We start from the raw sequence: 115343 nt of genomic DNA, 5'->3' as shown, positions 1-115343 counted from the left end.
AATATAGGAACCCATGTGAGATTATTAGCAAAAAGTAGTACGCCTCATACCATAAATGGAATAAAAAGCAGATGGTATAAAGTAAAAATGGGACCACAAATTGGATGGATTTGGGGAGGAATGATCTCTCAAAAAACCATGATAAGTTCGACCAATCCTCAAGTTAAATTCGTTTTTGGCGAAGCAGGATATGACTTTAAAGGCAATCGACTATTTCAAGTAAGAGCGATAAAAAATGGCGCTCAGATTGATAAAATCGTTTTTCAGTCGAAAGATTTGAATGAAAAGAACATCTCATTAATGAGTGAGAAAGAGACTAATTCAAACGTAGATGTCATCGCTCTTGGTCATGTTGAAACAAACTCTTCTATGGAAACGAACACTTACATCATATTTAAGAGTAATAAATTCCAAAAAACAGACACCTTAGCAGAACTTGCAAATACAAAACCAATATATACTGGTCTGTCTTATGTTTCATGCGAAGGAGAATAAAATTAAAGCACTATTGTAGTTGATGTTTTGGGCGCTGCGTTTCTTTAAAGAGCGTAGCGCTTTTTTTAATCTGAAAAATGTATATACTTCAATACTCAAAACTGCGTTCAAAATTGTAAGTTGCACTTAGATAGTTATAGCATATTGAAACCTAATTTATCATATTACCTTTCTTTAATCTGTTTGTTGATTGTAGCCTCTATACAATCTCAGAATAAACAGCTTAGAGCTTATACCTTAGAAGACGGTTTACCACAATCTCAGGTTTATGCCATTACATTAGATGGCAAAGGCTATTTATGGGTTGGTACTCAAGGAGGTGGACTAGCGCGTTTTGATGGTAATAATTTTATGGTATTTAATACAAATAACGGCTTAGCATCTAATTATATTCAAACCATTAAAGCATCCGGAGATACGCTATACCTAGGAACCAAGAAAGGTCTATCTATTAAGGTTAAAGAGATCTTTCATAATATTGATTGTCCACAGGTAAACGACATACTTAAATTTGGTCAAACGGTTTACGTGCTTACTGATAACGGACTTTATAAACTGTTGAAGAATCGTTCCGTAGAGAAAATAGAATTGCACTCTAATATCAATAATAGTCCAATCAATGATTTGGTTTTTGATGGCAATTATTACTGGCTTGCAACGAGTAACGGACTCTGGAAATTGAGTGCGCTTCATTCAGAAGCCAAAACGATTGAGCAACTTGATTTTAATGAATATATCGGACTTGCACTTTTAGGCTCTAAACTTTTTGCAGCAACATTCAATACTGGCATACTGGTAATAGAAGACCAAAATTTTGAAGATGCCGATTTAATTCGGGAACCATTTCGAATAAATAGTATATCGATTCAAAACAGTAATCAACTCTGGGTTGCAACCGATAATAAAGGTGTAACTGTAATTGATACAGAAAACTATAATGAACTTTTTACAATTAAAGGCTCTAACGGACTTTCAACATCTCATGTAAGAGAAGTATTGTCAGATCAGAAAGGCAACATCTGGATTGGAACTTCTGGAGGTGGATTGTATAAATACTATCAAAATAACTTTAAGCATTATAGTACAGATACAGGTTTAAAAGGAAACCGAATTTATGCCGTTCATCATCAAGGAAACGAATTATGGATTTCAAACGCTGAAGCTGGTTTGATGCGCATTGATGATATGGGAATTCATAATGTAGACTTACCAGAGAACTTTTCTCAAGTTAAAATAAAAACGATTACTAGTGATAAAAACGGAAATATTTGGGCTGGATCAGACGGCAAAGGCATCCTGTTTAAGGGTAAAGTACAACTTGATTCCATGGTTTTAGATACCTTAAATAACAGGAAAACAAAATTTCCTGTTGAGCATGCTGTAACTAAAGTATTCAATTCAGAAACTAGTTTTCCTTTTGATTGGATTAGAAAAATTCATATCGAAAATGACACCCTTTGGGCTGCGACTTATTCCAGCGGAATTGTAAAATTTAGTTACAATCCAAAATTAGATAATTTGAACATTTACAAAACCTATTCAGGGTTTGAGGGTATAGAAGATTTATACATTAAAGATCTGGTAAAAGACAATTATAACCGACTTTGGTACGCAACTCAAAATGGACATATAGGCTATTTAAAAGATAATGAAATTACGCATTTAGGATTGGTTTTAGATCAAAATATAGCAATCAATTCAATAGTGGTTCAAAATGAAACTGTTTTTTTAGGAACTGCAGGCAATGGTGTTTGGTGGTCTGAAGACTCTAATTTTAGTGTGTTTAAAAAATTAAAAGGCGCTAAAACCTTATCTTCAGAAAATGTGTATCAACTTATTTTTGATAATCAAGGCTATCTTTGGACTGGTTCAGAACAAGGAGTAGATAAGATAGAGCTAAGTAAAGATCACGAAATTATTGATGTTTATTTCTTTGGGAAAAATGATGGATTTTTAGGAATTGAAACCTGTTTGAATGCAGTCGATAAAGATTCGAATGGTCATTTGTGGTTTGGAGCTATAAATGGTTTGACAGAATATCAGCCAGCAGATATCAATCTTAATTTGAAACAACCTGGCCTTTTTTTAGAAGATGTAAAAGTAGCTTACAAAAGCGTTGATACCATTAATTTATCCCTCTGGAGCAATTCAAATAAGGTGTTGAGGTTGAAACCAGACCAAAGACAAGTAAGTTTTTCGTATAAAAGTATTGATGTAGATCATCCAAACGGAATTGAGTATCGTTTTAAATTGAATGACAGCGATTGGAGTCCTTGGTCAACCCATAATACGCAGGATTTTTCTGAACTTAACTATGGTGCACATCAGTTTAACGTACAATCCAGAAATTACAGATGGCTGGAAAGCGATCCGGTACAATTTTTATTTCATATTGAAAGACCTCTTTATAAAAAAATATGGTTTCAATGGTTGCTCATAGCTGTTGCAATTGTAATACTTCTTGTTTTAATATTATATTATATAAAACGCTTGAAGTATAAAAATATAAAAGAACAAGAGCGGCTTCAGTTAGAAAACCATTTGTTAACCCTTGAACAGAAAGCGTTACGTTTGCAAATGAATCCTCATTTCATTTTCAATGTTCTCAACGGAATTAAGGCTATGGCACCAAATAAGCCTGATAAAATGAATGATACCGTAAATAGTTTTGCAATACTTTTAAGAGAGACCTTAGTAAACTCCAGAAAGGATAAAATTAGTCTGGACCAAGAAATTAAAACATTGAAACATTACATTGAGGTTGAACGTTTAATGGCTGAAGATCCTTTTGAGTATGATATAATTTTGAAAACAGATATGGACGTTGAAGAAATCCTCATTCCTCCAATGTTAATTCAGCCGTTCGTTGAAAACGCTATTAGGCATGGTATTATTAAAGGTTCTAGAAAAGGACAACTCAAAGTACAGTTTGAAACTCTAAAAGACACACTAAAAGTAACTATTTTAGATAATGGCATTGGAATTTATAATTCCCAACAACAAAAACCAAAAACCGATCATCAATCCATGGCACTTAAAGTAACCAGAGAACGACTAGAATCTATTTCAGGAAAAGAGGCTTTAAAAATAACAGAACTAAAACAAGACAACGGAATAGTTAAAGGTACAATGATAGAATTTAAACTTCCGTTGGAAACCGATTATTAAATATGTTAACAGCAATCATAGTAGAAGATTTAATGGATGCAATGCAGCTTTTAAGAAGTGATATCGAAAAGCATCATCCTGAGATTAAAATTACAGACACAGCCAAAAGTGTTGTTGAAGCCGCAAAAGTACTTCGTAACAAAGAACCAGATATTTTATTTTTAGACATTATGTTAGGTGATGGTACTGGGTTTGATATTCTGGAGATTTTTCCAGATTTAAAATCAAAAATTATTTTTGTAACAGCTAGTGATGAATTTGCTATAAAAGCCTTCAAGTTCGCAGCAATAGATTATGTTTTAAAGCCCTATGCACAAGAAGAATTATCAAAAGCTATAGAGAAAGCAAAACAGCAGATTCAGCCTAATAAAGAGCGGCTTGAGATTCTAAAACAAACTTTAAACTCACCCGATAAAAAGCCTGATAAAATTTCTTTGCACACTTTGGATAAGATTATTATTGTTAATCTCGACGATATTATTCGTTGTGAGTCAGACAGTAACAATACCATGTTTTTTCTCCAAGATGATAAGAAGATATTTGTCACTAAAACCTTAAAGTATTTTGCAGATCTCTTAAAACCTTATGGGTTTTTAAGGGTTCACCAAAGCCACTTAGTGAATCTACAATTTATTAGTGCCTTTATAAAGACTGATGGAGGTTATTTACTGCTCAAAAATGGAAATAATGTTCCGGTTTCGGTACGAAAAAAAGCGGAAGTTATTGATGTTTTAGATCAAATGCATAGATAAAATGCATATACTATTATAATAAAATTCGAATTTTTAAATTATATAAATAAAACCAAAGTGTAAACAATATCGTATATATAGCAAAAGTAAACGACATTATAACAAGGTGTTAAAACTAAAATAATGCTGAATTACTTTTAATTATGTCAAAAAAGCATATATTTGACATTAGTAAAATTTTAACGTTTTTAAGATAAAAGATTACATTTCATCGATAATTTTCGTCTTTTAATGCGTAGTTTTCATATTTTATTTTGTTGACACAGTTTTTTTTATACTTTTACCGCCTAATGAAAATACAAAACAGGAAATATCTAGCCTCAATCTTATTTGTATTAATAAGTTTTGTATGTAATGCGCAACCTGATGGTTCGCCTCCACCTCCTGTACCACCACCACCACCAGGTTTACCAATAGATGATTTTTTACCTATTTTATTAGTAATTGCCCTTATATATGGTGTGATTAAAAGGTTTAAATTCTCTAAACGCTAAGTAGCGATTTTATTCAAATCGTATAATTTTTTTATATATTTCCCAACCACATCAAATTCTAAGTTGACAACAGTTCCTTCGGTAAATGTATTAAAATTAGTATGTTCATACGTATAAGGAATTATAGCGACGCTAAAGGTATTTCTTTCAGAATTCACGACAGTTAAACTAACCCCATTCACAGTAATTGATCCTTTTTCAATGGTGATATTGTTCAGAGCACTATCGTATTCAAATGTAAATAACCAACTTCCATCAGATTCATTTACAGATTGGCAAATCGCAGTCTGATCAACATGGCCTTGCACAATGTGACCGTCAAGCCTGTCTCCAAGTTTCATAGCACGTTCAATATTGACCTGATTCCCAGTTTTTATACTACCAAGATTTGTCTTATCTAATGTTTCTTTTATTGCTGTAACTGTATATGTATCATCTTCAATATGAACTACAGTTAAACAAATACCATTGTGAGCCACACTTTGGTCAATTTTTAATTCCTTTGTGATTTTAGATTGAAAGGTCAGATGAAGGTTTTCTTGTTCTCTTTCTAATTTAATCACGGTGCCTAAATCTTCAATAATACCTGTAAACATAATGTCAATTAAATGGTTAAATTTGTAATCACAAAAATACGGACAAAAGATAGGATTTAATTAATACAGCTTATAATTTTTAGTAAATAAAGCGATTGAATTTGCTAACAAATAAGAGTCATGACATGAAGAAAGATAGTAAAATAAAATTAGGAATTTCAATTGGAGATCTTAATGGGATTGGTTCAGAAATTATTATAAAAACGTTTGAAGATGCTAGAATGCTGGAATTTTGTACACCAGTTATTTTTGCTTCAATAAAAACAATGTCTTTTTTCAAAAAGCATTTTAATAGCGCTATTAATTTCCACGGAATTAACCATACCGATCAAATCGTTGAAGGCAAGGTTAATGTACTCAACGTTTGGAAAGAAAATGTAACTATCAATTTTGGAGAAGAAAACACAGTCATTGGTGAGTATTCCGTTAAATCTTTAGAGAAAGCAACGGAAGCATTAAAAAACGAAGCCATAGATGTATTGGTAACTGCGCCAATTCATAAACATAATATACAATCTGAAAGTTTTAAGTTTCCAGGTCATACTAATTATTTAGCAGAAAAACTGGGAGGAAAAAGTCTCATGTTTATGGTGACTGAAAACCTGAAAGTAGGTTTGCTTACAGATCATGTTCCGGTTAAAGATGTTCCAGTACATATCACGTCCGAACTCATAAAAGAAAAAATAGATACGGTCTATAATTCATTGGTTAAAGACTTTAGAATCAGTAAACCTAAAATTGCAGTCCTCGGAATTAATCCGCATGCTGGAGATAATGGTGTGATTGGTAATGAAGATGAAAACATATTAAAGCCTACCTTAGAAAAAATAAGAGACAACAAAAAACTGGTGTATGGACCATATTCGGCTGATAGCTTTTTTGGTTCTGGTAATTATAAGAACTTTGACGCTGTAATTGCCGCCTACCACGATCAAGGCCTAATTCCTTTTAAAACTATAGCCTTTGGAAGCGGTGTTAATTACACGGCAGGCCTTAATAGGGTTAGAACATCTCCAGATCATGGGACTGCTTTTGAAATCGCTGGCAAAGGCGAAGCGGACAATAGTTCATTTAAAGAAGCGGTTTTTACTGCCATTCAAATTTTCAAGAATCGAAATGAATACGAAACCATCTCTAAAAATCCTTTAAAACCGAGACCTAAAAAGATATAAACAATTTTTGTTTATAAGGTGTTATAAGTTAATAAAAAATGTATATATTTGCAGGCTCAAAATGAATGCGATGATGAAGCCCTTAAAAGACTATACCATACCTTATGTTGGTCTCAAAATAGGAAAGCACCATTTTGATTATCAGATTGATAAAAAGTTCTTTGAACATTTTGAGTATGATGATTTTAATGATGTAGATGTAAAAACAGAGTTGGTTTTTGAAAAGAAAACAACGCTATTAGAATTACATTTTCAAGTTTCAGGTAGTGTAAATGTCAATTGCGACATCACAAATGAACCTTACAATCAGGACATAAACGGAACGTTTGACTTAGTTGTAAAGTTTGGAGATGAATACAATGACGATTTTGAAGACATTGTTATTCTACCTCATGGTGAGTACGAAATTAATGTGGCGCAATATATATATGAATTAATCATATTGTCGATGCCTGCAAAGCGAATACATCCTGGAGTTGAAGACGGAACGTTAGATTCAGACATACTTAAAAAATTAGAAGAGTTAAGCCCAAAAGGCTTAGAAGAGAAAGAAGAAACATCAGAGGGTATAGATCCTCGTTGGAATACATTAAAAAAACTATTAACGGATAAATAACATATAAAATGGCACATCCTAAAAGAAAAATATCTAGAACAAGAAGAGACAAAAGAAGAACACATTATAAAGCATCTGTTCCTACAATTGCTACTTGTCCTACAACAGGAGAAGCACACCTTTACCACAGAGCTCACTGGCATGAAGGTAAATTATATTACAGAGGTCAAGTGTTAATTGACAATTCAGAAAAAGAAGAAAATTTAGCATAAGTATTATGCATGCATATAATAAAACGCTCAGTAATGAGCGTTTTTTTTATGTTTAATTTCTATAAGTCTTAAAAACGACTTAATTTGCGTCATATTCGTTCAAAATTTAGTAAATTCATTAAAATTTTACCGTTTTTTGACGATTTTTGTCTTTTTAGGACTGTTTTTAATATCACAATATGAGTAAAATAACAGCTGCAATTACTGGTGTAGGAGCTTATTTACCTGAATATAGATTGACCAACCAAATTTTGGAAACTATGGTCGATACAAATGATGAATGGATTACCACCCGTACAGGAATTAAGGAACGCAGAATTTTAAAGGAAGAAGGGAAAGGCACATCTTTCCTTGCTATAAATGCCGCTAAAGACCTTATTAATAAAAAAGGAATTGACCCCAAAGATATAGAATTAGTCATTGTTGCAACCGCAACTCCAGATATGAAAGCTGCATCAACCGCAGCTTTTACAGCAACTAACATAGGTGCAACAAATGCGTTTTCATTCGATTTAGAAGCTGCTTGTTCGAGCTTTCTCTTCGGAATGTCTGTCGCTTCAAGTTATATTGAATCTGGTAAATATAAAAATGTATTGCTTATTGGAGCAGATAAAAATTCGTCATTTATAAACTATAAAGACAGAGCTACATGTATCATTTTTGGAGATGGTGCAGGAGCTGTTTTGTTTGAACCCAATCATGAAGGCTTAGGTTTACAAGACGAATTATTGAGAAGTAATGGTGAAGGGCGAGAATTTTTGCAAGCCACCTATGGTGGATCCTCATATCCAATTACTGCAGATACATTTAATGAAGGAAAACACTATGTGTTTCAAGAAGGAAAAACAGTATTTAAAAATGCCGTTTTTAATATGGCTGACGTCACAGAGCGTATTTTAGAACGAAATAATTTAACAAACGAAGATATTTCATGGTTAGCTGCTCACCAGGCTAACAAGCGTATTATAGAAGCAACTGCCAACAGAATAGCTTTAGATCCAGCTAAGGTCATGATGAACATACATAAGTATGGAAACACGACCTCAGCCACATTACCATTACTATTACACGATTACGAATCACAATTAAAAAAAGGTGATAAAATTATATTCGCAGCGTTTGGAGGCGGATTTACTTGGGGCTCCATTTATTTGAAATGGGCTTATAATTCCTAACGTTTAAACTAACTAATTAAAAGACTAAATAATTATGGATATTAAGGAAATTCAGAACTTAATCAAATTTGTAGCCAAGTCAGGTGCAAGTGAGGTTAAACTAGAAATGGATGATATTAAAATCACCATAAAAACTGGTGCTGATGACAAAGGGGAATCAACTACCTATGTTCAGCAAATTCCAATGAATCAGCCAGTAGCTCAAGCTATGCCAGCGACACCTGCAGCTCCAGCCGCTGAAGCAACACCTTCGGCTCCTGCTATAGCAGAAGATTCAAAATATATTACGATTAAATCACCAATAATCGGTACGTTCTACCGTAAGCCATCGCCAGATAAACCTATGTTTGTTGAGGTTGGATCTACTATTGGAGAAGGTGACGTACTTTGTGTTATTGAAGCCATGAAACTATTTAATGAAATAGAATCTGAAGTGTCTGGAAAAATAGTCAAGGTTTTAGTTGACGATTCATCTCCAGTAGAATTTGATCAACCACTATTCTTAGTTGATCCATCATAACAATTGAAAATTCCAATCTGCAAATCCCAAAACCAATTCTTGGAATTTGGTGCTTGGAAATTGAATTTTTAAAATACAAGTTATGTTCAAAAAAATATTAGTAGCCAACAGAGGTGAGATAGCATTACGTGTTATCAGGACCTGTAAAGAAATGGGCATTAAAACAGTTGCAGTTTATTCTACAGCTGATGCCGAAAGTTTACATGTGAAATTTGCAGACGAAGCCGTTTGTATCGGACCACCTTCAAGTAGTGAATCATATCTAAAAATACCAAATATCATCGCAGCTGCAGAAATTACAAATGCAGATGCCATTCATCCAGGTTACGGATTCCTATCAGAAAACGCTAAGTTTTCAAAAATCTGTGAAGAACACGATATCAAATTTATAGGCGCATCTCCAGAGATGATCGACAGAATGGGAGATAAGGCAAATGCTAAAGCCACAATGCTGGCAGCCGGAGTGCCTTGTGTTCCAGGTAGTGAAGGTATCATTGAAGATTTTGAAGAGTGTAAAAAATTGGCCAAAGAAACCGGTTATCCAGTCATGCTGAAAGCATCTGCTGGTGGTGGTGGAAAAGGTATGCGTGCCGTATGGAAACCAGAAGATTTACAAGCGGCTTGGGAGTCTGCTCGTACAGAATCTAAAGCGGCATTCGGTAACGACGATATGTACATGGAAAAACTCATCGAAGAACCACGTCATATTGAAATCCAGATCGTTGGAGATTCTACTGGAAGAGCTTGTCATCTGTCTGAACGTGACTGTTCAATACAACGCCGTCACCAAAAATTAACCGAAGAAGTGCCTTCACCTTTCATGACCACAGCCTTACGTAAAAAAATGGGTGATGCAGCCGTAAAAGCCGCAGAATACATTAAATATGAAGGTGCGGGAACGGTTGAATTTTTAGTAGATAAACACCGTAACTTCTACTTCATGGAAATGAATACGCGTATTCAGGTGGAGCACCCAATCACTGAGCAGGTCATTGATTTTGATTTAATACGTGAACAAATTTTAGTTGCTGCAGGTGTGCCAATTTCTGGTAAAAACTACACGCCTAACTTACATTCAATTGAGTGTCGTATCAATGCAGAAGATCCGTTTAACGACTTTAGACCTTCGCCAGGGCGCATCACAACATTACATGCTCCAGGTGGTCATGGTGTACGTTTAGACACGCATGTTTACGCTGGTTATGTGATTCCGCCAAACTACGATTCTATGATTGCAAAGCTGATTACCACTGCGCAAACACGTGAGGAGGCAATCAACAAAATGAAACGTGCTTTAGACGAATTCGTGATTGAAGGGATTAAAACAACCATTCCTTTTCACAGACAATTGATGGAACATCCAGATTATCTGGCTGGGAATTATACCACGAAGTTTATGGAAGATTTTAAAATCAAACCAGAAAACGAAGACTAATACATCAAACTCCGGAATTAACGTTTCGGAGTTTTTTTTAGTAAAACCTTCATTTTAAAAGTTGAGGAACAACACATTAAAAACAGAAGTTTGCACTAATCCCGAATACATTTCGGGATCTCATAAATCAAACACTCAACGAAGGTTAATGTTTTGGCTGTTACCCTTTTCCGTAAAAACTCCAAAGGGTCAGGCTATCCGCTAAATCTTTTTTATTGTCATATTAAGCGCAGTCGAATTATCTATAACAATAAAAAAGGATATCGCTTCTATCCTTAACAGAAGTTCTAACCGAAATGTAGTTTCAAATTTAGAGCTACGCAAACCAAAAATCACTATTTTTACTCAACAACTCAACAACTCAACAACTCAACAACTCAACAACTCAACAACTCAACAACTCAACAACATTGAACTTATCCTATTGGGAAATAAAATCATGGCTAACCAACGTCGATTATACTATCGTTGGTAGCGGCATTGTGGGTTTAAATTGTGCTTTACGATTAAAACAACGCTTTCCTAAAGCTAACATTTTAATTCTTGAAAAAGGAACCTTGCCTCAAGGTGCAAGTACAAAAAATGCAGGCTTTGCATGCTTTGGTAGTTTAAGTGAAATTATTGATGACCTTAAATCTCATTCCGAAGAAGAGGTCTTTCAATTGGTGCAAAAACGCGTCAATGGTTTACAGTTGTTACGTAACACTTTAGGAGATAGCAATATCAATTATCAGCAATTTGGAGGTTATGAACTGTTTTCAACATCTGATGATTTACTGGAAGAATGTAAAGCCCAAAACGATTATATAAATTCATTTTTAAAGCCCTTATTTCATCAGGACGTATTTCGTTTTAAATCTAACAGTTTTGGTTTTGAAAACTGCCAAGACACTTTAAGTGTGAACCAGTTTGAAGGTCAGATTGACACCGGAAGAATGATGATGTCTCTATTACAGTTGGTTTCAAATTCTGGAATTAAAATATTAAACAATATAACGGTAGAAGACGTTTCAGAAGATTCAACTTCAGTTAAAGTTAAAACCCATCAGTTTGAATTTGCAACCTCTAAATTATTAATCGCAACCAATGGCTTTGCTTCAGCATTAAACATTTCAGAAGTTAAACCAGCCAGAGCTCAAGTGTTAATCACAAAACCAATTAAAAATCTTCATATCAAAGGAACTTTTCATTTAGATCAAGGCTATTATTATTTCCGAAATATAGATGACAGAATTCTATTTGGTGGTGGACGAAATCTCGATTTTAAAGCTGAAGAAACAACCGAGTTAAGCCTTACTGAACGCATTCAAAATAAACTAGAAGCGCTCTTAAAAACGACCATTTTACCAAAGACACCTTTTGAAATTGATCATCGATGGAGCGGAATTATGGGCGTTGGTAAACAAAAAAAACCAATCGTTACCCAATTGAGTAATCATGTGTATTGTGGTGTGCGTCTAGGTGGCATGGGAATTGCTATTGGGAGTTTAGTTGGAAAAGAATTAGCAGATTTAGTATAAATGAAATTCATTAAACGTTTTTTAAAATTCATTTTCAAAACGCTGTTTTGGCTTATTGTGCTATCAGTAGTCGTCGTTTTTATTTTTAAATGGGTTCCCGTACCAATAACACCTTTGATGGTGATTCGTAATATTGAACAAACAGATGCCAATAAGAAAGGATGGAAACACGACTGGATTCCGATTGAAGAGATTTCTACGCACTTACAGCTGGCAGTCATTTGTAGTGAGGATCAAAACTTTTTAAAGCACCATGGTTTCGATATCAAAGCCATTGAAAAAGCGTATGAAAACAATAAAAAAGGCAAAAAATTAAAAGGTGCCAGTACCATTTCTCAACAAACAGCAAAAAACGTATTTCTTTGGCCAAAACGAAGTTGGTTAAGAAAAGGTCTGGAAACCTATTTCACGTTTTTAATAGAACTAATCTGGAGTAAGGAGCGCATCATGGAAGTCTATTTGAATAGTATAGAAATGGGACCAGGAATTTATGGTGCTGAAGCTGCATCGCACTATTGGTTTCATAAATCAGCGTCAAAATTAACAAAATATGAGGCTGCAGCAATTGCATCTGTCTTGCCTAGTCCATTACGATATAAAGCACATCCGGCAACATCATATATTGAAGGGAGAAAGACTTGGATTGTTAGACAAATGAATTATTTCGGACCATTAAACTATCCTAAGCGAGATGACAACAACCAATAATTTAAAAACAGAATTGTATCTAAAATGTCAGGCTTTTGTTGATGCTCGTTTAAAGGCCATTCAAAACACGATTGATGAAATCCAAATGTCATTAACCTCAGAAACCAAAAGTTCGGCAGGCGATAAACATGAAACTGGACGTGCCATGCTTCAGTTAGAACGCGAAAAAGCGGGTCAGCAACTGGCAGAAATTCAGAAATTAAATCAGTTACTCTCTAAAATTGATGTATCAAAAACTACTTCAAACATCGGACTCGGAAGTGTGGTATATACAACTCAGGCTAATTATTTTATAGCTATAAGCGCAGGAGAAATTAATTCATCAGACCAGTCGTTTTATGCGATTTCTGCAAATACGCCTATTGCCAAATTGCTTTTAGGGAAACAAGTAGGAGATCAAATAGAGTTTAGATCTAAATGTTTTGAAATTATTACCATTATCTAGATTTAATCTAAAAGGATTTCACGTTATCTTTAGTAAATGAAAAAGAAAACGACTTTACTCCTCATTGTGGGTCTTTTAATGGCTTTGCTTGCGTACTCTCAAAATGTTATTACTGACGCAGATATTACCTTTAAAATTAAAAATATCGGATTTAATGTTGATGGTAGGTTTTCAAAATCCTATATCGAAACAGATTTTTCAAGTGAAACTATTTCGCAATGGAAACTTAAAGGTCATGTTGAAGTTAGTACTATAAATACAGACCATAAAAAACGCGATGAGCATTTGCTAAAAGAAGATTTTTTTGATGCTGAAAACCACCCAATGCTATCGCTGCAAACGAAGACATTTAAAAAAATTGCAGATAATCTTTACTCAGTAGAAGTTGAGCTTACGATTAAAAACATTACCAGAACCTTGAAAATTCCAGTTAGAATTGTCAAGACTAAAGGGACAGAAGAATTTTATAGTTATTTTGAAATTAATAGAAAAGATTTTGATGTTGGTGGCAGCAGTTTAATACTATCTAATACTGTAAAAATTAGAGTGGAATATAATTTAAAAACCGTGTGAATTGAAGGAAGAACTTAAGTTTGACGTGCTCATAATTGGAGGAGGATTAGCAGGTCTATCCAGTGCCATTCATCTGTCAAAGTCAAACTTGAGCGTACTCGTGATTGAAAAAAATAGCTACCCAAAACATAAAGTTTGTGGTGAATACATCTCTAATGAAGTTTTACCATACCTCAAATTTCTTGATATTGATGTCTTTTCATTGGGAGCCAAAAAAATTGAAAGATTTCAATTATCAACAACCCAAAGCAAGCTGTTATATACAACATTACCTTTAGGTGGTTTCGGAATTAGCCGATTTTGTTTAGATCATGCATTAGCTAAGAAAGCACTCGAAGTCGGTTCAGAAATTCTTGAGGATTCAGTGGAAGACATTCAATTTTCAAATGATGAATTTTTAGTAGAAACTAAAAAATCGAACAAGTTCAAAGCTAAAATAGTGATTGGAGCCTATGGAAAGCGTTCTAACCTAGACATCAAACTCAATCGTCAGTTTATAAAGCGAAAATCGCCTTATCTAGCAGTAAAAATGCATGTAAAAGGAGATTTTGCAGATGATGTCGTAGCACTTCATAATTTTGAAGGTGGTTATTGTGGTGTGTCTAAAGTAGAAAATGACAACATTAATTTGTGTTATATCACCAATTTTAATGTGTTTAAAAAGTTTAAGGACATTCAAGACTTTCAGAAAAATGTGGTATATAAAAATAACTTTCTCAAAGACATTTTAAGTAACACAGTTCCGGTATTTGAAGAGCCATTAACGATAAGTCAAATTTCATTTGATGCAAAAAAACCAGTAGAAAACCACATCATCATGTGTGGTGATACAGCTGCTCTAATTCATCCACTTTGTGGTAACGGTATGAGTATGGCCATTTGTAGTGCTCAAATAGCATCAAGATTAATTATTAAATATTTTAATTCGGAAACTTCCGATAGAGAAGCCTTAGAAAAGCAGTATCTTAGAGAATGGAATTCTGCCTTTAAATCACGTTTAAAAACAGGGCATATTGTTGCAAATTTGTTTAATCAACCCAGATTATCAGAAGTGTTGATGCGAGGTTTAAAATGGTTTCCGTCGGTTTTACCATTCATCATAAGACGAACCCATGGTAAAGTAATGTCAATAGAATGAGTTGGTTGATTAGTACGACATATAGAAGTGAAGCAGAGGAAATTATGGACGATCTGGATTATAATGGTCCAATACTTCATGATGCGCTTGACAAGCTTGCAAAAATAAATCAGTGGTTAGGCGGAAATAAAGTCACGATTAACGGACTCAAAAAAACGCTTAAAAATCATCCCAAAAGTGAACCCTTAACCATCATCGATTTAGGCTGTGGAGGAGGAGATATATTAAGAGAAGTATCTCGTTTTGGGAAGAATAATGGATATCAATTTCATTTAGTTGGAATCGATGCCAATCAGCATACAATCGAATATGCTCAGAGTTTATCTGAGTCGTATGACAACATAAAATTTAAAGCCATTGATGTGTTTTCAGAGGAATTTAAGTCGTTACACTACGATTTAGTGTTATCTACCTTGTTCTTGCATCATTTTAAAAATGAAGCGTTGATATCGTTTTTAAAACTTGTATTAGAAAAGGCCAGATTGGGAATTGTAGTCAATGATTTACACAGACATAAAATCGCATACTATTTGTTTAAGTTGCTTTGTGTAACGATTACAAACAAAACAATTATTGAAGACGGATTAACATCAGTATTACGAGGATTTAAACGAGAAGAATTAGAGAATATTTCTCAACAATTAAACACAAATTATCAAATTCAATGGAAGTGGGCTTTTCGTTTTCAATGGATTTTGAAGCAGAAAAAAATATGAGTGTAAAAATCACATCAGTAGCTAAGCAGTTGCCTAAATATACTAGAGAAACCAAGGATATCATTCCCTATTTGAAAATATGGATGTCTGGTCAAGAAGAACGGTTTCAACGTAAAGTGATTAAGCTTTTTGAAAACGCAGGAGTCGATAAACGTTATTCGATTATGGATGCTGAAGAAGTTTTTAACAAGACCTCGTTTGAAGAAAAAAACGATATCTACGCTCGGGAAGTTGTGAAATTAGCTGAACAATCACTGGTTAAAGCTCTAGATAAAGCCAGCTTAAAACCAACTGATATTGATTATATTATTACTGTGAGTTGCACCGGAATTATGATTCCGTCAATGGATGCGTACTTGATTAACAATCTGAAGATGAAGCAGGATATTGTTCGTCTTCCTGTGACCGAAATGGGTTGTGCCGCTGGCGTTTCAGGGATTATCTATGCAAAGAATTTTTTAAAAGCAAATCCTAATAAACGTGCTGCAGTTATAGCAGTAGAATCACCAACGGCAACCTTTCAACTGGATGATTTTTCAATGGTCAATATTGTAAGTGCAGCGATTTTTGGAGATGGCGCAGCTAGCGTTATTTTATCATCTTATGAAAATGAAGAAGGTCCGAAAATACTTGATGAAGCCATGTATCATTTTTATGATGCTGAAACCATGATGGGATTTAAACTGGTAAATACAGGGTTGCAAATGATTCTGGACAAAGCTGTTCCTGAGACGATTTCAGAACACTTTCCAAAGATTGTTCATCCGTTTTTGGAACGAAATCATATCACCATTGAAGCAATAGATCATCTTATTTTTCATCCAGGCGGAAAGAAAATCGTGCAAACCGTTGAAGATTTATTCGGCTCTTTAGGAAAGAATATAGAGGATACAAAAGAGGTTCTAAAATTATATGGCAACATGAGTAGTGCAACAGTATTGTATGTTTTAGAACGCTTTATGGATAAACAACTTCCGAAAGGTGATAAAGGTCTAATGCTAAGTTTTGGACCAGGCTTTTCGGCACAACGCATATTATTAGAATGGTAATAAGTAACATTAACATGTCATGCAGAGCGCAGTCGAAGCATCTTCATTTAAATAGTAAAAATGAGAGAATTTCAAGATAAAAATTATTGGGCACTCATATTGGGTGGCTCAAGCGGATTGGGTTTAGCAACGGCAAAAAAACTTGCAAAACACGGCATGAATATCTGTATTATCCATAGAAATTCTAGATCTCAAGACGATGAGATAAATTCTGAATTTGATAAAATTAGAGCCGAAAACATACAATTCAAATCGTTTAATGTAGACGCCTTTAAATCTGAAAAGCGAGAACTCATTGTATCTGAATTGAAAACGTTGCTTGGTTCAAAAGGAAAAATGAGAACTTTAGTGCATAGTGTTGCAAAAGGCAATCTTAAACCTATGATTTCTGATGACTCACCAACTTTAAAAAATGATGATTTCAACTTAACCATCAACGCTATGGCTATTAGTTTGTATGATTGGACCCAAGCCATATTTGAAGCTCAGCTATTCGCGAAAGATGCAAGAATCATAAGTTTTACTAGTGAAGGGAACACAAAAGCTTGGAAGAATTATGCGGCTGTTTCTGCGGCTAAAGTAACCTTAGAAGCGATAACAAGAAATATAGCCTTGGAGTTTGCACCATTTGGAATTAGAGCCAATTGTATACAAGCAGGAGTAACAGATACAGCTTCTCTTCGCATGATTCCAGGAAGTGATCAAATAAAAGAACATAGCTTGAAACGGAACCCATTTAAAAAATTAACACAACCTGAAGATGTTGCAAATGCCGTTTATTTATTATCAAAAGACGAAGCCTCTTGGATTAATGGTTGCGTCATTCCTGTTGATGGAGGCGAACACATAAGTTAATATATGACATCAAACCAAATCATAGCATTATTACCGTATCAGGAGCCTTTTTTGTTTGTTGATGAGTTGACTGAAATATCTTCAGAACGTATAACAGGTAACTATACTTTTAAAAAAGACGCCTTTTTTTATGAAGGTCATTTTAAAAATCATCCAATGACACCAGGTGTTATTCTTACAGAATGTATGGCACAAATTGGTTTAGTTTGTTTGGGAATAATTATCATGAAAGATGAAATTTCTGAAAGTAGTCATCCACAGATTGCTTTAACATCTAGTCAGATAGATTTCTTTTTGCCAGTATTACCAAAAGAAAAGGTTACTGTGGTTTCAGAGAAAGAGGTGTTTCGTTTTAATAAGCTAAAATGTAAGGTTAAGATGTTTAATGAGAAGAATGAATTGGTATGTAGAGGACAAATTTCAGGAATGATCAAAGCATGAAAAACAGAGTAGTCATTACGGGATTAGGAGTTGTTGCACCAAACGGAGTTGGAATCGATGCGTTTTCAGAAGCTATAAAAAAAGGAGATTCAGGAATTACGTTTCATCAACAATTAGCAGATTTAAAATTTTCGTGTTGTATTGGTGGAATCCCAAAAATTTCAGAAGAACAAAAACTAAACTATTTAACACCTTTACAGCTTAGAGGTTTTAATAGCTCCGGAATTTTATATGGTTGTATGGCAGGAATTGACGCTTGGAAAGATGCAGGATTTACGGTTGACCCAAATAGCGAACTGGATTTTGACAGCGGAACAGTTTTTGGAAGTGGAACTTCTGGTGTTGAAAAATTTAGAGAAGCTATTTATAAATTGGATGAAGGTGACGTCAAACGCTTAGGAAGTACAGTTGTTGTGCAAACTATGGCCAGCGGAATAAGCGCATTTTTAGGTGGAATTCTAGGCTTAGGCAATCAAGTAACGACGAATTCTTCAGCCTGTACCACAGGAACTGAAGCTATTTTAATGGGTTACGAACGTATTAAAAGCGGTCAAGCCAAACGCATGCTGGTTGGTAGTTGTAGTGATGATGGTCCATATATTTGGGGAGGATTTGATGCTATGCGAGTGATGACGTATAAGCACAATAATTCACCAGAACAAGGCTCAAGACCTATGAGTGCAACAGCATCAGGATTTGTACCAGGTTCAGGATCAGGTGCTTTAGTATTAGAATCTTTAGAGAGTGCTCTAAACCGAAATGCGGCGATTTATGCCGAGGTTTTAGGAGGACATATTAATTCTGGAGGACAACGAGAAGGTGGAACAATGACAGCTCCAAATTCAGACGCTGTGCAACGTTGCATTATTCAAGCCGTTTCAAATTCTAATATTTCTACAAATGATATTGATGCAATTAATGGTCACTTAACTGCAACATCAAAAGACAGTCTTGAAATAGAAAACTGGACCAAAGCCTTAAACAGAAAAGGTGAAAATTTCCCATATATTAATTCCTTAAAATCGATGGTAGGACATTGTTTAGCAGCATCAGGAAGTATTGAAAGCGTAGCCACTGTGCTTCAATTGAAAGAACAATTTATATTTCCTAATATTAATTGTGAGGACTTACATGATGAAATTTCCGAAATGATTTCCGAAGAAAAAATTGTAAAAGAAGTATTACATACCGAATTGAATATTGCGGCAAAAGCAAGTTTTGGTTTTGGTGATGTTAATGCATGTGTTATCTTTAAAAGATATATTTAAGCTATGACCAAAGAGGAACTTATTGCCAAACTAAAAACTATTGTTCAACCTTATATTCAAGATGAACAAGCCTTTGAAAACTTATCTGAAGACACAGATTTTATAAACGACTTAAAGATTAATTCAGCTAATTTAGTAGATGTTATTCTAGATGTTGAGGATGAATTTGATATTAGAATTGAAAATGATGATATGGAAAAAATGACTTCTGTAAAAGCAGCTATGGATATTGTTAATGAGAAATTAGCTGAAAAATGATTGGGAACGACATTGTTGATTTACAACAAGCCGCAAAAGATTCTAATTGGAAACGATTTCGGTTTCTAGATAAAGTATTCACACAAAAAGAACAATGTATTATTCATTCTTCGGAAAATCAGAACCAAATGGTTTGGTTGCTTTGGACCATGAAAGAGGCTGCCTATAAAGCGCATATTAGAGAAACAAAACTCCCTTTTTTGAATCCGAAACGAATGCAATGCCAATTAGGTTTAAACAACGAAGGAGTTGTTTGTATTGATGAAAAAAGATATCATTCAAAATCCATAATTACCTCAAAATATATACACAGCATAGCAATGAAAACAGGTTTTAAATGTCCTGAAATTCATTTTTTTAAACTGCCTGAAACCGATCAAAGCCAAATGCTAAGGGGTAAAATCGTAAATCAGATCTCTCTGAACAAAGGAAAAGAACTAAGTGCGATTGAAATAAAGAAATCCGCAATTGGAGTTCCAAACGTATTTTATAATGGGCAACAAATCATGGAGGCATTATCGATTTCGCATCATGGTGAATTTGGTGCTTTTGCTATGTGTTAATTATTAAAAATACGGTGTGTCCCTCTGGAAGTATTTCAGAAGATTCAAAAAATACGAGGTCATCTTCACATTTTGATTCAATTAAGTAGTAGGTTCCTTTAAAATAGCTTTTAATGACCTTGACTTTCATATTGGATTTGTCAACGACTTTCAATTGATGTGCGTAGATAATGTTGTTATTAATAACATTGAACTCACCAAAAAACGAAGCAACTAGTGGCGATTTAGGATGCTTAAACAAATGCTCAGGAGTGTCGTATGCTTCAATTTCAGCATTGTTTAAAAGAATCATTCTGTCTGCAAACCCTAAAACATCAGTTTTATCATGAGTGGCAACAATACAAGTGATTTTATTATCTTTTAGATATTTAAAAACACGTCTTCTGAGCGATTGTTTTTTAAAATTATCAATATGGCTAAAGGGTTCATCCAAAAGTAATATTTCAGGTTCTTTTGCCAAGGCACGAGCAAGGGCTACACGTTGTTTTTGTCCACCACTAAGGGTTTTTACTTTGACGTGAGCTAACGCATTGAGTTCAACAACTTCTAGTAATTCAAATGTTCGTTTTTGTTTTTCCTCAGGAAAGAAGTTTGATAGGTATTTGCCTATATTTTCTTCAACACTTATGTAAGGCATTAAATCAAATTCCTGAGCTACATGTTTCATAAAGTCATAGCCAATTACAAGGTTGTATTTTGGACCTAAAATTTGTTGGTTTTTCCAATAAATCTCTCCTTCATTTAAGTCAAATTCACCATAAAGTAATTTTAGTAATGTTGTTTTCCCTGAGCCACTTTCGCCAATTATAGAAAGGTGTTCACCAGGATTTACTGAGAAGTTAATCTGGTCTAATATTTTTATTTTTTTATAACTAAAAGTGAGGTTTTTAACTTGAAGCATGGCACAAAAATACTACAAAACAGCCGCTACATTTAAAGTAGCGGCTTTTTTATGTTTTTAAATTTGAAAAGATCTATTGCTTAATAAATTTTTGGTTTTTTATGGTATTATCAGAGACAATACTAATAATATAGTTTCCAGCTGTCAATTGGGATACATCAATAGATTTAGCATTGTTAAGCGAATTTGCCATAACACGTCTTCCACTAATATCATAAATATTGTAGAATGCATTTTCTAAAGAGAGTCCAGTAGAAATATTTAGTACGTTTTTAGTTGGATTTGGTGATAAAATGAAATCAGATGCAAGCATCTCGTCATCAATTCCAAGTGCATCACATGAAGAATCGCCAGAGCCTTCAACAGCAGTAAATACTTGATTAATCCCAGGGTTTAAAAACACTTCACAAGGTGAATTTGGCCAATAGACGATCACATGATTAACTGCGGTATCAGTACCAATACCAAAATGCGTATTAAGCGTACTCATGTACTTAAAACCTTCTCCACTACGAACATCTCTAATTTGAACACCACTGTCTGTATAGATTTCTACACGAGCTCCAATACCATCAATATTACTTGCTGTACCTACGGTGTTTATTTTAATCCAATTATTGTTAGTTGTAAGATTCCAGTAAATATTACCATTTGAGAACGCATCAATAAAACCGTCATTATTCAAATCACCAAATGCTCCATTAGCATAACTGATTTGAGTGTCATCGGCATCTTCAAAAGTAAGATCGCCAACACCATACATAATCATACCATTGCACAAAATATCTAAATAACCATCGTTATCTATATCATAACTTACGTTTTCATGACCATTTGGAGCACCACTTACGCCAGCACCAGAAGTAACATCTGTAAAAGTACCATCGCCATTATTTCTCATAAGTTTATGTGCACCAGAACTTGCACCTACAAAAACATCCATATCTCCATCGTTATCATAATCGGCCCAAGAAGATGACCATGTTTGCATTGGATCAGCAAGACCTAAATCAAGAGCGTTTTCTGTAAAAGTACCATTGCCATTATTGGTTAACATTTGATTGGTTCGTCTAGCAGTTTCACCACCACATTTGGCAATAAACATGTCCATATCTCTATCATTATCATAGTCAATCCATATTGATCCGTAATTACCACCTGAAGAATAATCACCTAAGCCACCTTGGTAAAATGTAAGGTTGCCACTACCATCATTTATATAATATACGTTTGGAGCAACATCATGACAAACAAACGCATCTAAATGACCATCCTGATTAATATCAACGAAGTTTGAACGTTGTGAGAATACATATTCAGGACCTGAGATTTCTGTAAAACCAGTTCCAGTGCCATCACTTTTCATAAAAGTGACACCACTACCAGACCCATATAGTAGATCTGTAAAACCATCTTTGTTAAAATCTGCAGCTGCCATACTCCATCCTGGTAAAAAATCTGCGTTTGGTGTTGCGATATTGACTTCATTAAAACCACCTGTACTCAATTGATAATGTATGTTTACGTTACTAGAAGATACTGAAACAATATCATCCAAGTGGTCACCATCCATATCAACAACAGTTAAGTCATAACCTCCAATACCCATTGATTGAAGAGAGAAATTAACACGGGAAGGAATTAACGTTGTAAAATTAACAGGACCTATCCAATTACTATAATCTGTACCACCACAATAGCCTCTCACATAAACTTCATATGAAGTGTTTTCGGTCAATCCGTTTAAAACATGAGGATTATTTGTAGTAGTTGATATGCCAGAGCCAGAAGGGATTCCAGTTCCTGGACTCTGTAATGCGATTTCCCATGACGTTTCTATATCACCAGCATCCCAATAAATATATGCTCCATTTTCAGAAATAAAAGCAGCATATAGATCACTGATATTTGGACAAGCAGGAGGAGTTTCAGAACGTAATGTAGGGGAATTAAAACACACCCCCCAACCATAAGATCCATTATCGTCGTATAGAATTCTGTATTTAAAATTAGATAATTGAGAAGAAGTAAATGTTGCAATACTTAACGTTTCATTTACTGGTTCAGCAACGGCATTACAAAAATTTGATGTTGGTGCACCATTAGTTTGAGGTAATTCTGAACCGAAATTTTGCCAATTTCCAGCATCATTATCCCAATATTGAATTCTTAATTCTTCATTTTGAAAAATATTTAAGACATAAGAACTAATTACCGAAATCCATGTTTCTCCTGCCGCATGTGCTGCAGTTAAATCAATAAGGTTAGACTCTATAGCTATATTATTAATTGAATTTGGCCCGGCTTCATCTTCATCGTAAGAAAAACTTGATGAGCCATCAGTTGGATTATCAGTAAAGTAGAGAGGATTAGCATCATAAGACCCAGTAATTGTCCAATTGTCATTTGGCCAGTTAGCAGGCTGATTTAAGACCTGGGCAAATGAGCAATAAGTCATTACAAGAAATGCTATTAATGTAATTTTTTTCATAATTAATTAGATATTAAATAAATATTTTCTAAAAGTAATAAAAAAAAGCCACTACATTTGATGTAGTGGCTTTTTTATGTAAAATAGTTAAGAAAATTATTGCTTAATAAACTTTTGGTTTCTAATCGTGTTATTTGAAACAATACTAATAATGTAGTTTCCTGCCGTTAATTGAGATACGTCAATTGTTTTAGTGTTGTTTATTGAATTTGTCATCACACGTCTTCCACTGATATCGTAAATATTATAGATTGCATTTTCGAGTTGCAATTCAGTAGTGATATTTAATACATTTTTAGTTGGGTTTGGAGATAAAATGAAATCAGAAGTGATGGATTCATCATCAACCCCAAGTGTGTCACAAGAATCACCAGAGCCTTCAACAGCAGTGAACGCTTGATTAATTGCAGGGTTTAAAAACATTTCACAATCAGAATTTGGCCAATACACAATAATATGAGAGATATTTGTATCAGTTCCAATACCAAAATGTGTGTTTAATGAACTCATATATTCAAAACCTTCGCCACTTCTTACATCTCTAATTTGTACTCCGCTGTCTGTATAGATTTCAACACGCGCTCCGATACCATTGATATTACTAGTCGTACCAACAGTATTAATTTTAATCCAATTATTAGGTGTTGTAAGGTTCCAATATATCTCACCATTATAGTAAGCGTCTATGAATCCGTCGTTATTTAAATCACCTAAAGACCCATTTTTATAGTCAATTTGATTACTGTCGGCATCTTCGAAAGTAAGATCTCCTTTTCCATACATAATCATTCCATTACATAAAATATCTAAATAACCATCATTATCAATATCATAACTCACACTTTCGTGACCGTTAGGAGGACTACTTACACCTGCACCAGAAGTGACATCTGTAAACGAACCATCACCATTATTTCGCATAAGTTTATGTGAGCCAGAGCTTGCTCCTACAAAAACATCCATATCGCCATCGTTATCATAATCTCCCCAAGTAGAAGACCAAGTTTGCATAGGATCATTAAGACCTAAACTTGCCGCATTTTCGGTATATGTACCTGTATTACTATCGTATGTAAGCATTACGTTGGTTCTTCTTGCTACTTCACCACCACATTTGGCAATAAACATATCTAAATCTCGATCATTATCGTAGTCAATCCAAATAGAGCCATAATCACCACCAGAAGGGTAATCTCCTAAATTAAAAGGAGCACCAGGAGTGATACCTGACTGATAAAAAGTGAAATTACCAGATCCATCATTAATGTAGTAAACATTTGGTTCTACGTCATGACATACAAAAGCATCTAAGTGACCATCTTTGTTGATATCTGCGAAATTTGAGCGTTGTGAAAATACATAATCAGAGCCAGAAATTTCCGTAAAACCAGTCCCTGTATTGTTAGCTTTCATAAAAGTTACGCCATTTCCACTTCCGTATAATAGATCAGTATATCCATTTTTATCAAAATCTGCAGCTGCCATACTCCAACTAGGTAAATAATCTGCATTAGATGTAGTAATATTTACTTCATTGAAACCTCCAGAATTCAATTGGTAATGTATGTTAACATTATTAGTTGACACTGAGACAATATCATCAAGATAATCGCCATTCATATCTACAACGGTTAAATCGTAATTGCCAATATTCATTGTTTGGCGAGTAAAATTAACTCTTGCAGGAATTAAGGTTGTAAAGTTTACAGGTCCAACCCAATTACTAAAATCAGTTCCACCACAAAATCCTCTTACATAAATTTCATATGATGTATTTGCATTTAATCCACTCAAAACATGAGGATTGTTTGAGCTTGTCGATGTTCCAGACCCAGAAGGAATTCCAGATCCAGGAGTTTGAACCGCAATTTCCCAAGACGTTTCGACATCGCCAACTTCCCAGAAAACATTGGCGCCATCTAGAGTAACGTATGTCACTGATAAGTCTGTGATGTTTGGACAAGCAGGAGGAATTTCAGAGCTTAGTGTAGGTGAATTAAAACAAAATCCCCAACCATAAGATCCGTTATCATCATAAAAAATACGATACTTAAAATTAGCCAATTGCGACGGTGTAAACGAAGTAATATTTAATGTTTGAATTATTTGTTGAGGAGTACCAGTACAAAAATTTACATTAGGTGCATTGTTTGTTTGTGCTAATACAGGTCCAAAATCTTGCCAGTTTCCAGCATCATTATCCCAATACTGTATTCTCAATTCTTCATCTTGGTAAATGTTTAAAACGTAAGTGCTGGAAACTTTAATTAAAGTTTCTCCAGCTGAATGTGCTGCAGTTAAATTGATTGTATTAGATTCGGCAGCTACGTTGTTTACTGAAGCTGATCCAGCCTCATCATCATCGTACGAAAAATTGGAACTAACGGTAGGATTGTCAGTAAAAATGACCGGATTTGCATCGTAAGTACCAGTGATGGTCCAATTGGCATTTGGCCAGTTAGCAGATTCATTTAATACCTGAGCCATAGAGCTATAAGACATTACAAGAAGTGCTAATAATGTAATTTTTTTCATAATAATTTAAATGTTATAGGTAAAAAGTGTTTAAAAGTAATAAAAAAACCTTCAAATTATATTTGAAGGTTTTTTTATGCTTATTGCTTAATAAACTTTTGAGTTTTAACGTCCTCGCCAGAAATGATTCTAAGGATGTAATGACCTGTGCTTAATGCAGAAACATCTATTGATTGATTTTTCAATTTACTACTTACAATCTGTCTTCCATTTATATCAAAGATGGTGTAAATCGTATCTTTATGTAAAGGAGTAGCTGTAGATATATTCAAAATATCTTTAGTCGGATTAGGTGATAAACTTAAATCTAATCCTGTCGTTTCATCATTAATACCTAAAGTGTCACAAGACGCTCCAGCACCTTCAACAGCGGTGAATGCCTGATTAATAGGTGGGTTTATAAAGGTTTCACAATCTGAATTTGGCCAGTAAATTATTATATGAGATACACTTGTATCAGTACCAATACCAAAATGAACATTTAATGAATTCATATATCTAAAACCATCACCACTCTTTACATCTCTAATTTGGATACCGGAATCAGTATAAATTTCAACACGAGCACCAATTCCGTTGATATTACTTGTAGTTCCCACAGTATGGATTTTAATCCAATTGTTATTTGTTTCTTTATTATTGGTGTAAATACTGCTAGAATTGAAAGCATCAATATAACCATCATTGTTTATGTCACCATATGCTCCTGCTCCAGGAAAAACGCCAGTATGTACTGTGAAATTCATGCTTCCGTCACCAAATAAGATATTACCTCCTGAAACTAAATCAAGGTTACCGTCATTATCAAAATCAAAAGTTACAGTTTCTGTAGAGGTTAATGATAGTAAATCTACACCAGAACCGTTAGATATATCTGTAAATGTACCACCATCATTTCTCATAAGTTTGTGGCTACCAGAACTTGCACCTACAAAAACGTCCATATCGCCATCATTGTCGAAATCTCCCCATGCCGAAGACCATGTTTGCATTGGATCTGCTAAACCTATAGCTAAAGCATTCTCTGTATAGTTTCCAGTACCATCGTTGGTGTGCATTTGATTGACTCTTCTTGCAGTTTCACCTCCACATTTAGCGATGAATAAATCTAAATCTCTATCATTATCGTAATCAATCCAAATAGACCCATAATTACCACCAGAACTATAGTCTCCTAAACCACCTTGATTAAATGTAAGGTTTCCGCTTCCGTCATTTATATAATAAACATTAGGAGCAACATCATGGCAAACAAATGCATCTAAATGTCCATCTTGATTAATATCAACAAAATTAGATCGTTGAGAAAACACATCTTGTGGACCAGAAACTTCGGTAAAGCCATTTCCAGTACCATCACTTTTCATAAAAGTAACACCATTTCCAGCACCATAAAGTAAATCTGTGTAGCCATCTCTATTATAATCAGCAGCTGCTAAACTCCATGTTGGAAGATAATTAGCGTTTGAAGTTGTAATATCTTTTGTGGTAAATCCACCACCTGAATTTTGTTCTCTAATATTTACATTAGTAGCTGAAATTGAAACCAAATCATCTAAGAAGTCGCCGTTCATATCTACACAGGCAATTCTATAAGACCCTGAAGATCCTGATGCACTTGATGTAAATGTTACAGGTGTAGGTATAGGAGTATTATTCGTAGCCTCTAAACAAAAAGCTACATCTGAAAGACCAGTACCTTCAAAATCATAAATTTGAATAACAAGGTCATCACCAATATTCCATCCATCAATAGTTTCTGTTGCAAATGTATCGGTACATGCAATTTCTATAGTGCCTGTAGCGTCAAAAACAACGATACCTGGATTACCTGGGTTTTGAGAAGCGAAATTTAAACCTGTTGTTGTTGCCGTCCATGTAAAAAACTGATCTAAACCAGAAGCTCTACACGAGCCCTGTACGCCACTATCTGTTGTGCCATCAGTTGAAAAGGAAAGGTAAAAAGGAGAATTACAAGCACCATCAGCTGCAGGAGTAATTGGGATTGCACCTGAAAAGACATCGTTTACTGGCTGAGCAAAAGCTTGAAAACTAAATGCCATAAGCGCCATCGATATAAAAAGTAATTTTGTTTTCATAATTATTTATTTCTAATGTTAAGTTTATTATTCACATTCTCCATCTAAGGAGTTAATCCATTCTTCAATAAGTCTGACACCTTCAGCGTGTTGCAGTGTTCGTCCAAGAAGTGGCATTCTGTATTGTTCTTCCACAGAACTAATTCTGAAGTGTAAAACAGATTTATCAATTCGTCCGCTAGCAACAATATGAGTTAACGGAGATATTTGAGTATCTGGTGTTACACAAACACCTTTGTTGACATCATCGTCATTTTCATTAAAGGCTAATCGCATAGGACGATATTCGCAATAACTTTCTTCAGAATGACAATGTGCACAATTGATATCCAAATAAGATCTAACTCTAAGTTCTAGAGATAAAGAATCATTTTCCCAATCTACAGTTGAAACTATTGATGCAGGAATATTATTTTCTAAGTATCCAAATTCAATCCACTTACTTAATTGATTAAAAGCACCATCTGTGTAATTGTAATCTTTATTTAAGTTTTGAGGTTTAGGACCAATAGGTAATGGTGTTCCAAATTTATTATGACACGAGAAGCACTCATTTCTTGAAGGAATTCTGTAATTAACCGATTTTGCAGTTCCATCATCATCAATCCAATCAACATCGATAAAGCTTCCGTTATTTGTGAAAGTCGCTTCGGTTTGCTCGTCATTCCAGACGTATTTAGCAAAATCCCAGCCATCCTCAGTCATAAACATTAAGCGTGTTTCAATGATTTTAGTTGTGTTTTCTGGTTGAACGTTATCATAAAAAAAGTTTTTGATGAGCATGCCTCCAACCGGAAAATCTAAAGGCGTATGATCGCTGTCATAACTCGCAGTAGTTCCATCAGGCATCCAAACAAAACGTTTTTTATGCGCGTAGTCACTAAACAGAGGAGAATTTAAATCATAAGGTAAAACACTTGGTATAGGATCTAAATTTTTTAAGTCACCTTCGAAAAAATTATATTCAGAAAGTGTCTGATAGGGCATTTCATCAGGATTATATACAACTTGAGCTTCTGGAGTTACGGTAACACTCACATCTTCTGTTGAACAACTAACAGGCTGTAGGTTGTTGCATATGGTGTACGTAAAAATATCGGTTCCAATAAAATCAGCATTTGGTGTGTATAAGATAACATCATCTGATGGATTGCCTGGTGTGTCATTTAAATCTAGCACCTCAATACTTCCATTAGCAGAATTGCTCGTTACTAAGCTTCCGGCAGCTGGTACATTCATATCATTTGCAAGAACGTCTATTTGAACAGAATTATTCTGAATAACCTCTACAAAATCGGAAGAGGTTTCTATAACAACGGGAATGTAAGCGTCACTTTTGTCATCCTCAGCGCAGGATTGTATTGAGACCACCAACACAAATAAGAAGACCGTTTTAAAGTAATTTTTAAACATTTATAGTAAAATTTGGACAGTAAATATAATTACATAATAATTATTCAAACAATTAATTAGATGTAATACCCTTTTTATCAGACAACAAGAGCGTCTAATTACAGGGTTTACGGTAATTTACAAAAGAAATCTAAGAGCATAACTAAGAAATGACTTTCCTTTATATAACAACTTAAACCCTAAAAACCCTAAGACTCTAAAAAAGAACTTAACTAAATCAGATTATTTTTTAGTAAGTATTCAGCAATTTGAATGGTATTTGTGGCAGCTCCTTTACGTAGATTATCACTAACAATCCACATGTTTAGTGTGTTTGGTTGAGATCCATCTCTACGGATTCTTCCAACAAAAACATCATCTTTCCCATTGGCATAAATTGGCATTGGGTATGTATTTACATCAATATTATCTTGAACAACAACGCCTTCAGATTCATTGAGTATTTTTCTTACGTCTGAAATATCAAAGTCACTTTCAAATTCTACATTTACAGCTTCACTATGTCCACCAGCCGTTGGTATTCTTACAGCTGTAGCTGTAATAGCAATGGTGCGATCATCTAATATTTTTTGAGTTTCACGAACTAGCTTCATCTCCTCTTTGGTGTAGCCATTTTCTTCAAAGACATCGCAATGCGGAATAGCATTTTGATAAATAGGATAATGATAGGCCATTTCTCCTTTTATTCCTGCAACTTCATTTTCTAATTGTCTAACAGCTTTCACACCTGTTCCTGTGATAGATTGATAGGTGGAGACGACAATACGTTTGATTTTATATTTTTTATGAAGAGGTGCTAAAGCCACTACCATTTGTATGGTTGAACAGTTAGGATTGGCAATTATTTTATCGTTAGCGGTTAGTTTGTCAGCATTAATTTCAGGAACTACCAATTGTTTTGAATGGTCCATTCGCCATGCGGAAGAGTTATCAATTACGGTAATTCCTGCCTCAGCAAATTTTGGAGCCCATTTTAACGATGTGTCTCCTCCAGCTGAGAATAAGGCTATGTTTGGTTTCATCTTAATGGCATCTTGTAGACCAACAACTTTGTAATCCTTACTTTTATAAGAAATTAATTTACCAACAGATCGCTCTGATGCTACAGGTATTAATTCCGAAACGGGAAAACTACGTTCTTCAAGAACTTTAAGCATGACTTCGCCAACTAAACCAGTGGCTCCAACTACAGCTACTTTCATTTTAAATAAATTTGATAAACAAAAGTAGCGATTAATTCATTTTTCTATTTAAAAAAAGTCATAAAAAAACCACCTCTTTTTGGAGGTGGTTAAGATTAAAAAAATAGGTAATGTAGCGGTTAGCTATTTTATTTTTTCAGTAAATCTCTAATTTCTTGGAGTAAATCATTGTCAGATGGACCTGCAGGTGCCGCTGGTGCTGGAGGAGTTTTAGTTTTGTTATATGCTTTAACAATCATAAACAATACAAATCCAACAATAATCAAATTGATAATTGAATTCACCCATTTACCGTACATGACAGCATTTTCTGGTTTAGTGATTTCACCGTCAGCTCCAACAGTAGCAGGAGAAAGTACATACTTTAAATCGGCAAAATCAACGCCACCTGCAAAATTACCAACAATTGGCATCATAATGTCTGAAACAAAACCATTTACAACCATTCCTACAGCTCCTGCAAGAATAACAGCAACTGCTAAATCAATGACATTACCTGTCATTATAAAATTCTTAAATTCTTTAAACATAATTTTAATGTGTTATTAGTTAGTTAATACGTTAATATGACACTAATTTAGTTAAAAAGTCACAAATGATTGTTAGAATAATCAACTATGTTAAAAAGACACGCTTAACTCTCGTTGAAATAGCAGTTATAATCTCGTAAGAAATGGTTTGAGCAGTTTTAGAAAATTCGGATGCTGAATGAGGATGAGGACCAAAAATAATGATTTCATCACCTTCTTTACAATCCATATCTGAAACATCTACCATTATCATATCCATACACACATTACCAATAATATAAGCAGGTTTGCCATTAATCATGACATACCCCTTGCCATTACCATATTGTCTATTAATGCCATCAGCATGACCAATAGGAATTGTTGCTGATTTAACCATAGTTTGACTCTTAAAGGCTCTGTTGTAGCCAACAGTTTCTCCTTTTTTAATATGGTGAATTTGAGATATCACAGATTTTAATGTCGCAATAGGTTTGAAATGTTTGTTTTCTTCTTCAGAATTACCAAAGCCATATAAACCAATACCAGTTCTTACCATATCTAAATGAGCTTCAGGATAATTTAAAATTCCCGAGGTGTTGCAAATATGAAACATAGGTTGGTAGCCTATCTTTTCTGAAAAATTTTCTGCAATGGATTTAAATTTCTGAATTTGTTGGATTGTGAATTCCTTTTCAGATAAATCCTCACTTGCTGCCAAATGTGAAAATATAGACTTGGCCTTAACCGCCTTAGAAGATTTTAATGTCGAAATGATATGATCTACGTCATTATCAGAAAACCCCAAACGATTTAATCCTGTATTAAATTTAATGTGAATAGGATAATCGTTCTGCTGTTCTTCTGAAGCTACAGCAATAAATTCATGTAATACCTTTGAGCTGTAGAGGCTAGGTTCAAGGCACCTTTCAATAAGAGTTTTAAAATTTACAGCTTGAGGATGTAACACTAAAATAGGCTTAATAATTCCGGCATTCCTTAGGGCAACACCTTCAGAAACATAAGCTACAGCAAAGTAATCAACGTCTAAATTTTGAAGGTAATCAGCAATAATCTCTGCATGACTTCCGTAGGCAAACGCTTTTACGACAGCTAATATTTTAGTATCTTTTTGGAGTTTAGATTTAATATACTCGAAGTTGTGTTTGAGTGCATTTAAATCGATTTCAAGTACAGTTTCTTGCGCTTTAGGCATTAGAGTCATTTTTTTTAGTCGTCACCTCTTCTGCATCATTAACTTTCATATGTCGAACCTTGTCACGAAGCATTGCCTTGTAATATGCTGCTCGACTTAAAGGTTCGTATTCATCAACTTCACCAAGTAGGACAAGGCTATCACTTGAAGATTTACGATAACTGTATTGTGCTAAATTTCCCGTTCGTGTACAAATAGCATGAACTTTAGTCACATATTCTGCAGTTGCCATTAAATTAGGCATTGGTCCGAATGGGTTTCCTTTAAAATCCATATCAAGACCAGCAACTATGACACGAACGCCCTTATTAGCCAAATCATTACAGACACGAACAATTTCATCATCAAAGAACTGCGCTTCGTCAATACCAACTACATCACAACCATCAGCCAAAATAGGAATGTTAGCTGCCGCAGGAACTGGTGTAGAACGAATTTCATTAGAATCGTGAGACACAACCATCTCTTCATCATAGCGCACATCAATTGCAGGCTTGAAGATTTCAACCTTCTGCCTTGCAAACTTGGCACGTTTAAGTCTTCGAATCAGTTCTTCGGTTTTACCAGAAAACATTGATCCGCAAATAACTTCAATCCATCCAAATTGTTCTTTATGATTTACTGTATTTTCGAGAAACATTTTGTAATTTTAACACTAAACAAACCGTATAGCCGTTTTGAATAAAGGTGGCGTAAATTTATTAAAAATCGACCGCATAAATTCGTTTTAAATTTAAAAAGTTATGAAGAAGAAGTTAGAATCTGAATTAGTAAGCATTGCACACAGAATTTTAAAACTAAAAGGGAAGGAAGATGTTTTAAAAATGCATACCGAAGTTTCTGCTCTTTATGAAAAGTTGAGCGTACTTAAATTTGCTCATGAAAATTTTGATGGAGATCTACCAACCATAGGAAGCGACTCATCTTTCTTTGAAATGTTGGACACGGCATTTAATAACAAAGTAAGTGATAATATCGAAATTGAAGACAGAATTTATATCAATCTTGACGAGAAAGAAGACGATCATATTTATGAGCCAGTCATGGAAAAAATAAAAGATATGGTTGCTCAGATGCCACAAGAATCTCAGCGAGTAGATGAGATGTTTGAGACTTCGATTTCTAAAAAGGAAAATCCAGTAACTCATTTAGAAGATATCACGGCAGGATTTGAGCACATACCAGAATTTGAGCCTGTTACAGAAGCCAATGCCAAAAAATCTTTAAACGATAAACTAAAAAAAGGAGCTCTAAATATCGGACTCAATGATAAACTTGCCTTTATAAAACAATTGTTTGGAGGTAAAACAGAAGATTATGATCGAGTTATTTCTCAGTTAAATACCACTCAGTCTTTTGAGGATGCTAACCGATTTATTAACGATATCGTTAAACCAGATTATAACAACTGGTCTGGAAAAGAGGAGGTAGAACATCGTTTTATGGAAATTATTGAAAGCAAATTTTCATAACGCAGTTTAGTAGTTTAAGTACACCCAACCTAAAATAGGCTCTGTTGCTTCAGAAATTTCTAAGATGTAGAAATAAGTGCCTACAGGTAGTAAGCTTGAACTTTCTGGAAACCCTCTATTTGCTCTGCCATCCCAATTATTTTTATACGCTTTCATTTGAAAAATAAGTGTTCCGTAGCGATTATAAATTTTAATAGAATTTTCAGGATAAAGTTCTAAACAAGGAATTTCAAAAACATCATTCAAACCATCATTATTTGGTGAAATTCCCTGAGGAATATTTAAACAATTGTCTACGGAGGTTTCAGCTGAAGCATCATTATTAGTGTCATCTCTATCCACTTCATTTACCTGATGTAAAGAAGCTGTATTCAATAAGTTTTCCGGAGAAATTACACGAACAGTTATCGTCAGGCTTTCAGATTGATTTGGATTTAAGAAGCTTAAAGTCCATAGAGATGATGTGGTATCATAAGTGCCTTGAGTTGTAGTATGAGAAATGTACTGATACCCAATAGGCAAACTTTCATAAATTTCAATTTGTGTTGCTGTTGTTGTTCCAATATTAGAGGTAGTAATCGTAAAATCTATTTCATCATTTAAAAACACTGAGGTTTCAGATACAGTTTTTAGTACTTCAATATCTACATTAGAGGTGTCTTCAATAACAGTAAGTGTCGCTTCAGTTTGTGTAGTATCTATATTACTCTGGTTGCTAAAATTTAAGTCATCATTCAAGTATACTCCAATATTATCAGAAGTTACCTCAACCGAAAAGGTACAACTGCTTACACCTTGAGGAAACGTTAAGTCAGTGACACCAACGAAATCATCACCCGGATTTCCAATAAAATTAGCCGTACATCCATTAGCATCTACCCAAGTGGGAGTACTAACTAAATTGAGTTCTGGCGCTAAATTATCAGTAAAGCTAATCCCATTTTGAGTAGGATTTGTAGCCACATTATTAATGGTGAATGTTAATGTACTTACATCTCCAGCGATAATAATTTCAGGATTATAACTTTTGATTAAGGTTGGCGATACGACTTGAGCACTACTGATCGAAATATTAGTTTCAGGTGTTAATTCTTCATTATTAATTTCACTAGGAAATACGCTTGCAATATTATTAAAAACACCACCATAATTAGGTGCCAGAACTGGAATCACAACCCGTATAGTTGCGCCTGCTTCCAATAAGGGAATCGTTCCTGTGATGTTAGAACCACTAACATTAAAATTGGTAATACAACTAGCAGTACCATTTTGTATTTGACATGTTGGTGATCCAACAATTGTAAAAGCGGGATTTAAAGTGTTTGAAAACGCAGCATCAATAGCTGTTGAGCTGGTATTGCTATTCGTGACGTCAACAATCCAGTTAAATGTAGAATTTACAGGAACCGTTGATATTGATGGGAATGTTTGAATAATTAAATCTACACAAGGTGTGAAATACGTGGTTGCAGAAAAGCCATTATTTGTATTAACGCCATCAGGTGTTCCTCCATAAGCGAATACATTTACATTATTAATGACTGGAATGGGTTCATCACTACAATCTGGAAGCCAGGTATGAACGGTTCTGAAGGTCACTGAAGATCCAGCTGGCATAAACCAATTTTCATTTTGGGTGATTTCCCAAAAAACCGGATCAGTAGAGTTTTGATCTATTTCTACATCAATATTTTGAATTTCTATAGAACCACAAGAAGCACCTCCTGTTGACGAAATACATTCTACACTCCTTAAAATTCCTGTGGCACCAAAGCCAGAACTAGCATACAAATCAATTAAGGTCATAAACGTATCTTCATCACCAATGTTACTGGCTGTGATTTCATAAGTGACATTTCCCCATGGCATCGGATTTTGGTCTGAGCCACCTAGTGGTAATTGTGGATCAATCTGAGTTTTGGTGACAGTTAAATCTGAAAACGGACATTCTTCCGCAGGGAAAAGCACAACAAAATCATCATCAAAATTATTACTGTAATCAATATCAATGACATCTTGTGGAATGATATTGATAGCACTCCTAATTTGAGACGTATATAATGAAGGGTTAGAACTACATTGAGGTTCCTCATAATTTAAAACTGTTTCAACTGTAATTGTTGCTCCAGCAGGAATATCAAAATTGAACGTGTTCCATGATTCACCATTTAAATTAAACATCACATCATTACAATCTAATGTGCCAGTAGTTCCTGTACAGGTCACACTTATTAAATTCCATGTACCTGCAGCAGAAGTCAGGTTTTGAAGAAAGAAGCGAATAGGGACATCAAAAGAGCCTAAATTACTCACTACGGTTTCTAATATAACAAGGTCACTCCAGTCACTTATGCCTCCACTTGTGGGCTGAATCACTTCGGTTTCAATCGCTAAATCGGTCAACAGGCAGGCTTCAGGAGTTAATAAAAGTGTATTAACAGTATTGGATTCATTAGATGATACATTATCGTGACTTAGTACAATACCAACAATACTTTCAATATTAATAACATCTGGTGTTTCAGCACAAGGACCTTCAAGAAATTTGACTACAATTTCAAACGTAATCGTTCCATTTACTGGAAATACGATGCCATCATTAAATGAAAAAATCTCTACTCCAGCATCTACATTTTGAATGCCAGTTGAAAACGGAAGATCTTCTGGGCATTCAACTCCGTTTGTTGTTGCAATACATTCTAAAGATTGAATTTGAGCATCTGCCTCTCCGTTTACTATTGGATTACTACTCATATTAAACGCAAAAGCATCTATGGGAAATGCAATACTACTGTGATTTTGAATGGTAAATTGATACGTCACATTATCTCCCCAAGCACTTATTGGTGTGCCTTCATTTGGTGTTATCTGGTTGAGGACTACTGTGAAGTCAATGTCAAGGTCCGTGACATCTAATGAGATAATAGATTGGTTGTTCGAACTATCAATATCTGTTGTGTTTTCTGGTGGAAACACAGTAACATTAGTAGCAACTCCACCAACGAACGTTGGAGCAATGACTGTAACCTTTACTTCAATGCTGGAATTTGTAGGTAGCGATGTGATCGTTCCAGATAGGTTATTTGTTGTTGGGTCTAAAACGAAATCTGTTACAATTCCTGCACCTCCTGAAGCATTTTGATATGCAAATGAAACAACAGATATATTCGAATTAATCTCTTGAGTAAACGTAGCATTGTTTACTAAATTACCCGAATTGAGAATCTTGATAATGTATTGAAATTCTTGATAAATATGAACCTGAGACACATCTACATTACTACTGTTTTGAGCTTCAACCAATACTGCTAAATCTGTAGTTTGAGCTTCAGTTTGAATATAGGAAGCACATAAAAAAAGAATGATAAGACATTTTTTTAACATAAACGGGTTTACAACTAGATGTCAAATACTACTATTGGTTGCGTGAATATAGACTAAAGATTGTAAATTTGAAAACAATCAAAATGATAATGTCTAAACTCTATATTGTTCCGACTCCTATAGGAAATTTAAAAGATATGACTTTTAGAGCTGTTGAGGTTCTTAAAAACGTCGATTTAATTCTTGCTGAAGACACACGTACTTCAGGAAAACTTCTTAAGTATTTTGAAATTGGTACACACATGCAAAGTCATCACATGCATAATGAACACAAAATGGTTGAAGGGTTAATTCAGAAACTTAAAAGCGGATTGTCAATTGCACTCATTAGTGATGCTGGGACACCTGCTATTTCAGATCCTGGTTTTTTATTAACCAGAGCTTGCGTTGAAAATGATATTGAGGTTGAATGTTTGCCAGGAGCAACTGCTTTTGTACCAGCATTGGTGAATTCCGGATTGCCTAATGACAAGTTTGTGTTTGAAGGCTTTCTTCCAGTTAAGAAAGGACGTCAAACGCGATTACTGCTATTAGCTGAAGAACCTCGAACCATCATTTTTTATGAAAGTCCGCACAAGCTGTTAAAAACCTTAGCTAACTTTTGTGAATATTTTGGTGAAGACAGGCCAGTCTCTGTATCGCGAGAATTAACCAAACTCTATGAGGAAACCATAAGAGGCACAGCGAAAGAAGTCCTAGATTATTATACCAATAAACCTCCAAAAGGTGAAATTGTGATTGTGGTTGGTGGTAAAAAATAGTTATGCAACTGTCACACTGAGCGCAGTTGAAGTGTCTTAATTTACTAAAGTTAAATGGAAGCATTACTACACAACATACGACAATGTCAAATCTGCAAACAATATCTTCCTTTAGGTCCACGACCAGTGGCAACAGCACATCCAGAATCTAAAATTGTGATTATTGGTCAGGCGCCTGGAACCAAAGTCCATGCATCAGGAATTCCATGGGATGACGCTTCTGGAAAGCAATTGCGAAAATGGTTAAATGTATCTGAAGAGGAGTTTTATGACGAGACGAAGTTTGCGATTGTTCCCATGGGATTTTGTTATCCAGGAAAAGGAAAGAGTGGTGATTTGCCACCAAGACCAGAATGTGCACCACAATGGCATCAGCCTTTATTTAATGAAATGAATCATGTAGAATTGGTAATATTAATTGGGATGTATGCTCAAAAATATTATTTAAAAGAGAGAGCCAAACGAACATTAACCGAAACGGTTGCCAATTATAAAACCTATTTACCTGACCATTTCGTGTTACCACATCCTAGTCCGAGAAACCGTTTTTGGCTCACAAAGAATCCTTGGTTTGATAAGGAGGTTTTGCCTGAGTTGAAGAAAATGGTTCAAAATGTAATTTAAGTTTTGTATTAATGCTAGTCATTCAGAGCGTAGCGAAGCATCTATATTTTCATAATCAGCTATAGCTTTAAAATATATAAGCAATCTAATAAAGCGATCCATCATGTTTCCCAACTTCAAAACCATGTTTCCCAAGAAACTGATTACCGCTTTCAATGGCGCCTTCTTCCATAGTTGTTCCCATAGAATCATTCCAGCGATTGAGGTAACCAAATAATGAAATCACACCAAGCATTTCTACAATTTCACCTTCATCCCAATGCTCGTATAAACGTTTTTTAATGTCTGCATTCACCGCATTAGGAACTTGTGAAGCTGCTAAACTGAAATCTAGAGCTGCACGTTCGGCTTCAGAAAATGCCGAGTGTGTTCTATAGTCCCAGATATTATCCAGTTGTACTTGTTCTGCGCCATAACGTTCTGCAGCTCTAATAGCGTGTGCCTGACAATAACGACAACCAGTCGCATTACTACTTACCCAGGCAATCATTCGTTTTAAAGCTGAAGTCACACGACCTTCATTAGCCATTACCGCTTTGTTTAAGTTAATAAAGGCTTTACTAATAGCAGGACGTCTTTGCATGGTTAGTACAGAATTCGGACAAAAGCCAAGGGTTTCATTAAAGAATTCTGCGAGTTGTTTTGTTTCCGGATCGTGCTCTGCTGATAATGGTGTAACTAATGCCATATGGAATAGAAATTTGAGTTTTTTAGTAGTATTTTTGACTAAGATAATATATAATTACTTAAGCGACTTCTAACTTAATTTTTTAAAACTATGTCTCATAAAGTAGTCACACACTGGAAAGGAAATTTACAGTTTGATTCTGATAATCCAAGTGGAAAAACATTACTCATGGATACTTCACCTGAAAATGGTGGTTACAATTCCGGATTAGCTCCTAAAGCAATGATGTTATCGTCGTTGGCTGGTTGTTCAGGATTAGATGTGGTGTCTATTTTAAAGAAAATGAAAGTGTCCTTTTCAGATTTTAGAATTGATACCTATGGTGAGTTAACAGAGGAACATCCCAAATATTACCATACAGTTTCTGTTGAATACCATTTTTATGGTGACCAGTTAGATGAGGATAAGATTAAAAAAGCCGTAGATCTTTCTATTGAAAAATATTGTGGTGTGATGGAAATGTTTAGGAGATTTGCAGAAGTAAAAACATCTATTCATTATCATAATATTTAGCGAAAATTTTCTATATTAGTAAACTGTTGATAGCGTTGTTGTCAGTTTGATCGCAGTCGAAACCAATTATAGGTTCTCTACTACATTCTGAATAATAGTATAATTTCATTTTTACCAATTTATGCGTTGGACTCTAAAACCAAAACCAGATACAAAAACTGTTGAAGACTTACAAAAAGCGCTTCAGGTAGATCCTGCAGTTGCAACGCTGTTAATTCAACGTGGTATCGAAACGTATGAAGCTGCTAAAACATTTTTCAGACCGAGTTTAAATGATTTACATGATCCGTTTCTAATGAAAGATATGGATTTGGCTGTATCTCGAATAGAAAAAGCTTTAGCAAACCAAGAGAATATTTTAGTGTATGGTGATTATGATGTTGATGGAACCACTTCTGTAGCATTACTTTCATCCTATTTGAAAACTAAATCTGAACGTATCGCAACTTATATTCCAGATCGCTACGATGAAGGTTATGGCGTGTCTTTTAAAGGCATTGATTTTGCGCATGACAACGAGTTTACACTAATTATAGCTTTAGATTGTGGCGTAAAAGCTATTGACAAAGTTGCTTATGCTACTAAAAAAGGTATCGATTTTATCATCTGTGATCATCATCGACCAGGAACCGAATTACCAAAAGCCATAGCTGTTTTAGATCCGAAACGAGAGGATTGTGAGTATCCTTATAAAGAATTATGTGGTTGTGGCGTTGGATTTAAATTAATTCAGGCTTTGGCTTCAAAAGAAGGTCTCACGGCTGAAGATTTAGCAGATTATTTAGATTTAGTCGCGACTGCTATTGGAGCAGATATCGTTCCCATTACTGGAGAAAATCGAGCTTTAGCATATTTCGGATTGCAAGTCATCAATACTCATCCTAGACCTGGTATTAAAGCGCTTATTTCTGAAGTAAAAAAAGACGAACTGACTATTACAGATGTTGTGTTTATTGTGGCTCCTAGAATTAATGCTGCTGGTCGAATGAAACATGGTAATTACGCTGTAACTTTATTAACTGAAACCGACGAGTTTTTAGCGGAAGCTTACGCTAAAGAAATTAACATATTCAATCTTGACAGGCGAGAAGCTGATCAACGTATTACTGAAGAAGCTTTAGAGCAAATTCTGGAAAATAAAGAAGAAGATAGATTAACCTCTGTGGTATACCACGAATCCTGGCATAAAGGTGTTATTGGTATTGTAGCTTCACGATTGACTGAAACGTATTACAGACCCACATTGGTGTTTACTAAAAGTGGCGATAAGCTAGCAGCTTCAGCACGTTCGGTAAAAGGTTTTGATGTGTATAATGCTTTGGAAGCCTGTAGTGAACACATAGAGCAGTTTGGAGGCCATAAATATGCGGCTGGTTTAACGCTGAAAGAAGAAAATTACGAAGCTTTCAAACAGGCTTTTGAAGATGAGGTTTCTAAAACCATAGACCGAAGTTTACTCACGCCAGAAATTAAAATTGATGAACAAATTGAACTCAGCGATATTACACCTAAATTTTACCGAATCATTCGTCAGTTTGCACCTTTCGGACCAGGAAATATGACGCCAATTTTTATGACTGAAAATTTAAAGGATACAGGTTACGGAAAATGTGTTGGAGAGGATGATAAACACCTAAGATTAACGGTTCGTCAAGGGCAGCAACATATAGTTGGAATTGCTTTCAATTTAGGAGATAAACTAAGCTTAATTAAAGATAAAAAACCGTTTAAGGCTGTGTACTCCATAGATGAAAATCATTGGCAAGGCAATGTTAGTCTGCAATTAAAAATCAGAGATATTAAAGCTTAACTATGGCGAAACAAGATCCTTACGCAGCGTTGCGATACAGAGAATTCAATATGTTTATATTAGTTCGTTTCGCCTTAGTGTTTGCCTGGTCGATGCAATTTGTAATCATCGAATGGCAGGTATATGCACTTACAAAAGATCCCTTGTATATTGGTTTAATCGGACTTATGGAAATTATTCCAGCACTAGGTATGGCTTTGTTTGCAGGGCATATCGTCGACCAAAAAGAAAAGCGGAATCTCCTTGCAGTTTGTATTGCTCTATTTTCAATCATAAGCTTTGCACTGTTTTGGATTACATCACCTGAAGTTTCAGCAACCTGGTCTGTAAAACATATTTTATATGCTATTTATGCCTTGGTATTTTTTGGTGGACTATTACGCTCGTTTTTCGGACCTTCAATATTTTCATTAGTAGCACTCATTGTTCCGAAGAAAGTATATCCGAATGCAGCAACCTGGAATAGTTCTACATGGCAAATGGCTCGAGTATTAGGTGTTACTTTTGCTGGTTTTTCAATAGGATGGCTGGGCGAAAACGAACAAATGGGAGTACATTGGTCACTATGTATCGTTTTTGGCTTGGTGATGTTTTCATTACTCATGTTGTTTCAAGTGAAAAGAAAACCTATTTTAAATCCCAATATCGGCGAACCTGTTATGAAAAGTTTAAAGGAAGGTGTCAACTTTGTGTTTAAAACAAAGGCTATTTTAGGGGCTCTTACCTTAGATATGATTTCAGTTTTATTTGGAGGAGCAATTGCTTTAGCTGCTGTTTTTGCAACCGATATTTTGGATGCTGGTCCGGAAGGTTTCGGAATTTTAGTAGCAGCACCAAATGTTGGCTCATTTTTAACAATGTTAGTAACAGCCTATATTCCAATTGTGAAAAAAGCGGGGTTAAAGTTGTTGGTTGCTGTTTTTGGTTTTGGATTAAGTATTATTGCTTTCGGATTATCGACTGTCTTTTGGATGTCTGTAGTAGCTTTATTCTTAAGTGGAGTTTTCGATGGTGTTTCGATGGTTATTCGTCAAACAATATTACAACTTAAAACACCAGATCATATGCGAGGTCGCGTATCTTCGGTAAATTCGATGTTTGTTGGATCATCTAATGAGCTTGGTGCTTTTGAAAGTGGATTAACAGCTAAAATAATGGGAACAGCGACAGCAGTTGTTTTTGGAGGAACTATGACGCTGATTACAGTTGTAACTACAGCTTTTGTGTCACCATCTTTCCGAAGATTAGATTTAGCGAAGGACTTAGAAGAGCACGAAAAAGATTAGGGGTCCCTTTTAATCTAACTATTTTTCAGTTGTTTTCCTGATTTTATTTAGATTGACAGTTGTTTGTCCTTCAGAACGACATAAAGCATTTAATTGAAGGTCTTCAACTCAAAACTTTCGCCATCAAAAACACCATAGGTAAAATATTGAATCCAATCCCCAAGATTCACATACTTTGAATTGTTTTCTAAATCTACTGTCATAGGTAAGTGACGATGTCCATACACAAAAAAGTCGCGATGTGCTTCTTTTAATTTTGAACTACTATATTGAATGAGCCATTCTTTATCAGCGCCTAAATATGTGGCATCATGTTCGCCAGATATCAGCTTGTTTTTAACGGAAAGGTATTGTGCAACTCTCATTCCAATATCTGGATGCATCCATTTAAATAAGAATTTAAAAACAGGGTTAGTAAACACTTTTTTCATACGTTTATACCCTTTGTCGAAAGGCCCTAAACCATCTCCATGAGCAATGTAAAACGAGGTCTCGTTAAAGATAAATTCTTTTGGTTTATGGAATACAGGGATATTGAGTTCGGTTTCAAAATAGCCATTCATCCATAAGTCGTGGTTTCCAACAAAGAAATAAATTGGAATGCCTGAATCGCTAATTTCAGCAAGTTTTCCTAAAGTTCTAACAAAACCTTTTGGGACAACGGTACCGTATTCAAACCAGAAATCGAATAAATCACCTAATAAAAAAATGGCTGCAGCATCTTTTTTCACTTCGTCTAACCAGGCAACAAATTTCTTTTCACGAGGCAGAGAAGCCTCCATGGTTGGCGCTCCCAAATGATTGTCTGAAGCAAAATAGATGAATTTGCCTTGTGGAATTTTTATGTGCGTTGGTTTAGTCATTATCTGAAGCAAACCACTGAGCATAAGAGGTTGCTGTTTCTTGCAATTTTAAAGAGTGTAGCTGAATATTTTTGGGTAATCTTTTCTTTATTTTTTCAGCAAAATCAATGACCATCATCTCACTGGTAGGTTGATAATCTACAAGCAGCACATTGTGATCTCTTTCTTTTAATTCTTTTGCCAGTTCAACATGTGGTGTGTTTTTATTAAACACAGTTGCATGATCGAAGACGTCAACAATTTCCTCCTTTACTATTTTTTTAAGGTCACTAAAATCGATAACCATTCCGAATTTAACATTGGAAGTATCTGAAATAGGTGTGCCAATAACAGTTACGTCTAATCTGTAACTATGTCCGTGAACATTTTTACATTTTCCGTCATAACCGTACAAGGCATGACCTGTTTCAAAAGAGAACTGTTTTGTAATGCGAATGTTACTCATCTAAAGTTTATTTTCACTACAAAGATATTCATTTTGTAAAAGCAATCAGATTTTAGATTACATTTGCTGGCTTTTAACTAAAAAAGCGAATTTATAACAATGATAATCAAATGATTAAACTGTTGCCAAATGAGCTTTTTGAGAATATACCTTTCCTCGAAAACCCAGTTTATGAACAAATTATCAATGATATTAGTTTAAAAAACTATAGTATTATTGACGATTTTTTTCCTTCAGAAACCGTTTTTAAATTGCGACAATCCCTACTTGAGAAACATGAGGCAGACCGTTTTAAAAAAGCAGCTATCGGAAACCGACTTAATGAGACTATCATAAAGTCGATTAGAGGTGATCAAATTTTATGGATTGATGAAACACTTTCTAATGATGCAGAACTTCTCTTTTTTGATAGAATCAATGATTTGGTTACTTATCTCAATAAAACATGTTTTATGGGAATTTTACAGAAAGAGTTTCACTATGCATTATATCCCAAAGACACATTTTATAAGCGTCATATTGATACGTTTATAAATGACGACAGGCGAAAACTTTCAATCGTTTGTTATTTAAACGAAGAAGACTGGAAACCAGAAAATGGAGGTGAACTAGTGTTATATTTAAACGATAATGGTATAGAGACTGAAAACGTAATTTATCCGTTTCCGGGACGAATTGTAATTTTCGAAAGTCAAATCATCGAACACGAAGTAAAACCTGTAGAAACTGAACGTTTAAGTATTACAGGATGGTTAAAAACAAGGTAATTAGCGTCTTTTATTTCGATTGATGAAATAAACAACAACTAGTACAATTCCTAAAATAAGGAATAAACCACTTCCACTCATAAATGACATGATATCCATAGACTATTTTTTAGATTTATTTTTAAAATAGCGAAACACAAAGAACGCTAAAACTAAAATAATGATGTAAGGTAGATTCTGTCCAATGGCATAACCAACATTGTAACCAGACTCGTAAGGCTCAGAATTTTGAAACAGGGATATTAAACGCACATTCATACGGACTTAAATTATGGTTTAAAGTTACGTTTTTTGGGAAAGCGATAAAAATTGTTGCCTAAATTTTATAATTAGGGGAATTCCTCTGGCGATGATCCACAATGTTAAAGCAATAAATATAGCATAGAGTTTTAGGTCGAAACTGTCTAACCAAAACAGCACAGGAATAAACACCAGTCCTGTAGATAATAACAATAGATTTCTTAAAAATTTCATTTTACCCATACCTTTAAACATCCCATCAAAAATAAACGCCAAGGCACAAAGTGGTTGCATGGCTAAAACTATCCAAAATACCTTATAAAATTCATTTAGTACCAATTGATCTTGTGTAAAAACCGAACCGATAAAAGTATATGAGACTAAGCCTAATACTGCTAAAATAATTCCGACACCGATACCGCATTTAATTAGAAACTGACTTAACTCAACCAGTTTTTTATAATTTTTAGCACCTAAATATTTTCCAGAGAGAATGTTTCCAGCACTTGCATATCCATCAATAATAAATGCACCTAAAAACCAAAGATTAATGGCAATGGTATAAGCTGCAATATATTCCGTTCCGTAGGAGGTTGCAAAACGAGTCGCGAAATATAATGTAGCATTAAGCGCTAAGGTTCTCACAAATAAGTTAAGAATCATGAAAACAAAATTTTTGATTTCGGGATTAAATGGAAATGTTACTTTTAATGAAATGTCTGTCTTTTTCAACAAGAAGTAAGCTGAACATAATGCCATGGTAACTTGAGCAATCACACTTGCATAAGCTGCACCTTTAATATGCATAGGATTTACAATGCCTTCAATTCCATATACCAAAGCGAAATCTAAAATGATATTGACAATGGTTCCAATAATAGCTATAATCATTGGGTAATAGGTGTTTTGAAGCCCTCTAAACGTACCAAAAATAGCAATAGTAAAGAGAGTAAATGGAAATCCGAAAACACGAATATGGTAGTAGTCTACACTATATTCTAAAATAAGATTGGATGCATTATAGAGTTTAAAAATTTGAGATGCAAATGGCCAGGTGGTGACTATGATTAAGATACTAAGTGATGTGATTATAAAGATTGCCTGAGCTGGTAAGTTTTTTACTTTGTTCAATTTGTTGGCACCAAGATGCTGAGAAACGATAGATGATATTGCACTTCTCGTTTGCCCTAAAACCCAAATAAGCATCGAAATAAAAGTGCCAACAATGCCAACAGCAGCTAAAGATTCGGCAGCATTATAATCAACGTTACCTATAATGGCTGTGTCCGTTAACGACAGAATAGGTTCTGCAACTCCAGCAATTAAAGCAGGAATGGCGAGTTTATTGATGTTTTTTAATGTGATATCTGTTTTCAAAGGATCAATTCGTAACAATAAAATGGGTGTTCACTTTGCTTTGGAAAATAAATAGAATCCAGTTTTTTGTAGCCACGAAGTTCGTAAAACTTTTGGTTTCTAAGGTTCTGTGAAAAGGTGTCTAATCTTATAGACGCATAGTTATTTTCAATTGAAAATGTTTCAGCATAATCCATCAGCATCTGTGCATAACCTTTTCCTTGATGGTCTGGACGAATTGCTAATCGATGAATATAACTATTATTTTGATTTGGAGTTAGCCATGAAACAGGAAGGTATTCATCATCTATTAGGCTTGATATAACCATACAACCAATAATTATGCTTTCAACTTCTAAGACATAAAGTTCACCTCGTGTAACATCATTTTCAAAAGCAGTTCTATTTGGATAGTTCTCGTTCCATTGGTATATATGTTTGCCAACCATATCATCAGTGCAAGCTTCCGTAATTCCTACTATAGTATCAATATCTTTTAGAGTTGCTTTTCTAATCATTATTAATAGTTATCTTTGTCCAAAATTTATACAAAGTTACCCTTAAATATTTGATTATGAAGTCTATTTTAGTTCCTGTTGGTACATCAAAAAATGCCGTAAGTCATTTACAATACGCAGTTGATTTTGCTTATGCTTTTGGTGCAAAGTTATATGTAGTTCAAGTGTATAATGTTTACACTAAAGCTGGAACGATGATGAAAGTAGATGAAATGATAGAGCGTGAGAGCTTAGGATTTTTGAAGAATCATGTGAATCAAGTTAATCAAAGAAACGTCGAGATAGTTTTGAAAGTATTTAAAGGGAAGCTTGCTGATACTTTAGAATTGGCTTGTAAAACTTTAGATGTGGATTTAATCCTTTTAGAGCCAAGAACGAATTCTGTAAAAGATGAAGTGTATTTGGGCAAAACGTCAGGTAAGATTGTAAAACAAACCAATATTCCTGCTTTAATCGTGCCTGAAGGGTATACCTTTAAGCCAATTGTGAAGATTTTATTGGCCATGAAATCGGCGATAATCAAAAAGGAAGATGCTTTAACGCCTTTAATGGATATTAAAAATCAATTTAAGGCAGTCTTGAATTTACTTCTTGTAAAAACAACCTATCATACTGAAGGTGATTTGGATGTGAAGGAGAACTTGGCAAAACACATTACAAACACTACTATTGCTGAAAATGTAACGACCTATCAAGGTGTTTTAGAACATTATAAAGAAAACAATCCAGATTTATTGTGTGTCGTAAGACGTAAACGCGGATTCTTTATGAAGAAATGGGAAAACAATACTATTTTAAAAAAGGATTTTAGCAGTAAGTTACCTGTATTAGTTTTAAAAGGACTTAAGTAATTTGGGGATGTAGCTCAGTTGGCTAGAGTGCTTGACTGGCAGTCAAGAGGTCACGGGTTCGAATCCCGTCTTCTCCACATTTTTATTTGATAAATGCAATGCTTTTATGAACGACTAAATCTAATGATTTTGGTAATTTTACATTTTCCCAAGGATGAGAAGCTCCAAAAACATGATTAGAGTTGGTAATCTTATAAAGGTCACTCTTAGGATTCCATAAATGTAAGTTTTCAGCTTCAGAAAACTTTACAGCTTCGTCTTCTAGACTATGAATAATTAATTGTGGTATTCTAATGTTTTCAGTAGCTTTTTTAATATTCAATCGGTCTTTATTTGCTAAATAATCGTCATAAAACTGAAAGTAATGAGGCATATGTTGTTTTGTTCTCCCATTTAAAACATATTTCACGCCATGGTATTTCCATGCACTAATATCTTCATTTGATCCAAAACGAGAACCAAAATCGCTTATACTTGCCCATGTAATTAGTGAGGTAATTCGCTGATCTTCGGAAGCCTTTATGATTGAAATTCCTCCGCCTCGAGAGTGGCCAACAAGTGTGATGTTCTTGGTGTCAATAATGTTTTTGTACGGAAAGTTTTCAGACAAAATAAAATTTAGAATATCATCTAAATCATTAAGCTCTTTGGTATAATTGTTTTCGGCAAAAGCGTCTAGGTCAGGAAAATCTATCGGATTTTCGACTGTTCCACCATTATGTGAAAAATTAAATTTCACAAAAAACAGATCTTGTTCGCTAAACATTTCTGCAACTAAGTCCCAAGCTCCCCAATCCTTAAAACCTTTATAACCATGACAAAAAATAACAAGAGGCTTTTTTGTACTATCAGATTTAAAATAAGCATCCCAAACTATTGGTTTATTATCTATTCTTTGAAGGATTTGATGTTTTACAATCATGTTTACAGTTCTTTTTCAACAAAATTAATTGAAGGATTACAGATTTCTAATATGAGTTTTTTAAGTTCGAACTCATAAGCTAATAATGTGTCTTCAGTAATTAAGTTATCCTTAGTTCTGGTACCTTGAGACTCCTTTTTACCAAATTTTATAAACCCTGAATTTAGTTTTTTAAATGAAATGATGCCAGCTTCAACAGGTAATGTTATTTTGCCTTCTTGGTGCATCATATAGGCGTACATTAATATTTGAAAACTTTTACTATACTTGTCGTAATCTGTTGTAATGTCCTCCCAGTTTACAATTTCAACTTTGTTTTGATCTACACGACCACTTTTATAATCTATAATTCTGGTGACACCATTGTAGCTATCTACACGATCTACTTTTCCTTTTAAAACAATAGGATGGCTTATACCTTCAATATCTATGGAAACTTCATTTTCGGTTTCAATTGCAATAATTTTGATAGTGTTTCCTTCTTTTAAAGCTTGTTTCTCTAGCTTTAGAAAATTAGAGATATAGTGTTTCGCGATTTCATAAATGATTAGATTTTTACCTTTAGTAATATCACCTTCTTTATATTCAGATTTAAAATGTTTGCCAACGGTGACATCTATTTTAGTCATCATTTCCTTTATCATCTCTAAAGTTAATAATTGACCTTCGATAGCCTTATAGAAATCTTCAAGCGTATTATGAATTATAGTTCCTAATGTGTTTAGAGCTACGCTTTCTTCAACATCTTCATATTGTTTAATGCCTAATATTTTTTCATAATAGAAGGCTATAGGATTTCTTATATAGTTTGTTAATGACGATGGTGAAAATCCAGATTTTGAAAACTGTTTTATTTGGTTTATTATGTTTTGTGATTTCGAAATCTCAATCAGATTTTGATTGATTATTGGAACCTTAGGAGAAACAACGTAATGTACAATATCATGAGAATCATCAATATCAAGCTGCGTTATAAAGCGACTTTTTTCTCCTCCATTTAAAACATCAGGCTCCGTATTATAAATAAGGTGTACATTTTTCGCTCTTTGTAATAGCCTGTAAAAATGATAGGTGTAAACAGCATCTTTTTCTTTATAAGTAGGCATCTCATTTTCAAGCTTCACATCGAACGGAATAAATGAATTGTTGCTTTTACCAGCTGGTAGTATACCTTCATTAACTGATGTGATAATTACTGTATCAAAGTCAAGAACTCGTGACTCTAACATTCCCATAATTTGTAACCCTTTAAGAGGTTCACCTTTAAAGTCTAAGGTTTCACTTTTCAGGAGTTCTTTATATAATCCAAAAAGTACCGATATACTATTTACATACGAGTAGGTATTATTTAAAGTATTTAATTCATTGAAAACGACATTAAAACGGTATAAATATTCTAAAGCCAATAAATTTTCGGTCTTATTTTGATCGAGCGAGTTTTTTATTTCCAGAATTAATTGAGCGCATTTTTTTAGGGCTATTTCCGAATTGTTTTGCCATGGACCAAAAAGCAATACCATAAGATCAGATTTTGTGTCGGCAAGCAATTCTAGTTTATGCAGCGATAAATAACTCATGTTATTTTGCTGTATGTCATAAATAATTTGGTCAGAAATGTTATTACCTTCAATATTGAAAAGTGGTTTTACAAACTGATTTGTGAGGATAGAAATCACATCTTTATAGTAAAGTAATGGTGCGTCAGATTTGTGTATTCTAAAAAGATCTTCAAATAATGAAGCCATAGGGATGCTTCCCAAGGGCAATCCCATTGTAATATTTATTGGTCCGATACCTTCAGGGATGGAATTCAGTAATGGAATCAGTAAGGATTCATCTCCTAAAACTATTGCTGTATGTTCAAAGGATATGTGTTGTTCTTTTAGAATCGTTAATAATTCTCCGACATATTTTATTTGGCCAATATTTTTAGGTGTTCCAACACAAGTTATATTTTTAGTTGTAGTATAATGGTTTGACAACCAGTTAAACCGTTCTTTTCTAAAATAGCGCCAACGAGCTTTGTGAGCTCTTATAAATAAACCAGCATCATGAATGTTATCCTCAACAAATTTGGAGTCTATGTCCCAATAGATATGTGCTAAATTTTGCTGAAGTAATTCTTGTATAATAATTTCCTCAGCTTTGTTTAATGCATTAAAACCAACAAATACATATTTTTCATTTGTTTTTGAAACGATAAATTGTTCGAGATTTTCAATGGCTTCTCTGTAAACCAGACCTTGATATCCCTTTTTGTTATGAAGCAGCTCAAGGTTTAATTCTGAATAAAATAATTTTAAACGATTCCAGAATAATAGATAGTTTTTTACGTAAGTTGTTTGATTTTCATCGATTGACCAATGTTGAAGTTCTATTTCTTTAATAGCATTGAGATAATCAAAGATTTTTTTTGATGGAACGAGATATCGATCAATTTCATTGAAATCCTGCAGAAGGATTTGAGCCCATTTTGAAAAGGTATCAAATGCTTCAACTTGATCTTTAGGTGTGTGTTTAAGATATACCTTGTAAAACTCAAATAGGAGCTCTGTATTGTTGGCGTATTTGAGGTCGGAAAGCGTTTCTACAAATTCCTCAATAGAAAGAATAGAAGGAGCAAAAATAGTTTGGTTGAGGTGATTAGATATATGACTTTTAAGAAAAACGCCTGCTCTTTTGCTTGGTAAAATGAATGTCAATTTAGAGAATTCTACATTCTTTTTTTGAAGGTCGAGCACTACGTCGTTAATAAAACTTGTCATAGTATAAAAATAAAAAACGCTCCGAATTTCGGAGCGTTTTTCAAAACTTATTTGTGATGTTTAATAAAACTTATTTTTTAAGTTTTACTTCAACACGTCTGTTATTAGCTTTACCTGCTCTTGTTTTGTTTGTGTCGATTGGATAATCTTCTCCAAAACCTTTAGCAGTTAATCTGTCAGCGTTAATACCATTAGCAATTAAGTAATCTCTTACTGCATTAGCTCTTCTTTCAGATAATATTTGGTTAGATGATTTTGCACCATCACTATCAGTATGACCTTCTATAGAGAAGTTAGCTCTTGGGTATTCTTTAAAGATCGCAGTCATTGCTTGTAATACAGCATCTGTCTCTGATTTGAAAGAAGCTTTACCTGAGTTGAATAAGATAGTTCTAGCATAGCTATTTAACTCTTCCATTACTTCAGCAGTAGGATTAACTTCTGGGCAACCGTTGTTAGCTACAGTACCAGCTTCATTAGGACATTTATCATCTTTATCTAATACACCGTCACCGTCAGTATCTGGCCAAGGACATCCTTTGTTTGCAGATGGACCCGCTTCGTTAGGACAATCATCAACATTGTCAGCTACTCCGTCATTATCAGCATCTGGACAACCGTTAAGAGCTGCAAGACCTGCTACTGTAGGACAATCATCATTTTTATCAGCTACACCATCTCCATCAGAATCAGGGCAACCATTAAATTCAGCTAAACCAGCTTCGTTAGGACAATCATCTTTAGCATCTTCGATACCATCATTGTCAGAATCTGGACAACCGTTAAATGCTTCTAAACCAGGAACATCTGGACAAGCATCGTTTTTATCATAGATACCATCACCATCGGTGTCTTTTCCACCAAACTTAACTGAGATACCCATTGAGTGTTGCCAGTGATTTTCTAAATAATCTTCAAAAGCAGTTTTGTAAGTTGTTTGAGCTGTTAAAGCTATGTTATCACTAAACCAATAGTTGATACCTAAAGCACCATTAAAAGTACCTGCTCCAATTTCATCAACCCAAGTGTAACCACCACCAACACCTAAATAAGGATCAATGCTGTTAGACTTTATAAGATTCATAAAACTGTAAGATACCGTACCATCTACAGCATAGTATGATAAGTTATTTACTTTAGTATCACCAAATTTAGTGATTTCGTTAATAGAACCTGTTGCTGTTAAGCTAAAACCTGAACTTAAGTATCTAGAAACAGACACAGTTGATAAAGAAGGAATAATATTCCAGTGATCTTCTAGGTTAAAAAATTCGTCAAGAAATTCACCTCTTGGAGCTTCTTCTCCAACAGGATAAAGGTCAACCGCATTTACACCAATACTAATTTTCCAAGGGTTGTTTTCATCTTGTGCATTAGCATTGAAGCTTAAGGCAAGCAACAAAACGAAAAATAATCTGCTAAGATTTTTCATATTCTAATAATTTTAATTTTAAGTGTTATAAGTGTTAATTCTAAGCAAAAGTAAGTTGTTAAATTTTATTAACAAAGACAAATATATAAAAATATTGATTAGTTGCATTAAATTTAGGGAGTTTGGACTCAATTTAAATAATATTTAGTCGTTTTCCAACTTTTATAAAGGCTTCTATGGCTTTATCTAAATGGCTTTTTGTGTGCGCAGCTGAGAGTTGAACTCGTATTCTCGCTTTTTCTCTCGGAACTACAGGAAAGAAGAAGCCAATTACATAAATTCCTTCATCCAATAGCATTTTAGCCATAGTTTGAGAAAGTTTTGCGTCGTAAAGCATGACAGGTACAATAGCCGAATCACCATCAATTATGTCAAAACCGGCTTCTTTTAACCCTTTTTTGAAATAAGCAGTGTTTTCTTCTAGAGTATCTCTAAGTGATGTATCATTAGAAAGCATATCAAAAACTTTAATAGACGCTCCAACTATAGCAGGTGCTAAAGAATTTGAAAATAAATAAGGTCTTGATCGCTGTCTCAACATTTCTATGATTTCCTTTTTTCCTGTCGTATATCCTCCCATGGCACCACCAAGTGCCTTACCTAAGGTTCCTGTTATGATATCAATTTTACCCATAACACCCTTATCTTCAAGTGTACCACGACCAGTTTCTCCAATAAACCCTGTAGCATGACATTCATCAATCATAACCATAGCATCGTATTGTTCTGCTAAAGCAGAAATTTCATCTAGAGGTGCTACTAAGCCGTCCATGGAAAACACACCATCGGTTACAATAATCTTAAAGCGTGCACCATTTTCATTTGCAGCAATAAGTTGTTGTTCCAGATCCTTCATATCATTATTCTTATAACGATATCTGGCCGCTTTGCATAGTCGCACTCCATCAATAATGGATGCATGGTTCAATGCATCTGAAATAATTGCATCTTCTTTTCCAAGTAAAGGTTCGAAAACACCACCATTAGCATCAAAAGCAGCAGCGTATAAAATCGTGTCTTCAGTACCATAGAATTCTGCAATCTTAGCTTCTAAAGTTTTATGAATGTCTTGAGTTCCACAAATAAATCGAACAGATGACATTCCAAATCCATGTGTATCCATTACATCTTTAGCAGCCTGTATCACATCTGGATGAGATGAAAGTCCTAAATAGTTGTTAGCACAAAAATTTAAAACACGCTGACCAGTATTTAAGGTGATTTCTGCGCCTTGAGCTGATGTGATAATACGCTCTTCTTTAAAAAGACCGTCATCTTTTATGTTTTGTAATTCAGTTTGTAAATGTTCTTGTATTTTTCCGTACATAATTGCTAATTTTTGACAAATTTAAAATTCTTTTATAGTAATCTCGTCATTAATATAAATAAGAATTTTTTTAATGACTTTATAATTCATATCCTCTAAAACCAATTGATAATCGTAAAGTTGCTCTTGGTGTTTAGAGTTTGAGAGACCTGTCTTGTAATCTATGATGACTACTTCATTTTTTGAGTTAATCACAATTCGATCTGGTCTGAGAATTAGACCTTCTTTGGTTATAATATCTTGCTCATTATAAATAGTTGCTTCAGCCCTAAAATAAGGTTGAAGTTGTTTGTGATTTACAAGATTGTAAACTGTTGTTTTTAATACGTCATATTGCGAATCATTTATGATTCCTAAATGTTTATAATTTTCTAAGACGTATTCAATATCTTCGGAAGTTTTAATTTCAGACATGATATCGTGAATTAAATTCCCTTTTTCAATAGCATCTTCCTGAAATGTGTTCCACAAATAGCCTGAACTCGTTACAATATTTAAGTTATGCGCTTCTTTAGCTGTTGAAATAAATTCATTTTGGTAAACGGTATCATGTTTTGCTGGTTGTTCTTCTGAAGTTTTTTCAGGAGACCCAAAGCTATAAGTAAACGTGCTGTCTTCCCAACGATTAATAGTCTTTAAATAATTTATAAATAGACCAGAATAGTTATTAAGCTTTTCGGTTTGTGTTTTTTTATCGACGTCAAATTCTGAAATAATAAATAATTGTTCAGCAGCTCTGGTAAGGACAACATATAACAAATTGATGCTATCTAATTCAAGTTCCGATTGGTATTCATTATAGATAATACTACTGGTCTCATTATAATCTTCGAAGTCTTTATTAAGACTCAAATACAAATGTGAAAAGCCATTAAAATCCTTTTTTTCAACTGGAAACCAGATTTTTGGATTTAAATCATCATAAATACTTTGATTGGCATACGGAAAAATAACTACTGGAAATTCAAGACCTTTCGACTTGTGAATGGTCATAATTTGTACTGCGTTTTCGCCCTGAGGCGAGACAATACTCAAGGTGTCTTTTTTTCGATTCCAGTAGTCTAAGAAACCTGAAAGACTTGTATTGTACTTTTGAGAATAGTCTAACACTTCATCTAAGAAAAACTGAATATAAGCATTTGAAGTTGTATTGAGTTTAAATTGCCGAACAACACTTTCAATGGCTTCATAAATAGGCAATTGTAAAAACCGATTAAAATCAAATGCAAAACCAAAATCATTTAATGCTATAAATAGCGATAACACATCGTTGTTAATCAACTGACTAAAAAAATCATGTTTGTCTTCTAACACTAGCTGGTGCTCAGCTAAATAGCGTAAAACCTCTATTTTGATTTCATCATTTTTTGGTTGTATAGCTAAGGTTAAGATGTTTACTATAAAATTAACTTCTGGTGCATTTTTCAGCATCAAAGTTTCAGAAGACAAAATAGAATATTGCTTACCACTTAAGTATTCTGCAATGGCAACACCTTCCTTTTTTCGTCTCACAATTATGCAGATGTCTTTGAGTTCAAATCCGTTTTGCAAGGCTTTTTCAATCGAGTTTAGCACTGCTTTACAATACATGTCATTTTTATCGTCATCATCAATGTTTAAAAATGATAATTCAACATAGCCATCATCTTTATAAACGACTTCTTGATGTGCATTTTTATAAATGTATTGATGCTTTGGGTTTGAAAACGCAAAATCAGCTATATGATCAAAAAAGGTATTGTTGAATTTTACTATTTCTCTAAAACTTCTGTAATTAGACGGAAGATTTTTAATTACTTTCTCTACATGAAATGGATTGCCATCAGAATATAAATCAATAAACTGTTCTGCTCGTCCACCTCGCCATCTGTAAATAGCTTGTTTTGCATCACCAACAATCATGGCAGTGCCAGTATCACCTTTTAAATTTTCTCCTGAAATAGTATTAGCAACTAACGGAATTAAATTTTGCCATTGTAAAACTGAGGTGTCTTGAAACTCATCAATAAAATAATGTTTAAATTTTTCGCCAATCCGTTCGTAAATAAAAGGTGTTGGTTGTTCTTTAATTTCCTTATTAATAATGGCGTTAAACTCTGAAATCAGTAATAAGTTTTCTTCTTCTTTTAAGTCATCAAGCGCGTGTTTTATGGCGCCTAAAACAGAAAGAGGTGTGATGTTGTTGAGTGCATTTTTTAGAAACTTGATCTGAAAAATGGCTTTTTTAGTGGTTTGAAAGGCATCAATTAATTGTTGACGAATGCCTTCAATAGTATTAGCAACATCTTCGGAAACTTTTTTCGGGTAAACTGGAAACCCTTCAATAAGGTCGTTTTGCCATTTGGTAGAAAACGATACGTTGAAATTTCCATCAGCCAGTTTCATAAAATGTTTAGGCAAATAGCTACTGGAAAAATCGGTATGTTCTATTTGAGTTTCTTGTATTAACTCGAGTACGGTTTTTGCAACTTCCGTGACTTGTTCAGAATAGCTTTTGAATTGCTCTTGTAAATTTGTTTTTAACGCTTTAAAATCCTGAAGTCTTTTGTCCTTTAACAAGTTTATAAACCAAATATCATTCTCACTAATCAATAGTTCTGAAATGGCATTAAAGTCATAAGAAATATCCCAGCTCTTATCGTCGTCTGTTTTTTCTATAGCAAAATCTACCAATACTTTTGTTAATTCCTTATCGCTTCCGGCTTTATCAATAAGTTTGTCTACAGCTTTACCTAACATGGTTTTGGTATCGAGTTCAACTTCAAAATTCACGGGAAGTTTTAAGTCATGTGCAAACGTTCGAATTAGTTTATGGTTAAACTTATCAATAGTAGAGATATCAAAAGCAGCATAATTATGAACTATAGTATGTAAAAGAAGTTTTGATCTTTCGTGTAGAACTTTAGGCGCTATGGTTAGATCTGTTGCAATGGTTTCAAACATACTATTTGAACCTTCAAAAATTGAGGCATCAGAAAACACTTTTAAGGTTTCAATAATGCGTTCCTTCATTTCACCAACAGCTTTGTTGGTAAATGTGAGTGCTAAAATATTTCTAAATGTCAGCAGACTATTTGATGCAAAGAGAATTTTTAAATAGTCCTGTACCAAAGTGTAGGTCTTTCCACTTCCAGCAGATGCATTGTAAATTGTAAAAGGAGTTTGCTTTTGCACGCTTAAAATTATAAAAACTATCAATGAGTTCATAGCTATTTTATATTTTTAATTGCGCTGTTTTATACGTAAATTTGGTATCATTAGATATTAACTTAAAAAATATAATATTATGGCTTTCGAATTACCGAAATTAAAATACGCTTATGACGCTTTAGAGCCTCACATTGATGCTCGTACAATGGAAATACATCACACAAAACATCATAACGGTTATACAACTAAACTTAATGCCGCAATTGAAGGCACAGCTTTAGAAGGAAAATCTATTGAAGATATTTTAGAGAACTTAGACATGAATAATTCTGCTGTTAGAAATAATGGTGGAGGTTTTTATAACCACTCCTTATTTTGGGATGTTATGAATCCTGAAGATCGAGGGTATTTGTCTGGAGATTTAAAAGATGCTATTGAAGCTGAATTTGGTTCCAAAGATGCGTTCATTGAGGCGTTTAGCAAAGCAGCAGCAACCCAGTTTGGATCAGGTTGGGCATGGTTGTGCGTGCACAAAGGAGGAAAAGTTGAAGTCTGTTCAACTCCAAATCAGGACAATCCTTTAATGCCAGGTGTGACGTGTGGAGGAACACCAATCTTAGGATTAGATGTTTGGGAGCATGCTTATTATTTGAATTACCAAAACAGACGACCAGATTACATTGATGCCTTTTTTAAGGTTATTAACTGGAATGAAGTTGAAAGACGTTACGCTGAAGCGAAATAAAAATAATTTATCCTGCAAGGTTTTAAAAATACCTTGTAGGTATTTTATAATTTAAAAGAGCAAGCTCATTTGAGTTTGCTTTTTTTATGCTTAGGAAATAAAATAGAAGTTGATTTTGATTGGAATTAAAAATGAAAAAGGATGAACAGTTGTTCATCCTTTTTGCCCCAAATCTACCATAAACTTAACCTACTTATGTTATGGTGAAACAAATATAAACGGACTTTTTTCTAATTGTTAAATTTATTAGACCAACGACGAATAAATTGGCTTAAACGGAAGAATTTACAATTAATGCCGTTTATAAGTGATAATGAAAGAAATACTTTAGATGATAATCAAAATAAATTGAAAGACAAGTTGTTAAATATATATTAACTTATGTTAATAAAAAAAGGTGAACATGTGTTCACCTTTTTTTGCCCCAAATCTACCATGAACTTAACCTACTTATGTTATGGTGATACCAATGTATGCGTATTTTACTTAATCCTATGTAAATATTAGACGAAATGCATTTTTTTCAGATAAACAGCAGTTTTTTTGGATAAAATGCTAAAATTGAGCATTTTATCTAGTAAGCTCTTTCTTTGTTTCCTTCGTAAAAATTAATGAATGCTCTGTTTACAACACGATTACCTCCAACGGTTGGATAGTTTCCTGTGAAATACCAGTCTCCTAAGTTTTCCGGACACGCTTTATGCAGATTTTCTATAGGTTGAAAAATCGTTTTTACTTTTGCCTTTACAGTAGTATCAGAAATTAATTCTGCAATTTTATCAGAAATCTCATCAGCTGTAAATTCACTATATAAATCTTTAACGTAGTTTATTACTTTATTATCTTTTAATTCAAGTTGAGCTTTGCATTTGTGATATACCTCTTCAACCAAATGGTATTTGTCGTTTTCTTTTAATAATTCTAACATGGCTCTAAAAGCGATTAAACTTTCAAGATTTGCCATATCAATTCCGTAGCAATCAGGATAACGAATTTGAGGCGCAGACGACACAACTACAATTTGTTTAGGATTTAAACGATCCATCATCTTAATAATACTTTTTTTAAGAGTTGTTCCTCTCACAATACTGTCGTCAATAATTACTAAATTATCTGTAGGCTTGATAACACCATAAGTAACATCATACACGTGAGCTACCAAATCATCACGACTACTGTCTTCGGTAATAAAGGTTCTCAGTTTGACATCTTTAATAGCAATTTTTTCTATTCTTGGCCTTTCGGAAAGGATTTCGGTGACTTTTTCTGCAGAAAGTTTACCGTTGCCATCTAAGATGGCTTGCGTTTTTCTTTCATTTAGATGCTTTTCCACAGTTTCTATCATTCCAAAGAACGAGGTTTCGGCAGTATTCGGAATATAAGAAAACACCGTATTTTTTGTGTCTTTGTCTATAGCTTCCAATACCTTAGGCATTAATAATTTTCCTAAATTTTTACGCTCTTGGTAAATTTCAGCATCACTTCCGCGAGAGAAATATATACGTTCAAATGAACAGGCTTTTCGTTCTAAAGGTTCAAGGATTTTTTTAATGGAAACTTCTCCAGATTTCTTAGTTATGATAGCATGTCCAGGAGCCAGTTCTTTAACATCTTCAAAGTTGACATTAAACACGGTTTGTATTACAGGTCGTTCTGAAGCAACCACTACGACTTCGTCATCTTCAAAATAATAGGTTGGTCTAATTCCAGCAGGATCTCTTAATACAAATGAATCTCCATGACCTAATAATCCAGCCATTGCATAACCTCCATCCCAGTTCTTAGAGGCTTTTTTCAAAATTTTAGCCACATTTAAGCGTTCAGCAATTAAGGGTGAACATTCGCTTTTACTATAACCTTCTTTCTTGAGATTTTTATATATTTTACTCACAGCATCATCCAAAAAGTGACCAATTTTTTCCATGATAGTTATGGTATCAGCTTTTTCTTTAGGATGCTGTCCAAGAGTTACCAAGCCATCAAACAGCTCGTTAACATTAGTCATGTTAAAATTACCAGCGACGATTAGATTTCTGTGCATCCAGTTATTTTGTCTTAAAAACGGATGTACACTTTCTACACTATTTTTTCCGAAAGTTCCATAACGAACGTGACCTAATAGTAATTCGCCGATATAAGGAATATGCTTTTTTTGAAGCGCTACATTATTCTGATATTCTGGGTGTTCAATAAACTCATCGTTGATACGCTCATTAATTTGAGCAAATATATCTTGAATAGGTTGCTGAGCAATCGATCGCACACGACTTATGTAGCGTTCACCAGGATGTGTATCTAATTTGATACTTGCAAATCCTGCTCCATCCTGACCTCGATTATGCTGCTTCTCCATCATAAGGTACATCTTATTTACACCGTAAAATGCACTTCCGTATTTTTCTTTGTAATACTCTAATGGTTTTTTTAGTCTTATGAGTGCAATTCCGCATTCATGTTTTAAAGCATCGCTCATTGTTGTGTTGTTGTTTTGAGTATACCAAAATTATAAATTTTGGATTTAAGTATTAAATAAAAAACGCGCTCAATTTTGAGCGCGTTAGTTTATGATAATTCAATATTAAATTGAGTGAGTTGTTTGAACTCTTTTAGTCTATAATCAATCTCATCTTTCGTTAAATTCTGCATACGTTCAGTTCCAAATTTTTCGACACAGAATGACGCTAAGTTTGAACCAAATATGACGGCATTTTTCATGTTTTCAAAAGAATAATTTTCTGTGCTTGCTAGATAACCCGCAAAACCGCCAGCAAAGGTATCGCCCGCACCTGTAGGATCAAATACTTCTTCCAAAGGTAACGCAGGAGCGTAAAACACATTATCATCATGAAATAATAAGGCACCATGCTCTCCTTTTTTAATCACGACATATTGTGGTCCCATTTCATGAATTTTGCGAGCAGCAACTACTAACGAATATTCTCCAGTTAATTGCCTTGCTTCTTCATCATTAATAGTTATAACATCTACTTTTTTGATCACCTTGTGTAAATCTTCAAGAGCACAATCCATCCAGAAATTCATGGTATCTAAAATAACCAATTTAGGTTTTTTAGACATTTGATTTAAGACGCTCATCTGAACCATTGGGTGTAAGTTTCCCAGCATAACCACTTCAGCATCTTTATAATGTTCAGGAACCTTAGGGTTAAAATCAGCCAACACATTAAGTTCGGTTGCTAAAGTATCTCTTGAATTCATATCGTTATGGTATTTTCCACTCCAGAAGAATGTTTTCCCCTCTTTTATGATTTCAATACCATCGATATTCACGTTTCTGTTTGATAATAGATCTAAATATTCTTGTGGAAAATCACCACCAACTACCGATACAGCTGCAGAATCTACACTAAATTGCGAAGCTGCCAGACCAATAAACGTTGCTGCGCCACCTAATATTTTGTCTGTTTTTCCAAAAGGAGTTTCAATAGCATCAAAAGCTACTGTTCCTACAATCACTAATTTGCTCATAAAGCGTTTTAAAATTTGCTGCAAATATACGTTTTTTAAGCACTAAAAAACGAATTTATTTTCGCCCGAAATCTGCTGGAATTTCACCCCAAGCTTTAGTTTCCCATTTCACAACGGTTGTTGTGTACGTGTTGTTTTTTAACCAATCTACTGCACGATCAACCAATTCAAACAAGGTTTGATTTTTAATGTTACGCTCAAGTTTGGTGTTGCATGTCTTTTTTCTAACCCAACTCATGGCAGTTTTAGAATCGGTATATATAATAAGGTCACTATTTTTCTTTTTCAATAAAGCTAAGCCATGAACAATGGCTAGAAATTCACCAATATTATTAGTGCCTTCTTCAAAAGGACCTTGAATAAAAAGCTGTTTTTTGGTTTTAGTATCAACACCACGATATTCCATTTTTCCAGGATTCCCAGAGGAAGCTGCGTCAACAGAAATTGAGTTATAGTTAGGCTGACCAATTTTTTTGAGTTGTGCTTCGGAAAGTTCACTCGTAAATTTTTTGCTCTTACCAATATAATCTTTGTAGTTGCCTTTTAAAGCTTTTTTTGCAGCGTCAAAGGTGGCAAATGATTTGTATTGTGCACCTTGATAATCTTTAATTTGCGCCTTGCAGTCGTCCCATGATTCAAAAACACCTGTGTGATGCCCTTTCCAAACCGTGTAATATTTTTTCTTTTTTTTAGACATGTAATAGTTCTTCTACCACCTTCGGAAAATGTTCCATTTCCAGTTTATGAATCTTTTCAGCGACATCTTCTGCAGAATCAGAAGATTTTACATCACATTTCGCCTGAAAAATAATCGCACCTTCATCATAATGCTCATTGACATAATGAACACTTATACCAGTTTCCGTTTCTTTATTTGAAACAACAGCTTCATGAACTCGCATACCATACATGCCCTTTCCACCATATTTAGGTAGTAAGGCAGGATGAATATTAATTACTTTTTTTGGAAACGCTTCCAAAAGCGATTCGGGAAACTTCCACAAAAATCCAGCTAGCACAATCAAATCAGGTTTAGCCGATTTTAAAATATCTAACACGATATCAGTTTCAGTGAAAGCTATTTTGTTGAATGACAATGCGCTAACATGTAATTTTTTTGCGCGTTCTAAAACTTTGGCATGAGGATTGTTAGTAAGAACGTGAATAACAGAAGCAATTTCTCTGTTGTGAAAAAACTTAATTAAATTTTCAGCATTAGTGCCACTTCCGGACGCAAAGATTACAATACGTTTCATTTACAGACAATCAGTTACTATTATTCAGAACAAAAAAAAGAATAATAATTAACAATTAGAACGTAAAAGATAAATTCTTCAAAGTAATTTTAGTAAATTACAATCACATTTTTAAACTAAAGGTGTGTATTGAAATAAAGTTTTTTTATTTTTGCGACCTAATTAAAACTTAAAATTAAAAAATTATGTCAGACATTGCATCAAGAGTAAAAGCGATTATAGTAGACAAATTAGGAGTTGATGAAAACGAAGTTGTAACTGAAGCTAGCTTCACTAACGATTTAGGAGCAGATTCATTAGACACTGTTGAATTAATCATGGAATTTGAAAAAGAATTTGATATTCAAATCCCAGACGATCAAGCTGAAAACATTGCTACAGTTGGTCAGGCGATCTCTTATATAGAAGAAGCAAAATAATCCAATAAATTTTTATGGAATTAAGGCGAGTAGTAGTTACCGGTTTAGGCGCACTTACACCTATAGGCAATACCAAAGATGAATATTGGGACGCGCTTGTAAGTGGGAAAAGTGGAGCTGCACCTATTACATATTTTGATACCGAAAAGTTCAAAACAACATTCGCTTGTGAATTAAAAAACTTTAACCCTACCGATTTTCTAGACAGAAAAGAAGCTCGTAAAATGGATAGGTTTACGCAATATGCAATGGTTGCTTCAGATGAAGCTATTGCAGACTCTAAACTAGACCTTGATAAGGTTAACAAATTGCGAGTAGGTGTTATTTGGGGAGCGGGAATTGGAGGTCTGGAAACATTTCAAAACGAAGTTTTAAACTTTGCTGAAGGAGATGGTACACCAAGGTTTAATCCGTTCTTTATTCCTAAAATGATTGCAGATATTGCACCAGGAAACATATCTATTAAACACGGATTTATGGGACCTAACTACACAACTGTATCTGCATGTGCATCTTCGGCTAACGCAATGATTGATGCCCTAAATTATATTCGTTTAGGACATTGTGATATCATTGTAACTGGTGGAAGTGAAGCAGCAGTGACAATTGCCGGAATGGGTGGTTTCAATGCAATGCATGCGCTATCAACAAGAAATGAAAGTCCAGAAACAGCCTCAAGACCTTTTGATGCAACCAGAGATGGTTTCGTATTAGGAGAAGGAGCAGGAGCTATTATTCTTGAAGATTATGAGCATGCCAAAGCAAGAGGCGCAAAAATATATGCTGAGGTGCTAGGAGGAGGTTTATCTTCTGACGCTTATCATATGACTGCACCTCATCCTGAAGGTATAGGTGTTATTGCTGTAATGAGAAATTGTTTGGAAAATGCTGGAGTTAAACCTGAAGAAGTTGATCATATCAACACGCATGGAACATCAACACCTCTTGGAGATGTTGCTGAACTTAAAGCGATCTCGGAAGTGTTTGGAGACCACGCAAAAAACATCAATATTAATTCAACGAAGTCTATGACTGGACATTTATTAGGTGCTGCAGGTGCTATTGAATCGATTGCGTCAATTTTAGCAATGGAACATGGTATTGTGCCTCCAACAATAAATCATGAAGTTGTAGATGAAAATATTGATTCTAAACTTAATTTAACCCTAAATAAGGCACAAAAAAGAGACGTTAAAGTTGCTATGAGTAATACGTTCGGATTTGGCGGTCACAACGCTTGTGTATTATTCAAAAAAATAGATTAAATACGGATGAACATCATTCGTAACATATTAAATTCCCGTTCTAAGAAAGACGGGAATTTTTTTTTACAACTTTCCAAAATTTTAGATTATAAACCTAAAAACAAGGAACTTTATGTAAAAGCATTCACTCATAGATCTTTAAATATAAAAGATCATGAAGGTAATGCTGTGAACTACGAGCGTCTTGAGTTCGTAGGTGATGCTATGTTGAGTGCCGTTATAGCTTCTTATCTGTTTGAAAAAGTACCTCATGGAGATGAAGGTTATTTAACAAAAATGCGATCTAAAGTCGTAAGTAGAGAACATTTAAACGAATTAGGTAAAGAGCTAAAACTCATAGATTTAGTTGAAAGCAAAATACCAACCTCTAATTTTGGTAATAATATTCATGGCAATCTTTTTGAATCACTTGTAGGCGCCATTTTTTTAGATAAAGGCTACAAACAATGCGAAAAATTTATCTTTAAAAGAGTTGTCAAACCTCATGTTGATATCGAAACCTTAGAAGGTAAGATAATTAGCTATAAGAGTTTACTTATTGAGTGGTGTCAGAAGGAGAAAAAAACATTCGACTACAATGTTTATGAAGATACGGGAAATGATGACTTGAAACATTTTTCCGTTAAGCTATCTATTAATAATAAAGTTATTTCAAAAGCAAGAGCAACCTCTAAGAAAAAAGCCGAAGAAAAAGCATCCAGACGCGCTTTTTTTGCATTTCAAAATGAGATTACCAAAACGTTTTAGTAGCTTATTATCCAGGCTTTAAAAATAGTTGCTGTACTACAACGTTTTCGCGACTTAAAGCTGTTAAGATTAATAAAAACTTAATCTCAAACTAGTCATAATGTTCTATATTTACATTTAATAGAGGTTAAATTATGGCTTTGCACAAGTTACTTGTTGACGATTTTTACGACACTTCTTTTGCGCTTTTAGCAATACATTGCAGACTGGAAGATTATAGATTAGCCTATCTTCTTAATAAACAATTAGGTCTCAATTTAAAGCGTAAGCCTCAGGATTTGGACTATAAATATTTTGCAGCCTCTTATGCCATTTATGAGTGGGATGACATCATTTTGGATACGACTTGGAATTTGGTTTCAAATATTTGTAAAAAGGAAGAAGATTCGTTACAGAGTTCAGGCTCTTTATTTGATAACCAACATACAGTTATGAAAACTTATAACTTATTACCAGAATTTAAAAATGTAGATTATCTCATTAAAGTCACTAACGAAAATCTAAATTTTAACGAGAAAAGTATTCTCGATAAAATACAATCTATCCCTCAAATTATTACATCATATAGTATTGATATAGACGAGATAAAATCAAAAGATCATTTAATTTTTAATTAATGTTACGAAAAAAGAAAACTAAAATAGTTGCTACCTTAGGACCAGCAACAAGTAATAAGGATGTTCTTAAAGCAATGCTTGAAGAAGGCGCCAATGTGTTTAGAATTAATTTCTCTCATGCCGATTACGATGGCGTTAGAGAACGTGTAAATATGATTCGCGAACTCAATCAAGAGTTTGGATTTAATGCCGCAATTTTAGGAGATTTACAAGGGCCAAAATTAAGAGTTGGTGTCATGAAAGGGGAGGTTGTTGTCAATGAAGGTGATGAGATTATTTTTGCGACAGGAAAGCGTTTTGAAGGCACAAAGGATCGTGTTTATATGACTTATGATAAGTTTCCTCAAGATGCTAAACCAGGTGAACGTATTCTTTTAGATGACGGAAAACTAATTTTTGAAGTCGTATCCACAGATAAGAAATCTGAAGTTAAAGCCAAGGTCATTCAAGGAGGTCCATTGCGTTCAAAAAAAGGGGTTAATCTTCCAAACACCAATATTTCGCAACCAGCACTTACTGAAAAGGATATTGAAGATGCAAAATTCGCCTGTGAATTGAAGGTCGATTGGATTGCTTTGTCATTTGTGCGTCATGCAGAGGATTTGATGGAGCTAGAAGAGTTAATAAAAGAGCATAGTGATCATAAAATCCCAATCATAGCAAAAATTGAAAAGCCTGAAGCTGTAGAAAATATCGATAAGATAGTCGCATATTGTGATGGTTTAATGGTAGCTCGAGGTGATTTAGGAGTTGAAATCCCAGCCGAAGAAGTGCCTTTAATTCAGAAACAATTAGTGTTACGAGCTAAACGCGCAAGAATACCTGTAATTATTGCAACCCAAATGATGGAGACGATGATTACTAGTTTAACACCAACACGTGCCGAGGTTAATGATGTTGCCAATTCTGTAATGGATGGTGCTGATGCTGTAATGTTATCTGGTGAAACTTCTGTTGGAAATTATCCTGTACAGGTTATCAAGCAAATGGCTGGAATTATTAGAAGTGTTGAAGATTCAGATTTAATTAAGGTGCCACAAACACCACCTCATATTCGTACCAAGCGTTACATCACAAAATCGATTTGTTATCACGCAGCCAATATGGCAAATGAAATTAATGCTAAAGCGATTTCAACATTAACAAATAGTGGTTATACAGCGTTTCAAATTTCGGCTTGGCGACCAAGTGCACATATTTTAGTGTTCACGTCAAACAAACGGATTTTGACGCAATTAAGTTTGCTTTGGGGTGTAGAATCATTTTACTACGACAAATTTGTAAGTACAGATGAAACCATTGAAGATGTAAATGCCATTGCCTGCAAAAAAGGGTATTTAGAAGTCGGAGATATGCTTATTAGTTTAGCAGCAATGCCTATTCAGGAAAAAGGAATGGTGAATACCTTACGAGTTACTGAAATTACGAGTTGTAGTTTTTAAGTATTATCATGAAATCAATTTAAAAAAGGCGTTTAAACGCCTTTTTTAAATTGGATTAAGCTACAAGTCTCTTAAGCAACAACACCTAATTCTTTTGCAATTGAATTCTTTTTTTGTGAAGTTTCGAATTGATTAGAAGTATTTTTTTCTCCTCCTGCCCTCAGAGCTTTTTCTTCAGCAAAGAATGTTTTATGGTCATCACCAAGATCTGAACCTGCCATTCTTTGATGTTTTACAGACGCAACTCCTTTACGTATTTCTTGTCTTTGAACGTGTTTTACATAAGCAAGCATGCCTTCTTTCCCAAAATATCCTTCCGTTAAATCATTCATATGAAGCGCTGTTGTATGATATGTTGGTAAGGTAATCAAATGGTGAAAAATTCCAGCTTCTCTGGCTCCATCTGCTTGAAAAGTTTTGATTTTCTCATCTGCACGATGACATAGTTCAGAACCATCATATTGCGTATCCATTAAATTATTACGATCATACATGGTCATATTTTCTCCTTCAGCCAACATCTCATCAAAAGCTTGATGACGGAAATTTAACGTCCAGTTAAAGGAAGGAGAGTTATTGTAAACTAGTTTAGCGTTTGGAACGACCTCTTTAATTCTATTAACCATGTGAGCAATTTGCTTGACATTAGGCGTTGGAGTTTCAATCCATAACAGATCAGCTCCATTTTGAAGACTTGTGATACAATCTAACACTACGCGATCGATGTTTGAACCCTCTTTAAATTTATACAAACCATTTGGTAATCTTATAGGACGTACTAAATTACCGTTTCTTTTAAGTAGTACATCATCTTCTTTTGCATCTCTGATAGCAATGTCTTCGACTTCAACAAATGCAAGATATTGCGAAGCTAAATCACCTGGATTTTGACTAACGGGTAACTTTTGAGTTAAACCAGCGCCTTCTGAATCTGTTCTTGCAACAATAACACCATCAGTAACACCTAATTCTAAAAATGCATATCTAATAGCATTAAGTTTTGCAATAAAATCTTCATGTGGCACAGTTACTTTTCCATCTTGATGGCCACATTGTTTAGCATCTGACACTTGATTTTCAATCTGAATGGCACAGGCTCCAGCTTCAATCATTTTTTTTGCCAATAAATACGTGGCTTCCTCATTTCCAAAACCTGCATCAATATCAGCGATGATTGGAACTACATGAGTTTCAAAATTGTCAATTTGATCTTGTACATCTTCACCATCTGCAAGTCTTCTAAACAAATCATTTAATTCAACAGCATCAGCTTGTTTTAGAAAGTCATAAATTTCTTTTATTAATGCAGGAACAGTTGTTTTTTCATGCATAGATTGGTCTGGCAATGGGCCAAATTCAGAACGTAATGCCGCGACCATCCATCCAGAAAGATATAAATAGCGTTTACGAGTTGTGCTGTGATGTTTTTTTACAGCAATCATTTTTTGCTGTGCAATAAAACCATGCCAACAGCCTAGAGATTGTGTGTATTGAGATGTATCTGTATCATATTGTGCCATGTCCTTTCTCATAATATCAGCAGTATAATTTGCAATGTCTAGTCCGGTTTTAAAGCGATTTTGTACAAGCATTCTGGCTGCTCTTTCGGGAAGAATTGCATGCCATGTTTCACCATACTTTTCTTTTAGGTTTTTTATCGTTTCTAATGCAGAACGATAATTACTTTGTGCAAGATTTTTCATAATTTTGTAAGACGTTATTTATTATTAATAATTAGATCCTGTTGATTGTTGCTGCAATCGCAGGATTGTTTTTTTATAAATATTTATAGGCAGGAAGCGTTAAAAATTCATCAAATTCTTCTGCAAGAATGAAACTGTTAAAAAGTTCAAATGCTAATTTAAATTTGGTGTTCTTAATAGAAGCCTCTCCATATTCTTTGATGATTTTCTCAACTTCATCATCAAATAATTCTACGTAGAGCTCATGGTTGAATGTTCGACCATCGTTGAGTTTTACATTATGTTTTAACCACTGCCAAACTTGTGTTCTTGATATTTCTGCCGTAGCAGCATCTTCCATTAAATTGTAAAGTGCAACAGCTCCATGTCCTCTTAACCATGCTTCAGTATATAAAACACCAACATTGATATTTTTTCTAATTCCAGCTTCAGTAATTGTTCCTTTCGGAAGTTCAATCAATTCCGCTTCTGATATTTCGATATCATTTCGTGACACGTGCAATTGATTTTCAGAAGGCATGTATTTATTGAATTCGTTTAAAGCGATTTCAACTAAAGCAGGATGAGCTACCCAAGTACCATCATGGCCATTTTTAACTTCGCGTATTTTATCCTGACGTACGTTTTCTAAAGCAATTGCATTAGCTTCGTCATCATTTTTAATTGGAATTTGAGCAGCCATACCACCAATAGCTAGAATACCGCGTTTATGACAACGTTGAATTACCAATTTTGAGTAGGCATCCATAAAAGGAGTTGACATAGTTACTTGATCACGATTTGGAACTATAAAATCTGTATGATTTCTAAATTTTTTGATGTATGAAAATATATAATCCCAACGACCACAATTTAATCCGACAATATGATCTTTAAGCTCGAAGATAATTTCATCTAACTGAAAGCTGGCAGTAATCGTTTCTATTAATACGGTAGCTTTAAATGTGCCTTTAGGAACTTTTAAATATTCTTGTGTAAAATTGAAAACATCGTTCCACCACCTTGCTTCGGTGTAGTGTTCGAGTTTGGGTAAATAGAAGTAAGGTGCCGTATTGTTTTCTAATAAGGTTTTTGTATTATGAAAAACATAAAGACCAAAATCTATTAAACTACCAGAAGCCTCTTCATTATTAATAATTAAATGCCTTTCATTTAAATGTAATCCTCTAGGTCTAACCAAAAGAACAGCAGTTTCGGTTTTTAGCTGATAAGATTTTCCTCTTTTGGAGTCCGTCAATGAAATTGTTTTATTATTGGCATCAATTAGGTTTTGTTGTCCTTGAATACAATTTTTCCATGTAGGTGAATTGCTGTCTTCTAAATCGGCCATAAAGGTTTTAGCGCCAGAATTTAAAGCATTGATAATCATTTTTCTTTCAACAGGACCAGTGATTTCAACACGTCTGTCTTGAAGATCTTTTGGAATGATACCTGCAACCCAATTACCCTCTCTAATATGTTTTGTTTCCTTTGGGAATATTGGAAATTCACCTTTATCAAATTTCTCTTGTTGTGATTTTCGGTTATTTAATAACGCTAATCGTTTGCTGTTAAATTGTTCATGAAGGACTGTAATAAAGTCTAAAGCATCATCCGATAGGATTTCGGGAAAGTAATTTTTTACTTGATTAGCGAACTGAATTTTAGATGGTTTTAAAAGTGTGTTTTCCATGATTATGTATTTATGCTTGACAATATTATAACAAAGATTTTAAAAAAACAAGCGAACGTTCGCTAAAAATGTGTTTTCGCTGTTTTAGTTTGGTTCGCATATTTGATTATCTTTGTAAAGTAACTATGGAACAAGATTATATAAAACTAATATTTGGCTTAAAACTGAAGCAAATACGTACTGATAAGAACTTATCATTATTTGGATTGTCTAAAATTTCGGGTTTGTCAAAATCGTATTTAAACGAAATCGAAAAAGGGAAAAAATATCCAAAACCTGATAAAATTGCTATTCTATCAGAGGAACTTGATGTGCCTTATGATCAAATGGTATCATTAAAACTGGATAAAAACCTGGCTCCTGTTGGTGAACTTTTGCAGTCTAAAATTTTAAAAGAGATTCCTTTAGAACTTTTTGGAATTAAAGAAAGTAACTTGATAGATATTGTTGCTAATGCACCTGCAAAAGTCAATGCATTTATAAGTACGATAATTGCAATAGCTAAGCATTATAATTTTAGTAGAGAGAGTTTTTTTTTAGCTTCAGTTCGGTCATTTCAAGAGGCAAACAATAATTATTTTGATGAGTTAGAGCAACAAGTATTAAAATTTTCTAAAGCATACCAGCTGGATTTGACGACACCTTTTAATTCTAATGAATTAGAGGATATATTGGTAGAAGAATATGGTTATATTATTAATGAAAGTGAATTAAGTACCTATGAAATGTTAGAAAATTTGCGTTCTGTTTTTGTGCCAAAAACCAAAACTTTGTTGTTGGCTAATGGTATAGATGAAGCCCAACGAACATTTATTTATGCTAAAGAGATAGCTTATAATTTTTTAGATATTTCCGATCGCCTATATACGTTTCCATGGATTAAATTTGAAAGCTTTGATCAAGTGCTTAATAATTTTTATGCCTCTTATTTTGCAGGCGCCTTAATTATTCCCAAGAAAGAATTAACATCAAAACTGGAAAGCATTTTTGAGAAAGGCTTTTTCGATGAAGCCATGTTTATTAAAACGATAAACACTTTTAATGCATCTCCAGAATCCTTTTATCAGAGATTAACAAATATCTTACCTAAAGCATTTAATATTCAGGATTTATTCTTTTTAAGGTTTACACATAGATCAGGTACCGAAAAATTTCATCTAAAAAAAGAGCTTCATTTATCACATCAACATTCTCCAAGAGCTAACGAAACTAATGAACATTATTGCAGACGATGGGTGTCGTTAAAAGTTCTGAAAGATATTAGTAAGAGTAAAAAAAATCATGAATTTGATGTTCAAATATCTAATTATGATAGTGATAATGCTAAATACTTAGTATTGTCATCGGCAACTAAAGACCCTTTTAAGGATAATCAATTTAGAAGCATTAGCATTGGATTGCTCATTAATAAACAGTTAGAACGCAAAATAAAATTCTTAGATGACGAGCATCTTAAAACACAAAAAGTAGGTGTCACTTGTGAGCGATGTTCTATAAAGGATTGTGAGGTTAGAAAAGCACCTCCACATGTTTTAGAAAAAGCACTAAAAAATAATAAAATTGAGACGATTGTTAATACGTTGAATCAAAAATATGATTCATAATATCAAATTTTAAAACTGAAATTTTAGTTGAACACTAATTGGTTTTTCTACTCTTTTAGGCGTTGAAACTTCCGTATTTAAATTTGATAATGAAATCCCTAACAAGCGAACAGAATTATTTAGTTTTTCCTGGAATAATAGGTCTTTGGCAGTTTCTAATACGATACTTTTTTCACTTATAAAATACGGTAAGGTTTTGCTTCTAGTTTGTAAAGTAAAATCACTGTATTTGATTTTCAGCGTTACTGTTTTTCCTGCGACATTACTTTTATTCAAACGTTTGGAAACTTCCTCAGCGATATGATCTAGTTTTTCAAGCATAAAAACTTCAGACGATAAGTTTTCACTAAAGGTACGTTCGGCAGCAAGTGATTTTCTAATGCGATTGGGTTTCACCTCACTGGTATGAATTCCTCTAACCACATGGAAATAAAAACGACCAGATTTTCCGAAGTGCTCATCTAAATATTCTAAAGATTTTGCTTTTAAATCTTTGCCTGTAAATATGCCTTTTTGATACATTTTTTCGGCAGTAACTTTTCCAACACCATAAAATTTCCGAATGTCTAAATCTTCCAGAAACTGGAGTACTTCTTCAGGATTCACGGTTTTTTGTCCGTTAGGTTTGTTGTAATCACTGGCAACTTTTGCAATAAATTTATTGATAGAAATTCCGGCGGAAGCGGTTAAACCAATCTCATTGAAAATTCGAGCGCGAATTTCTTCAGCAATTAAGGAAGCACTCGGATTTCCTTTTTTATTTTCGGTAACATCTAAATAAGCTTCATCAAGGGAAAGCGGTTCAACTAAATCGGTATAATCATAAAAAATATGTCGCACTTGTTTAGAAATTTCAGTGTAACGTGCAAAATCGGTTCTTACGAAAATCAATTCTGGGCATAATTTTATGGCTAAACGACCAGACATTGCACTTTTGACACCAAATTTTCGGGCTTCATAACTCGCAGCACTAATCACACCTCGTGTGCCACCACCTCCAACCGCAATCGGTTTTCCTTTTAAATCGGGATTATCCATTTGCGCTACAGACGCATAAAATGCATCCATATCAACATGAATTATCTTTCTAATTGGAAAATCGTTTGGCATACTGTAAATTTATGAATTCCTGCGCAGGCAGGAATCTCGATTGATGAGATTTAGAAAAATATTAATTATTACTCGGTATTTAAGAGTACTTTTAAAAGATTCCCGTTTTCACGGGAAGTTAGAATGATTGAAATAGAACGTAAATTTTTGGTGACTTCAGAAGATTTTAAATCAGAATCTTTCAAGAAAACAAGAATTACTCAAGGCTTTTTAAACACAGATCCAGAGCGTACTGTAAGGGTTAGGCTTAAGGGAGAACAGGGATTTCTGACGGTAAAAGGGAAATCAACGGATAATGGCTTAAAGCGTTTTGAATGGGAAAAAGAAATTTCAAAACCAGATGCTGAAGCACTTTTAGACTTATGTGAAAAAGGTGTCATTGATAAAATACGATATGAAGTTAAAAAAGGAAAATATATCTTTGAAATCGATGAGTTTTTTGGAAATAATGAAGGTTTAATTATGGCTGAACTAGAACTGGAACATGAGAATGATAGTTTTGAAGCACCTCATTGGTTAGGGAAAGAAGTTACAGGAGACATTAAATATTACAATTCTCAATTAAGTCAGACACCATATAATACCTGGTAATTTAATAACATGTATGATGAAAAAAGCATTACTTATAATAGGCATGGCACTTTGTATTTTGTCATGTAAGGAAGAGGCTAAGGCAACAGTAGAACCAATGAGTGATGTCATTAAAGAAACTGTTGATGACGATAAAAATTCAATAAGAAAAGATGGTGAGAGTACAGTTTTAATTGAAGAAAAGCCTATTCAAAAAGAGAAATCAGTTAAGCAGTTAAAAGAAGAACTTACTGCAAAAGGATTTCAAACCTTTGATTATATAGATGAAAAAACACAAGACACTATTTTGATGCAACAATATTTCATTGCGTTTTTAAAACGTGGCATGATTCGTAATCAGAATGAAGAAGAAGCTAACCGACTTCAGAATGAGCATTTGGCGCATTTGGGCAAAATGTATGAATTAGGTTACGCAGACATTTCAGGACCTTTTGGAGATGATGGAAACATTCGAGGGATTACTATTTACAATGTGCCGACTCAAAAAATGGCAGATAGTTTAGCCAATTCAGATCCTATGGTTCAGGCTGGCAGACTGGAAATAGAAATTCATCCATGGTGGGCAGCCAAGGGATTTTCATTGAGATAAGCCATAAAAAAAGGTTTTTTTTATGGCTTATAATCTTGCTTTAAGCTTTTTTTACACAACATGCTTTTTTGCAATCCTTAGCGCAGGCCATTTTTTCAGCTTCTGTTTTGTTCGCACAACATGCTTTATCGCAATCTGCAGCACACTCATGTTTTTCAGAAGAGAAAGCCTCTACGGTTTTCATGTCTTTTACTTTATAGGTATCACCAGCTTTTGCTACAGCTTCCTCTAAAGAATTTGTTGTTACTTTAGCCTCATCGTATTCTACCATGGCGATTTCTTTTTCAAAGTCCACTTTAGCAGATTTCACGCCATCCATTTTTGCAATTTTTTTCTCAATAGTCTTAGCACAACCCATTGCACAAGTCATACCTTCAATGCCAAACTCTGCTTTTGCATAAGTAGCATTAGGATCTAATTGCTTTGCCTCATTAGTAATAACATTAGCACTAACCTCTGTTTCTACAGTCTTAACTTCTGGTTGTGTTTCATTTTTGCAAGCCATTACAGCCACAGAAATTAATGCAAGAACTAATATGTTTTTAAATGTCTTCATAGATTTAAAGTATTGTATTTAAGGACAAACTTAATAAATATTGATGTTCCTTGCATCAAAATTAACGAATTTTGTGACTTAGTTTAGGGATGTTATGAAAAACACTAATAATAAATGGCTGTATTTAATTGTTTTAGCATTAATATGGGGAAGTTCTTTCATTTTAATTAAGAAAGCGCTTTTAGGCTTATCACCTTATCAGTTGGGAGCATTACGTACAATTATAACAGGTGTTTTTCTTTTCGCAGTTGGATTTAAGAGTGTCAAATCTATAAAAAAGCAAGAATGGAAATGGGTGATTTTATCAGGTTTTCTGGGCTCATTTATTCCTGCATTTTTATTCGCTATTGCTGAAACAGAAATAGATAGTGCTGTGACTTCAATCCTAAATTCTTTGGTGCCACTGAATACTGTTTTATTCGGATTTGCAGTATTTAAAATAGCATCTACTAAACGACAAATTTTAGGTGTAATAATAGGTTTTATTGGCACAAGTATCTTAATAATGAAAGGAGCTGAACTTAATCCGAATCAAAATTATTTATTTGCTGGATATATTATTGTTGCCACTTGTATGTACGCTTTAAATGTTAACATAATAAAAAAATATTTACAACATACAAAACCCTTGGCTATTGCAACTGGAAACTATGTAGCCATTATAATACCAGCTATTGCTATACTTTGTTTTAGTGACTTCTTTAGTGAGAGCACTTTTGCACATCCTGATTTTAAAATGTCTGTTATTTATATCATTATTTTGTCGTTTTTCGGAACCGCTTTAGCCAAGGTGTTGTTTAATACCTTAGTACAAATTTCTACTCCGGTTTTTGCTTCTTCTGTAACGTATTTGATGCCTGTTGTTGCTTTGGTTTGGGGAATATTAGATGGAGAAGGATTTAGCTTGATGCAAGCTTTAGGTAGTTTTATCATATTAATAGGTGTATATCTTTCACATAAGCGAAAGCGATAAAAAAACCCGAAACAGATCTGCTTCGGGCTTTTTAATATTTAATAAGTTTTGAGTTTAATCAAAATCAGCATCTGTAACACCTTCATTGATTTTAACTTCTTTTAATTTAAATACAACAGATTGTCCCATCATGCTTGCATCTCTAGTCTCAGGGAATTTTAAACCATTATAATCTTTATAATCTTTTAAAATTGCTTCTTGAGATTGTGTTTGTCCTTGCATTGTTGTGTTTTGAACTTCTTTAACTTTAAGTCCAGTTTCAACATCGTAATAAAGAACAAATGATACAACTTCACCAGGGACTTCAATAACGTATGCATCTTTACCATTAACTTTTTCAACACCAGTTACTTTAGCAGCATCTGAGTCTACAAGATTTATTTCCATAAATAAACCAGCATTAGCCTTCATGTCATTTGACATGCTCTCAGGTAAAGGTTGTTTGTTAGCGGTTGCACTTTCCTTGGTCATGACCATAGACATCATTTTGTTTCCACCCATGTATATATTCTGAACCGTTTTACCATCAACACGTTTTTCTTCAGAAACCACAGCTCCCATTGGTGTAGTAGCTTCATATTGTGTCATAACCGATTTTAAATTGCTCATTTTATCTGTAACTCCAGAAGCTTTCAAATAGTTGGTCATAACCGATTTTACAGTTACACCATCTGGTATTTCAGATCCATATTCAGGCTTTTCAGTTGGATTAGCATATTTATCGTAATACTTTATTGGAATTCCTGTCTTTTCAAGATTTTCTAAGACTTCACTGCCTTTTCCAACAATAACTACTCTTGCATTTTCAGGTTTGATATACTTGTTAGCAACACGTTTTACATCATCTGCAGTAACAGCATTGATTTTTTGTAAATATGTGGTGTAGAAGTTTTTTGGTAAGTTATTTAATTTGATATTCAACGCGTAACGAGCAACAGTTTCAGGATCTTCTAATCCCATAATAAAGTTACCTACGTACTTAGCCTTTGTGTCTTTCAACATTTGAGGATCAACGGGTTCCGTTTTAATACGATTGATTTCTTTTAATGCTTCAACAACAGCACTATCAGTAACCATATTTCTAACTTTAGCTGTAGCACTAAAACTTCCAGCTCCATATCTGTTGGCGTTTATTCTTGAATACGCGCCATAAGTATATCCTTTGTCTTCACGTAAATTCTTAAACAGATAACCTTCACCACCTCCACCTAGGATGCTGTTAGCAATAATACTTGCATGATAATCGTCATCGTTCATTTTTAAATCAATACTATTTTCAATAGCAATACTTGATTGTGAAGCATTTGGTAAATCTACAAAGTTGATTTGTGTGTACTGCGCATTAGGGCTAACAGGTGGAATTGTTGTTGATACATCAACTGATTTTTCCCAATCACCAAAGTATTTTTTAACTTGTTTTCTGATAGTGCTAAGATCAACATCTCCTATAATAACTAAATAGGCATTATTTGGATTGAAGTATTTTTCATAAAAAGCAAGCGCATCACCAAACGTTACGTTGTTGACCGTTTCTTCGGTTACAAACTCACCATAAGGGTGTTTTGTTCCATATAATAAGGCATTACTAACACGATCACCAATAGCGTCAATACTTTTTTCCTCCGTTTTTAAACCTTCAATAAGTTTTTCCTTTTCCTTATTAAATTCTTCTTCTGTTAATAAAGGATTGATAGCTGCGTCAGCCATAAGTTGCAATACTCTTTCAGAATACTTTGAAAGTGCTCTTGCAGAACCACCACTAAAATTAAAGTTTAGATTTGCTCCTAGAAAATCGATTTCGTCATTAAAATCATCTTTAGAAATACTTGTTGTACCATTTCCTAACATGCTTCCAAGTAGGCTTTCAACACCAGCTTTTGTTCCCGTAGTAATTGGGTTGTTGTCGATTCTTAATGAATAAGAAACTCTAGGAAGTTTATGGTTTTCAACAACAAGAACTTTTAATCCGTTTTTTAATTCAAACTCGCTAGGAACTTCTAATGATATTGTTGGTTCAGGACCTGGTTTTGGTTGAACAGATCTATCTAATTGTGCATTTACGCTAACTACTGATACAAAGAACAGTAAAATAAATGCTGATAATTTCGTTTTCATATTATATAATGTTTTCATCTTATTGTTCATCTTTTTGTGGTAAGTATTCAATTTCGACACGTTGATTTGGACTTAAATATTTTTTAGCAACCTCTTGAATGTCCTCTCTAGTGATTGATCTATAAATATCAATTTCCTTATTAATTAAATCTACATCACCATACAATAAGTAGTATGTTGCTAAAGACCCAGCAATACCTTCAATGCTAGAGTTTGCATTTACAAATTGATTTTCAAATTGATTTATTAATTTTTGATGATCACGTTCTGATATTAATTCGTTTTGCATTTTGGCAATTTCTTCATCCATTTCAGTTAATAATGTATCTAAAGTAACATCGCCTAATGGCAGAGCAAACATGGCAAAGATGCTATAGTCCATTTGTGTAATATTCACAGCTTGTACTGCTAAAGCTTGCTTTTGTTCATCAACCAGTTTTTTGTAAAGTACAGAACTTTTACCTCCACTTAAATAAGAAGAAATCATATCTAAAATGTAAGCATCTCTTTTTCCAAATCCTGGAGTTCTGTAAGCAGCAAGAATAGCTGGAATTTGAATGTTTTTATCATATGCCTTCGCTTTTTGAGTTTGAGTAATTGGCTCTTCTTTTGCAAAGTCTCGAACCACTTCAGGTCCTCTTTTAACTTCGCTGAAGTACTTTTTAACTAAGTCTTTCGTTTTCCCAGGATCAATATCTCCTGCAACAATTAAAACCGCATTATTTGGGCCATAGTAATCTTTGAAGTACGTATTAAATTCTTCTAGAGTTGAAGCATCTAGATCTTCTTGATAACCAATGTTTGGGTCTTTGTATGGGTGAACTTTAAAAAGATTGGCACCCAAAGTTTCAAATATTTTACCATAAGGTGATTCGTAACGTTGACGCTTTTCTTCTTTTACGACTTCGTTTTGTGTATCAACACCAACTTGATCAATAACAGGATGCAACATACGCTCAGATTCTAACCACAAGCCTAATTCTAGTTTATTTGATGGAAATACTTCATAGTAATACGTTCTATCTTGAGAAGTGTTAGCATTGAATCTTCCACCATTTGCAGGAATAATTTTCATAAATTCTCCACGACCTATGTTTTCTGAACCTTCAAATAAAAGGTGTTCGAAAAAGTGAGCAAAACCTGTGCGAGGAGCTTCAGGGCTTCCTCCAACATCTTTTCCTCCAACATTGTACATAACTGATGTGATAACTACTGGCGCAGTATTATCTTGATGAAGAATTACATGTAATCCATTGTCTAGATCAAATTCTTCAAATTTAACTTCTTGTGCAGATGTAGCAAATATTGCAAGTACAAAAGCAGCTAAAGTAAATAAGCCTTTTTTCATTGTGAGTTTGTTTTAAATTAGTTTTTACGAGTTGTAAGTATGTGATTCACATAAAATGTTACATACATGTCACAAAAATAGTGAATAACTCTTCCTTTTAAGAATCTAAAAATGTAAAATAAATCTTAAATCTTCTGTAAACAGTATTTTTTTTCCGAACTTAAGAGAGTATAAACTAGGATAATACTTCTAATTATGAATACTTCATTTTCAGTTGCTTTAAAATATGGACTCTACGTAACCATTAGTTTAATAGCCTTTTTTTTGATTTTAAGACTTTTTAATCTTCATGAAAATCCTTGGTTAAGATTGTTTAATGGTGCTTTTATGTCTGCTGGAATATATTTTGCTATTAAACATTATAAGTCGAAAACTCAGAATGATTTTTCTTATATCAACGGAGCGAAAACGGCTATTGTAACTGGTTTTATTGCTACAATTGTATTTACTATATTCATGGCCATTTATATGTTTCATGTTGATACAGCGTTTACTGAAAAATTACTCGGAAGCAATTTTGTCGATTATGAGGTAGGAGCTAACATTTTATTATTTATTATATTTATTGAAGGACTAGCATCTTCAGTGGTCTTAGCCTTAGCGTTTATGCAAATCTTTAAAAAAAGCCACAATATTCCTCAAAACACATAAATCGTTTGTAGATTAATTAATTAGAATGTATATTTGCACCCGCTTTCTGAAGAGAAAGCACACATTTTGAATAAATTAATTAATAAAAACGTTACGCTATGTACGCAATTGTAGAGATAGCAGGGCATCAATTTAAAGTTGAAAAAGACCAAAAAGTTTTTGTTAACCGTTTAGCAACTGAAGAAGGTAAGAAAGTAGATTTCGATAACGTTCTTTTAATTGGAGATGGTAACAATGTAACTTTAGGCGCCCCAGCTATAGACGGAGCACAAGTAAGTGCAAAAGTCTTAAAGCACCTTAAAGGTGATAAAGTGATAGTTTTCAAAAAGAAAAGAAGAAAAGGTTACCGTGTTAAAAATGGACACAGACAAGCTTTATCTGAAATCGTGATTGAAAGTATTGTTGCTTCTGGAGCAAAAAAATCTGAAAAGAAAACAGAAAAAGCAGCTCCTAAAACAGAAACTAAAAAAGCAGAACCAAAAGTAGAAGCTAAAGCTGCTGCCCCTAAAGCGGAAGCTAAAAAAGCAACTGGAAAAGCTGACGATTTGAAAAAGATCGAAGGAGCTGGACCAAAAGCTGCTGAAGCATTGGTAAATGCTGGGTATGAAACTTTTGCTAAAGTTGCAAAAGCAAAGCCAGAAGAATTAAGCGCTGTGTTATCTGAAGCAAGTTCTAGATTAGCACACATCGTTACAGATACTTGGCCAAAACAAGCTAAATTAGCTGCTGATGGAAAGTGGGATGAGCTTAAAGAATTACAAGACAAATTAGATGGTGGAATTGAGAAGTAATTCCATTAAAGTATAATCATATAAAACCTTAAGACAATGGCTCATAAAAAAGGAGTAGGTAGTTCTAAAAACGGTAGAGAATCAGAATCGAAACGCTTAGGTGTGAAGATATTTGGTGGGCAAGCTGCAATAGCTGGTAACATTATCGTTAGACAAAGAGGTAATACACATCATCCAGGTGAAAATGTGTATGGAGGAAAAGATCACACTTTACATGCTAAAGTTGATGGTTTAGTAAAATTCACAAAGAAGAAAGATGGGAAGTCTTTTGTTTCTATTGAGCCTTTTGAAGCTTAATCGAATTTTATCTCACAATATTAAAAACCCATTCTAATTTTGAATGGGTTTTTTGTTTTTATTATATAACAGATTCTTCGCAACGTACTTAATGACAGCAAGACTTATTATATGATTTCCATTTTCTTCAATAGAAAACTCGCATTCATATTTTGGCAAATGCCTTTTTTAAATTTGTAATCAAAATAAAGTTCGTCATTTACAATTTCGGCATCAAAATAGTAGTTTTTCACTTCCTCTAATTCATTCGAAATTTCACAAAGACTTAAATCATGTGTTGCAATAATCCCAGTAGCATGTCCAGCGACTAATTTTTCGACAAACTTTCGGGATCCGATGGCTTTATCTGTGCTGTTTGTGCCTTTTAAAATTTCATCTAAAATGATGAAGTAAGGTTCTTTTTCAATGGCATCTACAATAAATTTTAACCGCGTCAATTCTGAAAAGAAATAACTGCTATCATCAGTTAATGAATCGTTTGTACGCATACTTGTGATTAGTTTCACAGGATTGTAAGTACTAGATTCAGCACAAACAGGTAAGCCAACATTTGCCATGACAATATGTAAAGAGACCGTTCGTAAAAAGGTGCTTTTTCCAGCCATATTAGCTCCAGTCACTATAAAAAAATGCTTATGATCAATCATTACATCACTACTAACGCGTTTTGTTTTATTGAGTAGTGGATGACCTAAACTTTTTGCATTTATAACTGCCTTATCTTTTGTAATTTCCGGAAATGCATGGTCTTGATGATTAAAGGTGTAGTTTCCTAAACTGTTGTAAGCATCAAAAAAAGAAACCACTTCAAACCAGTCTTCCACTTTATGCGCATATTTAGAAATCCATTGTTCAACCTTATAAGCATTTTTAATGTCTGAAAGCAGATAACCATTTCCAAAAATGGCTCCAATAAGGTTGTTTCGATTGTCTAAAGCATCTAAGTGTTTTGAAAATTCAGAAAAAATTGCAGATGCTTTTTTACCTTCAGATTCAATTTGTTTCTGTTTTTCTAAGAGAAGTTTTGACGTGAAATTCTCATTTTCTATTTGAAGTAATAAAGACGCGTATTGCTTGAAGGTGTCTTTGGTTTTATCAGAATTTAAAGCGAGAACATTAATTTTCTTTAAATACAACCCCGTTAATCCTAAACCAGCAAAGATCCAATATCCGAAAAATGAGATGTCTAAAATATCAAACAGAGCTAAGGCTAACATTGCTATTGAGATTATTGTAAATAGCCATGGCATCAGTTTCATAGCTTTTGGAATAAAATTCTTGTGCGTTTTCAACCAATAGACAATTTTTGAAGCGGGAGTTTCAGTTTTTATAAGATTTCCGGTTGCTGCATAATGTTGTGTCCATGCTGTTTTACCCGATAATTCCTTGATAGCTTCTTGTCGCTCTTCAATAGCCGTACAATTGTTTGCTTTTAAAAGATTTGAAAGTTTATGTTGTCCTTCTAATGAACTTGTGCGGTTTAAATATTGAAAAAAAGAGCCTTTTCCGAAGAGATCAATATCTAAACTATAGAAATGCTTGGCATCTTGAAATTGAGAGCCGGTTTCTCGATGGTGAAAATCTCCAGAAGCAATTTTTAGTTCTTCAGTATTGATATTTACTAGAGCTTTATGGAGTACATGTTTAGTCTTTGAATCTGTATATTTCGAGAGTAAATAGACAAATATACCTAAGCCAAGGATTCCAATTGTTATGGCTAATTGCCATTTAGAAAAGGTAGCATAGATTCCTATTCCAGTAATTACAAAAACGAGCAAACGCATTGAACTTAGAAGTAAAAGACGTTTTTTTAATAATGATACTTCTGTTTTATGCTTTTTTAATTCGTGATTATAGAATTTAATTGGATCAATCATGATTACATTTATGTGGTAAAGAAACAAAAAATCCCAAGATTGCTCTTGAGATTTTCATATATAATTTGAGTTTAAAAACAATAATGACTATCCTTTCAGACTAGCTTTTAAATACTCTTGATTCATTCTTGCAATGTTTTCTAAAGAAATTCCTTTAGGGCATTCTACTTCGCATGCTCCTGTATTTGTACAGTTTCCAAAGCCTTCTTCATCCATTTGTTTTACCATGTTTAATACACGGTCAGTAGCCTCGACCTGTCCTTGAGGTAATAATGCAAATTGAGAAACTTTTGCGCCTACAAATAGCATAGCGCTTGAGTTTTTACAAGAAGCGACACAAGCACCACAACCAATACAAGTAGCGGCATCAAAGGCTTTATCGGCATGTTCTTTTTCAATAGGAATAGCATTAGCATCCTGAGTATTTCCTGAAGTATTTACCGAAATAAAACCACCTGCTTGTTGAATTCTATCAAATGCAGATCGATCAACAATTAAATCTTTGACTACAGGAAAAGCTTTTGCTCTCCATGGCTCAATATAAATGGTATCGCCATCATTAAAACTACGCATGTGTAATTGGCAAGCTGTAATTTTAGTTTCTGGTCCATGAGCTCTACCGTTGATATATAATGAACAAGTTCCGCAAATACCTTCTCTACAGTCATGGTCAAAAGCAACAGGCTCTTCTCCTTTTTCTATTAATTCTTGGTTGAGTACATCTAGCATTTCTAAAAATGACATGTCTGGTGACACATCACTTAGAGCATAATCCATCATTTTTCCTTTATCACTAGCGTTTTTTTGTCGCCATATTTTCAATGTTAAATTCATCATAGCTCTTTTTTATTTGTAACTTCTCTCTTTTACTTCAATATTTTCGTAATCTAATGCTTCTTTATGATGCACAGCTTCACTCGGTTGTCCTTTGTATTCCCAAGCAGAAACATATTGATATTCAGGTCGTCTCAAGGCTTCACCAGTTTCTGTTTGATACTCATCTCTAAAATGTCCGCCAGCAGATTCTTCACGTTCTAAGGCATCTTTTGCAAATAACTCTCCTAACTCTAAGAAATCTGCAACACGACCCGCTTTAGCCAGCTCTTCATTGTACTCATTCTCTTCTCCAGGAACAAATACGTCTTTGTAGAATTCTTCTCTAAGTTGTGCAATTTCAGTAATAGCCGATTTTAAATCTTTAGCATTACGAGCCATTCCACATTTGTTCCACATAATTTTTCCTAAACGTTTATGGAAATAATCTACAGATTTTGTTCCTTTATTGTTGATTAATTTAGCAATATTGTTTCGCACATTTTTCTCAGCTTCATCAAATTCTTTAGAATCAGTTGGAATGGTTCCAGTTCTAATATCATGAGCTAGGTAATCTCCAATGGTGTAAGGTAATACAAAATAACCATCAGCTAAACCTTGCATTAATGCTGAAGCTCCTAAGCGGTTAGCTCCATGATCAGAAAAGTTTGCTTCTCCAATCGCATACAATCCGGGTACTGTAGTCATTAAGTTATAATCTACCCAAAGTCCTCCCATTGTGTAGTGAACAGCTGGATAAATCATCATTGGTGTTTCGTAAGGGTTTTGATCTACGATTTTCTCATACATCTGAAATAAGTTTCCGTATTTATTGGCAATTACTTCTTTCCCAAGTTTTTGTACTAAGGCACTGTCATCTTCGTCTAAGCCTTTCACGTGCGCTTGTTCTTTACCGTAACGTTCTATGGCAGCTGAGAAATCTAGATAAACAGCTTCACCTGTTTTATTAACGCCGTAGCCAGCATCACATCGTTCTTTTGCTGCTCTTGAGGCCACATCTCTTGGTACTAAATTACCAAAAGCTGGATAGCGACGCTCTAAATAGTAATCTCTATCCTCTTCAGAAAGTTGAGTTGGTTTTAGAGTTCCATTTCTAATCGCTTCAACATCTTTTATATGTTTTGGAACCCAAATTCGTCCATCATTTCTTAAAGATTCAGACATTAAGGTTAATTTGGATTGATGATCTCCTGATACGGGAATACACGTTGGATGGATTTGTGTGTAACAAGGATTAGCAAAGAATGCTCCTCGTTTATGGGCTTTCCATGCTGCGGTTACGTTACTTCCCATGGCATAAGTAGACAGGTAAAATGCATTACCATAGCCACCAGTTCCTAATACAACAGCATGTGCTGAATGACGCTCTATTTCTCCTGTAACTAAATTACGTGCAATGATACCTCGTGCCTTACCGTCAACAATAACAACATCTAGCATTTCATGACGTGTGTACATTTTTATTTTACCACGACCGATTTGACGGTTCATGGCAGAATAAGCACCAAGTAATAATTGCTGTCCAGTTTGACCTTTAGCATAAAATGTTCTAGATACTAATACACCACCAAATGAACGGTTATCTAAAAGACCTCCATATTCTCTGGCAAAAGGAACGCCTTGAGCGACACATTGGTCAATAATATTTGTTGATACTTCTGCTAGGCGATACACATTAGCTTCTCTTGAGCGATAATCACCACCTTTTACGGTATCATAAAATAAGCGATATGTTGAGTCACCATCACCTTGATAATTTTTTGCAGCGTTAATTCCTCCTTGAGCTGCAATCGAGTGTGCACGTCTTGGAGAATCTTGAAAACAAAATGCTTTAACGTTATAGCCTAACTCAGCTAAAGTGGCAGCAGCTGAGCCTCCTGCTAAACCTGTTCCAACAATGATAACATCGATTAGACGTTTATTAGCTGGATTTACCAGATTGATTTCGTTTTTATAGTTAGTCCATTTTTCTGCTAATGGACCTTTTGGTATTTTAGAATCTAAAGCCATATTTAGATGTGTTTTTTAGTGATTAAAATGATGGAATAACGCAATAAAGATGAATCCTAACGGAACACCTATTGAATAGACTTTTGCAAATCCTTTTAATCCTTTTGTGTATTTATTATTCGCTCCAATAGATTGAAATGAAGAGTTAAAACCATGCAATAAATGAAGAGCTAAGAATATAAATCCAATGCAATATAAAGCCACTCTCCAAATAGGCTCAAATTTATGAACCAGTTCCTCATGATATCTGTAGCCACTATCTGCAATTTCTGGATTAATCAATCCTGACATATCACCTGCAATATATTTTGTATTAATTTCAGGAATCCAGAAATCAATGAAATGGATAATTAAGAACACTAGAATAAATCCTCCACTCCAAATCATATTTCTACTCATCCATGTTGAGTTTCCAGACGGATTGTTTTTTGTGTAGCTTACAGCTCTTGCTTTGTTATTTTTAATTTCGAGAACAAATCCCATAACAAAATGGAAAATGACACCAAATATCAAAACAGGTTGCAATAGGTATTGAATAACCCAAAAGGTTCCCATAAAGTGTGATACATCGTTGAAGGTATCAGGACTGAACACAGATAGGATGTTGATTGCAAAATGTTGTAAAATAAAAATCATGAGGAAGAGTGCCGAAAGTGCCATGGCAAACTTTCTTCCAATTGACGAATTTAGAATTCCGCTCATTATAATTGTAGTTAATTATTTGTCTAACAAAGATAAGATTCATTGTGCTGTACAACAAATTTTAGCTACAATTTTAGTTATTTAGAATGGGTTTAATTAGATACCAAGGGAATTAATCCACGTAGTCCCATGTCAACAACCTGTTCTCCAGCTGCTGGTTCGTATTTCCCGTCAACGTTTACTTCAGTCCATTCAAAACTATTATTAATTGAAAAAGAAAGGGTTACAGTAATGTCTTGAGTTTCATTTCCAGTAATATTCAATCCGTTTTCGAATTCTCCAGTAACGACACAAGAGCCTGCTGGAATTGGCGATGAGTTAAATAACGGGTTAGGAACAGTTGTAGCGCCTTCAGGAGCTTGCCCTTGAGTTGTAAATCCTAAAGCTTCAAAAGCCCAAAACCCTTGGAGTTTGTTCGCGTTGATATCAAATGTACCTCCATTTAGGTCAAAGGAGGTGATGTATGAATTATATCCTACAAAACTTCCTAGTGTACCAGTAATATCTTGTCCGTTGACTAATATATCAATGTCACCTTCCTGATAAGCTAAAGACACTCTGATCCATTCATAATTTCCAGCAGTAATTTCACTTAATGGAATGGTGATGAAGTTTTGACTATTTCCTGCAAAAATTGCGTTTTGAAAATCAATGGCCTGAGCACCACCAGCTGTGGTTTCTGAACCAACATAAATAATTTCACCAGTTTCAAGTGGTGTTAACGCTGTTGGAGCTAGTTCAATATAATTGGCACTCATGCGATTGATTGATGGCGATTGAGCAGCATTTCCAGATGGAATCGTTGCTGGTTGTCCGAAATTATCTAATCGTATTTGATTTGGATCAAATTTTAGTTTGATAACAAGATTCGGTTCCGTAGGATTTTGCTGTTGATTATCATCATTATCTTCAATGCAAGACAATATTAATACGCAGATTAATGAGATGCTAAGTTTAAAGTATTTCATTGATTCAGAGTTTGTGTTATAACTCTAAAAATAGGGAATTATTTTATTTCAAAACTGGTTTTTTTATTATCAATTTGAATGGTATATAATCCTTTTGGTAAGTAGTACTTATCATTTTTAGACGTATTAATTTCAACAGATGTATTTTCTTTCAGTAGTGCTTTACGTGCTTTTTCGGTTAGTGTTACATCGTAGTTTGCATAGTTAAATCCTTTGTCCGCTTTTACTATAATTTGATTGAGAAGTGTCCCTTTTTCAGATAAAATTTTAATCGTTTTTTCTTCTGAAACATTAGAATAAAAAGCAATTTCTATTTCTGGTTCAAAGGCATCATACCATTTTCCCCAAGAACTTCCCCAACGCGATGAATGTCTTAGATCTTCAACTTTGAACACTGTAACTGCATCAGACATAATGATGTTATTCATTTGTTGAAGTTCTGAAATGTCAGTTTTATAAATACTTCTTCCGTGTGTCCCAATTAAAAGATCTTTAGCTTCAGGTTGAATAACCATATCATGAACAGCAACATTTGGCAATCCCTTATTAAAAATTTCCCAGTTTTGTCCTTGATTGAAAGATACATAAGCTCCATTATCTGTTCCTATATAAAGAATGTTTTCATTTTCAGGATCTTCTCTAATCACATTAACAGGAGAATCAGGAATATTAGCACTAATGTCTTTCCAAGTTTGACCATAATTATCACTCATGTACGCATAGACTTTAAAGTCGTCCCATCGATAGCCATTTAAGGTCACATAAACGCGTTCTTTTTTATGCTGTGAAGCTATGATTCGGCTTACCCAAAGGTCTTTTGGTAATGTGTTGGAAATGTTTGTCCAGTTGCCACCAGCATTTTTTGTAACATAAACCAATCCGTCATCACTTCCAGTGTAAATTAATCCGAATTGAAAAGGCGATTCACTTATTGATGCTAATGTTCCGTAAGCCACATTTCCTTTTTTTCCACCATGAGTTAAGTCATCACTAATGGCTGTCCAGTCATTACCTTGATTCATGGAGCGCATCAGTTTGTTTCCACCTAAATACAAAATGTCCTGGTTATGAGGTGATAATAAAATTGGTGTTTGCCAGTTAAAACGATACGGATTTTCGCCCAATTCATGCTTTGGTTGAATGTAGGCATCTTCTTCCGTTTCAAGATTAAGTCTGTAGTAATTTCCAAATTGATAACCTGTATAAACGATGTTATGATTTCTACTATCAATTTGAATTTGCATGCCGTCGCCTCCCATAATTCCTTTCCAAGGATATTGTCCACTTTGGTGCCAGCTTTTATCTTCAATAGCATTATTTGCACCAACCCAAACACCATTATCTTGTAAACCACCATACACATTATACGGTTGCTCATTATCTACATTAATGGCATAAAATTGTCCAACCGAAGGCGAATTGTTTTTAATCCAGTTTTCACCATCATCATATGTCATATTTACACCACCATCGTTACCGTTAATGAGGTGATTAGGATTTTTAGGATTAATCCAGAGTGCATGATGATCGGCATGCACATTTTCGGCACTGATAGACGTAAATGTTTTACCGCCATCTTTCGATTTAACAATAGGAACACCATAAATGTAAATGTGATCTGCATTATTTGGAGCAACATAAATATGACCAAAATAATAGCCATAACTGTAATAAATATCATCCAGATAATCCTCGTGAGTTTTTTTCCAGGTTGTTCCGCCATCAGTACTTTTATAAACTTCTGTACCAATTACTGGTGTGTCAAATAACATGGAGTTGGCATCTTCAATATATTTGGCGAGATCGATAGGCTTCACATTGCCACTTCTCACCATTTGCTTTACATTTTCGGCACGATATTTTTCCTGAAACCCATTCATTTTAAGATACTCATTCAACTTTTTATCTTCTAAATTCAAAAAAGTATCCGTTGACATGGTTTTAAAATCCTCTTTAGATAGCATGTTAGAATCCTCTTTTTTACTTTCTGAAGGTCTTCGGAATTGACTGTCATGAATTGCATAAATTACAGTATCATTGTAAATAGCCAAACCAATTCTTCCAACACCCTCTCCAGTTGGGAAACCACTAGCTTCTGTAGATACTTTGGTCCATGTGTTTCCAGCATCGATACTTTTGTATATAGCTGAATTGTTTCCGCTTCCATCAAAATTCCAGGCTTTACGATCTTTTGTCCATGAAGAAGCAAACATCAAGTTGTAATTATTTGGATTGGTCTGCAGGTCAATAATACCACTCATATCATCTACAAATAGTTTTTGGGACCATGTTTTTCCACCATCTGTAGTTTTATAAATGCCTCGTTCCTGGTTTGGTGAATATAAATGACCAGTAACTCCAACAACAACTTCATCAGGATTGTTTGGGTTGATAAGGATTCGTCCAATATGATGCGAATCTGTCAAACCCATATTTTGCCATGTCTTTCCGTTGTCAGTAGATTTTAAAATTCCAATTCCAGCATAACTTGATCTGGAACTATTGTTTTCACCTGTTCCAACCCAAATGGTTTTGTTTTTCCAATCGACAGCAATGTCACCAACATTTTGAGTATCAGAACTATCTAAAATTGGAGTAAAGGTTGTTCCGTTATTTACAGTATGCCAAACACCGCCTGAGGCATATCCAACATAAAACTCTGTAGGGTTTTCTGGATTAACATCAAGGTCTACAACCCGACCACTCATGATTGTCGGACCTATATTTTCGAAGGCTACATTTTTAACTAAAGAGGTTTCCGCGAGTTTCTTTTTTTGTTCAAGAGCCAGTGTAATAGTTTCAGCTGAAGTTGCTGGTTGTTGAGCAAAAGCAATACAAGTACTTAGAAGAAAAACAAATGAAATAAATCGTGTATGTAACATATTGGTTAGAATTTTTGTGCCATGAAATTACTGTTTTTTTGAATAAAAACAGTAATTCCTTATCGTATTTAACGCTTTTAAAAGAGAACGAAACAATGACTAAAGATTGACTCATGTCTCATCTGTCTTTCAGCTTTTGTTTTAAGGTTGATTTACACTAAAGTTCTTTAGTAAATCATTAAATTTGAGGATTAAATAAATTTTTTCGAAATGAAATATCATCTTATAGACCATAATCTCTTTATAAAAAACCGTAAAAATTTCGCAGCGCAAATGAAATCGAGTAGTCTGGCTGTGTTTAATTCAAATGATATCTATCCTGTGAGTGCAGATAGCACCATGCCATTTGAGCAACATCGTGATATTTTCTATTTAAGCGGAGTTGATCAGGAGGAAAGTATCCTTGTGATATTTCCAGATTGCCCTAATGAAAAACATCGTGAGATTTTATTCTTAAAAGAAACCAATGAACATATTGCCGTATGGGAAGGTGAAAAATTAACCAAAGAAGCAGCTTTTAAAACCAGTGGCATAAAAACGGTTTACTGGCTCAAGGATTTGGAGAAAATTTTATTTGAACTGATGACGCAGTGTGATACAATATATATAAATACTAACGAACATTACAGAGCCAATGTAGAAACTGAAACGCGTGAAGATCGATTTACCAAATGGCTTAAGAATACATATCCAGCACATTCTGTAGCGAAAAGTAATCCGATTTTACAGCGTTTACGTTCAGTAAAAGATCCAATAGAACTAAGTTTAATGCAGAAAGCTTGTGATATAACCGAAAAAGGTTTCCGTCGTGTCCTAGGCTTTGTAAAACCTGATGTCTGGGAGTATAATATTGAAGCTGAATTCATGCATGAATTTTTAAATAATCGCTCTAAAGGATTTGCATACACACCAATTATCGCTTCAGGTAATAATGCTAATGTGTTACATTATATTGAAAATAATCAACAATGTAAAGCTGGTGATTTGATATTAATTGATGCAGGAGCCGAATATGCTAACTACTCTAGCGATATGAGTAGAACAATTCCTGTTTCAGGTCGTTTTTCTGATCGACAACGAGCAGTTTACGATGCTGTAAACAGGGTTAAAGATAACGCTACTAAAATGCTTGTGCCTGGAACCATATGGGCAGATTATCATGTTGAAGTTGGGAAGCTCATGACTTCAGAGTTATTAGGTTTAGGTTTATTGGATAAAGCAGATGTTCAAAACGAGAACAAAGATTGGCCAGCCTACAAAAAATATTTTATGCATGGTACAAGTCATAATATTGGATTAGATACACATGATTACGGAATTTTAACCGAACCAATGCAAACCAACATGGTCTTTACTGTTGAACCAGGTATTTATATTCCAGATGAAGGTTTCGGAATTCGCTTGGAAGACGACGTTGTTATTCAAGAACGAGGAGAACCATTTAATTTGATGCGCAATATCCCAATTGAAGCTGAAGAGATTGAGGACATTATGAATTCTTAATATGATTTTAGAATACAAAGGGAGTCAAATATTTTTCACAGATGAGGGTCAGGGAGATGCTGTTGTTTTATTACATGGATTTCTGGAAAACAGTACGATGTGGCAATCCTTAATACCACATTTGATTCCAACGCATAGAATAGTAAGTATTGATTTACTAGGTCATGGTCAAACAGGATGTATAGGTTATATTCATACTATGGAAGATATGGCAGAAGCAGTTAAGGCTGTAACTGATAAATTACATCTAAAAAACTTCATGCTTATTGGTCATTCCATGGGAGGCTATGTGGCTTTAGCTTTTGCTGAAAACTATAACGTCGACCTCAAGGGATTGTGTTTAATGAATTCTACAGCTTTAGAAGATAACGATGACAGAAAAGTAAATAGAGATCGAGCTATTGAAGCTGTAAAGAAAAATTACAAAACTTTTGTCAATATCTCTATCACTAATCTTTTTGCTCCAGATAATAGAGAACGTTTTGCTAAAGAAATTGAGTTGGTCAAACAAGAGGCACTTAAAACTCCAGTTCAAGGAATTATTGCAGCTTTAGAAGGGATGAAAATAAGACCAAATAGAGAATTTGTTTTACTCCATACTCCATTTAAAAAATTAATGATTTTAGGACGTAAAGATCCTGTTTTAGAATACAATACACTCATAAATCAGTCGTACGACACAAGTGTTGAAATTGTTGTATTTCCTGATGGTCACATGAGTCATATTGAAAATAAGACAGAATTAGCCTACAAAATAAAACACTTTATCGAATAATAAAACGTTTTGTCGTTTTTGTCGTATTTTTTTTCTTATGTTAGTAATCCCAAATCTTATCAGCCATGAAAAAAACTACAAACGCTCCATCACCAATGAGATTTTATTGCGACCTTTTTGGGCACAATTATGAAATGACCAAAAAAGTAACCTTACATGTAAAAGAATACACATGCAAGTGTTGTAAACGTCAATTAACTACAAATAGTAATGGTAAACTTACCGAACTCACACCGAAGTTTCAAGAGATTAATAGTATTCTTGAAGAGATTTATACACGAAGAATGATGCGTTTAAAGAACAAAACACTCACTTCATCGATTTATTAGAGAAAAAACGCACGTTAATATTTGGTTTTCAATATATTTAGGCTAATCCATCTAAAGTAATAACTAAATTTAACTGCAAAATGAAAAGTATCTACTGTTCATTTTTTGGACATCAATTTAAGGTTTCCAAGAAAGTTACCTATCACGTTAAGGAATATAAGTGCACACATTGTAGTGCGCAAATGACAACGAATGGAAAAGGCGGCTTAACTCCACTAACGCCTAAATTCAAAGAAATTAATTCGGTTTTAGAACGTATTCATAATAATCGAATGTCTAAAAAACAATTAATACAAGAGCGCAAGTTTGTTGTTAAAAAAGATGAGCAACTTATAAGTTTCATACCTCATTTTTCATAGCATTCCATCCTTTTGCTATTATTGGTATTGCTTGTTCTCCTCTGGTTATCAGGTGCATGCCTCTCGATTTTTCTGTCATATAACCAATAACAGTTAGATTCGGATTGCCTTTGATTTTTGGAAAATCTTCCTGAGAAATCGTCATTAATAATTCGTAGTCTTCACCACCATTTAAAGCGATTGTTGTACTATCAATATTAAATTCCTCACACGTAGAAATAACCTGTGGATCTAACGGAATTTTATTTTCGTAAAGTTCTACACCAACATCACTTTGTTTACATAAGTGAATAATTTCAGAAGATAAACCATCACTAATATCAATCATAGAAGTGGGTTTAACGTCCAACTTCTGTAACAATTCTACAATATCTTTTCTGGCTTCAGGTTTTAATTGACGCTCAATAATATAAGTGTACATGCTTAAGTCTGGCTGGTTTTGCGGATTCACTTTAAACACTTCTTTTTCACGTTCTAAAACTTGTAAGCCCATATAAGCTGCTCCAATGTCTCCAGTCACAACAACTAAATCATTGGCTTTAGCTCCAGATCTCAATACAACATCATCTTTACTAATTTCTCCTATAGCAGTCACAGAGATAATTAGTCCAGTAGTTGAAGATGTGGTATCGCCACCAACAACATCAATGTTATAAATTCTGGCTGCAGTTTCTATTCCAGCATATAAATCTTCAAGCGCTTCTAAAGGGAAACGATTAGATACAGCTATAGAAACTGTTATTTGTGTAGCTTGAGCATTCATCGCATACACATCAGATAAATTAACGATAACAGCTTTATATCCTAAATGTTTTAGAGGCACGTAACTCAAGTCGAAGTGTACATTTTCAATTAATAAATCTGTAGTAACAACTATTTGTTTGTTTTTAAAATCTAAAACAGCAGCATCGTCACCAATGCTCTTGATAGTGGACGTGTGCTTTATATCAAAATTTTTGGTTAAATGATCAATTAGACCAAATTCACCCAAATTCTCTAAGGATGTACGTTGTGGATTTTTATCTTCTATCATGTTGCAAAAATAGGATGTTTTTTTGAAGACAATACACATAAAGCGTTTTTTCAAAGCTTAACTACTCAAAAACAATGCATTTCATCGAAAAAACAAGCATTTTAACCTAGGCATTGAATCTTTTTTAATAAGTTTCTAATCCCAAATGAATACCTACTTATGAAAACTACTACTACAAACGATTTGTCGTGCTCTGTTTTTGGGCATAATCTTGAACGATTATCAAAAGACTCTTATGAGCTTACATGTAAAACATGCCAATCTAAAATTACTTTAGATAATGGTGAAACATTTGAAACGCTTCCCTTAAAAAATGATACCATAAAAACAGCTTTAAGACAATTGTTTCTTTTACAAAACAGGTATTCTCGTCAGAAGCTTTCAGCTTAACAACACGTACTACACCCACTTTTTTAATTGGAGTCTAAGATTTTTAGATTTTCATAGCATAATTCTATGTAATCATTTCCTAATATAATGTTAGGAAACATGGTTAAAACCTACTTATATCTTATATTTGCAATCTATTTAGACAAAATCTATATAAGAAATGATAAAAGTATCAGAAACAGCTAAAAAGAAAGTCATTGAGCTTATGAATGATGACGGTTTCAATAGTGCTACAGATTTTGTTCGTGTTGGTGTAAAAAGTGGAGGTTGTTCTGGGTTGTCTTATGATTTAAAATTTGATAAAGAACAAAAAGAAGAAGATAAAGTTTTTGAAGATAATGGTGTTAAAATTATTGTTGACAAAAAAAGTTTTTTATACCTCGTTGGTACGACATTAGAATATTCTGGAGGACTAAATGGAGCAGGATTTGTATTTAACAATCCTAATGCTAATAGAACTTGTGGTTGCGGTGAATCATTTTCGCTATAAACCTAATTGAATCTTCTTAACAGGAAGGTTTTTAAAAACATAAAACTCAAAACTTATGAGTAAATATACTGAAGACGATTTAAGAGAAGAATTAAAAACCAAAGAGTATGAATATGGTTTTTATACAGATATCCAATCGGATACCTTTCCAAATGGTCTAAATGAAGATATTGTAAGAGCGATTTCTAAAAAGAAAGAAGAACCTCAATGGATGACTGATTGGCGCTTAGAAGCTTTTCGTGGCTGGAAAGAAATGACTGAACCTGAATGGGCAAACGTCAACTATAAAAAGCCAGATTTTCAAGCCATTTCGTATTATTCAGCTCCAAACAGTAAGCCTAAATACGATAGCATTGATGAAGTTGATCCAGAATTGTTAGCGACATTTGAGAAACTGGGAATTTCTTTAGACGAACAAAAAAAGTTGGCAGGAGTTGCGATGGATGTAGTTGTAGATTCAGTATCTGTAGCAACTACATTTAAGAAAACGCTTGCAGAAAAAGGCATTATTTTTATGAGTATTTCTGAAGCAATAAAAGAATATCCAGAACTTGTAAAAAAATATATTGGAACGGTTGTTCCTCAAAAAGACAATTTTTATGCGGCTTTAAATTCTGCAGTTTTTAGTGATGGTAGCTTTTGTTATATTCCTAAAGGTGTTCGTTGCCCAATGGAATTATCAACCTATTTCAGAATAAATCAGGCTGGAACAGGACAATTTGAAAGAACGTTGGTGATTGCTGATGAAGGTAGTTATGTGAGTTACCTTGAAGGTTGTACAGCTCCAAGCAGAGATGAAAATCAATTACATGCAGCTGTCGTAGAACTGATTGCTTTAGATGATGCCGAAATCAAATATTCTACAGTCCAAAACTGGTATCCAGGAAATGCTGAAGGTAAAGGTGGTGTGTATAACTTTGTCACCAAAAGAGGCCTTTGTGAAACCAATGCTAAAATCTCATGGACTCAGGTTGAAACGGGATCTGCAGTAACATGGAAATATCCAAGTTGTGTGCTTAAAGGCGATAATTCGGTTGGAGAGTTTTATTCAATTGCAGTGACTAATAATTATCAGCAAGCTGATACTGGAACTAAAATGATACACTTAGGTAATAACACAAAATCAACCATTATTTCTAAAGGAATTTCTGCCGGAAAATCACAAAATTCATATAGAGGATTGGTTCAGATTAGCTCGCGAGCAGACAATGCTCGTAACTTCTCTCAATGTGATAGTTTGTTAATGGGTAATGAATGTGGAGCGCATACCTTTCCGTATATAGAAGTCAAAAATAAATCGGCGCAGATTGAGCATGAGGCAACAACCAGTAAAATTGGTGAAGACCAGATTTTTTATTGCAACCAGAGAGGAATTTCAACAGAGAAGGCAATTGCACTCATAGTGAATGGCTTTAGTAAAGAAGTATTAAACAAACTACCTATGGAATTTGCTGTCGAAGCACAGAAACTTTTAGAAATTAGTTTGGAAGGATCAGTCGGATAGATAAACAATAATAAAATGTCATACTGAGCGCAGTCGAAGTATCTCATTAAACCAATACCAAAATAAAGTTTAATTAAATTGATTTTTTAAGAACAAATGAAAAAATTAATATTTCTATTAGTACTAGCTCTAGCATTTACTGCTTGTAAAAATGAAGCAAAAACGGAAACGGTTTCAGATAAAACAAATATTAATAAACTCGACAAAAATGGAAAAACCGCCAAACAAAATGATGGTTTAAAAACGATAGTCGGACAATTTATCTACTTTGGAGATGCTGCTGTTTTACAAACACGAAGTGATATTTACGGTGTTATTATTAATGATAAAATGCATGAGTTAAATAACATGGCAAAGACCTATAAAAAAGATCCAACCGATTATGTCACTGTACAAGTAAGAGGGAAGTTACTACCAAAACCTGAAGGCGAAGAAGGTTGGCCTTTTAGAATTGATATTAAAGAAATTGAAACCGTAAAAGAATACAAATCTAACGAGAATGACGTCATAAAACTTGGCGATAGTAAGACCGAATAACTGAAATTTACATTATGTTAAAAATAAATAATTTACACGCAAGTGTTGAAGATAAAGCCATCTTAAAAGGTATTAATTTAGAGGTTAAACCAGGTGAAGTTCACGCTATTATGGGACCGAATGGTTCAGGTAAAAGTACGTTGGCTTCCGTTATTGCTGGAAAAGAAGAATACGAAGTAACTCAAGGAGAAATTCTTTTAGAAAATGAAAACATCGATGAATTAGCGGCTGAAGAACGTGCACACAAAGGCATTTTCTTATCGTTTCAATATCCAGTTGAAATTCCAGGTGTATCTGTCACTAATTTTATGAAAACAGCAATCAACGAAACCAGAAAAGCTAAAGGCTTAGAAGATATGCCAGCTAATGAAATGCTTAAAATGATTCGTGAAAAGTCTGAAATGCTAGAAATAGATCGTAAGTTTTTGTCACGTTCTCTTAATGAAGGATTTTCTGGTGGTGAGAAAAAACGTAACGAGATTTTTCAAATGGCCATGTTAGAGCCTAAACTGGCAATCCTTGATGAAACAGATTCTGGTTTAGATATCGATGCTTTACGAATAGTAGCCAATGGCGTTAATAAATTAAAAAGTAAAGACAATGCTGTTATTGTTATTACGCATTACCAGCGTTTACTAGATTATATCGTCCCAGATTATGTTCATGTTTTACATAATGGACGTATTGTTAAATCAGGAACCAAAGAACTGGCTCATGAGTTAGAAGAAAAAGGTTATGATTGGATTAAAGAAGAAGTTAAAGCTTAAATAGTTTATGGTGTTCTGTTTTTAGTTAACCGCTAACGACGAAACAACTAACAACTAATAACGAAACAATGGATTTAAAAGATAAATTAGTATCGTCATTTATGGCATTTGAGAATATGGTAGATATTGATACACCAATTCACGATGTTCGTAGTGAAGCAATTAAAACATTTGAAGAAAAAGGCTTTCCTTCAAAACGTGATGAAGCCTGGAAATATACGTCTCTTAATAGTATCTTGAGAGAAGATTATAGTGTGTTTCCAAAAAAAGAAAACTCAATTGAATTTCGTGATATTAAGAAATATTTTATCCATGATATCGATAGTTATAAAATTGTTTTTATCGACGGAAAGTATTCATCGCATTTATCACAAACCACACATGATGGAATTGATGTATGCTTGATGTCTGCTGCTTTATCAAAACCAAAGTATAGAATTCTTATTGAAAACTATTTCAACAAAGCGGCCACTAAAGATAGCTTATCGTCATTAAATACAGCCTTTTCTCAAGAAGGCGCTTACATTCATATTCCGAAGAATAAAGTGGTTGAAAAACCTATTCAAATTTTACATTTTTCTACAGGAAACGAATCGGCATTATTGTTGCAACCACGAAACTTAATTGTCGTTGATGAAAATTCTCATGTTCAAATTATCGAACGTCATCAAAGTTTAACCGACAACCCTGTTTTAACCAATAGTGTTACCGAAATTTTTACCAACAAGCGTGCTATTGTCGATTATTATAAGATTCAGAATGATAAGCAAAGTGCTTCGTTAATTGATAATACATTTGTAAAACAAAAAAGAGAAAGTCATGCTTCTGTACATACGTTTTCTTTTGGCGGACAATTAACACGTAATAATCTTAACTTTTATCAAGAAGGAGAACGTATTGATTCTACATTAAAAGGTGTTACGATAATAGGTGATAAGCAACATGTCGATCATAATACTTTAGTGCATCATATTGAGCCTAACTGTGAAAGTCATCAGGATTATAAAGGTATTTTTGGAGATAAATCTACAGGTGTTTTCAACGGAAAAGTCCTAGTAAATAAAAAAGCTCAAAAAACCAACGCATTTCAAGCTAACAATAATATTCTGTTAAGCGATAAGGCGTCTATAAACACTAAGCCACAGTTAGAGATTTTTGCAGATGATGTAAAATGCTCTCATGGTTGTACTATTGGTCAGTTAGACGAAAGTGCTATGTTTTATATGCGTTCCAGAGGAATTCCAGAAAAAGAAGCGAAAGCCTTATTGATGTTTGCTTTTAGTAATAATGTATTAGATTCTGTAAAAATTCCTGAAATCAAACAACGTATTACAAAGATAATTGCTAATAAACTAGGTGTTAATCTTGGATTTGATTTATAGTTGTATTTCAACAATAACCTATTCCTAAAACCGTAATATCTTAGGCGTTATGAAGACAGTAGTTTTAGCTATCATTTTTGTTTTATCTCTCGCAACATTTGCACAAGAGACGTCATATGGGGTTTTTTTGGGTTCCAATTTTTATAGAATGCCTATAACTGGAGATTTAGATAGCCATGGTGGACAAGTCCCTTTTAATATTGGTGTTTTTGGAAGTTTACAACTAAACGAAAGTTCAGGACTGCAATTGAATGCATTTTATGGAAAAGGTACCGATGGAAGTTTTTTTTCAGATAACGGAATCTTTATTGAAAAAATAAATGTTAGTAAATTTAACGCACAACTCCTTTATAAATACCATGTTAAGAAGACTTATAATCAAGGATTTCACCTTTTAGCTGGTCCAAGATTGACATTCGTGACAGAGGCAAAAGGCAAACGAGATCATTTGGATTACGCTGACTTTTACAATAATATAAATCTTGGTATTACTGCAGGTTTTGGATTTGATGTACTAAAGCATTTTAATATTCAAGCTGTTTTAGATTACGGTTTACCGAGTACCATTGATTTTGGCGAATACAAATCTAGTACAATAGGCGCTTATTTTAACCTTTTAATAGATGTAGAATCTATAATTAGCAAATAAACATTTCCATTCCAAGGTGTATATAAATTGATTTTCCTAGTCATCATAGTAAAGTTAATAAGAAACTATTAGTCTATTTTGATAAAGCTGTAAGCTCACAAATACATCAACAGGTTATTGATGCCATTTTTGATTGTTTTTCTAATCACGATGCCTCTAGAGTAAGTATTGCCTCATGTAACAATCGAGCATTGTAGTTGAATCAAACTCTTGTAAAATGAATCAATTTTAGTGCTATGCTCGTTTTGCGCAACACAATTAAAATACAGGAATCTAAACTAATAAACTTTTAGCATTGCTTATACTTTTGATAAAAATAGGCAGGGATGAAACCAAAGTTTAAAAAGAGAAAACCTATAAATACAATAACGCCACGATAAGGCCATGATAGAAATTCAAACATGGCTCCAATACCAAGAATAAAGAATGTTATAAATCCGAGAACGTAAAATGATTTTTTCATAAGTGTGATTTAAGATAGTTTATGAACAGATTTTTTATACCTAGTATAAAAATGAATAGGAAGTATTACTAAAATAGTAACTAGTATTGCTGCTAGCAACCAAACATTAGCGTATGGCCATTGCATCATTTGAAACATCAAACTTATACTCAAAAGAAGTATAATTATAAATCCAGCAGCAAATTTCAACTTATTAATGGTAATTATTTCCCCAGCAAATTTCTGCAGGTCAGTTTCTCGCTGTAAATTTTGAAAACTGGCATATCCTCCAAATTTTTGAAGTGCTTCTCGGTATAAAGTATCAAAATCATTTGACTCATTTGCTTCTATATAAGTGCAAATATGATCTAGGATATCTGCTCTTAATTCTTTAGAATCAATACCATAGAACACTAAGTTTGTTTCAATAAATTCAATTTGTTGCTCAGATAATATCATAATTTTTGGGTTTCCGTATTAAAAATTATTTGAAGTGTGTCTATAAAATCGTTAATTTCTTGAGTAACATCACTAACCATTTGTTTGCCTTCTTTGGTCACCTTGTAATACTTTCTTACACGTTTGCCTATAAAGACTTTTTCGGTTTCTAAAATTCCTTTAGCTTCAAGTCTGTGTAAAATAGGATATAATGCACCTTCTGAGATGTCAATTTTACCAGAAGTTAACTTTTTTACCTCCTGTGTAATCTCATAGCCATACATTTTCTCTCTACTATTCACTAACTTTAAGATGATGGGCTGTAATGTTCCTTTTGTAAGTTCTTTGCTATACATTTTACAAATATACATTTTATTTAAATGTATTTGATTAAAATATTAAAATATATATAAGATTTGGTTTCTGAATACCATTTTAACCAAACATCTCGTAACTTTGCACTTATGTTAAACGTCAATAAAATAAGAGAAGATTTTCCAATTTTAAACCGAAAGGTCAATGGAAAACCTTTGGTCTATTTTGATAATGCTGCAACCTCGCAAACACCACAACAGGTGATTGATGTTATTGTAGATTACTATTCAAATTTTAATGCTAATATACATAGAGGTGTCCACACGTTAAGCCAGGAAGCCACCGATTTATATGAGCAAGCGCGTATAAAAATTCAAAAGCATTTTAATGCAAAGTATAGTCATGAAATTATCATGACTTCAGGAACTACACATAGTATTAATTTAGTTGCCAATGGGTTTTCGGCGTTGTTGAAAAAAGGAGATGAAATATTGGTATCAGCTTTAGAGCATCACAGTAATATTGTGCCTTGGCAAATGTTATGCGAACGAACAGGAGCTCAATTGAGAGTCATTCCTATGAATCAGCAAGGCGAATTGATTTTAAGCGATTATGACGCTTTACTTTCTGAACATACTAAACTTGTATTTGTTAATCATATTTCTAATGCCTTAGGAACAATTAATCCTGTTAAAACAATTATAGATAAAGCCCATCAGGTTGGAGCTGCAGTTTTAATTGATGGCGCTCAAGCGTGTCCACATTTAATACCAGATGTTCAAGATTTGGATGTCGATTTTTATGTGACATCTGCTCATAAAATTTGTGGACCAACTGGTGTTGGAATGCTTTACGGAAAGGAAGCATGGCTCAATAAATTACCACCTTACCAAGGAGGAGGTGAGATGATTGCTGAGGTAACTTTTGAAAAAACAACCTATGCCGATTTGCCTCACAAGTTTGAAGCTGGAACACCAAACATCTGCGGAGGCATTGCATTTGGTGCAGCTCTGGATTACATGAATGCTATAGGATTTGAAAATATAGCAGCTTACGAAAAAGAACTTTTGGACTACGGAACGCAACAACTTCTTGAAATTGAAGGTCTAAAGATTTATGGTGTCTCAGAAAATAAAACCTCAGTTATTTCTTTTAATATTGAAGGGATTCATCCTTATGATATAGGAACCATTTTAGATAAAATGGGAATTGCAGTTCGCACAGGTCATCATTGTGCCCAACCCATAATGGACTTCTATAAGATACCTGGAACAGTAAGAGCATCCTTTGCCTTTTACAATACTAAATCGGAAATAGATGCTTTAGTTAATGGAGTTAAGAAAGCCAAAATGATGTTATCTTAAAGTTTGGCTTCTTTTTTGTACTATTATATATAAACTATAAAATTTAAAGCGATCAAAGAGCAATTTTACGTAATAACATTACCATATTTTATGATTGCAATTTACATTTAACTTTAATTTTTTTTAAAAAACTAAACAGATGAAACATCTAGCCATATTAATTAGTATTATCGTATTAAAGTCTTGTGGAAGTGCACAAGATATCGCAAGTGCAGCAAATACAACAAACATGAATACTCAAGAAACACTTTCAGGAACTTATATTTTAGAGCAACTAAATGAAACCAATATTGCGACATATAAACTTACCTTGGAGTTTGATTCTAAAACCAATAAAGTGTCTGGATTTGCAGGTTGTAATCGTTTTTTTGGTACCTATACAATTGAAGGAAATGGTATATCGTTCTCTGAATTAGGGGCCACCAGAATGATATGTCAAGACGATAAGAATGCTGTTGAAAATAGCTTTTTCAGAACGATTGCTAAAGTCAAAGGATTTGAATTAGCAAACGGAACACTTAGTCTGAAAAATGGTGATACGATTTTAATGCTTGCAAATAAAAAAATAATGTCTAATTCTAGACAAGCTGAAACTATGAACATCGCTTACAGAGCATCAACCAGAGGGTTTTTTGAAATGATTTGGATTGAAGGTAACGTGCTTAAATATACGAACGATAGGAACTTAGAAGCCATCAGTAGACATATGTTATCTGATGAACAGCTTTCAGAACTTATAACACTTTATAATGACTTGGACTTGAAATCAATACCAGTTTTAGAACCACCTACAAAAACGTTTCAGCATGATGCTGCAGCAATGGCAACACTTGAAATAACAGAAGGAGAAATGGTTTATAAATCAAATGGTTTTGATCATGGCAATCCGCCAAAACCAATTGCTTTATTCGTAAATAAGCTATTATCCATTAAGGAAACAGTGGCAAAACAATAGAGTTATTGTATTTTTGTAATGCAATATCTTAATGCTTATTAAAAGAAAAAGAATGACAATTACAGAGATAAAAAATGACATCATTGAAGAGTTTGCCATGTTTGAGGATTGGGAAGAGCGTTACCAATATATGATTGATCTTGGTAAGACCTTACCACTCATTGATGCCCAATATAAAACAGAGAACAACATTATTAAAGGCTGCCAAAGTAAAGTATGGGTACATGCTGATATGAAAAATGATAAAGTCATATTTACGGCAGATAGTGATGCGATTATCACCAAAGGAATCATTGCGATTTTGATCAGGGTATTTTCTAATCAACATCCAAAAGATATTATCGATGCAGATACCGATTTTATTGATCAAATCGGACTGAAAGAACATTTATCTCCTACAAGAGCTAATGGCTTAGTAAGTATGATAAAGCAATTAAAAATGTATGCCATTGCATACCAAACACAACTGAATTAGTTAAATCTTTTGTTGTTAAGTCGTTAGGCGACAACTAATCAACCGACAAACAAATTAACAACAAACAACAAACGTTAAGTATGAGTGCAACAACAATTGACACAAACCTTCTAGGTGAAAAAATAGTAAGAGTTTTAAAAACAATTTTTGATCCTGAAATTCCAGTAGATATTTACGAATTAGGTCTTATCTATGACGTATTCGTTAATGAAGATTATGAGGTTAAAATATTAATGACGTTAACCACGCCAAATTGCCCAGTAGCTGAAACACTGCCTCTCGAAGTTGAAGAAAAAGTAAAATCATTGAATGATGTTAAATCTGCTGAAGTTGAAATTACTTTCGATCCACCATGGAGTCAGGATTTAATGAGCGAGGAAGCCAAGCTAGAATTAGGAATGCTTTAATTTTCAGTTGTTTATAAAACCTTATAATTAATATAATGTCACCTTGAGCGCAGTCGAAAGGTCTTACTTATGGCAGACGAAATCATAAATAGAGTTGCGCAAAGCAAACTTGTGGTAATAGATTTAGAAGATTATTATCCGCAAGGAAAACGCATACAATTTGATATCAAAGACTGGCTTTTTGAAGGTTTTGTTCTCAAGGAAAAAGACTTTAGACACTATGTGGCTGAACATGATTGGTCGCAATATCAAAACCAATATGTTGCACTAATGTGTTCTACAGATGCTATAATTCCAGCATGGGCTTATATGCTTATTACTATTGCGCTGGCCACGTATTCAAAGAAGACTATTATTGGTGATTTAAATACATTAGAGACATCTATTTATCAAGATATTATTAACGGCCTAGATTTCGGTTCGTATCAAGACAAACCTGTTATTATTAAAGGTTGTTCTAATAAACCTGTACCAGAAAATGCATACATATTCCTTGCTGAAAAATTAAAACCAATCGCCAAATCAATTATGTATGGTGAAGCCTGTTCTTCGGTCCCACTTTTTAAAAAGAAAAAATAAATCTGAATTCGTAGTGACTCCCAATAAAAAAAGGGGTCTAAAAGACGACAAATAAACAATCAATTTATATAATTTGTTGGTGTTCAAGTCACTATTGAATTATATTTGCATGTAATAATTAACTTTAAAACTAAAAAAATGACTAAAAAATTACTTTTAACTACTGTGTTAATGCTAACAATTGCATTTGGTTTTTCACAAACGAAAGAAGAACTAAAGGCACAGAAAGCTGAAAAGCAAGCTGTAGCTGATGCTGCTCAAGCAGAGGCAGATGCCCTTCAAGCGCAGATTGATGCGTTACCAGGATGGAGAATAGGCGCATTTGGTACTATTGGAGGAAGTTTATCAAACTTTAATAACTGGTATTCTCAAGGTGCTCCTAATAATGCTTCAGGAAATATTGGTATCACGTTTAATGGTTATGCGAACTTAATAGAAGAAAAATATTTTTGGAGAAATGCCTTAACTGCTAATTTAAATTGGGTAAAGTTAGATAATAAAGATACAGATTTAGATGATGATAGCTTCAACCCAACGACAGATGTTTTTAATATTTCGTCATTATATGGTAGAAATTTAAGTAAAAAACTTGCCGTTTCTACACTGATGGAATACAGAACGACTTTATTAGATAACTTCAACGATCCTGGATATTTAGATGTTGGTGTTGGTTTTACCTGGTTGCCAATTGAAAACTTAATTGTAGTGGTACATCCTTTAAACTATAACTTTGTTTTTGCTGATAGTGATACGGTTTTTGAATCTTCTTTAGGTGCTAAAATTGTAGCAGATTATACAAGACAAATTGGAGCTGTTAACTTTAAAACTAACTTATCGGCTTTCCAGAGTTATAAAAGTGGAGATTTATCAAACTGGACATGGACCAACTCTTTCAGTTACACCCTTTGGAAAATGATTGGTGTTGGTTTTGACTTCGGATTGAGAAGTAACAAACAAGAAGCACTTAATTTCGCATTGGCTAATTTTGATGGCACTGGAAATGCACCAGACTTTGGTAATGTTGATAATAAATTACAAACATATTATACTATTGGTTTAAGCTATAAGTTTTAATCATAGTTAATTCATAATAAAAAAGCCTTTTAGAATTTCTAAAAGGCTTTTTTTATTATATGTGATCAATTTTTATTCTTTCTTAGGTGCTTTTCTAGCGACTAACGCATCTTTACTTAATTGTGCCATATTAAAGTTTGGATCCATTGCAAGAGCTTGATCCAGTAAGGAAATCGCCTGATCTAAATTATCTGTTTTATTCAAGTTAAACAGAACTAAAGCCTTTAAATACGTTAATGCGCCTTTTAACGATACTTCATAAGGTTGTTGTGATTCATAAAACGCTCTTTTCATCTCGTCTTTTACATTTGCCAATCCGTAATCAATACTGGCTTTAGCTCCTGCTAAATCATTTACTTGTGTTTTTAAATCGGCAATCTCATAAGCCAGATATGCATTAGGAGATTTTTGAAATAAAATTTCATAAAAAACTAAGGCACGTTTAGGTTGGTTTAAGGCTTTGAGCGCAAGTGCTTTTACTTCAGTACTAATCTCAGAATCTGTTGGATTGTTATCAATTCCAATAGTATTTAAAGCCTCTAAATTCCGACCTTCAGAAACATAGATGTAGGCTAAAGTGTCTAATCGTTGCTGACTAGGCTGAAGTACATTAAGATGTGTCATGGCATTAATCACACCTTGAACATCTCCTTGATTTTTCATTTGCTTATAATACCCTTCAAAGTGTTTTAATAGTTCAGATTTCGTTTGTGCTGTTATACTCATTGAAGTCATTATAACGAACAGACATAGAATTTTTTTCATAATCGTAATTATTTAGTGTGTCAAAACTATAAAAATAAACAAAACAGTATCTTAAAAAGATGCTAATTATTATAGTTTAATTTTAAACTCATAACCCAAAACACGTGCCAGCTTTGTTGAATCAATAATTTTACCTTTACTGATTTGAGCTGTGTCAAATGAAGGAAGCGGTAAGTTTTTAGCTTCACAAATTGAAGTGTAGTAGTTTTTTCTGGTAGGGTGTGAAGGAGTCGATGCGTTGAAAACAGTATTCCAGATGTTTTGTTCAATTATGGTATGAATAATCGAGATACAATCCTTTTGATGGATCAGGTTCACTGGAGCGTCAGGATGTTTAAGGTTAGTTTTACCAGATAGAAATGTAGCTGGATGTCGATCTTCACCAAATAAGCCAGAAAACCTAAGGATTGTTGTCTTGAAACTTGAATTATTTTGAAATAATGCTTCAACAGACAACAGTTGTTTAGCAGAATTTGCACTTGTTGAAGTTGGACTGGTTTCTGAAATGATTGGCATTGATTCATCATCGTCGTACACCGAAGTTGAACTTATAAACACAACATGTTTTACTGCAGAGACTTCAACATAAGGTAATAAATGTTGCATTTGCTTCACATAATTTGCTTCCGGATTTTTTCGTAGTCCTGGTGGAATATTAAGTACCAATACATCACAATCTGCGAGACAATTTTCAATTGCACCCAAAAGACCATCCGAAGATACTTGGACTAAAAAACCTTCAATGCCTTCCGAATTTAAAGTCGAAATTTTTTCTGAAGACGTTGTAGAGCCTTTAACTAAATGCCCTTTTTTAACTAAAGATTTAGCCAGTGGAAAACCGAGCCAGCCACAACCAATAATACAAATACGCTGTTTCAATATGAGCTTTTTAAGTGATTCGAAATTTACAAATTATTAGCTTGATGTTTGCTCTAGTATAATTCACTTATTTTCAGTAACTTTAAATGCAACACTAAAAAAATCAGTTATGGGTATTAAAAGTTTTCAAGGTGCAAGGAAGCAACAACAGAATACGGTTGAAACTGCAGCGTTAAAAGTAAGTGATTATATGTCACGCGAATTAATCACCTTTAAGCCTGAGCAATCAGTAGAAGATGTGATACAAACATTGATTAGATTCAAAATTTCTGGTGGACCTGTTGTAAATGATAGTAATGAGTTAGTTGGTATAATTTCGGAAGGAGATTGCCTCAAAGATATTAGTGAAAGTCGTTACTATAATATGCCTATGGAACAACATAAAGTTGAAAACCGAATGGTGAAACATGTGGAAACAATTGATGGAAACATGAATATTTTTGATGCAGCTAATAAGTTTCTGGAATCTAAAATACGTCGTTTTCCAATTGTTGAAAATGGAAAGTTAGTTGGCCAAATTAGTCAGAAAGATGTGCTTAAAGCAGCTATCGAACTGAAAGGGCAAAACTGGAAATAATTATTGTCTTTTTGGCCGAGCTTCTGGTAAATCGGTAATTATGATTTTCTGCTTATCAACACTTTCCAAAGTTGCTATTTTTGAATAGGGATATTCTGGAATAGGTTCGCTTAGTGCTTTCCATTTCGCAATACCTGCAACAGTAATTTCCTCTCCAATTTCAATGACACCTTCTTGATAACGCAGACGCTTGTTAAAACCGAATAGTGAAGTATGATCGATACGATAGTGTTTCAAAAGCGCAATAAACTTTAGAGTAGGATCATTGAACGTACCAGAATTTTGGTTTTGATCTTTTACTAAATGGCATTTATAGTTTTTCGGATTGTCTTTTGGAGATACAATCACAAAATCAGTTTTAGTTTGAATAAAGAAGTCTTGAGAACGTTCTTCTTCAACAATTGTTTTCCAACGTGAGCTCTTTCCAGTACTAACTTTTTGTTGAATGATGATTTGATAAAACACGCATTTTCGTTTTGAATATGGTGCAATTAATGGTTCTGTTACATGCAGTGCTTTACCAGTGATTTTAGACAATTCGTTGGTTTTTAGACTTGAGGCAGGTTTAACCGGAATCTTGACAAGAGTTCTTAGAATGACATTTTTTTTACTGAAATAATAGCTGCAAAAAATGGCGATGCCTACAATAGAAATAAATAAGAAAATAATTATGGGTTCGCTCATGTTATTAAGTATATACCTTATCTGTATGGAAGACGACTAAATAGTTACAATTAGCTTTCGCGTTTCACCAAAGCATAAAAATCATCTTCAAGTGGTAAGTAACCTTGATCGTAAACAAAATAATAAACTGTTCCGGCTTTAGTTGTATAAATACTCGTAAAGTAATTGAAGTCAAATCCTTTTTCTATGAGTTTGGCTCTGGACACTTTGGTTTTCTGATTGGGATTAAGAGACTCGAGAATTCTGTAGTTTTTACGTAACCAGTTATTCGTGTTTCTAATAAGATTTTTTCGGTCTTTATTGATGGTGTTATTATAGGAGTTGCGACAGGCATCACTACAGAATTTTTTATCAATTCTGCCGATGATTTTGTCACCACATTCCGGACATTTTTTTTCCATAATAACTAAGTTTAACTGATTATAAAGGTTGAGAAATGATTACAGTATTGGTGTCGTTGACTTTCTCATACACATCAACTTTATATACTTTGGTTTTTAAAAATTTGATAACTGAATTGAGCTGATTACTTTTTTTATCCTCTAATGACGCATTAAATAAAATCACGCCATTTGTCGATTTTGAATTCATAATGTCGTCCCAAAATGACACTTCTAAAAATGGCTTAGGAACAGTAATATCGATAAATAAATCGATGATGATTAAATCAAATTGCTTCGTATTCGTTTTGACAAATTGAAGTGCATCTTCACAAATAATTGTGGTATTAGAATTACTTATCAACTGGTATTCTGTTTTTGCTATTTCAATAATTACAGGATCGATGTCAATGGCTGTAATTTGTTTTTGATAGTCAAATTCTTCCCGAAGCGTTTCAATAACACTGCCACCTCCAAGTCCTAAAAGTAAAATAGAGTTGATGGGTTTTAAGTCGATTTTTTCTAATCCGAACTTTAAAATAGCCTGTAACGATCCATACGAATAGTTGGCATTTTTGGTGTTGAGGTGTTTTTTTCCATTATACCAGGTGATTTCTAAAGTTTCACTGTACTTCGATTTCACTTTACGTGTCATTGGATATAAATAGCTGAGATACTTGATCATAGACGCCAAAGGTAATGAAAAATTATCCGTTTACAAACGACAACAAATATTTACAAACGAATTTAAATAGGTAACTACCGACTAACATTTGCAAGCTGTTTCATATTTGCACTGTTGAATCGAACTAATGACATTCGACGTAATTAAAACCTTATCTTATGAGTACGTTAAGAAACAAAGTACAGTTAATTGGAAACTTAGGAAACGATCCAGAAATCGTAACACTTGAATCAGGAAAACTATTAGCTAAATTTTCAATCGCTACAAATGAAAGTTATAAAAACGCACAAGGCGAAAAAGTAACAGACACACAATGGCATAATGTAGTTGCCTGGGGAAAAACGGCTGAGATTATAGAGAAGTTTGTAACCAAAGGAAAAGAAATTGCTATTGAAGGCAAATTGACTTCAAGAAGTTATGATGATAAAGATGGTAACAAGCGTTATACTACTGAAGTGGTTTGTAATGAATTGTTGATGCTGGGAAATAAGTAATTTCAACAGGATTACAACAACTAAATCTATTGTCATTTCGAGCGAAGTCGAGAAATCTATATTTTTAATGAGATTCTTCGCTTTGCTCTGAATGACACTTTTTTGTATAGACTATTCAGAAATCGTAATCTTCCGTTTAGCTTCGTTTCCAAATTCATCAACGACAGTAATTAAATGTTCTCCTGCTTTTGGAATAATTGCCAGTTCATGAATGTCTTTTGTAGTTCCAACATACTGCTCATCCATATACCAAAACACACTTGATTCAGGTTTTGAATGTGCAATTTTTAAAACTAAATCATTAGTATCTCCATCAAAATCCTTGGGAAGAAACACCGAATTATTTACTTTAGGATAAATAAAACTCATCGTCACTTGATCCTCTCCCATACAATCCAATCGCAATTTTGGTAAGGGTTTGTAAAACGGATTTTTCGTTTTATAGTAATGTGCTTTTAAAGGTGATAACACAAACCATGGTTTATGCTTGATGTTAGCTAAGTCTTCACAGGAAGAATTCACCTGATACGTTTCAGTTTCATCTACATGTGCAAGAATATGATATGTACAAGGTTCTGTTTTTAATCCGCTTATCTGAATGTAAGTATTTTCGGTGTTATCACAAATTGAAGACGCTCGTTGTCCACTTTTTTTACAAATACGAACATTTTGCATTTCGTCATAAGGTTTAGCAAACCATTCGCTATTTGGTAACACATCAAACACATCAAATAAAATTGGAGCAGCTGTTTGAACACCTACCAAACCTGGTCGTCCTTCACCATCAGCATTACCAACCCAAACACCAACCACATAATCTTTAGTCGTTCCGATTGCCCAAGCATCGCGAAACCCGAAGCTGGTTCCTGTTTTCCAGGCGATTTGTTTCGAATCGTCAAAAAACTCCCAGCTTTCATCACCTTCAGGACGATTGACCTTTTTTAAACTTTCGTAAGTAAGATATATGGAAGCAGCATCAAATAAGGTTTTGTCTGTAGATTTTTTTCCAAAGTCTATAGGTTTTGAAACCATAAAGGTTGGTTCAACAAATTCATTTGAATAATATTCGCTGGATGTTTCCGAAAAATGATTCAGTGTTGACGATAAAGCAGCGTAACTTTTACATAAATCCCAGAGATTGCTTTCGGCTCCTCCAAGAATAAGCGATAAACCATAATGATTGGCATTGTATTTTAAATCTTTAAGATGCAATTGCTTTAAATAGTTATGAAACCTGTCCAGTCCAAAATCCTGAAGCATTCTCACAGCAGGAACGTTTAAAGAACGCGATAAAGCTCTGCTTGCAGGAACAACACCATCAAATTCTTTATTGAAATTCTCAGGATTATAACTTCCAAATTGTGATGGAATATCGGCAACTAAAGTGTTTGGTAATAAATCGCCTGCATCTAACATGGCTGCATACAAAAACGGTTTTAAAATACTTCCTGTGCTTCGTGGTTTATCAATAATATCCACATCTTTTTGATGTGCTTTGTCTGTTGGCGAATTACCAACATAGGCTAAAACTTCTCTGGTATGAACGTCTAAAACCAAAACTGCTGCATTATGAATTTCATTTTGTTTTAGAATATTGTATTCGTTTTTCACAATGTAATTCACTTGCTCCTGAAGTTTTGTGTCAACTGTTGTTTGGATACGTTTACCTTTATGTGTTTCCGTTACATTTTGTAACAAATGAGGCGCAATTTGAGGCAAAGGATAAGGTTTTTGAGGTAAACTTTCAGAGATAGATAACTCATAAGTAAGAGTATCTATAATGGTATTTTCCAGTAGTTTTTTAAGTAAGCGGTTCCGTTTTTCTAATAATCGTTCTTGATTTTTACCTGGATAGATTAAACTTGGAGCATTTGGAAGCACAGCTAATGTAGCACTTTCTGCCCAGGACAATTGATGAGGATCTCTGTTAAAATAACGCCATGCAGCTGCGTCCAATCCAACTACATTTCCGCCAAAAGGCGCATTGCTACTATAATAAGCTAAAATAGTTTCTTTAGAATCACGCAGTTCTAATCTTGAAGCCAAAATAATTTCTTTTAGTTTTTCATAGTACGTTCGAGATTGCCCTTTTCTCGAAAGTCGAATGACTTGTTGTGTGAGCGTGCTTCCACCTCGTTTTACTTTTCCAGAACTGATATTGCCTTTTAATGCTTTAAATATTGAAACTGGGTTAAAACCTGGATGTTTATAAAAGTATTCATCCTCAAACTGAACAATACAAATTTTAAATTTTTCTGGAACACTGTCATTATGTGGAAATCGCCATTGGCCATCAGCTGCAATTTGTGCACCTAATAATCGATTGTTTTTTGATGTTATTACAGTTGCTGTTGGGTCTTTAAATAAGTCTTTGGGTAAACAGAAAATATAGAGCACAAGCAATCCTAAAACAGTAATGGTTTTCTTTTTATGGATTTTCAAAAAGTTGGTTAACCTATACATAAGCGCTACTATAACGTTATAGTTACAATAAAAGTTTGTTAATTTTGATTGATGTCATAATACTCATTATTTTCTCTTTATATTTAAACGTGAAAAAGACTAAATTATATCATAATATAATCATAATTTTTTGTGTTTTTTTAGCTTCAGAAATCTCATTTGCCCAATTAGGTTTTTGTCAGGGAAATTCAGGAGATCCTATTTTTGTTGAAACTTTTGGAACGGGTCTTTCAGACTCACCTTTACCAGCAGGAACTACCACTTATAATTATGCCAATGGAGGTGCGCCAGATGATGGGTTATACACCGTATCCAGTAATACAAATTATTTTGATTGGTTTGATATTTCTGATCACACACCCAATGACACCAACGGAAGGATGTTAGTTGTAAATTCTAATTTTTCAGCTGGTGAATTTTATAGAACGACCATAAGTGGTTTATGTGAAAATACGTCTTATGAGTTTTCGTCTTGGATCGTTAATTTAACTCCAGCAAATGGTTTTTGTGGAGCAGGAGCAATTCCAGTTAATGTTAGATTTGAAATTTGGGATAATACTGATACTAATTTACTAGCTTCGGGAAATACAGGCAATATAGGTAGTACTAATTCGCCCAACTGGCAACAATTCGGATTGGTGTTTCAAACCATTCCAGCTCAAACATCTGTCATTTTAAAAATGATTAACAATGGTTCAGGTGGCTGTGGGAATGATTTAGCAATTGATGATATTGTGTTTAAGAGTTGTGGTGATTTCATTTCTGTTACAGATGTTTCAAATGCATCATTCGTTTCTTTATGTAGCAATGAAACGCCCTATTCTACAACCTTGACAGCTATACCAGATAATTCTGTTTTTAGTAATCATTTTTATCAATGGCAAGAAAGTCCTGATGAAACGAATTGGACTGATATTCCTGCTGCTACAAGTGATAATTTGGTGCTTACAGGAATTACATCAACCACTTACTATAGAACAAAAGTTGCTGAGTCAATTGTAAATCTAGCAAATATTGATTGCATCACATATTCTACTACTTATATCATATCAATTAGTCAACTTCCTAATCCTCCAACCATTGAATGTTGGCAGATCGCTACAATTAACAATACAACATGCACTTGGGAAGTTACAGGAACGCAACCTCCTGAACCCACTGGATTAGAATGTTGGGAAACAACTTCTTTTAATACGACCACTTGTAGCTGGGAGATTTTAGGTGTTCAGCCTCCTCCACCATCTTTGGAATGTTGGGAGACAGCAAATTTCAATAATACAATATGCGATTGGGAAATTACAGGAACACAACCTGCAGAACCTACAGGATTAGAATGTTGGGAAACAACATCCTTTAACACGACTACTTGCAGTTGGGATATTTTAGGTGTGCAGCCTCCACCTCCAAATGGATTGGAATGTTGGGAAATACCTACGTTTAATGATACGACGTGTTCTTGGGATATATCAGGGACAGAACCAGTAGCAATTTTGCCTGCGCCATTGCAAGTTTGTGACGATGGCGTTCCAGATGGACTAACCAGTATAGATATTTCAGTAAAGAATCAGGAGATAGCTCCAAACCCTAATTACTCGGTGAGTTATTATCTGACACAGTTTGATGCGGATAATGCTATAAACCCACTACCAGTTCCTTATACCAATATTTCAAATCCACAGGTTATATT

109 protein-coding genes, 1 tRNA gene and 1 pseudogene (1 of these 111 running past the window's edge) are annotated in these 115343 nt (G+C 34.0%); 64 read left to right on the top strand and 47 right to left on the bottom strand.

The genetic code is table 11. The features are described from left to right. The 4 genes from TD18_RS11690 to TD18_RS11675 form a co-directional block, all read left to right on the top strand. Nucleotides 1–495, top strand: the 3' portion of a protein-coding gene (locus TD18_RS11690; protein ID WP_040252749.1) for an SH3 domain-containing protein. Its footprint begins 234 nt before the window's first position; only the last 495 of its 729 coding nucleotides appear in the window; the start codon falls outside the window, past its left edge; its stop codon occupies nucleotides 493–495. A 186-nt stretch (nucleotides 496–681) separates the two neighbouring features. After that, nucleotides 682–3663, top strand: coding sequence for a sensor histidine kinase (locus TD18_RS11685; RefSeq protein WP_152611367.1), 2982 nt, complete (start codon nucleotides 682–684; stop codon nucleotides 3661–3663). A 2-nt stretch (nucleotides 3664–3665) separates the two neighbouring features. Then, nucleotides 3666–4415 carry a LytR/AlgR family response regulator transcription factor gene (locus TD18_RS11680; protein WP_040252745.1) on the top strand — a complete coding sequence of 250 codons (750 nt, stop codon included), beginning with the start codon at nucleotides 3666–3668 and terminating at the stop codon, nucleotides 4413–4415. Between the two features lie 290 nt (nucleotides 4416–4705). Continuing rightward, nucleotides 4706–4909 (top strand): hypothetical protein, encoded by a 204-nt coding sequence (locus tag TD18_RS11675; protein ID WP_040252742.1) that lies wholly within the window; start codon nucleotides 4706–4708, stop codon nucleotides 4907–4909. Here TD18_RS11675 and TD18_RS11670 read toward each other — a convergent pair. After that, complete coding sequence (locus TD18_RS11670) at nucleotides 4906–5505, bottom strand: riboflavin synthase (RefSeq protein WP_040252740.1); 600 nt, start codon at nucleotides 5503–5505, stop codon at nucleotides 4906–4908. The genes TD18_RS11675 and TD18_RS11670 overlap by 4 nt on opposite strands. Nucleotides 5506–5630: 125 nt before the next feature. On the opposite strand from TD18_RS11670, the gene pdxA reads away from it, so the two are divergent. The 18 genes from pdxA to TD18_RS11580 all read left to right on the top strand — a co-directional run bounded on the left by pdxA (nucleotide 5631) and on the right by TD18_RS11580 (nucleotide 20169). Next, a complete protein-coding gene (gene pdxA / locus TD18_RS11665) occupies nucleotides 5631–6677 on the top strand; it encodes a 4-hydroxythreonine-4-phosphate dehydrogenase PdxA (protein WP_040252738.1) in 1047 nt (348 codons plus the stop codon). Between the two features lie 73 nt (nucleotides 6678–6750). Further along, nucleotides 6751–7293 (top strand): YceD family protein, encoded by a 543-nt coding sequence (locus TD18_RS11660; protein ID WP_040253026.1) that lies wholly within the window; start codon nucleotides 6751–6753, stop codon nucleotides 7291–7293. A gap of 8 nt (nucleotides 7294–7301) precedes the next feature. Then, nucleotides 7302–7505 carry a 50S ribosomal protein L32 gene (rpmF, locus tag TD18_RS11655; protein ID WP_028873082.1) on the top strand — a complete coding sequence of 68 codons (204 nt, stop codon included), beginning with the start codon at nucleotides 7302–7304 and terminating at the stop codon, nucleotides 7503–7505. A 179-nt stretch (nucleotides 7506–7684) separates the two neighbouring features. Further along, complete coding sequence (locus TD18_RS11650; protein ID WP_040252732.1) at nucleotides 7685–8680, top strand: beta-ketoacyl-ACP synthase III; 996 nt, start codon at nucleotides 7685–7687, stop codon at nucleotides 8678–8680. A 34-nt stretch (nucleotides 8681–8714) separates the two neighbouring features. Next, on the top strand, nucleotides 8715–9200 hold the full coding sequence (accB, locus tag TD18_RS11645; RefSeq protein WP_040252731.1) for an acetyl-CoA carboxylase biotin carboxyl carrier protein: 486 nt from the start codon (nucleotides 8715–8717) through the stop codon (nucleotides 9198–9200). A gap of 82 nt (nucleotides 9201–9282) precedes the next feature. Continuing rightward, nucleotides 9283–10635: an acetyl-CoA carboxylase biotin carboxylase subunit gene (gene accC, locus TD18_RS11640; protein WP_040252729.1), complete on the top strand. Its 1353-nt coding sequence runs from the start codon at nucleotides 9283–9285 to the stop codon at nucleotides 10633–10635. A 410-nt stretch (nucleotides 10636–11045) separates the two neighbouring features. After that, entirely contained in the window at nucleotides 11046–12155 is a 1110-nt protein-coding gene (locus tag TD18_RS11635) for an NAD(P)/FAD-dependent oxidoreductase (protein WP_040252727.1), read from the top strand. Further along, nucleotides 12156–12863 carry a monofunctional biosynthetic peptidoglycan transglycosylase gene (gene mtgA, locus TD18_RS11630; RefSeq protein ID WP_040252725.1) on the top strand — a complete coding sequence of 236 codons (708 nt, stop codon included), beginning with the start codon at nucleotides 12156–12158 and terminating at the stop codon, nucleotides 12861–12863. Further along, nucleotides 12847–13308: a GreA/GreB family elongation factor gene (locus TD18_RS11625; RefSeq protein ID WP_040252723.1), complete on the top strand. Its 462-nt coding sequence runs from the start codon at nucleotides 12847–12849 to the stop codon at nucleotides 13306–13308. Before mtgA ends, TD18_RS11625 begins: the two co-directional genes overlap by 17 nt. A 36-nt stretch (nucleotides 13309–13344) precedes the next feature. Further along, nucleotides 13345–13881, top strand: a complete 537-nt coding sequence (locus TD18_RS11620) for a YceI family protein (RefSeq protein WP_084205910.1) — start codon at nucleotides 13345–13347, stop codon at nucleotides 13879–13881. Between the two features lies 1 nt (nucleotide 13882). After that, a complete protein-coding gene (locus TD18_RS11615; RefSeq protein ID WP_040252719.1) occupies nucleotides 13883–15019 on the top strand; it encodes an NAD(P)/FAD-dependent oxidoreductase in 1137 nt (378 codons plus the stop codon). Further along, entirely contained in the window at nucleotides 15016–15735 is a 720-nt protein-coding gene (locus TD18_RS11610) for a methyltransferase domain-containing protein (RefSeq protein WP_040252717.1), read from the top strand. The genes TD18_RS11615 and TD18_RS11610 overlap by 4 nt, the downstream gene beginning before the upstream one ends. Beyond that, complete coding sequence (locus TD18_RS11605; RefSeq protein WP_040253024.1) at nucleotides 15732–16784, top strand: type III polyketide synthase; 1053 nt, start codon at nucleotides 15732–15734, stop codon at nucleotides 16782–16784. The genes TD18_RS11610 and TD18_RS11605 overlap by 4 nt, the downstream gene beginning before the upstream one ends. A 60-nt stretch (nucleotides 16785–16844) precedes the next feature. Continuing rightward, nucleotides 16845–17639, top strand: a complete 795-nt coding sequence (locus tag TD18_RS11600; protein WP_040252715.1) for an SDR family oxidoreductase — start codon at nucleotides 16845–16847, stop codon at nucleotides 17637–17639. A 3-nt stretch (nucleotides 17640–17642) separates the two neighbouring features. After that, entirely contained in the window at nucleotides 17643–18080 is a 438-nt protein-coding gene (locus tag TD18_RS11595; protein WP_040252713.1) for a 3-hydroxyacyl-ACP dehydratase FabZ family protein, read from the top strand. Beyond that, nucleotides 18077–19348, top strand: a complete 1272-nt coding sequence (locus TD18_RS11590) for a beta-ketoacyl-[acyl-carrier-protein] synthase family protein (RefSeq protein ID WP_040252712.1) — start codon at nucleotides 18077–18079, stop codon at nucleotides 19346–19348. Before TD18_RS11595 ends, TD18_RS11590 begins: the two co-directional genes overlap by 4 nt. A 3-nt stretch (nucleotides 19349–19351) precedes the next feature. Continuing rightward, entirely contained in the window at nucleotides 19352–19606 is a 255-nt protein-coding gene (locus TD18_RS11585; protein WP_040252710.1) for an acyl carrier protein, read from the top strand. Beyond that, the gene (locus TD18_RS11580) at nucleotides 19603–20169 is read left to right on the top strand and encodes a 4'-phosphopantetheinyl transferase family protein (RefSeq protein WP_040252708.1); all 567 of its coding nucleotides are present in this window, start codon (nucleotides 19603–19605) and stop codon (nucleotides 20167–20169) included. The genes TD18_RS11585 and TD18_RS11580 overlap by 4 nt, the downstream gene beginning before the upstream one ends. Here the strand turns inward: TD18_RS11580 and TD18_RS11575 are convergent. The 9 genes from TD18_RS11575 to TD18_RS11535 all read right to left on the bottom strand — a co-directional run bounded on the left by TD18_RS11575 (nucleotide 20159) and on the right by TD18_RS11535 (nucleotide 33175). Further along, nucleotides 20159–21070 carry an ABC transporter ATP-binding protein gene (locus TD18_RS11575; protein ID WP_040252706.1) on the bottom strand — a complete coding sequence of 304 codons (912 nt, stop codon included), beginning with the start codon at nucleotides 21068–21070 and terminating at the stop codon, nucleotides 20159–20161. The genes TD18_RS11580 and TD18_RS11575 overlap by 11 nt on opposite strands. Nucleotides 21071–21143: 73 nt before the next feature. After that, nucleotides 21144–23561, bottom strand: a complete 2418-nt coding sequence (locus TD18_RS11570) for an FG-GAP-like repeat-containing protein (RefSeq protein WP_040252704.1) — start codon at nucleotides 23559–23561, stop codon at nucleotides 21144–21146. 96 nt (nucleotides 23562–23657) lie between these two features. Continuing rightward, the gene (locus TD18_RS11565; protein WP_040252702.1) at nucleotides 23658–26096 is read right to left on the bottom strand and encodes an FG-GAP-like repeat-containing protein; all 2439 of its coding nucleotides are present in this window, start codon (nucleotides 26094–26096) and stop codon (nucleotides 23658–23660) included. An 80-nt stretch (nucleotides 26097–26176) separates the two neighbouring features. Beyond that, complete coding sequence (locus TD18_RS11560) at nucleotides 26177–28195, bottom strand: FG-GAP-like repeat-containing protein (RefSeq protein ID WP_084205909.1); 2019 nt, start codon at nucleotides 28193–28195, stop codon at nucleotides 26177–26179. 27 nt (nucleotides 28196–28222) lie between these two features. Beyond that, nucleotides 28223–29608: an Ig-like domain-containing protein gene (locus TD18_RS11555; protein WP_040252701.1), complete on the bottom strand. Its 1386-nt coding sequence runs from the start codon at nucleotides 29606–29608 to the stop codon at nucleotides 28223–28225. Nucleotides 29609–29820: 212 nt separating this feature from the next. Beyond that, a complete protein-coding gene (locus tag TD18_RS11550; RefSeq protein ID WP_040252700.1) occupies nucleotides 29821–30810 on the bottom strand; it encodes an aspartate-semialdehyde dehydrogenase in 990 nt (329 codons plus the stop codon). Nucleotides 30811–30938: 128 nt separating this feature from the next. Continuing rightward, nucleotides 30939–31340, bottom strand: a complete 402-nt coding sequence (gene mscL, locus TD18_RS11545; protein WP_040252698.1) for a large conductance mechanosensitive channel protein MscL — start codon at nucleotides 31338–31340, stop codon at nucleotides 30939–30941. Between the two features lie 85 nt (nucleotides 31341–31425). Beyond that, nucleotides 31426–32535 carry an alanine racemase gene (gene alr, locus TD18_RS11540; RefSeq protein ID WP_040253018.1) on the bottom strand — a complete coding sequence of 370 codons (1110 nt, stop codon included), beginning with the start codon at nucleotides 32533–32535 and terminating at the stop codon, nucleotides 31426–31428. After that, nucleotides 32528–33175: a thymidine kinase gene (locus TD18_RS11535; protein ID WP_040252694.1), complete on the bottom strand. Its 648-nt coding sequence runs from the start codon at nucleotides 33173–33175 to the stop codon at nucleotides 32528–32530. Before TD18_RS11535 ends, alr begins: the two co-directional genes overlap by 8 nt. A gap of 103 nt (nucleotides 33176–33278) precedes the next feature. Between TD18_RS11535 and TD18_RS11530 the strand changes: the two genes are divergently transcribed. After that, entirely contained in the window at nucleotides 33279–34007 is a 729-nt protein-coding gene (locus tag TD18_RS11530) for a hypothetical protein (protein WP_040252693.1), read from the top strand. A gap of 6 nt (nucleotides 34008–34013) precedes the next feature. Here the strand turns inward: TD18_RS11530 and TD18_RS16740 are convergent, their stop codons facing one another. Continuing rightward, a complete protein-coding gene (locus TD18_RS16740) occupies nucleotides 34014–37391 on the bottom strand; it encodes a DUF7933 domain-containing protein (protein WP_052461150.1) in 3378 nt (1125 codons plus the stop codon). A gap of 89 nt (nucleotides 37392–37480) precedes the next feature. Between TD18_RS16740 and rsmI the strand changes: the two genes are divergently transcribed. Both rsmI and TD18_RS11515 read left to right on the top strand, forming a co-directional pair. Then, entirely contained in the window at nucleotides 37481–38152 is a 672-nt protein-coding gene (gene rsmI / locus TD18_RS11520) for a 16S rRNA (cytidine(1402)-2'-O)-methyltransferase (RefSeq protein WP_040252691.1), read from the top strand. Nucleotides 38153–38206: 54 nt separating this feature from the next. Further along, the gene (locus TD18_RS11515; RefSeq protein WP_040252690.1) at nucleotides 38207–38776 is read left to right on the top strand and encodes a uracil-DNA glycosylase family protein; all 570 of its coding nucleotides are present in this window, start codon (nucleotides 38207–38209) and stop codon (nucleotides 38774–38776) included. Between the two features lie 85 nt (nucleotides 38777–38861). On the opposite strand, the gene TD18_RS11510 is transcribed toward TD18_RS11515, so the two are convergent. Then, nucleotides 38862–39464 (bottom strand): carboxymuconolactone decarboxylase family protein, encoded by a 603-nt coding sequence (locus TD18_RS11510; protein WP_040252688.1) that lies wholly within the window; start codon nucleotides 39462–39464, stop codon nucleotides 38862–38864. 90 nt (nucleotides 39465–39554) lie between these two features. On the opposite strand from TD18_RS11510, the gene TD18_RS11505 reads away from it, so the two are divergent. The 3 genes from TD18_RS11505 (at nucleotide 39555) to TD18_RS11495 (ending at nucleotide 43073) form a co-directional block, all read left to right on the top strand. After that, the gene (locus TD18_RS11505) at nucleotides 39555–39977 is read left to right on the top strand and encodes an OsmC family protein (protein WP_040252686.1); all 423 of its coding nucleotides are present in this window, start codon (nucleotides 39555–39557) and stop codon (nucleotides 39975–39977) included. Nucleotides 39978–40098: 121 nt separating this feature from the next. Next, the gene (gene recJ / locus TD18_RS11500) at nucleotides 40099–41787 is read left to right on the top strand and encodes a single-stranded-DNA-specific exonuclease RecJ (protein ID WP_040252684.1); all 1689 of its coding nucleotides are present in this window, start codon (nucleotides 40099–40101) and stop codon (nucleotides 41785–41787) included. A 2-nt stretch (nucleotides 41788–41789) separates the two neighbouring features. Then, nucleotides 41790–43073: an MFS transporter gene (locus TD18_RS11495; protein WP_040252683.1), complete on the top strand. Its 1284-nt coding sequence runs from the start codon at nucleotides 41790–41792 to the stop codon at nucleotides 43071–43073. An 89-nt stretch (nucleotides 43074–43162) separates the two neighbouring features. Here TD18_RS11495 and TD18_RS11490 read toward each other — a convergent pair whose 3' ends face one another. Next, nucleotides 43163–43936, bottom strand: coding sequence for a UDP-2,3-diacylglucosamine diphosphatase (locus TD18_RS11490; protein WP_394330405.1), 774 nt, complete (start codon nucleotides 43934–43936; stop codon nucleotides 43163–43165). Continuing rightward, the gene (locus TD18_RS11485) at nucleotides 43929–44381 is read right to left on the bottom strand and encodes a 6-pyruvoyl trahydropterin synthase family protein (protein WP_040252682.1); all 453 of its coding nucleotides are present in this window, start codon (nucleotides 44379–44381) and stop codon (nucleotides 43929–43931) included. Before TD18_RS11485 ends, TD18_RS11490 begins: the two co-directional genes overlap by 8 nt. 110 nt (nucleotides 44382–44491) lie before the next feature. Between TD18_RS11485 and TD18_RS11480 the strand changes: the two genes are divergently transcribed. Then, entirely contained in the window at nucleotides 44492–45148 is a 657-nt protein-coding gene (locus TD18_RS11480) for a 2OG-Fe(II) oxygenase (RefSeq protein WP_040252681.1), read from the top strand. Between the two features lie 282 nt (nucleotides 45149–45430). Here the strand turns inward: TD18_RS11480 and TD18_RS11475 are convergent, their stop codons facing one another. After that, nucleotides 45431–46765 (bottom strand): MATE family efflux transporter, encoded by a 1335-nt coding sequence (locus TD18_RS11475; protein ID WP_040253012.1) that lies wholly within the window; start codon nucleotides 46763–46765, stop codon nucleotides 45431–45433. After that, nucleotides 46762–47262 (bottom strand): GNAT family N-acetyltransferase, encoded by a 501-nt coding sequence (locus TD18_RS11470; protein ID WP_040252679.1) that lies wholly within the window; start codon nucleotides 47260–47262, stop codon nucleotides 46762–46764. The genes TD18_RS11475 and TD18_RS11470 overlap by 4 nt, the downstream gene beginning before the upstream one ends. Before the next feature lie 56 nt (nucleotides 47263–47318). Between TD18_RS11470 and TD18_RS11465 the strand changes: the two genes are divergently transcribed. Together TD18_RS11465 and TD18_RS11460 are read left to right on the top strand one after the other, a co-directional pair. Then, the gene (locus TD18_RS11465) at nucleotides 47319–48113 is read left to right on the top strand and encodes a universal stress protein (protein WP_040252677.1); all 795 of its coding nucleotides are present in this window, start codon (nucleotides 47319–47321) and stop codon (nucleotides 48111–48113) included. Between the two features lie 3 nt (nucleotides 48114–48116). Further along, nucleotides 48117–48190: transfer RNA gene (locus TD18_RS11460), tRNA-Ala, on the top strand. Between the two features lie 5 nt (nucleotides 48191–48195). On the opposite strand, the gene TD18_RS11455 is transcribed toward TD18_RS11460, so the two are convergent. From TD18_RS11455 to TD18_RS11435, 5 genes are all read right to left on the bottom strand, one after another. After that, a complete protein-coding gene (locus TD18_RS11455; protein ID WP_040252675.1) occupies nucleotides 48196–49035 on the bottom strand; it encodes an alpha/beta hydrolase family protein in 840 nt (279 codons plus the stop codon). 2 nt (nucleotides 49036–49037) lie between these two features. After that, nucleotides 49038–51800 carry a PD-(D/E)XK nuclease family protein gene (locus TD18_RS11450; RefSeq protein ID WP_040252673.1) on the bottom strand — a complete coding sequence of 921 codons (2763 nt, stop codon included), beginning with the start codon at nucleotides 51798–51800 and terminating at the stop codon, nucleotides 49038–49040. A gap of 70 nt (nucleotides 51801–51870) precedes the next feature. Then, on the bottom strand, nucleotides 51871–53232 hold the full coding sequence (locus TD18_RS11445) for an OmpA family protein (protein ID WP_040252672.1): 1362 nt from the start codon (nucleotides 53230–53232) through the stop codon (nucleotides 51871–51873). 133 nt (nucleotides 53233–53365) lie between these two features. Continuing rightward, on the bottom strand, nucleotides 53366–54559 hold the full coding sequence (gene kbl / locus TD18_RS11440; protein ID WP_040252671.1) for a glycine C-acetyltransferase: 1194 nt from the start codon (nucleotides 54557–54559) through the stop codon (nucleotides 53366–53368). Between the two features lie 21 nt (nucleotides 54560–54580). Further along, nucleotides 54581–57766, bottom strand: a complete 3186-nt coding sequence (locus TD18_RS11435) for a UvrD-helicase domain-containing protein (protein ID WP_052461149.1) — start codon at nucleotides 57764–57766, stop codon at nucleotides 54581–54583. 79 nt (nucleotides 57767–57845) lie between these two features. Between TD18_RS11435 and TD18_RS11430 the strand changes: the two genes are divergently transcribed. Continuing rightward, nucleotides 57846–58454, top strand: a complete 609-nt coding sequence (locus tag TD18_RS11430; RefSeq protein WP_040252670.1) for a superoxide dismutase — start codon at nucleotides 57846–57848, stop codon at nucleotides 58452–58454. A 574-nt stretch (nucleotides 58455–59028) separates the two neighbouring features. On the opposite strand, the gene TD18_RS11425 is transcribed toward TD18_RS11430, so the two are convergent. From TD18_RS11425 to purN, 4 genes are all read right to left on the bottom strand, one after another. Continuing rightward, nucleotides 59029–60927, bottom strand: coding sequence for an amidophosphoribosyltransferase (locus tag TD18_RS11425; RefSeq protein WP_040252669.1), 1899 nt, complete (start codon nucleotides 60925–60927; stop codon nucleotides 59029–59031). A gap of 89 nt (nucleotides 60928–61016) precedes the next feature. Continuing rightward, nucleotides 61017–61943: a PfkB family carbohydrate kinase gene (locus tag TD18_RS11420; protein ID WP_040252666.1), complete on the bottom strand. Its 927-nt coding sequence runs from the start codon at nucleotides 61941–61943 to the stop codon at nucleotides 61017–61019. Nucleotides 61944–61998: 55 nt separating this feature from the next. Further along, entirely contained in the window at nucleotides 61999–62640 is a 642-nt protein-coding gene (locus TD18_RS11415; protein ID WP_040252665.1) for a ribonuclease H1 domain-containing protein, read from the bottom strand. Beyond that, on the bottom strand, nucleotides 62633–63199 hold the full coding sequence (gene purN, locus TD18_RS11410; RefSeq protein ID WP_040252664.1) for a phosphoribosylglycinamide formyltransferase: 567 nt from the start codon (nucleotides 63197–63199) through the stop codon (nucleotides 62633–62635). Before purN ends, TD18_RS11415 begins: the two co-directional genes overlap by 8 nt. A gap of 185 nt (nucleotides 63200–63384) precedes the next feature. On the opposite strand from purN, the gene TD18_RS11405 reads away from it, so the two are divergent. The 5 genes from TD18_RS11405 (at nucleotide 63385) to pyk (ending at nucleotide 67689) form a co-directional block, all read left to right on the top strand. After that, nucleotides 63385–63618 carry an acyl carrier protein gene (locus TD18_RS11405; protein WP_008269813.1) on the top strand — a complete coding sequence of 78 codons (234 nt, stop codon included), beginning with the start codon at nucleotides 63385–63387 and terminating at the stop codon, nucleotides 63616–63618. A gap of 14 nt (nucleotides 63619–63632) precedes the next feature. Continuing rightward, nucleotides 63633–64883, top strand: coding sequence for a beta-ketoacyl-ACP synthase II (gene fabF / locus TD18_RS11400; RefSeq protein WP_040252663.1), 1251 nt, complete (start codon nucleotides 63633–63635; stop codon nucleotides 64881–64883). Between the two features lie 6 nt (nucleotides 64884–64889). Then, nucleotides 64890–65630: a ribonuclease III gene (gene rnc / locus TD18_RS11395; RefSeq protein ID WP_040252662.1), complete on the top strand. Its 741-nt coding sequence runs from the start codon at nucleotides 64890–64892 to the stop codon at nucleotides 65628–65630. 134 nt (nucleotides 65631–65764) lie between these two features. Further along, a complete protein-coding gene (locus tag TD18_RS11390; protein WP_040252661.1) occupies nucleotides 65765–66247 on the top strand; it encodes an IPExxxVDY family protein in 483 nt (160 codons plus the stop codon). Continuing rightward, nucleotides 66247–67689 carry a pyruvate kinase gene (gene pyk / locus TD18_RS11385; RefSeq protein WP_040252660.1) on the top strand — a complete coding sequence of 481 codons (1443 nt, stop codon included), beginning with the start codon at nucleotides 66247–66249 and terminating at the stop codon, nucleotides 67687–67689. The genes TD18_RS11390 and pyk overlap by 1 nt, the downstream gene beginning before the upstream one ends. Nucleotides 67690–67760: 71 nt before the next feature. On the opposite strand, the gene TD18_RS11380 is transcribed toward pyk, so the two are convergent. Together TD18_RS11380 and aceB are read right to left on the bottom strand one after the other, a co-directional pair. After that, nucleotides 67761–69392 carry an isocitrate lyase gene (locus TD18_RS11380; RefSeq protein WP_040252659.1) on the bottom strand — a complete coding sequence of 544 codons (1632 nt, stop codon included), beginning with the start codon at nucleotides 69390–69392 and terminating at the stop codon, nucleotides 67761–67763. Nucleotides 69393–69465: 73 nt separating this feature from the next. After that, a complete protein-coding gene (aceB, locus tag TD18_RS11375) occupies nucleotides 69466–71064 on the bottom strand; it encodes a malate synthase A (protein WP_040252657.1) in 1599 nt (532 codons plus the stop codon). Nucleotides 71065–71189: 125 nt separating this feature from the next. Here aceB and TD18_RS11370 point away from each other — a divergent pair, with 125 nt between their 5' ends. Further along, complete coding sequence (locus TD18_RS11370) at nucleotides 71190–72668, top strand: helix-turn-helix domain-containing protein (protein ID WP_040252655.1); 1479 nt, start codon at nucleotides 71190–71192, stop codon at nucleotides 72666–72668. A gap of 9 nt (nucleotides 72669–72677) precedes the next feature. Here the strand turns inward: TD18_RS11370 and dinB are convergent, their stop codons facing one another. Continuing rightward, nucleotides 72678–73778, bottom strand: a complete 1101-nt coding sequence (dinB, locus tag TD18_RS11365; protein WP_040252652.1) for a DNA polymerase IV — start codon at nucleotides 73776–73778, stop codon at nucleotides 72678–72680. A gap of 123 nt (nucleotides 73779–73901) precedes the next feature. Here dinB and TD18_RS11360 point away from each other — a divergent pair, with 123 nt between their 5' ends. Together TD18_RS11360 and TD18_RS11355 are read left to right on the top strand one after the other, a co-directional pair. Then, nucleotides 73902–74369, top strand: a complete 468-nt coding sequence (locus TD18_RS11360; RefSeq protein WP_040252650.1) for a CYTH domain-containing protein — start codon at nucleotides 73902–73904, stop codon at nucleotides 74367–74369. Between the two features lie 16 nt (nucleotides 74370–74385). Then, nucleotides 74386–74958 carry a YciI family protein gene (locus tag TD18_RS11355; protein ID WP_040252648.1) on the top strand — a complete coding sequence of 191 codons (573 nt, stop codon included), beginning with the start codon at nucleotides 74386–74388 and terminating at the stop codon, nucleotides 74956–74958. Nucleotides 74959–74998: 40 nt separating this feature from the next. Here TD18_RS11355 and TD18_RS11350 read toward each other — a convergent pair whose 3' ends face one another. Further along, nucleotides 74999–75514, bottom strand: coding sequence for a heavy-metal-associated domain-containing protein (locus tag TD18_RS11350; RefSeq protein ID WP_040252646.1), 516 nt, complete (start codon nucleotides 75512–75514; stop codon nucleotides 74999–75001). 94 nt (nucleotides 75515–75608) lie between these two features. On the opposite strand from TD18_RS11350, the gene TD18_RS11345 reads away from it, so the two are divergent. Beyond that, the gene (locus TD18_RS11345; RefSeq protein ID WP_040252644.1) at nucleotides 75609–76487 is read left to right on the top strand and encodes a DMT family transporter; all 879 of its coding nucleotides are present in this window, start codon (nucleotides 75609–75611) and stop codon (nucleotides 76485–76487) included. Nucleotides 76488–76541: 54 nt separating this feature from the next. Here the strand turns inward: TD18_RS11345 and TD18_RS11340 are convergent, their stop codons facing one another. Both TD18_RS11340 and TD18_RS11335 read right to left on the bottom strand, forming a co-directional pair. Beyond that, a complete protein-coding gene (locus TD18_RS11340) occupies nucleotides 76542–78602 on the bottom strand; it encodes an insulinase family protein (RefSeq protein WP_040253007.1) in 2061 nt (686 codons plus the stop codon). Nucleotides 78603–78621: 19 nt separating this feature from the next. Next, nucleotides 78622–79950, bottom strand: a complete 1329-nt coding sequence (locus TD18_RS11335) for a M16 family metallopeptidase (RefSeq protein ID WP_040252642.1) — start codon at nucleotides 79948–79950, stop codon at nucleotides 78622–78624. A gap of 195 nt (nucleotides 79951–80145) precedes the next feature. On the opposite strand from TD18_RS11335, the gene TD18_RS11330 reads away from it, so the two are divergent. The 3 genes from TD18_RS11330 (at nucleotide 80146) to rpmA (ending at nucleotide 81689) form a co-directional block, all read left to right on the top strand. Continuing rightward, complete coding sequence (locus tag TD18_RS11330) at nucleotides 80146–80601, top strand: DUF4199 family protein (RefSeq protein WP_040252640.1); 456 nt, start codon at nucleotides 80146–80148, stop codon at nucleotides 80599–80601. Nucleotides 80602–80699: 98 nt separating this feature from the next. Continuing rightward, the gene (gene rplU / locus TD18_RS11325) at nucleotides 80700–81392 is read left to right on the top strand and encodes a 50S ribosomal protein L21 (RefSeq protein ID WP_040252639.1); all 693 of its coding nucleotides are present in this window, start codon (nucleotides 80700–80702) and stop codon (nucleotides 81390–81392) included. A gap of 36 nt (nucleotides 81393–81428) precedes the next feature. Then, complete coding sequence (gene rpmA / locus TD18_RS11320) at nucleotides 81429–81689, top strand: 50S ribosomal protein L27 (protein ID WP_040252637.1); 261 nt, start codon at nucleotides 81429–81431, stop codon at nucleotides 81687–81689. A 107-nt stretch (nucleotides 81690–81796) separates the two neighbouring features. Here the strand turns inward: rpmA and TD18_RS11315 are convergent, their stop codons facing one another. From TD18_RS11315 to TD18_RS11290, 6 genes are all read right to left on the bottom strand, one after another. Further along, complete coding sequence (locus tag TD18_RS11315; RefSeq protein WP_040252635.1) at nucleotides 81797–83566, bottom strand: MutS-related protein; 1770 nt, start codon at nucleotides 83564–83566, stop codon at nucleotides 81797–81799. Between the two features lie 87 nt (nucleotides 83567–83653). Next, nucleotides 83654–84400 (bottom strand): succinate dehydrogenase/fumarate reductase iron-sulfur subunit, encoded by a 747-nt coding sequence (locus tag TD18_RS11310; RefSeq protein ID WP_040252634.1) that lies wholly within the window; start codon nucleotides 84398–84400, stop codon nucleotides 83654–83656. Nucleotides 84401–84412: 12 nt separating this feature from the next. Next, entirely contained in the window at nucleotides 84413–86410 is a 1998-nt protein-coding gene (locus TD18_RS11305; protein ID WP_040252632.1) for a fumarate reductase/succinate dehydrogenase flavoprotein subunit, read from the bottom strand. 15 nt (nucleotides 86411–86425) lie between these two features. Then, a complete protein-coding gene (locus TD18_RS11300; protein WP_040252630.1) occupies nucleotides 86426–87112 on the bottom strand; it encodes a succinate dehydrogenase cytochrome b subunit in 687 nt (228 codons plus the stop codon). A gap of 92 nt (nucleotides 87113–87204) precedes the next feature. Further along, nucleotides 87205–88080 (bottom strand): hypothetical protein, encoded by an 876-nt coding sequence (locus tag TD18_RS11295; RefSeq protein ID WP_040252628.1) that lies wholly within the window; start codon nucleotides 88078–88080, stop codon nucleotides 87205–87207. A gap of 38 nt (nucleotides 88081–88118) precedes the next feature. Next, nucleotides 88119–90962, bottom strand: coding sequence for a VPS10 domain-containing protein (locus tag TD18_RS11290; protein ID WP_040252626.1), 2844 nt, complete (start codon nucleotides 90960–90962; stop codon nucleotides 88119–88121). A 210-nt stretch (nucleotides 90963–91172) separates the two neighbouring features. Here TD18_RS11290 and TD18_RS11285 point away from each other — a divergent pair, with 210 nt between their 5' ends. The 4 genes from TD18_RS11285 (at nucleotide 91173) to TD18_RS11270 (ending at nucleotide 93928) form a co-directional block, all read left to right on the top strand. Next, complete coding sequence (locus TD18_RS11285; protein WP_040252624.1) at nucleotides 91173–92465, top strand: aminopeptidase P family protein; 1293 nt, start codon at nucleotides 91173–91175, stop codon at nucleotides 92463–92465. Nucleotide 92466: 1 nt separating this feature from the next. Continuing rightward, nucleotides 92467–93240 (top strand): alpha/beta fold hydrolase, encoded by a 774-nt coding sequence (locus TD18_RS11280; RefSeq protein WP_040252618.1) that lies wholly within the window; start codon nucleotides 92467–92469, stop codon nucleotides 93238–93240. A 65-nt stretch (nucleotides 93241–93305) separates the two neighbouring features. After that, nucleotides 93306–93569, top strand: coding sequence for a hypothetical protein (locus TD18_RS11275; protein ID WP_040252616.1), 264 nt, complete (start codon nucleotides 93306–93308; stop codon nucleotides 93567–93569). Nucleotides 93570–93649: 80 nt separating this feature from the next. After that, nucleotides 93650–93928 (top strand): hypothetical protein, encoded by a 279-nt coding sequence (locus TD18_RS11270; RefSeq protein WP_052461148.1) that lies wholly within the window; start codon nucleotides 93650–93652, stop codon nucleotides 93926–93928. Here the strand turns inward: TD18_RS11270 and thiL are convergent. After that, a complete protein-coding gene (thiL, locus tag TD18_RS11265; protein ID WP_040252614.1) occupies nucleotides 93909–94961 on the bottom strand; it encodes a thiamine-phosphate kinase in 1053 nt (350 codons plus the stop codon). The genes TD18_RS11270 and thiL overlap by 20 nt on opposite strands. Before the next feature lie 159 nt (nucleotides 94962–95120). Between thiL and TD18_RS11260 the strand changes: the two genes are divergently transcribed. The 7 genes from TD18_RS11260 (at nucleotide 95121) to TD18_RS11230 (ending at nucleotide 100680) form a co-directional block, all read left to right on the top strand. Beyond that, nucleotides 95121–95351 (top strand): hypothetical protein, encoded by a 231-nt coding sequence (locus TD18_RS11260; RefSeq protein ID WP_040252611.1) that lies wholly within the window; start codon nucleotides 95121–95123, stop codon nucleotides 95349–95351. Between the two features lie 160 nt (nucleotides 95352–95511). Next, the gene (locus tag TD18_RS11255; protein WP_040252609.1) at nucleotides 95512–95841 is read left to right on the top strand and encodes a HesB/IscA family protein; all 330 of its coding nucleotides are present in this window, start codon (nucleotides 95512–95514) and stop codon (nucleotides 95839–95841) included. Nucleotides 95842–95896: 55 nt separating this feature from the next. Continuing rightward, nucleotides 95897–97345, top strand: coding sequence for a Fe-S cluster assembly protein SufB (sufB, locus tag TD18_RS11250; RefSeq protein WP_040252607.1), 1449 nt, complete (start codon nucleotides 95897–95899; stop codon nucleotides 97343–97345). Nucleotides 97346–97441: 96 nt separating this feature from the next. Beyond that, nucleotides 97442–97882, top strand: a complete 441-nt coding sequence (locus TD18_RS11245) for a membrane lipoprotein lipid attachment site-containing protein (RefSeq protein ID WP_040252605.1) — start codon at nucleotides 97442–97444, stop codon at nucleotides 97880–97882. 14 nt (nucleotides 97883–97896) lie between these two features. Next, complete coding sequence (gene sufC / locus TD18_RS11240) at nucleotides 97897–98649, top strand: Fe-S cluster assembly ATPase SufC (RefSeq protein ID WP_040252604.1); 753 nt, start codon at nucleotides 97897–97899, stop codon at nucleotides 98647–98649. A 68-nt stretch (nucleotides 98650–98717) separates the two neighbouring features. Then, complete coding sequence (gene sufD / locus TD18_RS11235) at nucleotides 98718–100031, top strand: Fe-S cluster assembly protein SufD (RefSeq protein ID WP_040252602.1); 1314 nt, start codon at nucleotides 98718–98720, stop codon at nucleotides 100029–100031. A 49-nt stretch (nucleotides 100032–100080) separates the two neighbouring features. After that, nucleotides 100081–100680 carry an outer membrane beta-barrel protein gene (locus TD18_RS11230; RefSeq protein WP_084205908.1) on the top strand — a complete coding sequence of 200 codons (600 nt, stop codon included), beginning with the start codon at nucleotides 100081–100083 and terminating at the stop codon, nucleotides 100678–100680. A gap of 289 nt (nucleotides 100681–100969) precedes the next feature. Here the strand turns inward: TD18_RS11230 and TD18_RS17390 are convergent, their stop codons facing one another. The 3 genes from TD18_RS17390 to TD18_RS11220 are packed head-to-tail and all read right to left on the bottom strand — an operon-like array spanning nucleotide 100970 to nucleotide 101916. Next, on the bottom strand, nucleotides 100970–101143 hold the full coding sequence (locus TD18_RS17390; RefSeq protein WP_162835793.1) for a hypothetical protein: 174 nt from the start codon (nucleotides 101141–101143) through the stop codon (nucleotides 100970–100972). A gap of 9 nt (nucleotides 101144–101152) precedes the next feature. Continuing rightward, complete coding sequence (locus TD18_RS11225; RefSeq protein WP_040252598.1) at nucleotides 101153–101581, bottom strand: hypothetical protein; 429 nt, start codon at nucleotides 101579–101581, stop codon at nucleotides 101153–101155. Further along, on the bottom strand, nucleotides 101578–101916 hold the full coding sequence (locus TD18_RS11220; protein ID WP_040252596.1) for a PadR family transcriptional regulator: 339 nt from the start codon (nucleotides 101914–101916) through the stop codon (nucleotides 101578–101580). The genes TD18_RS11225 and TD18_RS11220 overlap by 4 nt, the downstream gene beginning before the upstream one ends. A 108-nt stretch (nucleotides 101917–102024) precedes the next feature. Here TD18_RS11220 and TD18_RS11215 point away from each other — a divergent pair, with 108 nt between their 5' ends. The 6 genes from TD18_RS11215 to TD18_RS11190 all read left to right on the top strand — a co-directional run bounded on the left by TD18_RS11215 (nucleotide 102025) and on the right by TD18_RS11190 (nucleotide 106729). Next, nucleotides 102025–103239 carry an aminotransferase class V-fold PLP-dependent enzyme gene (locus tag TD18_RS11215; protein ID WP_040252593.1) on the top strand — a complete coding sequence of 405 codons (1215 nt, stop codon included), beginning with the start codon at nucleotides 102025–102027 and terminating at the stop codon, nucleotides 103237–103239. A gap of 139 nt (nucleotides 103240–103378) precedes the next feature. Next, the gene (locus TD18_RS11210; protein ID WP_040252591.1) at nucleotides 103379–104194 is read left to right on the top strand and encodes an META domain-containing protein; all 816 of its coding nucleotides are present in this window, start codon (nucleotides 103379–103381) and stop codon (nucleotides 104192–104194) included. Between the two features lie 52 nt (nucleotides 104195–104246). Then, the gene (locus TD18_RS11205) at nucleotides 104247–104669 is read left to right on the top strand and encodes a SufE family protein (protein WP_040253003.1); all 423 of its coding nucleotides are present in this window, start codon (nucleotides 104247–104249) and stop codon (nucleotides 104667–104669) included. Nucleotides 104670–104749: 80 nt separating this feature from the next. Beyond that, nucleotides 104750–105076: a DUF59 domain-containing protein gene (locus TD18_RS11200; RefSeq protein WP_040252588.1), complete on the top strand. Its 327-nt coding sequence runs from the start codon at nucleotides 104750–104752 to the stop codon at nucleotides 105074–105076. A gap of 69 nt (nucleotides 105077–105145) precedes the next feature. Continuing rightward, nucleotides 105146–105655: a DUF2480 family protein gene (locus TD18_RS11195; protein WP_040252586.1), complete on the top strand. Its 510-nt coding sequence runs from the start codon at nucleotides 105146–105148 to the stop codon at nucleotides 105653–105655. 138 nt (nucleotides 105656–105793) lie between these two features. Next, nucleotides 105794–106729, top strand: a complete 936-nt coding sequence (locus TD18_RS11190) for a DUF3078 domain-containing protein (protein ID WP_040252584.1) — start codon at nucleotides 105794–105796, stop codon at nucleotides 106727–106729. A gap of 72 nt (nucleotides 106730–106801) precedes the next feature. Here the strand turns inward: TD18_RS11190 and TD18_RS11185 are convergent, their stop codons facing one another. Together TD18_RS11185 and TD18_RS11180 are read right to left on the bottom strand one after the other, a co-directional pair. Next, nucleotides 106802–107494 (bottom strand): tetratricopeptide repeat protein, encoded by a 693-nt coding sequence (locus tag TD18_RS11185; RefSeq protein WP_040252583.1) that lies wholly within the window; start codon nucleotides 107492–107494, stop codon nucleotides 106802–106804. A gap of 69 nt (nucleotides 107495–107563) precedes the next feature. Then, nucleotides 107564–108373, bottom strand: coding sequence for an SDR family oxidoreductase (locus TD18_RS11180; protein WP_040252581.1), 810 nt, complete (start codon nucleotides 108371–108373; stop codon nucleotides 107564–107566). 109 nt (nucleotides 108374–108482) lie between these two features. On the opposite strand from TD18_RS11180, the gene TD18_RS11175 reads away from it, so the two are divergent. Beyond that, the gene (locus TD18_RS11175) at nucleotides 108483–108950 is read left to right on the top strand and encodes a CBS domain-containing protein (RefSeq protein WP_040252579.1); all 468 of its coding nucleotides are present in this window, start codon (nucleotides 108483–108485) and stop codon (nucleotides 108948–108950) included. On the opposite strand, the gene TD18_RS11170 is transcribed toward TD18_RS11175, so the two are convergent. From TD18_RS11170 to TD18_RS11160, 3 genes are read right to left on the bottom strand one after another with little or no spacing between them, the layout of a single operon-like run. Then, entirely contained in the window at nucleotides 108951–109634 is a 684-nt protein-coding gene (locus tag TD18_RS11170; protein WP_040252577.1) for a GIDE domain-containing protein, read from the bottom strand. 50 nt (nucleotides 109635–109684) lie between these two features. After that, entirely contained in the window at nucleotides 109685–110035 is a 351-nt protein-coding gene (locus TD18_RS11165; RefSeq protein WP_040252575.1) for a hypothetical protein, read from the bottom strand. 19 nt (nucleotides 110036–110054) lie between these two features. Next, nucleotides 110055–110699, bottom strand: a complete 645-nt coding sequence (locus TD18_RS11160; protein ID WP_040252573.1) for a fused MFS/spermidine synthase — start codon at nucleotides 110697–110699, stop codon at nucleotides 110055–110057. 158 nt (nucleotides 110700–110857) lie between these two features. On the opposite strand from TD18_RS11160, the gene TD18_RS11155 reads away from it, so the two are divergent. Next, on the top strand, nucleotides 110858–111193 hold the full coding sequence (locus tag TD18_RS11155) for a single-stranded DNA-binding protein (protein WP_040252571.1): 336 nt from the start codon (nucleotides 110858–110860) through the stop codon (nucleotides 111191–111193). Nucleotides 111194–111304: 111 nt separating this feature from the next. Here the strand turns inward: TD18_RS11155 and pbpC are convergent, their stop codons facing one another. After that, nucleotides 111305–113656, bottom strand: coding sequence for a penicillin-binding protein 1C (gene pbpC / locus TD18_RS11150; RefSeq protein WP_040252570.1), 2352 nt, complete (start codon nucleotides 113654–113656; stop codon nucleotides 111305–111307). An 89-nt stretch (nucleotides 113657–113745) separates the two neighbouring features. Here pbpC and TD18_RS16735 point away from each other — a divergent pair. Next, a pseudogene (locus TD18_RS16735) lies at nucleotides 113746–115343 on the top strand (hypothetical protein); the annotation flags it as partial.

Origin of the sequence: Psychroserpens mesophilus, assembly GCF_000826645.1 — a bacterium.
GTDB lineage: Bacteria > Bacteroidota > Bacteroidia > Flavobacteriales > Flavobacteriaceae > Psychroserpens > Psychroserpens mesophilus.
The sequence above is the reverse complement of the archived record's forward strand: the minus strand, read 5'-3'. Positions and strand labels throughout refer to the sequence as shown.

Coding starts and splice junctions, on each gene's coding strand:
- alr (WP_040253018.1), bottom strand. CDS start 32,535: ATGCCTAAAGCGCAAGAAACTGTACTTGAAATCGATTTAAATGCACTC.
- TD18_RS11280 (WP_040252618.1), top strand. CDS start 92,467: ATGATTTTAGAATACAAAGGGAGTCAAATATTTTTCACAGATGAGGGT.
- TD18_RS11175 (WP_040252579.1), top strand. CDS start 108,483: ATGGGTATTAAAAGTTTTCAAGGTGCAAGGAAGCAACAACAGAATACG.
- rplU (WP_040252639.1), top strand. CDS start 80,700: ATGTACGCAATTGTAGAGATAGCAGGGCATCAATTTAAAGTTGAAAAA.
- TD18_RS11300 (WP_040252630.1), bottom strand. CDS start 87,112: ATGAGCGGAATTCTAAATTCGTCAATTGGAAGAAAGTTTGCCATGGCA.
- TD18_RS11405 (WP_008269813.1), top strand. CDS start 63,385: ATGTCAGACATTGCATCAAGAGTAAAAGCGATTATAGTAGACAAATTA.
- TD18_RS11605 (WP_040253024.1), top strand. CDS start 15,732: ATGAGTGTAAAAATCACATCAGTAGCTAAGCAGTTGCCTAAATATACT.
- TD18_RS11315 (WP_040252635.1), bottom strand. CDS start 83,566: ATGATTGATCCAATTAAATTCTATAATCACGAATTAAAAAAGCATAAA.
- TD18_RS11555 (WP_040252701.1), bottom strand. CDS start 29,608: ATGTTTAAAAATTACTTTAAAACGGTCTTCTTATTTGTGTTGGTGGTC.
- TD18_RS11340 (WP_040253007.1), bottom strand. CDS start 78,602: ATGAAAACGAAATTATCAGCATTTATTTTACTGTTCTTTGTATCAGTA.
- TD18_RS11295 (WP_040252628.1), bottom strand. CDS start 88,080: ATGAAATACTTTAAACTTAGCATCTCATTAATCTGCGTATTAATATTG.
- recJ (WP_040252684.1), top strand. CDS start 40,099: ATGCGTTGGACTCTAAAACCAAAACCAGATACAAAAACTGTTGAAGAC.
- TD18_RS17390 (WP_162835793.1), bottom strand. CDS start 101,143: ATGAAAAAATCATTTTACGTTCTCGGATTTATAACATTCTTTATTCTT.
- TD18_RS11680 (WP_040252745.1), top strand. CDS start 3,666: ATGTTAACAGCAATCATAGTAGAAGATTTAATGGATGCAATGCAGCTT.
- TD18_RS11530 (WP_040252693.1), top strand. CDS start 33,279: ATGAAGAAGAAGTTAGAATCTGAATTAGTAAGCATTGCACACAGAATT.
- TD18_RS11670 (WP_040252740.1), bottom strand. CDS start 5,505: ATGTTTACAGGTATTATTGAAGATTTAGGCACCGTGATTAAATTAGAA.
- accC (WP_040252729.1), top strand. CDS start 9,283: ATGTTCAAAAAAATATTAGTAGCCAACAGAGGTGAGATAGCATTACGT.
- TD18_RS11450 (WP_040252673.1), bottom strand. CDS start 51,800: ATGACAAGTTTTATTAACGACGTAGTGCTCGACCTTCAAAAAAAGAAT.
- TD18_RS11305 (WP_040252632.1), bottom strand. CDS start 86,410: ATGGCTTTAGATTCTAAAATACCAAAAGGTCCATTAGCAGAAAAATGG.
- TD18_RS11210 (WP_040252591.1), top strand. CDS start 103,379: ATGAAACATCTAGCCATATTAATTAGTATTATCGTATTAAAGTCTTGT.
- TD18_RS11185 (WP_040252583.1), bottom strand. CDS start 107,494: ATGAAAAAAATTCTATGTCTGTTCGTTATAATGACTTCAATGAGTATA.
- TD18_RS11470 (WP_040252679.1), bottom strand. CDS start 47,262: ATGATTAGAAAAGCAACTCTAAAAGATATTGATACTATAGTAGGAATT.
- TD18_RS11170 (WP_040252577.1), bottom strand. CDS start 109,634: ATGAGCGAACCCATAATTATTTTCTTATTTATTTCTATTGTAGGCATC.
- TD18_RS11420 (WP_040252666.1), bottom strand. CDS start 61,943: ATGAGCAAATTAGTGATTGTAGGAACAGTAGCTTTTGATGCTATTGAA.
- thiL (WP_040252614.1), bottom strand. CDS start 94,961: ATGATAGAAGATAAAAATCCACAACGTACATCCTTAGAGAATTTGGGT.
- TD18_RS11445 (WP_040252672.1), bottom strand. CDS start 53,232: ATGAAAAATCTTAGCAGATTATTTTTCGTTTTGTTGCTTGCCTTAAGC.
- TD18_RS11515 (WP_040252690.1), top strand. CDS start 38,207: ATGGAAGCATTACTACACAACATACGACAATGTCAAATCTGCAAACAA.
- TD18_RS11230 (WP_084205908.1), top strand. CDS start 100,081: ATGAAGACAGTAGTTTTAGCTATCATTTTTGTTTTATCTCTCGCAACA.
- TD18_RS11275 (WP_040252616.1), top strand. CDS start 93,306: ATGAAAAAAACTACAAACGCTCCATCACCAATGAGATTTTATTGCGAC.
- pdxA (WP_040252738.1), top strand. CDS start 5,631: ATGAAGAAAGATAGTAAAATAAAATTAGGAATTTCAATTGGAGATCTT.
- TD18_RS11650 (WP_040252732.1), top strand. CDS start 7,685: ATGAGTAAAATAACAGCTGCAATTACTGGTGTAGGAGCTTATTTACCT.
- TD18_RS11580 (WP_040252708.1), top strand. CDS start 19,603: ATGATTGGGAACGACATTGTTGATTTACAACAAGCCGCAAAAGATTCT.
- TD18_RS11285 (WP_040252624.1), top strand. CDS start 91,173: ATGAAATATCATCTTATAGACCATAATCTCTTTATAAAAAACCGTAAA.
- TD18_RS11535 (WP_040252694.1), bottom strand. CDS start 33,175: ATGTTTCTCGAAAATACAGTAAATCATAAAGAACAATTTGGATGGATT.
- TD18_RS11660 (WP_040253026.1), top strand. CDS start 6,751: ATGAAGCCCTTAAAAGACTATACCATACCTTATGTTGGTCTCAAAATA.
- TD18_RS11360 (WP_040252650.1), top strand. CDS start 73,902: ATGATTGAAATAGAACGTAAATTTTTGGTGACTTCAGAAGATTTTAAA.
- TD18_RS11495 (WP_040252683.1), top strand. CDS start 41,790: ATGGCGAAACAAGATCCTTACGCAGCGTTGCGATACAGAGAATTCAAT.
- purN (WP_040252664.1), bottom strand. CDS start 63,199: ATGAAACGTATTGTAATCTTTGCGTCCGGAAGTGGCACTAATGCTGAA.
- TD18_RS11625 (WP_040252723.1), top strand. CDS start 12,847: ATGACAACAACCAATAATTTAAAAACAGAATTGTATCTAAAATGTCAG.
- TD18_RS11165 (WP_040252575.1), bottom strand. CDS start 110,035: ATGGAAAAAAAATGTCCGGAATGTGGTGACAAAATCATCGGCAGAATT.
- rpmA (WP_040252637.1), top strand. CDS start 81,429: ATGGCTCATAAAAAAGGAGTAGGTAGTTCTAAAAACGGTAGAGAATCA.
- TD18_RS11205 (WP_040253003.1), top strand. CDS start 104,247: ATGACAATTACAGAGATAAAAAATGACATCATTGAAGAGTTTGCCATG.
- TD18_RS11330 (WP_040252640.1), top strand. CDS start 80,146: ATGAATACTTCATTTTCAGTTGCTTTAAAATATGGACTCTACGTAACC.
- TD18_RS11465 (WP_040252677.1), top strand. CDS start 47,319: ATGAAGTCTATTTTAGTTCCTGTTGGTACATCAAAAAATGCCGTAAGT.
- TD18_RS11455 (WP_040252675.1), bottom strand. CDS start 49,035: ATGATTGTAAAACATCAAATCCTTCAAAGAATAGATAATAAACCAATA.
- TD18_RS11225 (WP_040252598.1), bottom strand. CDS start 101,581: ATGATATTATCTGAGCAACAAATTGAATTTATTGAAACAAACTTAGTG.
- rsmI (WP_040252691.1), top strand. CDS start 37,481: ATGTCTAAACTCTATATTGTTCCGACTCCTATAGGAAATTTAAAAGAT.
- TD18_RS11345 (WP_040252644.1), top strand. CDS start 75,609: ATGAAAAACACTAATAATAAATGGCTGTATTTAATTGTTTTAGCATTA.
- fabF (WP_040252663.1), top strand. CDS start 63,633: ATGGAATTAAGGCGAGTAGTAGTTACCGGTTTAGGCGCACTTACACCT.
- TD18_RS11435 (WP_052461149.1), bottom strand. CDS start 57,766: ATGAACTCATTGATAGTTTTTATAATTTTAAGCGTGCAAAAGCAAACT.
- rpmF (WP_028873082.1), top strand. CDS start 7,302: ATGGCACATCCTAAAAGAAAAATATCTAGAACAAGAAGAGACAAAAGA.
- TD18_RS11585 (WP_040252710.1), top strand. CDS start 19,352: ATGACCAAAGAGGAACTTATTGCCAAACTAAAAACTATTGTTCAACCT.
- TD18_RS11245 (WP_040252605.1), top strand. CDS start 97,442: ATGAAAAAATTAATATTTCTATTAGTACTAGCTCTAGCATTTACTGCT.
- sufD (WP_040252602.1), top strand. CDS start 98,718: ATGGATTTAAAAGATAAATTAGTATCGTCATTTATGGCATTTGAGAAT.
- kbl (WP_040252671.1), bottom strand. CDS start 54,559: ATGTACGGAAAAATACAAGAACATTTACAAACTGAATTACAAAACATA.
- TD18_RS11310 (WP_040252634.1), bottom strand. CDS start 84,400: ATGAATTTAACATTGAAAATATGGCGACAAAAAAACGCTAGTGATAAA.
- mscL (WP_040252698.1), bottom strand. CDS start 31,340: ATGTTTAAAGAATTTAAGAATTTTATAATGACAGGTAATGTCATTGAT.
- TD18_RS11600 (WP_040252715.1), top strand. CDS start 16,845: ATGAGAGAATTTCAAGATAAAAATTATTGGGCACTCATATTGGGTGGC.
- TD18_RS11425 (WP_040252669.1), bottom strand. CDS start 60,927: ATGAGCGATGCTTTAAAACATGAATGCGGAATTGCACTCATAAGACTA.
- TD18_RS11610 (WP_040252717.1), top strand. CDS start 15,016: ATGAGTTGGTTGATTAGTACGACATATAGAAGTGAAGCAGAGGAAATT.
- TD18_RS11560 (WP_084205909.1), bottom strand. CDS start 28,195: ATGAAAACAAAATTACTTTTTATATCGATGGCGCTTATGGCATTTAGT.
- pbpC (WP_040252570.1), bottom strand. CDS start 113,656: ATGTATAGGTTAACCAACTTTTTGAAAATCCATAAAAAGAAAACCATT.
- TD18_RS11155 (WP_040252571.1), top strand. CDS start 110,858: ATGAGTACGTTAAGAAACAAAGTACAGTTAATTGGAAACTTAGGAAAC.
- TD18_RS11590 (WP_040252712.1), top strand. CDS start 18,077: ATGAAAAACAGAGTAGTCATTACGGGATTAGGAGTTGTTGCACCAAAC.
- pyk (WP_040252660.1), top strand. CDS start 66,247: ATGTTACGAAAAAAGAAAACTAAAATAGTTGCTACCTTAGGACCAGCA.
- TD18_RS11195 (WP_040252586.1), top strand. CDS start 105,146: ATGGCAGACGAAATCATAAATAGAGTTGCGCAAAGCAAACTTGTGGTA.
- TD18_RS11575 (WP_040252706.1), bottom strand. CDS start 21,070: ATGCTTCAAGTTAAAAACCTCACTTTTAGTTATAAAAAAATAAAAATA.
- TD18_RS11215 (WP_040252593.1), top strand. CDS start 102,025: ATGTTAAACGTCAATAAAATAAGAGAAGATTTTCCAATTTTAAACCGA.
- TD18_RS11390 (WP_040252661.1), top strand. CDS start 65,765: ATGGCTTTGCACAAGTTACTTGTTGACGATTTTTACGACACTTCTTTT.
- TD18_RS11335 (WP_040252642.1), bottom strand. CDS start 79,950: ATGAAAAAAGGCTTATTTACTTTAGCTGCTTTTGTACTTGCAATATTT.
- TD18_RS11260 (WP_040252611.1), top strand. CDS start 95,121: ATGAAAACTACTACTACAAACGATTTGTCGTGCTCTGTTTTTGGGCAT.
- sufB (WP_040252607.1), top strand. CDS start 95,897: ATGAGTAAATATACTGAAGACGATTTAAGAGAAGAATTAAAAACCAAA.
- TD18_RS11505 (WP_040252686.1), top strand. CDS start 39,555: ATGTCTCATAAAGTAGTCACACACTGGAAAGGAAATTTACAGTTTGAT.
- TD18_RS11430 (WP_040252670.1), top strand. CDS start 57,846: ATGGCTTTCGAATTACCGAAATTAAAATACGCTTATGACGCTTTAGAG.
- TD18_RS11620 (WP_084205910.1), top strand. CDS start 13,345: ATGAAAAAGAAAACGACTTTACTCCTCATTGTGGGTCTTTTAATGGCT.
- TD18_RS11485 (WP_040252682.1), bottom strand. CDS start 44,381: ATGAGTAACATTCGCATTACAAAACAGTTCTCTTTTGAAACAGGTCAT.
- TD18_RS11490 (WP_394330405.1), bottom strand. CDS start 43,936: ATGACTAAACCAACGCACATAAAAATTCCACAAGGCAAATTCATCTAT.
- TD18_RS11570 (WP_040252704.1), bottom strand. CDS start 23,561: ATGAAAAAAATTACATTAATAGCATTTCTTGTAATGACTTATTGCTCA.
- TD18_RS16740 (WP_052461150.1), bottom strand. CDS start 37,391: ATGTTAAAAAAATGTCTTATCATTCTTTTTTTATGTGCTTCCTATATT.
- sufC (WP_040252604.1), top strand. CDS start 97,897: ATGTTAAAAATAAATAATTTACACGCAAGTGTTGAAGATAAAGCCATC.
- TD18_RS11510 (WP_040252688.1), bottom strand. CDS start 39,464: ATGGCATTAGTTACACCATTATCAGCAGAGCACGATCCGGAAACAAAA.
- TD18_RS11270 (WP_052461148.1), top strand. CDS start 93,650: ATGAAAAGTATCTACTGTTCATTTTTTGGACATCAATTTAAGGTTTCC.
- TD18_RS11675 (WP_040252742.1), top strand. CDS start 4,706: ATGAAAATACAAAACAGGAAATATCTAGCCTCAATCTTATTTGTATTA.
- TD18_RS11380 (WP_040252659.1), bottom strand. CDS start 69,392: ATGAAAAATCTTGCACAAAGTAATTATCGTTCTGCATTAGAAACGATA.
- TD18_RS11550 (WP_040252700.1), bottom strand. CDS start 30,810: ATGAAAGTAGCTGTAGTTGGAGCCACTGGTTTAGTTGGCGAAGTCATG.
- TD18_RS11220 (WP_040252596.1), bottom strand. CDS start 101,916: ATGTATAGCAAAGAACTTACAAAAGGAACATTACAGCCCATCATCTTA.
- TD18_RS11350 (WP_040252646.1), bottom strand. CDS start 75,514: ATGAAGACATTTAAAAACATATTAGTTCTTGCATTAATTTCTGTGGCT.
- TD18_RS11290 (WP_040252626.1), bottom strand. CDS start 90,962: ATGTTACATACACGATTTATTTCATTTGTTTTTCTTCTAAGTACTTGT.
- TD18_RS11480 (WP_040252681.1), top strand. CDS start 44,492: ATGATTAAACTGTTGCCAAATGAGCTTTTTGAGAATATACCTTTCCTC.
- TD18_RS11160 (WP_040252573.1), bottom strand. CDS start 110,699: ATGATCAAGTATCTCAGCTATTTATATCCAATGACACGTAAAGTGAAA.
- mtgA (WP_040252725.1), top strand. CDS start 12,156: ATGAAATTCATTAAACGTTTTTTAAAATTCATTTTCAAAACGCTGTTT.
- TD18_RS11565 (WP_040252702.1), bottom strand. CDS start 26,096: ATGAAAAAAATTACATTATTAGCACTTCTTGTAATGTCTTATAGCTCT.
- dinB (WP_040252652.1), bottom strand. CDS start 73,778: ATGCCAAACGATTTTCCAATTAGAAAGATAATTCATGTTGATATGGAT.
- TD18_RS11595 (WP_040252713.1), top strand. CDS start 17,643: ATGACATCAAACCAAATCATAGCATTATTACCGTATCAGGAGCCTTTT.
- aceB (WP_040252657.1), bottom strand. CDS start 71,064: ATGGAAAACACACTTTTAAAACCATCTAAAATTCAGTTCGCTAATCAA.
- accB (WP_040252731.1), top strand. CDS start 8,715: ATGGATATTAAGGAAATTCAGAACTTAATCAAATTTGTAGCCAAGTCA.
- TD18_RS11190 (WP_040252584.1), top strand. CDS start 105,794: ATGACTAAAAAATTACTTTTAACTACTGTGTTAATGCTAACAATTGCA.
- TD18_RS11415 (WP_040252665.1), bottom strand. CDS start 62,640: ATGTCTAAAAAAAAGAAAAAATATTACACGGTTTGGAAAGGGCATCAC.
- TD18_RS11355 (WP_040252648.1), top strand. CDS start 74,386: ATGAAAAAAGCATTACTTATAATAGGCATGGCACTTTGTATTTTGTCA.
- TD18_RS11255 (WP_040252609.1), top strand. CDS start 95,512: ATGATAAAAGTATCAGAAACAGCTAAAAAGAAAGTCATTGAGCTTATG.
- TD18_RS11200 (WP_040252588.1), top strand. CDS start 104,750: ATGAGTGCAACAACAATTGACACAAACCTTCTAGGTGAAAAAATAGTA.
- rnc (WP_040252662.1), top strand. CDS start 64,890: ATGAACATCATTCGTAACATATTAAATTCCCGTTCTAAGAAAGACGGG.
- TD18_RS11370 (WP_040252655.1), top strand. CDS start 71,190: ATGGAACAAGATTATATAAAACTAATATTTGGCTTAAAACTGAAGCAA.